At 68.9% G+C, this 84,850-nt stretch carries 80 protein-coding genes and 1 rRNA gene (1 of these 81 only partly in view); 35 read left to right on the top strand and 46 right to left on the bottom strand.

All coding sequences use genetic code 11. The annotated features are described in order from the left end of the window. Window positions 1-106: ribosomal RNA gene (locus tag CHC08_RS16335) — 16S ribosomal RNA — on the bottom strand; the annotation flags it as partial. 571 nt (window positions 107-677) lie between these two features. Here CHC08_RS16335 and CHC08_RS16330 point away from each other — a divergent pair. Together CHC08_RS16330 and CHC08_RS16325 are read left to right on the top strand one after the other, a co-directional pair. Further along, window positions 678-1,754 (top strand): AI-2E family transporter, encoded by a 1,077-nt coding sequence (locus tag CHC08_RS16330; RefSeq protein ID WP_089208116.1) that lies wholly within the window; start codon window positions 678-680, stop codon window positions 1,752-1,754. Between the two features lie 4 nt (window positions 1,755-1,758). Then, complete coding sequence (locus CHC08_RS16325; protein ID WP_089208115.1) at window positions 1,759-2,511, top strand: DUF6597 domain-containing transcriptional factor; 753 nt, start codon at window positions 1,759-1,761, stop codon at window positions 2,509-2,511. Window positions 2,512-2,673: 162 nt separating this feature from the next. Here the strand turns inward: CHC08_RS16325 and CHC08_RS16320 are convergent, their stop codons facing one another. The 9 genes from CHC08_RS16320 to CHC08_RS16280 form a co-directional block, all read right to left on the bottom strand. Next, window positions 2,674-3,447 (bottom strand): arylamine N-acetyltransferase family protein, encoded by a 774-nt coding sequence (locus CHC08_RS16320; protein WP_089208114.1) that lies wholly within the window; start codon window positions 3,445-3,447, stop codon window positions 2,674-2,676. A 339-nt stretch (window positions 3,448-3,786) separates the two neighbouring features. Continuing rightward, on the bottom strand, window positions 3,787-4,626 hold the full coding sequence (locus CHC08_RS16315; protein ID WP_245878355.1) for a PhzF family phenazine biosynthesis protein: 840 nt from the start codon (window positions 4,624-4,626) through the stop codon (window positions 3,787-3,789). Window positions 4,627-4,892: 266 nt separating this feature from the next. After that, window positions 4,893-6,281, bottom strand: a complete 1,389-nt coding sequence (locus CHC08_RS16310) for a hypothetical protein (protein WP_089208147.1) — start codon at window positions 6,279-6,281, stop codon at window positions 4,893-4,895. A gap of 390 nt (window positions 6,282-6,671) precedes the next feature. Next, on the bottom strand, window positions 6,672-6,872 hold the full coding sequence (locus CHC08_RS16305; RefSeq protein WP_089208113.1) for a cold-shock protein: 201 nt from the start codon (window positions 6,870-6,872) through the stop codon (window positions 6,672-6,674). Between the two features lie 132 nt (window positions 6,873-7,004). Beyond that, entirely contained in the window at window positions 7,005-9,038 is a 2,034-nt protein-coding gene (locus CHC08_RS16300) for a carbohydrate binding domain-containing protein (protein ID WP_089208112.1), read from the bottom strand. Beyond that, a complete protein-coding gene (locus CHC08_RS51510; protein WP_245878354.1) occupies window positions 9,035-10,705 on the bottom strand; it encodes a carbohydrate binding domain-containing protein in 1,671 nt (556 codons plus the stop codon). Before CHC08_RS51510 ends, CHC08_RS16300 begins: the two co-directional genes overlap by 4 nt. A 165-nt stretch (window positions 10,706-10,870) precedes the next feature. Further along, window positions 10,871-12,439, bottom strand: a complete 1,569-nt coding sequence (locus CHC08_RS16290; RefSeq protein ID WP_089208111.1) for a cellulose binding domain-containing protein — start codon at window positions 12,437-12,439, stop codon at window positions 10,871-10,873. A gap of 124 nt (window positions 12,440-12,563) precedes the next feature. Beyond that, window positions 12,564-14,399: a cellulose binding domain-containing protein gene (locus CHC08_RS16285; RefSeq protein ID WP_089208110.1), complete on the bottom strand. Its 1,836-nt coding sequence runs from the start codon at window positions 14,397-14,399 to the stop codon at window positions 12,564-12,566. A gap of 882 nt (window positions 14,400-15,281) precedes the next feature. Beyond that, on the bottom strand, window positions 15,282-15,965 hold the full coding sequence (locus tag CHC08_RS16280) for a nitroreductase family protein (protein ID WP_089208145.1): 684 nt from the start codon (window positions 15,963-15,965) through the stop codon (window positions 15,282-15,284). 128 nt (window positions 15,966-16,093) lie between these two features. On the opposite strand from CHC08_RS16280, the gene CHC08_RS16275 reads away from it, so the two are divergent. Continuing rightward, complete coding sequence (locus tag CHC08_RS16275; protein ID WP_089208109.1) at window positions 16,094-16,576, top strand: Lrp/AsnC family transcriptional regulator; 483 nt, start codon at window positions 16,094-16,096, stop codon at window positions 16,574-16,576. 291 nt (window positions 16,577-16,867) lie between these two features. Here CHC08_RS16275 and CHC08_RS16270 read toward each other — a convergent pair whose 3' ends face one another. From CHC08_RS16270 to CHC08_RS52395, 4 genes are all read right to left on the bottom strand, one after another. Then, window positions 16,868-17,302 carry a type II toxin-antitoxin system VapC family toxin gene (locus CHC08_RS16270; protein WP_089208108.1) on the bottom strand — a complete coding sequence of 145 codons (435 nt, stop codon included), beginning with the start codon at window positions 17,300-17,302 and terminating at the stop codon, window positions 16,868-16,870. After that, complete coding sequence (locus CHC08_RS52915; protein WP_218825327.1) at window positions 17,299-17,541, bottom strand: type II toxin-antitoxin system VapB family antitoxin; 243 nt, start codon at window positions 17,539-17,541, stop codon at window positions 17,299-17,301. The genes CHC08_RS16270 and CHC08_RS52915 overlap by 4 nt, the downstream gene beginning before the upstream one ends. 273 nt (window positions 17,542-17,814) lie before the next feature. Further along, on the bottom strand, window positions 17,815-19,038 hold the full coding sequence (locus CHC08_RS16260) for a YeiH family protein (protein ID WP_089208107.1): 1,224 nt from the start codon (window positions 19,036-19,038) through the stop codon (window positions 17,815-17,817). Continuing rightward, complete coding sequence (locus tag CHC08_RS52395) at window positions 19,038-19,172, bottom strand: hypothetical protein (protein WP_275937175.1); 135 nt, start codon at window positions 19,170-19,172, stop codon at window positions 19,038-19,040. The genes CHC08_RS16260 and CHC08_RS52395 overlap by 1 nt, the downstream gene beginning before the upstream one ends. Window positions 19,173-19,440: 268 nt before the next feature. Here CHC08_RS52395 and leuE point away from each other — a divergent pair, with 268 nt between their 5' ends. After that, entirely contained in the window at window positions 19,441-20,091 is a 651-nt protein-coding gene (leuE, locus tag CHC08_RS16255; RefSeq protein WP_089208106.1) for a leucine efflux protein LeuE, read from the top strand. 121 nt (window positions 20,092-20,212) lie between these two features. Here leuE and CHC08_RS16250 read toward each other — a convergent pair whose 3' ends face one another. After that, complete coding sequence (locus CHC08_RS16250) at window positions 20,213-20,557, bottom strand: luciferase domain-containing protein (RefSeq protein WP_143653235.1); 345 nt, start codon at window positions 20,555-20,557, stop codon at window positions 20,213-20,215. Between the two features lie 466 nt (window positions 20,558-21,023). Between CHC08_RS16250 and CHC08_RS16245 the strand changes: the two genes are divergently transcribed. Together CHC08_RS16245 and CHC08_RS16240 are read left to right on the top strand one after the other, a co-directional pair. Further along, window positions 21,024-21,680, top strand: a complete 657-nt coding sequence (locus CHC08_RS16245; protein ID WP_089208104.1) for a VC0807 family protein — start codon at window positions 21,024-21,026, stop codon at window positions 21,678-21,680. A gap of 123 nt (window positions 21,681-21,803) precedes the next feature. Continuing rightward, the gene (locus tag CHC08_RS16240; protein WP_476718283.1) at window positions 21,804-22,658 is read left to right on the top strand and encodes an STM4013/SEN3800 family hydrolase; all 855 of its coding nucleotides are present in this window, start codon (window positions 21,804-21,806) and stop codon (window positions 22,656-22,658) included. A gap of 89 nt (window positions 22,659-22,747) precedes the next feature. Here the strand turns inward: CHC08_RS16240 and CHC08_RS16235 are convergent, their stop codons facing one another. Next, window positions 22,748-23,368, bottom strand: a complete 621-nt coding sequence (locus tag CHC08_RS16235) for a hypothetical protein (RefSeq protein WP_089208103.1) — start codon at window positions 23,366-23,368, stop codon at window positions 22,748-22,750. On the opposite strand from CHC08_RS16235, the gene CHC08_RS16230 reads away from it, so the two are divergent. Then, window positions 23,361-23,834, top strand: a complete 474-nt coding sequence (locus CHC08_RS16230) for a TspO/MBR family protein (protein WP_089208102.1) — start codon at window positions 23,361-23,363, stop codon at window positions 23,832-23,834. The two genes, CHC08_RS16235 and CHC08_RS16230, sit on opposite strands and share 8 nt — an antisense overlap. Window positions 23,835-24,246: 412 nt before the next feature. Then, window positions 24,247-24,876 carry a DedA family protein gene (locus CHC08_RS16225; RefSeq protein ID WP_089208101.1) on the top strand — a complete coding sequence of 210 codons (630 nt, stop codon included), beginning with the start codon at window positions 24,247-24,249 and terminating at the stop codon, window positions 24,874-24,876. Between the two features lie 9 nt (window positions 24,877-24,885). Here the strand turns inward: CHC08_RS16225 and CHC08_RS16220 are convergent, their stop codons facing one another. Further along, a complete protein-coding gene (locus CHC08_RS16220; RefSeq protein WP_089208100.1) occupies window positions 24,886-25,284 on the bottom strand; it encodes a lipocalin-like domain-containing protein in 399 nt (132 codons plus the stop codon). A 210-nt stretch (window positions 25,285-25,494) separates the two neighbouring features. Between CHC08_RS16220 and CHC08_RS16215 the strand changes: the two genes are divergently transcribed. The 4 genes from CHC08_RS16215 to CHC08_RS16200 all read left to right on the top strand — a co-directional run bounded on the left by CHC08_RS16215 (window position 25,495) and on the right by CHC08_RS16200 (window position 29,393). Continuing rightward, on the top strand, window positions 25,495-26,325 hold the full coding sequence (locus CHC08_RS16215) for a DMT family transporter (protein ID WP_089208099.1): 831 nt from the start codon (window positions 25,495-25,497) through the stop codon (window positions 26,323-26,325). A gap of 11 nt (window positions 26,326-26,336) precedes the next feature. Further along, window positions 26,337-27,548: a glycosyltransferase gene (locus tag CHC08_RS16210; RefSeq protein ID WP_089208098.1), complete on the top strand. Its 1,212-nt coding sequence runs from the start codon at window positions 26,337-26,339 to the stop codon at window positions 27,546-27,548. Further along, window positions 27,545-28,327, top strand: coding sequence for a DUF998 domain-containing protein (locus CHC08_RS16205; protein ID WP_089208097.1), 783 nt, complete (start codon window positions 27,545-27,547; stop codon window positions 28,325-28,327). Before CHC08_RS16210 ends, CHC08_RS16205 begins: the two co-directional genes overlap by 4 nt. 133 nt (window positions 28,328-28,460) lie before the next feature. Beyond that, window positions 28,461-29,393 (top strand): acyl-ACP desaturase, encoded by a 933-nt coding sequence (locus tag CHC08_RS16200; protein ID WP_089208096.1) that lies wholly within the window; start codon window positions 28,461-28,463, stop codon window positions 29,391-29,393. 82 nt (window positions 29,394-29,475) lie between these two features. On the opposite strand, the gene CHC08_RS16195 is transcribed toward CHC08_RS16200, so the two are convergent. Both CHC08_RS16195 and CHC08_RS16190 read right to left on the bottom strand, forming a co-directional pair. Then, window positions 29,476-30,693 carry an MFS transporter gene (locus CHC08_RS16195; protein WP_143653234.1) on the bottom strand — a complete coding sequence of 406 codons (1,218 nt, stop codon included), beginning with the start codon at window positions 30,691-30,693 and terminating at the stop codon, window positions 29,476-29,478. Window positions 30,694-30,995: 302 nt separating this feature from the next. After that, entirely contained in the window at window positions 30,996-32,363 is a 1,368-nt protein-coding gene (locus tag CHC08_RS16190) for an MFS transporter (protein WP_179282068.1), read from the bottom strand. Between the two features lie 50 nt (window positions 32,364-32,413). Here CHC08_RS16190 and CHC08_RS16185 point away from each other — a divergent pair, with 50 nt between their 5' ends. Then, window positions 32,414-33,574 (top strand): LacI family DNA-binding transcriptional regulator, encoded by a 1,161-nt coding sequence (locus CHC08_RS16185; RefSeq protein ID WP_089208094.1) that lies wholly within the window; start codon window positions 32,414-32,416, stop codon window positions 33,572-33,574. 129 nt (window positions 33,575-33,703) lie between these two features. Here CHC08_RS16185 and CHC08_RS16180 read toward each other — a convergent pair whose 3' ends face one another. After that, the gene (locus CHC08_RS16180) at window positions 33,704-34,390 is read right to left on the bottom strand and encodes a class I SAM-dependent methyltransferase (protein ID WP_089208093.1); all 687 of its coding nucleotides are present in this window, start codon (window positions 34,388-34,390) and stop codon (window positions 33,704-33,706) included. Between the two features lie 131 nt (window positions 34,391-34,521). Then, a complete protein-coding gene (locus CHC08_RS16175) occupies window positions 34,522-35,496 on the bottom strand; it encodes an NADP-dependent oxidoreductase (protein ID WP_089208142.1) in 975 nt (324 codons plus the stop codon). 112 nt (window positions 35,497-35,608) lie between these two features. Here CHC08_RS16175 and CHC08_RS16170 point away from each other — a divergent pair, with 112 nt between their 5' ends. From CHC08_RS16170 to CHC08_RS16145, 6 genes are all read left to right on the top strand, one after another. Continuing rightward, window positions 35,609-36,592 carry a GlxA family transcriptional regulator gene (locus CHC08_RS16170; RefSeq protein ID WP_089208092.1) on the top strand — a complete coding sequence of 328 codons (984 nt, stop codon included), beginning with the start codon at window positions 35,609-35,611 and terminating at the stop codon, window positions 36,590-36,592. Between the two features lie 224 nt (window positions 36,593-36,816). After that, window positions 36,817-37,473 carry an HAD family hydrolase gene (locus CHC08_RS16165; RefSeq protein WP_089208091.1) on the top strand — a complete coding sequence of 219 codons (657 nt, stop codon included), beginning with the start codon at window positions 36,817-36,819 and terminating at the stop codon, window positions 37,471-37,473. A 64-nt stretch (window positions 37,474-37,537) separates the two neighbouring features. After that, window positions 37,538-38,713: a helix-turn-helix domain-containing protein gene (locus CHC08_RS16160; RefSeq protein ID WP_089208090.1), complete on the top strand. Its 1,176-nt coding sequence runs from the start codon at window positions 37,538-37,540 to the stop codon at window positions 38,711-38,713. A gap of 95 nt (window positions 38,714-38,808) precedes the next feature. Then, entirely contained in the window at window positions 38,809-39,102 is a 294-nt protein-coding gene (locus CHC08_RS16155; protein ID WP_143653233.1) for a hypothetical protein, read from the top strand. Window positions 39,103-39,359: 257 nt separating this feature from the next. After that, window positions 39,360-40,214, top strand: a complete 855-nt coding sequence (locus CHC08_RS16150; RefSeq protein ID WP_089208088.1) for an alpha/beta fold hydrolase — start codon at window positions 39,360-39,362, stop codon at window positions 40,212-40,214. A 159-nt stretch (window positions 40,215-40,373) separates the two neighbouring features. Continuing rightward, window positions 40,374-40,868: a hypothetical protein gene (locus CHC08_RS16145; protein WP_179282067.1), complete on the top strand. Its 495-nt coding sequence runs from the start codon at window positions 40,374-40,376 to the stop codon at window positions 40,866-40,868. A gap of 191 nt (window positions 40,869-41,059) precedes the next feature. Here the strand turns inward: CHC08_RS16145 and CHC08_RS16140 are convergent, their stop codons facing one another. After that, complete coding sequence (locus CHC08_RS16140) at window positions 41,060-41,794, bottom strand: GbsR/MarR family transcriptional regulator (RefSeq protein ID WP_089208141.1); 735 nt, start codon at window positions 41,792-41,794, stop codon at window positions 41,060-41,062. A 222-nt stretch (window positions 41,795-42,016) separates the two neighbouring features. Here CHC08_RS16140 and CHC08_RS16135 point away from each other — a divergent pair, with 222 nt between their 5' ends. The 9 genes from CHC08_RS16135 to CHC08_RS16090 all read left to right on the top strand — a co-directional run bounded on the left by CHC08_RS16135 (window position 42,017) and on the right by CHC08_RS16090 (window position 53,081). Continuing rightward, window positions 42,017-42,682, top strand: coding sequence for a DUF4097 family beta strand repeat-containing protein (locus CHC08_RS16135; protein ID WP_089208087.1), 666 nt, complete (start codon window positions 42,017-42,019; stop codon window positions 42,680-42,682). A gap of 105 nt (window positions 42,683-42,787) precedes the next feature. After that, the gene (locus CHC08_RS16130) at window positions 42,788-43,423 is read left to right on the top strand and encodes a hypothetical protein (protein ID WP_245878353.1); all 636 of its coding nucleotides are present in this window, start codon (window positions 42,788-42,790) and stop codon (window positions 43,421-43,423) included. Between the two features lie 10 nt (window positions 43,424-43,433). After that, entirely contained in the window at window positions 43,434-44,117 is a 684-nt protein-coding gene (locus CHC08_RS16125) for a pentapeptide repeat-containing protein (RefSeq protein WP_089208086.1), read from the top strand. A gap of 203 nt (window positions 44,118-44,320) precedes the next feature. Further along, a complete protein-coding gene (locus tag CHC08_RS16120; RefSeq protein WP_089208085.1) occupies window positions 44,321-44,752 on the top strand; it encodes a cupin domain-containing protein in 432 nt (143 codons plus the stop codon). A gap of 110 nt (window positions 44,753-44,862) precedes the next feature. Next, window positions 44,863-45,054 (top strand): hypothetical protein, encoded by a 192-nt coding sequence (locus CHC08_RS16115; RefSeq protein WP_089208084.1) that lies wholly within the window; start codon window positions 44,863-44,865, stop codon window positions 45,052-45,054. Between the two features lie 1,484 nt (window positions 45,055-46,538). Next, window positions 46,539-47,039, top strand: a complete 501-nt coding sequence (locus tag CHC08_RS16105; protein ID WP_245878352.1) for a MarR family winged helix-turn-helix transcriptional regulator — start codon at window positions 46,539-46,541, stop codon at window positions 47,037-47,039. Continuing rightward, on the top strand, window positions 47,011-49,809 hold the full coding sequence (locus CHC08_RS16100; protein WP_089208082.1) for a PEP/pyruvate-binding domain-containing protein: 2,799 nt from the start codon (window positions 47,011-47,013) through the stop codon (window positions 49,807-49,809). The genes CHC08_RS16105 and CHC08_RS16100 overlap by 29 nt, the downstream gene beginning before the upstream one ends. Window positions 49,810-50,129: 320 nt before the next feature. After that, complete coding sequence (locus tag CHC08_RS16095; RefSeq protein WP_089208081.1) at window positions 50,130-51,116, top strand: carbohydrate kinase family protein; 987 nt, start codon at window positions 50,130-50,132, stop codon at window positions 51,114-51,116. An 84-nt stretch (window positions 51,117-51,200) separates the two neighbouring features. Continuing rightward, entirely contained in the window at window positions 51,201-53,081 is a 1,881-nt protein-coding gene (locus CHC08_RS16090; protein WP_089208080.1) for a propionyl-CoA synthetase, read from the top strand. Window positions 53,082-53,246: 165 nt separating this feature from the next. Here CHC08_RS16090 and CHC08_RS16085 read toward each other — a convergent pair whose 3' ends face one another. Beyond that, window positions 53,247-53,891, bottom strand: coding sequence for a CGNR zinc finger domain-containing protein (locus CHC08_RS16085; RefSeq protein ID WP_218825325.1), 645 nt, complete (start codon window positions 53,889-53,891; stop codon window positions 53,247-53,249). Window positions 53,892-54,020: 129 nt separating this feature from the next. On the opposite strand from CHC08_RS16085, the gene CHC08_RS16080 reads away from it, so the two are divergent. Beyond that, entirely contained in the window at window positions 54,021-54,908 is an 888-nt protein-coding gene (locus CHC08_RS16080; protein ID WP_089208078.1) for an NAD(P)-dependent oxidoreductase, read from the top strand. Window positions 54,909-54,975: 67 nt separating this feature from the next. Here CHC08_RS16080 and CHC08_RS16075 read toward each other — a convergent pair whose 3' ends face one another. From CHC08_RS16075 to CHC08_RS16030, 10 genes are all read right to left on the bottom strand, one after another. Next, on the bottom strand, window positions 54,976-56,172 hold the full coding sequence (locus CHC08_RS16075; protein ID WP_089208077.1) for a cation:proton antiporter: 1,197 nt from the start codon (window positions 56,170-56,172) through the stop codon (window positions 54,976-54,978). A 90-nt stretch (window positions 56,173-56,262) separates the two neighbouring features. After that, window positions 56,263-56,574, bottom strand: coding sequence for a hypothetical protein (locus CHC08_RS16070; protein ID WP_089208076.1), 312 nt, complete (start codon window positions 56,572-56,574; stop codon window positions 56,263-56,265). A gap of 44 nt (window positions 56,575-56,618) precedes the next feature. Further along, the gene (locus CHC08_RS16065) at window positions 56,619-57,716 is read right to left on the bottom strand and encodes an N-acetylglucosamine kinase (protein ID WP_089208075.1); all 1,098 of its coding nucleotides are present in this window, start codon (window positions 57,714-57,716) and stop codon (window positions 56,619-56,621) included. 5 nt (window positions 57,717-57,721) lie between these two features. After that, window positions 57,722-58,609 (bottom strand): alpha/beta hydrolase, encoded by an 888-nt coding sequence (locus CHC08_RS16060; RefSeq protein ID WP_089208074.1) that lies wholly within the window; start codon window positions 58,607-58,609, stop codon window positions 57,722-57,724. A gap of 132 nt (window positions 58,610-58,741) precedes the next feature. Then, complete coding sequence (locus CHC08_RS16055) at window positions 58,742-60,136, bottom strand: NAD(P)/FAD-dependent oxidoreductase (protein WP_089208073.1); 1,395 nt, start codon at window positions 60,134-60,136, stop codon at window positions 58,742-58,744. A 172-nt stretch (window positions 60,137-60,308) separates the two neighbouring features. Further along, window positions 60,309-61,193: an ABC transporter permease gene (locus tag CHC08_RS16050; protein ID WP_089208072.1), complete on the bottom strand. Its 885-nt coding sequence runs from the start codon at window positions 61,191-61,193 to the stop codon at window positions 60,309-60,311. Beyond that, window positions 61,190-62,041 (bottom strand): ABC transporter permease, encoded by an 852-nt coding sequence (locus tag CHC08_RS16045; RefSeq protein WP_089208071.1) that lies wholly within the window; start codon window positions 62,039-62,041, stop codon window positions 61,190-61,192. The genes CHC08_RS16050 and CHC08_RS16045 overlap by 4 nt, the downstream gene beginning before the upstream one ends. Window positions 62,042-62,099: 58 nt before the next feature. Next, a complete protein-coding gene (locus CHC08_RS16040) occupies window positions 62,100-63,305 on the bottom strand; it encodes a polyamine ABC transporter substrate-binding protein (RefSeq protein WP_245878351.1) in 1,206 nt (401 codons plus the stop codon). Between the two features lie 47 nt (window positions 63,306-63,352). Further along, the gene (locus CHC08_RS16035) at window positions 63,353-64,498 is read right to left on the bottom strand and encodes an ABC transporter ATP-binding protein (RefSeq protein ID WP_089208069.1); all 1,146 of its coding nucleotides are present in this window, start codon (window positions 64,496-64,498) and stop codon (window positions 63,353-63,355) included. A 25-nt stretch (window positions 64,499-64,523) separates the two neighbouring features. Next, window positions 64,524-65,981, bottom strand: a complete 1,458-nt coding sequence (locus CHC08_RS16030) for an aminobutyraldehyde dehydrogenase (protein WP_179282066.1) — start codon at window positions 65,979-65,981, stop codon at window positions 64,524-64,526. A gap of 193 nt (window positions 65,982-66,174) precedes the next feature. On the opposite strand from CHC08_RS16030, the gene CHC08_RS16025 reads away from it, so the two are divergent. Next, window positions 66,175-66,669 carry an Lrp/AsnC family transcriptional regulator gene (locus CHC08_RS16025; protein ID WP_089208068.1) on the top strand — a complete coding sequence of 165 codons (495 nt, stop codon included), beginning with the start codon at window positions 66,175-66,177 and terminating at the stop codon, window positions 66,667-66,669. A gap of 48 nt (window positions 66,670-66,717) precedes the next feature. On the opposite strand, the gene CHC08_RS16020 is transcribed toward CHC08_RS16025, so the two are convergent. Together CHC08_RS16020 and CHC08_RS16015 are read right to left on the bottom strand one after the other, a co-directional pair. Then, complete coding sequence (locus CHC08_RS16020) at window positions 66,718-67,842, bottom strand: globin domain-containing protein (RefSeq protein WP_089208067.1); 1,125 nt, start codon at window positions 67,840-67,842, stop codon at window positions 66,718-66,720. Between the two features lie 4 nt (window positions 67,843-67,846). After that, window positions 67,847-68,539 (bottom strand): pyridoxamine 5'-phosphate oxidase family protein, encoded by a 693-nt coding sequence (locus CHC08_RS16015; protein ID WP_089208066.1) that lies wholly within the window; start codon window positions 68,537-68,539, stop codon window positions 67,847-67,849. Window positions 68,540-68,877: 338 nt separating this feature from the next. Between CHC08_RS16015 and CHC08_RS16010 the strand changes: the two genes are divergently transcribed. Continuing rightward, window positions 68,878-69,726, top strand: coding sequence for an ABC transporter ATP-binding protein (locus tag CHC08_RS16010; RefSeq protein WP_245878350.1), 849 nt, complete (start codon window positions 68,878-68,880; stop codon window positions 69,724-69,726). Then, window positions 69,723-70,394 (top strand): hypothetical protein, encoded by a 672-nt coding sequence (locus tag CHC08_RS16005; protein WP_089208065.1) that lies wholly within the window; start codon window positions 69,723-69,725, stop codon window positions 70,392-70,394. Before CHC08_RS16010 ends, CHC08_RS16005 begins: the two co-directional genes overlap by 4 nt. Window positions 70,395-70,492: 98 nt before the next feature. Here the strand turns inward: CHC08_RS16005 and CHC08_RS16000 are convergent, their stop codons facing one another. Next, entirely contained in the window at window positions 70,493-71,755 is a 1,263-nt protein-coding gene (locus CHC08_RS16000) for an ATP-binding protein (RefSeq protein ID WP_089208064.1), read from the bottom strand. Window positions 71,756-71,947: 192 nt separating this feature from the next. Then, window positions 71,948-73,072 carry a dual-specificity RNA methyltransferase RlmN gene (gene rlmN / locus CHC08_RS15995; RefSeq protein ID WP_089208137.1) on the bottom strand — a complete coding sequence of 375 codons (1,125 nt, stop codon included), beginning with the start codon at window positions 73,070-73,072 and terminating at the stop codon, window positions 71,948-71,950. A 72-nt stretch (window positions 73,073-73,144) separates the two neighbouring features. Here rlmN and CHC08_RS15990 point away from each other — a divergent pair, with 72 nt between their 5' ends. Then, window positions 73,145-74,227, top strand: a complete 1,083-nt coding sequence (locus tag CHC08_RS15990) for a suppressor of fused domain protein (RefSeq protein ID WP_089208063.1) — start codon at window positions 73,145-73,147, stop codon at window positions 74,225-74,227. A gap of 18 nt (window positions 74,228-74,245) precedes the next feature. Here the strand turns inward: CHC08_RS15990 and CHC08_RS15985 are convergent, their stop codons facing one another. The 6 genes from CHC08_RS15985 to CHC08_RS15960 all read right to left on the bottom strand — a co-directional run bounded on the left by CHC08_RS15985 (window position 74,246) and on the right by CHC08_RS15960 (window position 79,544). After that, window positions 74,246-75,082 (bottom strand): phosphatidate cytidylyltransferase, encoded by an 837-nt coding sequence (locus CHC08_RS15985; RefSeq protein ID WP_245878348.1) that lies wholly within the window; start codon window positions 75,080-75,082, stop codon window positions 74,246-74,248. Between the two features lie 68 nt (window positions 75,083-75,150). Further along, entirely contained in the window at window positions 75,151-75,708 is a 558-nt protein-coding gene (frr, locus tag CHC08_RS15980) for a ribosome recycling factor (RefSeq protein WP_089208061.1), read from the bottom strand. Between the two features lie 187 nt (window positions 75,709-75,895). Further along, window positions 75,896-76,594: a UMP kinase gene (gene pyrH, locus CHC08_RS15975; protein WP_239514130.1), complete on the bottom strand. Its 699-nt coding sequence runs from the start codon at window positions 76,592-76,594 to the stop codon at window positions 75,896-75,898. A gap of 119 nt (window positions 76,595-76,713) precedes the next feature. After that, complete coding sequence (tsf, locus tag CHC08_RS15970) at window positions 76,714-77,547, bottom strand: translation elongation factor Ts (protein WP_089208059.1); 834 nt, start codon at window positions 77,545-77,547, stop codon at window positions 76,714-76,716. Window positions 77,548-77,714: 167 nt separating this feature from the next. Next, the gene (gene rpsB / locus CHC08_RS15965) at window positions 77,715-78,707 is read right to left on the bottom strand and encodes a 30S ribosomal protein S2 (protein WP_089208058.1); all 993 of its coding nucleotides are present in this window, start codon (window positions 78,705-78,707) and stop codon (window positions 77,715-77,717) included. A 237-nt stretch (window positions 78,708-78,944) separates the two neighbouring features. Then, the gene (locus CHC08_RS15960) at window positions 78,945-79,544 is read right to left on the bottom strand and encodes an ArsR/SmtB family transcription factor (protein ID WP_245878347.1); all 600 of its coding nucleotides are present in this window, start codon (window positions 79,542-79,544) and stop codon (window positions 78,945-78,947) included. A 103-nt stretch (window positions 79,545-79,647) separates the two neighbouring features. On the opposite strand from CHC08_RS15960, the gene CHC08_RS15955 reads away from it, so the two are divergent. Further along, window positions 79,648-80,895 carry an MFS transporter gene (locus CHC08_RS15955; protein ID WP_245878346.1) on the top strand — a complete coding sequence of 416 codons (1,248 nt, stop codon included), beginning with the start codon at window positions 79,648-79,650 and terminating at the stop codon, window positions 80,893-80,895. A 54-nt stretch (window positions 80,896-80,949) separates the two neighbouring features. Here the strand turns inward: CHC08_RS15955 and CHC08_RS15950 are convergent, their stop codons facing one another. Next, the gene (locus CHC08_RS15950) at window positions 80,950-82,422 is read right to left on the bottom strand and encodes a CoA transferase (RefSeq protein ID WP_245878345.1); all 1,473 of its coding nucleotides are present in this window, start codon (window positions 82,420-82,422) and stop codon (window positions 80,950-80,952) included. A 65-nt stretch (window positions 82,423-82,487) separates the two neighbouring features. On the opposite strand from CHC08_RS15950, the gene CHC08_RS50700 reads away from it, so the two are divergent. Then, window positions 82,488-83,024, top strand: a complete 537-nt coding sequence (locus tag CHC08_RS50700) for a murein hydrolase activator EnvC family protein (protein WP_245878344.1) — start codon at window positions 82,488-82,490, stop codon at window positions 83,022-83,024. 43 nt (window positions 83,025-83,067) lie between these two features. Here the strand turns inward: CHC08_RS50700 and dprA are convergent, their stop codons facing one another. Both dprA and CHC08_RS15935 read right to left on the bottom strand, forming a co-directional pair. Next, window positions 83,068-84,249: a DNA-processing protein DprA gene (gene dprA, locus CHC08_RS15940; RefSeq protein ID WP_089208056.1), complete on the bottom strand. Its 1,182-nt coding sequence runs from the start codon at window positions 84,247-84,249 to the stop codon at window positions 83,068-83,070. Next, on the bottom strand, window positions 84,246-84,850 hold the end of the coding sequence (locus CHC08_RS15935; RefSeq protein WP_089208055.1) for a YifB family Mg chelatase-like AAA ATPase. It continues 1,042 nt past the right edge of the window; 605 of the gene's 1,647 nt are visible here — the last part of the coding sequence; its start codon lies off the right edge, out of view — the gene reads right to left on this strand; it ends in the stop codon at window positions 84,246-84,248. Before CHC08_RS15935 ends, dprA begins: the two co-directional genes overlap by 4 nt.

Here is an 84,850-nt window from a genome sequence, read left to right as displayed (position 1 = left end):
TCACCCGTTCGCCGCTCGAGTACCCCGAAGGGCCTTTCCGCTCGACTTGCATGTGTTAAGCACGCCGCCAGCGTTCGTCCTGAGCCAGGATCAAACTCTCCAAACAATGTCTGAGAAAGTTCACCCCAGCTGAAAGCACCCACCCCATATCCACACGCCGCAAATGGCGTCAGGAAGTCAGGGCGGATGTATCAACCAAAGGAATCCGTCCCCCACCCGTAGGGGTGGGATGAACGGGGTTGTGCATCATGCACTGGCTTTTAACACACTGTTGAGTTCTCAAGAAACGGACGCGTACACCCTTTTCCAGACCCGCGGGCCTGCCATCAGGGGCGTTCGTTTTGTTGTGTTTCGATCTTATCAGGCTCACCGGGTTTAAGGGAAACCAGCGCCGTTCGCACCGTTTCCGCTTATCCCGCCGAATCCGTTAGGATCTCGACCGCCCTGCTTCCAGGGCAACCCCTCCAACTTACTCCGACACCTTGTCCTTGTCAAACTGGACTTCGGCGGGACGCACGCGTCCCAACGGAGGAAGGTGATCAGAGGGGCTCCCGAGGTCCTGGCGATCTCCGCCAACCCCCTCGGGCCTGTGAACTCTATGTACGACGTCCGCCCTCGTCAAATCAAAGACCGAACGGCAGGAGACGTGTTTTCCCCTCCGGGGGTAGGGACCCGGTATGACGGACCAAAGACCGATGCCCCGGATACTCGTTGTGCTGCTCTGCACCGCGGGTGCGGTGGTCACATTGGCGGGTATCAGAGAAGTCGGGTCGATCGTCGGCCCCACATTGCTGGCCCTGGTGCTCGTTCTCGCGGTCTCCCCGGTGAGGACCTGGCTGCAGAGACGCGGCGCGCCCGGGTGGACGCTGGTCGCGGTCCCGCTGACCATCGTGCTGGTCGTACTTCTGGGCATGGTGGCGATCCTGACCGTCTCGATCGCGCAGATAGCCGCTCTCGCCCCTACCTACGACACCCAGTTCAACCAGCTCATCGTCGAAGCGCAGCAGCTGGCCGGCCGACTCGGAATCGGCACCCAGCAGATGAACGAGGCGCTCAAGTCGTTCGATCCCGGCAAGATCTTCGAACTCGCGCAGGGGTTCGTCTCCGGACTTCTCAATGTGTTCTCCGGTCTGATCCTCGTCATCGTCCTGCTCCTGGCCATGTGCCTGGACGCGCAGTCAATTTCGCGGATCCTCTCCATGGGCGCGGCTCGCAGGCCGAAGCTCATCGGCGCGCTCGACAACTTCGCCCAGAAGACCCGGCGGTATCTCTTGGTCTCAACGGTGTTCGGGCTGGTCTGTTCCGCGCTGGACGTGACCGCGCTCTGGCTGCTGGGTGTGCCGCTCCCTCTGCTCTGGGGAGTGCTGGCGCTGATCACCAACTACATCCCGAACATCGGCTTTGTCATCGGGCTGGTCCCACCGGCCCTGCTCGGCCTGCTTGAGGGCGGGCCGAGAACGATGATCTTCTTGATCATCGCCTACATGCTGATCAACTTCGTGGTGCAGTCGCTCATCCAGCCCAAGTTCCTCGGGGACGCCGTCGGACTGTCCACGACGGTGACGTTCCTGTCCCTCATCCTGTGGACCTTCATCCTCGGCCCGCTTGGCGCGCTCCTGGCCATCCCGCTCAGCCTGCTGGCCCGCACCCTACTGGTCGACAGCGATCCCGACGGCGACTGGGCCGCTGCTCTCATCTCCGGAGCGGTCCCTCCTGATGGGGGGACGGGGCCGAGTTCTCCGCGCGTAACCTGAGGCCATGTATCGCGAGTGGGCACCGGCCCCGGAGATGGCCGGGCGGGTGGCCTGCCTCTGGACGCAGGAGACGACCTCGGCCGGGACACAGCCGGTCGTGCCCGACGGCTGCGTCGATCTGATCTGGGGTCCGGAGGGACCGCACGTCGCGGGGCCGGATACCGGGCCGATGCCCGTCCTGATGTCCCCCGGTGACCGCTACACGGGAATCCGGTTCCGGCCGGGCGGAGTGGGTGAGGTCTTCGGCATCCCGGTCGACGCCCTGCGTGATCTGCGAGTGCCGTTGACCGAACTGGGCGTGCTGACCGAGTTGACGGATGAGGCTCTCCTGGAGGCGTCGGCCGTACGGTCGGATCGGGCCGGGGCGACGCGACAGGCGCCGGCCGTGACGCCGGAGCTGATCGCCGGGACCATGCAGCGGGCGCTGGCCGTACGGCTGCGCGAGACACCCGAACCCGACCCCGCCGCACCGATGATCGCCGCGGCGTTGCGGGCGGGACGGAGCGTCGGAGAGGTGGCCTGGGATCTGGGGTTCGGTGAGCGGCAGCTCCACCGCCGGTCGCTGCGCTCCTTTGGGTACGGGCCCAAAGTGCTGCAGCGGGTGGTCAGATTCCAGCGTGCACTACGGCTGTCCAGACTCGGCGTCGCACCGGCCGAGGTGGCGGTGGCCAGTGGATACGCCGATCAGGCACACCTGGCCAACGAGGTCCGGCGGCTGGCGGGCATGCCCCTGAGCAAGCTGGTCGGCCGGTCGTAGACGCCCGGGAACATCCCAAGAGACCGCAGCCGTAGGCGCCCGAACACTCTTCCCGGGAAAGAATCCCAGATGCCAGGCCCAGGCCCGGGAACACCCGAGCTCCTGCACGTGCAGCGCGGGTTCCTCATCGGCTGGGCTGCTCCGTACGGGTGCCCTTCGACGTCAGCCGTCCGATCCGCCGGGGGCCGCGGGCAGCCGAGTCAGCTCGACGCCGAAGTGGTCGCGGTAGGCGGCGAGCGTCGCGGCGTCGCCGTCCAGATGCCGCTCGCGACGGTCGTCTCCCACGGTCTCAACGAGCAGCCTGTCGTTCAGCGTGACGCGTCCCCGCTCGGTGAGCAGCGAGCATACGAGCGACTGGGTGAAGTGTGACGCAGGCGAGGTCTGGTGCCACCAGCAGGTCGGCTCGAAGTCGGCCAGGACGCGTGGCCGTTGTTCGAGGCGGTATTCGAGCACGCCGTCCTTCAGCACGTCGAGATCACCTTCGGCTGTCTCGACGACCCGGAAGGTGCCGCCGGGGTCGGGTTGGTCGGTGCGGACGTCGAGGCGGAGCGGGTGGTGGCTGAACCTGCCGAAACCGACGTCGACGAGCCAGGGACCGGAGCCGGGACCGTTCACCCGCAGTGCGACATGGGCGAGGGGCGGGCCGAGCGAACCGCCGTCACCGGCGACCTGGGCGGACAGCAGGGCCACCTGGTAGCCCAGCGACCGGAGCAGTACGGCGAACGCACCGTTGAGCTCGTAACAGAAACCGCCGCGGCGCCTGTCCACCACCTTCTCGACCAATGCCTGGTCGTCGAGCACGACGGGCTCGCCGAGATGGATGCTCAGATTCTCGAAAGGGACCGACAGCAGGTGGAGCAGTTGCAGCTCGCGCAGCGACTCGGCATCCGGCTGCGCGGGGCGAGTGGCGCCGATCCGTTTCAGATATCCGTCCATGATCCGATTCACTCACAGCACGAACCCTCCCGCCATCGGAAAAGCTCAGAAAGATCCGGAGACGCTCGGGGAAGCGGTCGCGTCCACCAACCGTCCGCACCGACAGGAAAACCCGCAAGGGGTCCGGGAACGCTCGGGGAAACGGTCGCGTCCACGAACCCTCCGCACCAACGGGAAAACCCGCAAGGGGTCCGGGAACGCTCGCGGAAGCGGTCACGTCCACGAACCCTCCGCACCAACGGGAAAACCCACAAAGGGTCCGGAGACGCTCAAGGAAGCGGTCGCGGCCGACTGCGCGGGGCCGGTCTCGCCGTATCGACCGGCGGAACGCGGCCGGCGTCAGACGGCCTCCATCGCCACCGCTCCACCGCTCACCCGGGTACGGCCGTCCGGGGAGGCGATCGACACCTTCAGCGTGCTCGGCCGTCCCATGTCCACCCCCTGGATGATCGTGAACTCGGAGGAGCCGGTCCCCAGAACGCGGAGGTAGCCCCCAAAAGCGGCGGCCGCGGCCCCGGTCGCGGGGTCCTCCACGACGCCCCCGACCGGGAACGGGTTGCGGGAGTGGAACCGCTCGTCGCTCTCGCGCCAGAACAGGTTCACCGTCGTCAAGCCGTTGCGCGTCATCACCGACTTCAGCGCGTCGAAGTCGTAGCGGAGGTCGGCCAGGCGTTCCCGGGACGCCGCGGCGAGCATGAGGTGTTCGACCCCGCCGAAGGCGACGTGCGGCGGGAAGGCTGGGTCGAGGTCGTCGTGCGACCAGCCGAGGGCGGAGAGCACCTCGGCCACCGCCTCCTCGCTCGCGGGGCTGGAGTGGGTGGGCACGCTGGTGAGCGTGGCGTGCAGCGCGTCGTCGACGATCTCGGTGTCCACGACGATCTCGCCCGCGTTGGTGTCGAAGACCAGCCGGCCCGTCCCGAGGCGCTCGGCCAGGGCCACCGAGGTGGCGATCGTGGCGTGCCCGCAGAAGTCGACCTCCGCAGAGGGGGCGAAGTATCGGACCCGGAAGGTGCGGCTCTCGCCGTCGCGGCCGGTCACGAAGGCCGTCTCGGAGTATCCGACCTCGGCGGCGACGGCGAGCATCTCGGCATCGGAGAGCTCGCCGGCGTTAAGAACGATCCCCGCGGGGTTCCCGCCCTCCGGCTCATGGGTGAAGGCGGTGTATCGCAGGATTTCCACAGTGTTCGTCACAGTCACCGGAACTTAGCATCCGCCTTTCCGGACACCCGCCGGCCTCGCGCGAAAGCGCCTCTCCGCGAGCCCGGGGTCATCAGGCGAGCGTGGGGACGGGGCCTGTGGTGAGACCCCTCGGATTCGGCGTAGGCGTTGGAATCACGCGAAAGCGCCTCTCCGCGAGGCCGGGGGCATCCGGCAGGAGTGGGAACGGCGTCCTGTGGTGGGGCTCCTCGGATCGCGAAAACGCCTCTCCGCGAGGCCCGGGGTATTCAGGCAGGAGCGGGGACGGAGGCCTGCGGTGGGGTCCCTTCGGGTTCGGGGTAGGCCTTGGAGACGCGGCGGCCCCAGGGCATGGCCATGGTCAGGATCGGTATGAACACGATGGAGGCCTTGGCCCAGATCACATGGAGGCTCCCCCACTCGGCGCCCCGGTACTGGGTCATGTAGATGTAGCCGTACCCGGCCCAGAAGGAGGCCCCGATGACGGCGAGCCAGGCGAAGCGGGTGGGCCGGGCGATGAGGAACGGCATGAACCACAGGAGGTACTGGGCGCCCATGCGCGGGGTGACGACCATGAAGGCGAGCAGCACGGCCGTGGTGAGGTCGATCGGGTCGGCGCGGCGCCAGAGGAAGGCCACCACCACCAGGGTGATGTAGATCAGCCGCGTGCCGAACGTGGCGATTCCCTGGTCGAGTGTCCACTCGCCGCCGACCAGCCAGGCGCTGTAGGTCCACTCCCCGACGATCGGGCGGATGTCCTGGATCACCCGGATGACCTCGGGAAGCTGGTCCAGCGGGGTGCCGGCGAAGATCGGCAGGGTGACCAGGAAGAAGACCGGCGCGATGCCGGTGGCCACGAACGCGATGACCCGGGCGCGGAAGGTCGGGAGCATCAGGAGCATGCCGGGGATCAGCCAGATGGGCCAGCTCTTGGCACACAGCGCCAGTCCCATCAGCAGACCCGCGAACAGCGCGCGGCGCAGGACGGGCTTCTCGTCGGGACGCGAGGCGAGGGCCTGGCGTGTCACGCCACCGGCGGATCCGACGGCGTGGCGCAGTGCGCCGACGAGACCGTTGGCGGAGACGCTCTGTCTCACCATCGCGACCAGGTCGTTGGTCATGCCCGGCCGGTCGGGGTTCCCCGGGCCGCGGGCGACGACAAACGCGGCCACACCGAAGACCAGCGCGACCGGCTCGACCTGGCCGTGGACGGAGGCGACGAGGATGGCCACCGGGTTGCAGGCGTACTGGAAGGCGCGCAGTGACGCCTTGGAGCCTCCGGCGAGCTTGCCGACCAGCGGGATCAGCACGATGTCGGCCACCACGGTGACCAGTCGCCCGGCGATCTCCCACGGGATGCCGAGCCAGAGCAGCAGGCCATAGACGTACGGGATGGTCGGCAGGAAGTGCCAGCCGCCGTTGCTCCCGAGGACGGGGTCCTGGTGGTTGAGGATCGCCTCGCCCGCGGGCTTGAAGCTGTTGACGAAGTCGACCGGCTGCCATTCGCTCTTCGCCGAGGTGATCATGATGAGCACCCGGAAGGCGATTCCGACGGCGAGTACGACAAGAAGCGGTGGGCGCCAGCCTTTCCATTGGGCAACCAGAGCGAGCACGACACCTGTGACGAGGACGCACCCCGTGAGAATTGCGTAGTCCATGACGGTCACCAGCCTGCCGGAAATCGTGACCGACCAGCTACTCGGTCTTCAAAAAGAGACCAGTCTCCTAGTTTTTGTCGCTCAGAGCACCGTCATGATGACGTTGAGCGACAGGACTTTTCGAGGAGGTGCCGCGGACGCGTACGCCGATCCGTTCCGGCGACGTCCGAGAACGGTGCCCCCCGTGGCCGACACGTCCGACACGGCCGACGCAGCCGACGCGTTCCAGACCGATACGTCCGAGACGGATCCGCCTGCGGGCGGTACGTCCCAGGCCGGCAGCTTCGAGAGCGGTACGTTCCAGGCCGGCAGGCCCGAGACCGGTACGTTCCAGACCGGTGCATTCGTGGGCGCGTGGCTCGGGACACGCGCCTGCCCGGTGGGAGCCGGCTACAGAGGCTTGATCCCCGTCGCCTGCTTGCCCGTCGGCCCGTCCGCGACCGTGAAGGAGACCTTCTGCCCTTCAAGGAGCGTCGTGAGGGTCTGCGTCATGATCTGGGAGAAGTGCACGAAAACGTCTTCACCGCCGTCGTCTGGAGTGATCCAGCCAAACCCCTTGGATTCGTTGAACGACTTCACCGTGCCGGTCATGTCTAGCCTTCCAGTGATCATGACATATCTGGAACATCATCCAACAAAAACCCTATTGGGGACAGCGGGCCGGCTCCACCGTCCCCGGGACCTCGCCGCCGGGAGTCCGTCTCTCCCGGCGGCGAGGGGCTTTCAGCCCAGGCCGTTGAGGTAGGCCCGGTGGCTGCGGGAGAATTCGAAGGCGTTGTACTTGTCCCAGTTGATCGACCAGGTCATCAGGCCGCGCAGGTTCGGGTAGACGCCCCGGGGCCGGTAGGACCCGCAGTTCGTTCCCTTGGCCAGGCAGTCGAAGGCCTTTTGGACCTCGCTCACCGTGGTGAAGCCGTTGCCCGCGAAGGGGGCGGCGGGCAGGCCGATGGCGACCTGGTCCTGGCGCAGGGCGGGGAAGACGTTGTTCGGGTTTCCCGCGATCGGGAAGCCCGCGAGGAGCATGTCGGTCATGGCCACGTGGAAGTCGTGGGTGCCCATGGTGTGGTACTGGTTGTCGAGCCCGGTGATCGGCCCGGAGTTGTAGTCCTGGACGTGCAGCAGGGTCAGGTCATTGCGCATCGCGTGGATGACGGGCAGGTAGGACGCGGCCCGCCGGTCGGCGGAGCCGTTCGGTCCCGGACCGTAGAACTGGTATCCGAGCTGGACGAAGAACGTCTCGGGGGCCATGGTCAGCACGAACTTCGAACCGTACCTGGCCTTGAGCGACTTCAGCGCGGAGATCAGGTTGACGATCACCGGGGTGGTGGGGTTGGCGAGGTTGGTGTCACCGTTGTCGAGATAGAGCGAGTGGCCCTCGAAGTCGATGTCCAGCCCGTCCAGCCCGTACCTGTCGATGATGGCTCCGACCGACTGGACGAACTTGTCCCGGGCGGCCGTCGTGCTCAGCTGGACCTGGCCGTTCTGGCCGCCGATCGAGATCAGCACCTTCTTGCCGAGGGCCTGCTTCGCCCGGATTCCGGCGATGAACTCGGCCTCGGACTCGACGTTGGGGCACTCGGCGACCGGGCACTGGGTGAACCGGATGTCGCCCGAGGTCACCGAGGTCGGCTCGCCGAAGGACAGGTTGATGACGTTCCATTCGTTCGGCACGTCGGCCATCCGGATGTAGCCGGAGCCGTTGGCGAACGAGGCGTGCAGGTAGCCGACCAGCACCCGCTTGGGCAGGTCGCCGGGAGGCGGCGCGGTGCTGACGACGGCGGAGACCTGGCCGGACCTGGCCGACTCCCCGGCGGAGTTGGAGGCGCTCACCTGGTAGGTGTGCGTGCCCGCGCCGGGGGTGTCGGTGTAGGAGGTTCCGGTGGGTGCGGCGACCTTCGTCCCGTTGCGGTAGACGTTGTAGGCGGTCGCTCCCGTGGAGGCGTTCCATCTCAGCGAGACGCTCGTGCCGCTGACGGTGGCGGCCAGCCCCGACGGCACGGACGGGAGCTGCGGCTGGCCGGTGCCGACCGTCACGGAGACCGCGCCGGACCTGGCCGACTCGCCCGAGGCGTTGGTCGCGCTCACCTGGTAGGAGTGCGTGCCCGTGCCGGGGGTCTCGGAGAAGGTGGTCCCGGTTGCGACGGCGACCTTCGTGCCGTTGCGGTAGACGTTGTAGCCGGTCGCGCCCGAGGAGGCGCTCCAGCTCAGCGAGGCGGTGGTGGCGTTGCCGGTGCCGGTGAGCCCGGTGGGCGCGGCCGGGGGCTGTCCCTGTCCGGCCGCGCCGTCCAGCACGAGGTCGTCGGCCTGGTAGGTGCCCTGGCCGTACCAGCCGTTGACGTAGACCGTCACCGACGTGGTCGAGGCGCCGGTGGTGAACGTGGTGGACAGCTGGGCGTAGGCCGACGGCGAGGACGTCCACGTGCTGGGGTCGGTGCCGCCGGTGCCGGTCGCGCCGAGGAAGACGTAGCCGCCCCGGACCCACGCCGACAGCGTGTAGGCCGAGGACGGCTTCACACTGACCGTCTGCTGGCAGCGCGCGGTGTCATTTCCCGCAGGCGTCGCCTGCAGCGCCTTCGTCCCGCCGTGCACCGGCGAGGACACGACCGCCGCACCCGAGGAGGCCGTACAGGTCCAGCCGGTCAGCCCGCTCTCGAAGCCTGGGTTGACCGCGATGTTGGCGGCGTGGGCGGGCGATGCGGCGAGCATCGTCCCGGCCAGGGCCAGTACGGCTACCGCCGCGAGTTTCCGCAGATTCATCCGGTGAACCCCTTGAAGATGTTGGTGAACTCCCAGGACGACTGGGAGATGCCGCTGCACGTCGGTGAGACCTGGCCGCCCGTGCAGCCGCCGTTGTCGCGTGCGCTGGACCAGAAGCCGACGAAGGCGACGTGGTTGGCGTTCGCCCAGGTGAGCAGCTTGCGGGCGTCGGCCTGGGTGGTGGTCATCCCGGTGTCGTTCTTGCCGATCATCGGGGTGAGGCCGAGCAGTTTTCTGAGCTGGGCGTCGGACCTGGAGGGCCAGACGGTCTTCATCTGACCGAGCGTCGCCTGGGCGGCGGCGATCATCGCGTCGCCCCAGTTGCCCGAGTAGCCGAAGTTCATCAGCATCGGGTTGACGATCACGTTGAGACCCTTGGCCGCCGCGTCCTGGAGGATCGACAGCGAGAACGGGTCCACGCCGTAGTCCTGGCCCTGGATCCGCAGCGTGTAGCTGATCGTCGTGCCGCGTTCGGCCTGGAGCTGCCTGAGCGCGGTGTTGACCTTGTTCGCGTCGATCGCGGCCTCGACGTCGACGTCGAGGTGGTTGGTGCCGACGGTGTCGAGCACCTTCTTGTAGGCCGCGAGCAGCGAGGCCGAGGTGCCGCAGACGTGCTCCAGGTACGGTCCCATCGCGCCGCCGGTGGCCACGATGACCTGGCCGCCCTGGGCCTGCAGTGCCTTGACGTCGTTGATGACGCGGGAGTCGTTGATCGGGATGGTGCCGCCCCAGGCGGGGTTGCAGCCGCTGCTGTCACCGAGGGCGAAGGCCAGGGTGTAGTTCTTCACGCCGGTCGCGGCCGCGGCGCCGGTCAGCGACGGGGTTGTCATCGTGATGTCGATGTAGGGGGCGTAGCGGATCGTGCCGCTGGGCGGCGGGCCGGTGTCGGTGTTTGTCCTGCCGCTCACCGAGGGGGTGTAGGCCGAGCAGTTTCCCGCCCCGTCGCAGGCCCGGACGCGGAATCCGTAGGAGGTGGCCGCGCTCAGGCCGCTCGCGGTGTAGGTCGTCGAGGTGCCCGCGCTCACCGGTGTCCCGTTGTCGCGCGAGACCTCGTAGCGGCCGATCGAACCGGAGTTGTCGGTGGACGCCCCCCAGGTCAGGCTCAGCGAGCTGCCGGTCGGGCTGCCCACGGCCAGGTTGGCGGGGACGGTGGGCGCGGTGGTGTCGGGCGGGGTGCCGCCACCGGCCGCGCCGTCCAGCACGAGGTCGTCGGCCTGGTAGGTGCCCTGGCCGTACCAGCCGTTGACATAGATCGTCACCGACGTGGTCGAGGCGCCGGTGGTGAACGTCCTGGACAGCTGGGTCCACGAGGCGCCGGGAGTGCCCCAGGTGCTCGGGTCGGTCGTCCCGGTGCCGGTCGCGCCGAGGAAGACGTAGCCGCCCCGGACCCACGCCGACAGGGTGTAGGCCGAGGACGGCTTCACGCTGACCGTCTGCTGGCAGCGCGCGGTGTCATTTCCCGCGGGCGTCGCCTGCAACGCCTTCGTCCCGCCGTGCACCGGCGAGGACACGATCGCCGCACCCGAGGTCGCCGTGCAGGTCCAGCCGGCCAGGTCGTTCTCAAATCCTGGATTTGTCGTGATGTTGGCCGCTTGAGCCGGTGATGCGACCAGCATCGTGCCGCTCAGAGCCAGTACGGCTACCGCCACGAGTTTTCTGAGACCCATCGGAATTCCAGGGCGGAGACCCTTGGCCACGGCCGAGAGCGGGACGCCCCTGCCTCCCTTCGATTGCGGTCATGCTGGGGTTTTCGATGATCTTCAGGGCCGGGTGACCTTCACGGTCACGGGGATACGGCCCGCACCCCGAGCGAGGGGTGCGGGCCGTGGTCGTCAGAAGCCCGCGGTGATGCGGGTGAACTCCCAGTCGATCTGGGAGATGCCGCTGCAGTTGGAGGTCACGCCGCCGCCCGGGCAGGGACGGTCGCGGTTGACCGCCCAGTAGGCCAGGCGGGTGAGGCCGTTCGACTTGGCCCAGTTGGTGATCTGGGTCCAGGTCGCCGGGCTGGTCAGCTCCTGCTGGTCGGACAGGCCGTTCATACCGGAGATGCCCATCCGGGAGTAGGCCTGGGCGTCGGTCCAGCCGTTGGCGGCCTTCAGCGCGTTCTTCAGGCCTTCGGAGGCGTTGACCGTGCTCTGGTACATGTTCGCGCCGCCGCCGAAGTCGAACGGCATGATCGTGTAGTTGTCGATCGGCACGGCGAGCGCCTTGGCCTGGTTGATCAGGCGGATGCCGGCGGCCGTGGGGCCGGTGGTCGAGGTGCCGAAGGTGACGACGACCTTGACGTTGGGGTTGTTCTGCTTGACGATCTTCAGGCCGTTGAGGATCCGGTCCTGAACGGTGTAGTTCTCGAACTCGTCGGTGTTCTCGATGTCGAAGTCGACGACCGCGGGGCCGACGGCGTTGATGACCTGCTGCACGGCGCCGGCGAAGGCCGCCGGGGTCGAGCAGTTCGGGCCGAGCTTGTTACCCGACCAGCCGCCGAAGGAGACCTGGACGCTGCCGCCCGCGGCCTTGATCTGCGAGATCGCCTGCGCGTCGGCGCCGCCGGTCAGCGGGCGGTTACCGTCCCAGGCGGGTACGCAGCCACCGCTGGACAGGATGAACGCCATGGTGAAGGACTTCACGCCGGTGGCGCTCATGACCGTGGCGGGATTGGGCGGGTTGCCCCAGCCCATGTAGAGGTACGGCGCGCCGGCCATCTTGCCGCCGGGCGGGGGGTTGGTGCAGCCGGTGGTGGTGGCGCTCGCCGAGGCGCTGGCGGCCGACTCGCCCTGGGCGTTGTACGCCTTGACGGTGTAGGTGTGCGAGGTGCAGGTGCCGAGCGAGCCGACGGTGGTGCTGGTGCCGGTGACCTGGGCCCGCTGCGTGGTGCCTTCGTAGACGCGGTAGCCGGTGACGGTACCGCTGGAGGCGCCCCACGACAGGGAGATCGAGGAGTTGGTGGTGCCGGTGACCGACGGGGCTCCGGGCGTGCCCGGGGTGCCGGGGTTGGGCGGGGTGCCGCCGGCGCAGGACGCGCCGTTGAGGGTGCAGTTGGACGGGGTGATCCCGCCCGGGCTGCCGTTGAAGCCGAAGCTCGCGGTCGCGCCGGGGGCGAGGGTGCCGTTCCAGCCGACGTTGGTGAAGGTGAAGCGCTGCCCGCTGCGGCTCATCGCAGCGTCCCAGAAGGAGCCGATGTTCGCGCCGGAGGGCAGGTCGAAGGCGACCGACCAGCCGTTGAGGGTGGTGGTGCCGCCGTTGGTGACCGTGTACTTGCCCTCGAAACCGGAGCCCCAGTCGGAGACCTTGGTGAATACGGCGGTGGGGGGCGCCGCGAACGCGGGGGCCGCGACCGTCGACAGGCCGAGTGACACGCCGAGTGCGGCCAGGACCGCGGTCAGTGTTCGTCGAAATCTCATGTTTTTTCCTCGGTTGGGGGGTGCGAGGTGGTGGGGGGTGGTGAGGGTGTGAGATTCGGGATCTGCCCGGCCGGGTCGTGAGGAGGTGCCGGGCAGGTCCGGGGACGTCGGAGGTGGCGGAGGGCTAGGGCAGGGTGGCGAGGTGGGGCTTGACGGTCCTGGAGAAGTTCCAGTTGTTGGAGGCGTCCCAGTTGATCGACCAGGTCATGGCGCCGCGGATCCCCGGGTAGGCGCGCGGCGGCACGAAGCTGCCGCAGTTGGTCCGGGTCGCCAGGCAGGTCAGCGCCTGGTTCACCAGGGACGGGGCGACGATCCCGCCGCCGGCCCCGCCGGGTCCCGCGGGCAGGCCGAGTGCCACCTGGTCGGGGCGCAGGCCGTTCTCCAGCTGGATGCAGGCCAGCGCGGTCATGAAGTTGACCGTGCCCTGCGAGTAGGCGGCCATCTGGTCGCAGCCGAGCATCGAGCCGGAGTTGTAGAACTGGGTGTGGACGACGGTGAGGATGTCCTTGATGTTCAGCGCGAGCTTGAAGTACTCCCCGCCGGTGGACTGCATGTCGATGGTCTGCGGCGCCATCGTGATGATCAGGTTCGCGCCCGCCTTCGCGCGCAGCGCCCGCAGTGCCTGACCCATGTAGGTGGCGTTGAGGCCGTTCTCCAGGTCGATGTCCACGCCGTCGAAGCCGTAGCTCTGCATCAGGGCGTAGACGGTGTCGGCGAACTTGGTGGCCGAGGTGGCGCTGGACACCTGGACGCGGCCCAGCTCACCGCCGACCGAGAGGATGACCTTCTTGCCGCGTGAGTGGAGCGTCTGCACGTCCGCCTTGAACTGGGCGTCGGTGTAGCCGCCGAGGGAGGTGGACAGTCCGGGGTCGACACCGAAGACGACCTCGCCCGGGGTGGTCGTGGCCTCACCGAAGGAGATCGCGACGAGATCGTACTCGTTGGGCACGGCCGACAGCTTGAGCTCGACGGCGGCGTTGTTGAAGTTGTGCCAGTAGCCGGTGAGGAAGTGCTTGGGCAGCGGGCTGACGGTGCAGCCGGTGGTGGTCGCGCTCGCCGAGTCGCTCTTCGTGCCCTCGCCCGCCGTGTTGTACGCGGCGACCGTGTAGGTGTGCGACTCGCACGCGCCCAGACCGGAGACCGTGGCGCTCGTACCGGTGACCGTGGTCTTCAGGGTCGTGCCCTCGTAGACCCGGTAACCGGTCACCGTGCCGCTGGAGGCTCCCCAGCTCAGCGCGATGTTGCCGGAGTTGCCCGTGGCGGACGGGGCGCCGGGCCTGCCGGGCACCCCGGCGGTGCAGCCGGTGGTGGTGGCGCTCGCCGGGTCGCTCTTCGTGCCCTCGCCGGTGGTGTTGTAGGCGGCGACCGTGTAGGTGTGCGACTCGCACGCGCCCAGGCCGGAGATGGTGGCGCCCGTGCCGGTGACGGTGGTCTTCAGGGTCGTGCCCTCGTAGACCCGGTAACCGGTGACGGTGCCGCTGGAAGCTCCCCATGACAGCGTGACGGCGTTCGCGCCGCCGGTCGCGGTGGGCGTGCCAGGCTTGCCCGGAACCTGGATCGTGGTGCCGCCGCCGCAGGCGACGCCGTTGAGCGTGCAGTTGGACGGGGTGATCCCGCCCGGGCTGCCGTTGAAGCCGAAGCTCGCCGACGCCCCCGGAGCCAGGGTGCCGTTCCACCCGACGTTGGTGAAGGTGAAGCGCTGCCCGCTCCGGCTCATCGCAGCGTCCCAGAAGGAGCCGATGTTCGCGCCGGAGGGCAGGTCGAAGGCCACCGACCAGCCGTTGAGGGTGGTGGTGCCGCCGTTGGTGATCGTGTACTTGCCCTCGAAGCCGGAACCCCAGTCGGAGCCCTTGGTGAACGTGGCGGTGGCGGTGGCCGCCTGAGCCGGGAGGGCGATCATCATCGTCAGGACGATGGCCGCCAGAGCGACGAGAGATCGAGCGATGACGCGAAACTTCACGTTAACCTCATGCATTCACTGGGGGGTGACCGTACGGCTTGCACCCCGCGGGGGGCGCTGGAGGCGGACGTGAGCGCAAGCCGTACGGCGTGGTGGCCACGGCTCCGCCCGGGGGAGGGCGGAACCACGCCGTCGATCAACGCGGGCCGTTGTCCACGGCGATGGTGAGAAACGGCCGGGCTGGACGTTCTGGCTGGTCAGGACCGCCGTGATCTCATCCCTGAGCGTGCGCTTGTCCTCGAACCACGATCCCGGTCGGAGACCTCGGTGAAGGTGGTCGTGACGGCTGCCGCGCTGGCACCGCCGGGCACGGACGGCCCGTGCGGGAGGCTTGCAGCCGCAGTCAGGAAGAGTAAGGGAAAGGTGCGCCGCATGATCGCTCCCATGAAGGGGGAACCTGGGGGGTGAGACGTCCGGACGGTCGGACCTTCTGCGGTGACAACTGCCACCATCGAGTTTCCGCAGCCTGCAATCGAGGCCGCCGGGGGCGAACGGGCCATGGGGACTCCCATTCGGTATTTCTTTTAGGAAAGTTTCCTAAGAGTTGCCGTGATCGTAGCTTTGACAGACTCCTCCCACAAGGCCCAAAAAAGTCGATTTCCGACGATCCAGCTAGGCACGTTCCAAATACGGGACTCCGCGATCGAATAACGTCCCCCGTGCCTATCCGGCGAGGCGATTCCGGGTGGTGCTCCGCCCCCGTCTCATCCGGCCGCCCTCTCGTCCGGAGCCGTCCGCCCCGATCCCGGCCCGCCCCCTCGGGCCACCGCCGGCTCAGACCGGGCCGCCGGCTCAGACCGGACCATCGGCTCAGGCTGAACCGTCGGCTCAAACCGGACCATCGGCCCAGGCTGGACCGCCGACTCAGACCTGGCGGTCTGCTCAGGCCGGGCCGTCGGCGAGCGCCTCGGACAGGGGCTTGCGGACCAGGTCGGGCACCTCGGCGTCATGCGCGGCGTAGCCGATCGGGAAGAGGATGTAGGGCCGCTCGTTGCCGGGACGTCCGCAGATATCCGTCAGGAACGCCATCGGGTTCGGGGTGTGGGTGAGCGTGGACAGGCCCATCGAGTGCAGGGCCGCGATGAAGAACCCGCAGGCGATGCCGACGCTCTCGTTGACGTAGTAGTGCTTGACCCTGGTGCCGTCGGGGCGCACGCCGTACTTCTCGGCGAAACAGACCACCAGCCAGGGCACCGTTTCGAGATAGCCCTTGTCGGAACCGGTCTCCAGGTGGGCCAGGGCCTCACGCCACTCGGGGGTCAGCCGCCCGCCCTCGTAGTTCTGCCGCTCCTCGACCTCGGCGGCCTCCCGCACCCGCCGCCTGTCCTTCGGGTCGCCGATCACCACGAACTTCCACGGCTGCTGGTGCGCCCCCGACGGCGCGGTGTTCGCTGTCATGACGGCCAGCTCGACGCACTCGCGCGGCACCGGCTCGTCGCTGAAGAACCGCACGCTCCGGCGCCGGTCCATGTGCTCGTAGAACTCCCGGCCCCGCGCCACCATCTCCGGCTCGGGGTAGCGCGCGGGCCGGTACGGGATGAACGGATGGGAATGCTCCTGCGCCATGATCGCCTCCATGAGTGCCATATATGAAGGCATAGTCTTAATTGCGACTACAAACGGTGCAACAGACGGGTCATTTCACTGTCAGATTGTCAGTGAACGATAGGCGCGGCACTTCGGAGGTGGGCAGATTGACAGTCAGAAGGACCGAAAAGAACGGCCTGGACGACCTCGACCGCAAGGTGCTCCACCTGATCAGGGAGCGCCCGAGGAGCGGTCTGCTGGAGCTAGCCCGCCTCCTCGGCGTCGCCCGGGGCACCGTCCAGGCCCGCCTCGACCGGATGATCGCCGACGGTGTGATCACCGACTTCGGCCCGAACCTCTCCCCCGTCGCCCTCGGCTACCCCGTCCAGGCGTTCACCACCCTTGAGGTGGAGCAGGTCTCCCGCGCCGGCATCTCCGCCGCCCTGTCCGCGATCCCCGAGGTGCTGGAGGCCCACATCGTCACCGGCCCCGGTGACGTCTGGTGCCGCGTCGCCGGCCGCGACCACGAGCACATCCAGGAGGTCATCGACCAGACCCTGGCCATCCCCGGCGTACGGCGGAGCAGCACGGTGATCACCCTGTCCACCGTGGTCCCGCATCGGGTCCAGCCCCTGGCCGACCTCGGCTGAGCCCGCGATCCGCCGCGCGCCGGGAAGCCCGGCCGCCGCCGGTGCCGTGCCTGCCGGCCGCTGTCATCGCCGTGCCAGGAGGCTGCCAGCGGCGACCTCGACGGTGGGGGCATGACCATCAAAACGCGCGAACAGCCCACCGATCCCCCCTCGGGGGAACGCCTCACAACGACCGCCGAAACGCACGGGCGAGCCGCCGGCCTCCCCGCGGGGGAACGTCTGACGATGACCACCCGCGACGGGGCCGAACTCGTCGTCTCCCTCTGGCGACCCACCCGGGACGGCAGGCACTCATCTGTGAAGGGGGTTACGGGTGGCAAGCCCCGGAAAACGACTGAAGTCACGATCCATGGTCCACAGCTCACGAACTCCGTGCGCGATGCATAGTGCCGCGATCCGTGCGTCGTGAACCATCGGACCCGCGACCTTGCCCGCTTCCAGCAGTGCCCGAAGTGTCTCCCAGTGGTTGTCCGCCTCGCCGATGGTCACGAGGGACGGCGACCCCAACCAGGCGTCGATCTGCGCAAGTGCCTCCGTTGTGGTGCTCGGCGGCGCATATACGCGAGGGTGAGTCACGATCGAGAAGAACTCGTGAACACACGGCCACGGAATCGACCACGCCGCCCGGCCTTCGGCCAGTTCCTTCATCTCCGAGACGGCGCGGCCGTGAAACCCGCTGTCTCTGCGATGCGCGTAGACCAGGATGTTCGTATCCACAGCGATCACAGACGATCTCCGTAGGCCAAGGCGCGAATGTCCTCCCATGAGGCGTCTCTCATCTGAGAATGCACCCCATGCCCGTCGACGGACGCGTCAGGCAACGTGTAGTTCGCCTCTTGCGACCGGTGCGCCAGGGCGGATCGCAGGCCCTCTTCGATAAGGGCCCGCAACGTCGTCCCCTCAGACTGGGCCACCCGCCGCGCCTCCCTCAACAGTCCGTCTGGAATATCGACGGTCGTTTTCATGTGGCTAGCCATACCCATGGAGCAATGCTCCCATACACCTTTACTCTCTGCATGCAATCAAACACGAAATGGATCCATGGCCTTCGATCCAACAGGGTCCCAGCCAGGCTGGAAACGCAAGGAGATCGGCTCGAAGCCAGCCCTGCGGACTTATGACCGTCTGGACAACCTCGGCCGGACCCGCGCCGCGCGTGACGAGACAGGTTCGGGGTCCGGTACGGCTCGCCGTATCGGACCCCGGTTGCATTTGACGTCGAAGTCGCCGAACAGGTTCTACGCGACGCTGAAACCGCTGAACAGCAGAAGGGCCAGGCCGAGGGCCACGACCACGTTGACCACGGTCGCGGCGGCGAAGACCCCGACCGGGCGCCAGCCCGCCTCTCTGAGCGAGGCCACCCGGAACTCCAGGCCGATGCTGACGAAGGCCAGGATCAGGAACCAGATCCGCAGGTCGTTGACCACACCGATGGTCGCCTTGCCGTCCGCCGCGCTCACCGTGGACAGCCACCAGGTGGCGATCACGGAGGCCGCGACGAAGCCGAGCACGAACTTCGGGAAGCGCCGCCAGAACTCGCCGAGTCCCGGGCGCTTCGCGTCGGCGCGGCGCTCGACCCGGAAGGCGAAGTAGGCGGTCAGCGCGATGGTCACGACGCCGATCAGGGCGTTCTGGGTGACCTTCACGATGCTCGCCACCGCGAGCGCCTCGTCCCCGACGATCGCACCGGCGGCGGTCACCGCGGCGGTGGTGTCGATGTTGCCGCCGATCCACGCCCCGGCCACCTCGGGGCTGAGCCCGAACACGCCGGCCAGCCAGGGCAGGATGAAGATGGACGGCAGGGCGAAGGCGATCACCAGGCTGGCGCTGTAGGCGAGCTGCTCGCGCCTGGCCTGCACCGCGCCCGCCGCCGCGATGGCCGCGCTCACCCCGCAGATCGACACCGCGGCCGACAGCAGCGCGCGGAGCTTGTCGTCCAGGCCGAGCCTGCCGCCGAGCCACCAGGTGAACAGGAACACCGTGGTGATCAGCACGATCGCCTGGATGATCGCGGGACCGGCGGCCGTGGCGATCACCTTGAGGTTGATCGAGGCGCCCAGGAGAACCAGGCCCGTCTTGATGAAGAACTCGGTGCGGAAGCCGCCGGCGAGACGGTCGCGCAACCCGGTCGCGGTCAGGACCGCGTTGCCGACCAGGCCGAGGATGATCGCGTACACCGGATACTCGACGGCCGCGCCGATGTCCTCCAGCGCGGTGCCCTTGAGCAGGTCGGGCACGTTCCTGTCCAGGTAGCGGGTGCCGGCGGCCAGGAGCAGGACGACGAGGACGCCGAGCAGCGCCCACACCCATCCGGCGCCGGAGGCGACCTCGGGACCGTCGGGCGTACCGATCTCAGGGCGGTCGGACGTGCCGACCGCGGGGCCGCCTGGGGTGCCGGATGGATCGGCCGCGAGACCGTCGGGCGTACCGGCCGGGGCGTCCCGGCGCTCCTCGGTGCTCATCAGGGCACCAGCCCGACGGGGATGACCCCGGTGAGCACCAGCACCAGCAGCACGAGCCCGACGATCGTGGCCGCCCAGTCCTCGTTGATCGCTGTCCGGCCGTCGTTATCCGCCGGGGGACCTGTCTCGCTCATCTCACGACCTCACTCACCGTCTTGCGGTACGCCCCGAGCTATTCCATATTAAGTAGATAGGAATTAAAGGTAAATAGATCCGGTGAGCCGGATCCTCTTCGACGGCCACCGATGCCGGCGGGGCGGTGGACCCCCTCCGAAGCCCTCCCGAAGAGCCTGCCGGGACCTTTCCTGAAAGTCCTTCCGCGGTGCCTTCGGAGATTCCTTTTGGTGCACCCTTTGGGAGTAAGTTGACGAAGCATCCCGTAACGCCCTCTGGAGCATCACCGTGTTCTTCGGTATCACCGATCTGTGGACCTATGTCCTCGGCGCCTTTTTCATCATCCTGCTCCCCGGCCCGAACTCCCTCTATGTGCTCGCCACCGCCGCGCAGCGTGGGGTGCGGCAGGGGTATCGCGGAGCGGCGGGGGTCTTCATCGGCGACACCGTCCTGATGGTGCTCGCGGCGGCCGGGGTCGCCTCGCTTCTGAAGTCGACACCGATCCTGTTCAACGTCGTGAAGTACGCCGGAGCGGCCTACCTGGCGTGGATCGGGTTCCAGATGCTGCGGGGAGCCTGGCGCTCCTGGCGTAGGCCCGCGAGCGCGGAGACCGCCCCCGCGCCGGAGCGGACCGGAGAGGACCCGTTCCGCAAGGCCCTGGTGATCAGCCTGATGAACCCGAAGGCGATCCTGTTCTTCATCTCGTTCTTCATCCAGTTCGTGGATCCCGCCTACGGCACGCCGGCGCTGTCGTTCCTGATCCTGGGCGCGATCTGCCAGCTGTTCAGCGTGCTCTACCTGTCGGCGCTGATCTTCGGCGGGACCTTCCTGGCCAATCAGTTCCGGGCGCGCCGCAAGCTGTCGGCGGGGCTGAGCACGGGGGTGGGCATGCTGTTCCTCGGCTTCGGCGCGAAGCTGGCCACCGCGACGCTCAGCTGACCTCGGCCCGAGGCCGGCTGCCGCGACCGGCCATGGCCCCGAGGCCGGTTACCGCGACGCCTGGTCGGCCCTGGCGCGGGACCGGCTGACCGGCACTCGATCGACCTCGGACCGAGACCGATCACCGCGGCGTCTGGTTGACCTTGATCGCCACGCTGACGAGCGAGAGGAACAGCTCGGCGTCGGCCCTGCTGTCGATGGTCATGATCACCCATCCGGCGTCCGTACCGGGGGTGACCCGGTGGCAGTCGGTGAGCACCCGGGCCCATCGGTCGATCATGGGGGTCGTGAGTAGCAGCTCCGCGGTGTGGTCTCCGCGCATCCTGACGATCTCCCGGCCGCTGGCCCGGAAGCCCAGCCCCCTGCGAGTGCGTTTCAGCGCCAGGGCGGGCCAGCAGATGAGCTGGGCCGCCACGTTCGCAACACCATCGGTCGAGCGGCCGGACGTGTGCGCGCGCACTGCCATGCCTCAATCGTCGCGGACTGGACCCAATCGGGAAAGCTCCTGTTTCTGAACCGTTATCCGAGTGACGGACCTTCCGTTAACCAAGACGATCTGCGGCTTGGTCCGGCGGCGGAGGCGATGTTCGCCGGTTCCGACGGAGACGATCTACGACCCGGCCCGCAGGGGTTCGTGACGATGTCGGCCGATCCCCGCCGAGACGGTCTGCGACCCGATTCGGAGAGCCCATGACGGTGTCCGACGGTCCCCGTCGAGACGGTCTGCGACCCGGCCCGGGGCGGTCGCCAGGGTATTCACCGGTTCCAGCAAAGGCATCGATCCGGGTCGGGTACGGTGAGTGGCCAGCAAATACTCCGGGCTGATCCCCCCTCATAAGCCCATGCGGCAGGCCCTGCACGTCTGACGGCCTCATACCGGGGTAGGCCCGAGTTCTCAGCCTCTGCTGTATTCCACCGTTCCGTGGAGCGTCATGAGCTATCCGCCCGTCGTCCTTCCTCGCCTTGCGGTTCTGGCTCGGCAAGCGGTGCCCAAGCTCCTGGAGGGCGTAGTCGCCCCCCTCGCCGTCTTCTATGCCGCGCTGGCCCTCCTGGGCGAGCACGGTGCGCTGATCACCGCGGTGAGCTGGGTGTACGCGGGGGTGGGCTGGCGACTGATCCGGCGGATCCCGGTGCCCGGGACGATGGTCCTCGCCGCGATCGCGATCACCGTGCGGGCGCTGATCGGATTCTGGAGCGGGAGCATGAAGTTCTTCCTCCTCCAGCCCGAGCTCGGGACGATCTGCATCAGCATGGTCTTCCTCGCCTCGGTGCGGCTGAACCGCCCGCTGGTGCAGAAGCTGACCCTCGACTACATCCACCTGCCCTCGGCGGTGCTGAAGCACGAGCGGGTTCGCCGCTTCTTCGCCCGGATCACCCTGCTGTGGGCCTTCGTGCTGCTGACCAACTCCACGGTGAGCATCTGGCTCCTGGTCCACCAGTCGGTCGGCACCTACCTGCTGGTCCGCACCACGGCCGTGGCCGTGATCACCGGCCTGGCGGTGGCCGTCTCCCTCTACGCCTTCCGCCGCGTCCTGCGCCGCCTCCACCACGACCCCGCCCCCGCCGCCCTCACCGCCGGACCCGCGTAACCCTCGCTCCGGGCAGGGTTGGCGTCATCCGTCGCGAGACGGACGGCGAAACACTCCGCCACGTGCTCTCGGCCGGACCCGAGCAGGTAGAAAAGGGGACCGGGTGGAGAAGAGTGGAGCGGGATGCCTGACATGGACGAGATCGCGGGGAACCACGACCTGCCGCTGGACATGAACGAGATCGTGGGAAGCCACGACCTGCTGCTGGTGACCCTCGACACGCTCCGCTACGACGTGGCCGAGGAGCTGATGGCGGCCGGGCGGCTGCCCACCCTTGAGCGTGCGCTGCCGGGCGGCCGATGGGAGCGGCGGCACAGCCCGGGGAGTTTCACCTACGCGGCGCACGCCGCGATCCTGGCGGGGTTCCTGCCGACTCCCGTCGCGCCCGGCCCTCACCCCCGGCTGTTCGCCGCCGCGTTCCACGGGAGCGAGACGACGGTCGCGCGCACGTGGATGTTCGACGAGCCCAACCTGCCCGAGGGTCTGGCCGGGGCCGGGTATCACACCATCTGCATCGGAGGGGTGGGGTTCTTCAACAAGCGGACCCCGCTCGGCTCCACCCTCCCGGGGATGTTCGCCGAGAGCCACTGGGAGCAGTCCTTCGGGGTCACCTCGCCGACCTCGTTCGAGGCGCAGATCGAGTGCGCCGAGCGGGCGGTCGCGGGGGCGGCCGGACCGGTGTTCCTGTTCGTCAACGTCTCGGCCCTGCACCAGCCCAACTGGTTCCACCTGCCGGAGGGCATCCGCGAGCGCGGTGACGGCCGCGCCGGTCACGCCGCCGCGCTGGAGTACGTGGACCGGCACATCGGCAGGCTGTTCGCCGCCATGAGTGCCCGGCGGCCGGGATTCGCGATCGTCTGCTCCGATCACGGCACCGCCTACGGCGAGGACGGACACACCGGCCACCGCATCGGTCACGAGGTCGTCTGGACCGTGCCGTACGGGGAGTTCACGATGAACCGGGGAGAATGGCGGTGACCCGGGGCCGGGACACGCGCGAAACACCATCGACCGGTCTGGCGCCCGTATCGGGTGAGAACCACCTGACGCTCCAGGGGTGAGGCCGCCTAAGAACGGACCCGCTCGGCCAGGGCGAAGGCGCCGGTGAGACCCGCGACGAGACCCGTGAGCAGTGTGAACAGGCTCACCAGGCCGACCACGCCCGCGCTGCCGGGGCCGCCGGTGTTGAAGCCGTTCGGGGTCAGGACGACGAGCATCAGCCACATCGACCACCCGAACATGGCGCCCGAACCGATCCAGGCCAGCGTCACCGGCACCCAGAGTGGCCTGCCGGAGCGCCGGCCGACGACGATCGACAGGCCCGCCGCGGCGATCGCCACCGCCGCGTTCACCCCATGCCCCAGGTAGAACATGAAGGAACGCCCCGCGATCACGTCCGGCGGGAGTCCGAGGGGAGAGCCGAGGACCCAGCTCAGGTTCAGGATCGCCAGGATCCCGGCGACCAGCACGGTCCCCCGCGCCACGAAGACCTGCAGCTCCCGTGTCGGGCTCGGCGGGCCGTCTTCGACCCGGGTGGCGAACACCAGCGGCCAGCGATGCCTGGCGTAGTGGACGAACGCGATCGTGAGGCCGAGCCCCTGACCGGCCTCCGCCGGATGGGTTTTCCCTGCGAATGAAACCGGCCGGCGTGCGGGCTCGAAGAGAGGGCAGGGAGGTTTCATGGTCATCGCACGGCAACCGAAACGCTGGGCAGGGCTTCCGATCTTCGCTCTGGCACTCGCACTGGTGGCGGTCGTGGGATCGCTGTCCGCGATCAACGCCGGCAGCGAGTACCTGGCGCTGGAGCGTCCGCCCTGGGCGCCGCCGCAGTGGCTGTTCGGCCCGGCCTGGACGGTGCTCTACGTCATGATCGCGATCTCCGGCTGGCTCGCCTGGTCGGCGCGCGGCCGGACTCCCGCGCTCGGCGTCTACGCGGCCCAGCTGGTCCTCAACGCGGCGTGGACACCGCTGTTCTTCGGCGCGGAGCGGTACGGCCTGGCGGTCGCCGAGATCGTGGTGCTCTGGCTCGCGATCGTGGTCAACGTCGTGATGTTCCGGCGGATCAGCCGACCGGCCGCCTGGCTTCTGGTGCCCTATCTCCTCTGGGTCACCTACGCGGCATCACTCACCGTCGCCATCTGGCGGCTCAACTGAGCCCGGCGGGCGAGGATCGCGATCCGGACCGGCCGCCGCGCACCCCCGGCCGGGCCAGGACCGCGGCTCTTCCCGAGGTAACCGACCGAGACTCCCCCGAGGTAAGCGGCTCCCCCGAGGCAACGAGCCGGTCCGGCCGCGTGCCCCCAGCCGGACCGGGACCGCGCTCCCCCGAGGTGACGGGTCCCCTGACGAAAGTGGGGGGTGGGGGCAACCTTTCGTGCGATGTGCCGTGATTCGCCCTCTTCCTAGGGTCGAGGGGACCGATCCCCCGATGAGCTCAGGGCACGACGGTCCCTGAGCGAACTCAGGGACGTGGCGAGCGAACACCGGGGTCCTCCCCGGATGCCCCGAGATCACCGGGTCGGCAGCGTGCTGTGTAGATCCCCCCGACCCTGACTGGAGCACGACCGTGACACAGACCATCCTTGACGCCTTGCACGATGTGATGAGCTCCCCCTGGGTCTATCTCGCCCTCTTCGCGCTGGCGATGCTCGACGGGTTCTTCCCCGTGGTCCCCGCCGAGACGTCCGTCATCACGGCGGGTGTGTTCGCCGCCGCCACCGGCGCGCCCAATCTCGCGCTGGTGATCGTGGCGGCCGCCCTCGGCGCGTTCGCCGGTGACCACGTCTCCTATGCCATCGGGCGCACCACCAACGACCGGCTGCGCAACGGCAGGCGCAGCCGTAAGGCGTTCGGCTGGGCGGAGAGGGCACTGGCCGAGCGCGGCGGGCTCGTCCTGGTGGTGGCCCGCTACATCCCCGGCGGCCGGACCGCCTGCACCATCACCATGGGCGCGGTCGCCTACCCCCGGCGCTCGTTCGCCCTCTTCGACGCCGTCGCCGCCGGATCCTGGGCGATCTACTCGGGGCTGATCGGCTACGTGGGCGGCGCGGCCTTCGAGAACGACCCGATCAAGGGCCTGCTGCTCGGTCTCGGCATCGCCCTGACGATCACCGCGGTCGTCGAGATCGTCCGGCACGTACGGCGACGCCGTACCGTCCGGGAGCCCGAGCCGGTCCTGGCCGCCTCGAACGACTGACGGCCGCGCTCAGGGCCGTACCCAGATCATCGTGTGCCACCTGCCGTTCTCCTCGGCGGCCAGGATGAGCCGGTCGTCGTCGAAGTTCAGCTCGCGGATCTGGGTGCCGACCAGGACCGGGTTGAGGGCCATCTCGATGTCGTGGGCCACGTGACCGTCTCGGAGCTCGTAGCGTCCCGCGCAGGAGAAGAAGGACGCGAACGCCTCGGCCTGTGCCTCCGCCGACGCGTGCCGAGCGATCTTCGCAGGCAGCGGGACGCGCCCGGCCCGTGCGACGGTCGCGCTCATGTGGCCGTCGGACGTGTAGCAGAGCAGGCCCACCGCGTCCGGGCCGAAGGGATATGAGACCCGCCCGTCCGTACGGACGATCCGCCATTCGATCAGCTTCCAGGCTCCGACCAGATCCATGCTCGCGAAACTACGATAAGCGAAGCCAGCAGGTCAACAGCCCCGACGCGAATCTCAGGGAATTCGCCTCGAAGTCAGGGTGAACCCCGATGGCCCGAGCGCCACCTTCGCGGGACGCTGCCACTAGTCCACCGAAAGACCACATCCGGACGCCTCAGCGAGGCGCTTCGGACATCTCGCCATGTCTTCATCTGCTTGAGAGGAGTGCGCATGACTGTGTTGGCGGTCGGTCTGGCATTGCTGGGATCACTGTTCTTCGCACTCGGCGCCGCGCTACAACAGTTCGAAGCGGCGAGTACGGCCCGCGTCAACCTCCGTCACCTGATCAGGCGTCCCCGATGGCTGCTCGGCGGCCTCGCCATCGCGGTCGGCACCGCCCTGCACATCGTCGCGCTGAAGTACGGCCCCCTCACGGTGGTCCAGCCGATGGGCGTGGCCAGCCTCCTGTTCGCCCTGCCCTGCGCCGCCGCCCTGCAACGCCGCAGGCCCCAGTCCGGCGAACTCGCCGCCGCGGCCGTGATCGCCATCGGGCTCATCGGCCTGGTGCTGGTCGTGCCCGAGCACACCGGCGACCCCCACCTCAGCACGGGAGGGGCGGTGACCTTGCTCGCGGGGGCGGCCACCGCCGCTCTCGCGCTGTGGATCACCGCCGGGCAGGCCGCACCGGCCGCGCGGGCGGGGCTGCTCGCCATGGCGGCGGGGGTGCTGTACGGCGCGACCGCCACGCTCACCCGCGTCCTGGTCGACGGGAACTGGGAGCCCTGGTTCCTGCTCGCCGTCCCGATGCCCGCCCTGATCGCGCTGGCCCTGCTGCAGCGTGCCTACGCCGTCGGCCACTTCGGCATCTCCTTCGCCGCCCTTCAGGTGGCCGACCCCCTCACCGCCGTCGCCTTCGGCGCGCTTCTTCTCGGCGAGCCGCTGCCGACCAGCACGTCGAGCATGCTCATCGCGCTAGCGGCGGCGGCGCTCACCGCCGCCGGCACCGTCGCGCTGGCACGCACCACCCCGATGTCCCCCACGCACGACGCGATAGCCCGATGAACGGAGCCCCCATGGTCATGTCAGTCGCCGCCCCCACGCTCGCTCCCGGTCCCCTCGCCTCCCGTCCGCGCCGGGTGATGATCGGGACCGACACCTACCCGCCGGACGTGAACGGCGCCGCCTACTTCACCCACCGGCTGGCCTGCGGTCTGGCGGAACGGGGCAACGACGTCCACGTGGTCTGCGCCTCGGACGAGGGGCCGGCCAGGGTCGACCGCGTGGACGGGGTGACCGTGCACCGGCTGCGCTCGGCGCCGCTGCTGGTCCACCCGACCATGCGGATCTCGGTGCCGACCCGGCTGGACCGGCTGATCGGGGAGATCGCCCCGGACGTGGTCCACGTCCAGGGGCACTTCGTCGTCGGCCGGGCCTCGATCTCCGCCGCCCGGCGCGAGGGCGTCCCGGTGGTGGCGACCAACCACTTCATGCCGGACAACCTCTTCCAGTTCGCGCACATCCCCGAACGGCTCCGCGTGCGGGCGGGTGCGATCGCCTGGCGCGACTTCAACCGTGTCTTCTCCCGCGTGGACCGGGTGACCACGCCGACCCGCATCGCGGCGGGGCTGCTCATGGGCAAGGGCTTCAGCCGCTCGGTGGAGCCCATCTCCTGCGGTATCGACCTGGAGAGGTTCCAGCCGCGCGCCGAGCCCAAGCTGTGGGCACGCAAGGCCTTCGACCTGCCCGACCGGGACACCGTGCTGTTCGTCGGACGCCTGGACGAGGAGAAACGGCTGGACGAGCTCATCCGCGCCCTGCCGTACGTCCTCAACAACACCGACGCCCAGATCGCTCTAGTCGGCACCGGCGGGCAGCGGGTGGCGCTCGCGAAGCTCGCGCACCGGATCGGGGTCGGGGACCGAGTGATCTTCCTGGGGTTCGTCCCCGACGAGATGCTCCCCCAGGCGTACGCCGCCGCAGACGTCTTCGCCATGCCGGGCGTCGCGGAGCTGCAGAGCATCGCCACGCTGGAGGCCATGGCCACCGGGTTGCCGGTCGTCGCCGCCGACGCGATGGCCCTGCCCCATCTGGTACGGCCCGGCGAGAACGGTTACCTGTTCACGCCGGGGAACTCCCAGCAGCTGGCCCGCCACCTGACCGGCCTGCTCGGCTCGCCCGGCCTGCGCGCCGCCATGGGCGCCGCGAGCCGTGCGATCGCGGTGACCCACGACCACCAGTCCTCCCTCTCCCGCTTCGAGGCGATCTACCAGGAGGTGGCCCGATGAAGGAAGCCCCCCTGTCACGCTGGCCGGGGATGGCCGGGGCGGCACTCGCCCTGGCCGCGATGGCCTACGCGCACGTGGCCGCGGCCGACACGGTGAACCCGGCGAGCGGCCTGATCAGTGACTACGCACTGGTCGGCACCAGCGCCTGGGCGCTGGTCGGCGGCACGATCATGCTGGCCATGGGATCCCTGTGGACCGCGTTCGGCCTGACCCGGGTGGACCCGGCGCGCAGTGCCGCGGCGCGCGTGATGCTCCTCGCCGCCGCGCTGGGCCTCCTTCTCACCGCGGGATTCCCCACCGACTCGGCGCCCGACGTCGTGTCGATCGGCGGGGAGATCCACCGCTGGTCGGCGGCCGTGGTCTTCACCGCCCTGCCCTGCGCGGGCTGGATGCTCGGCCGGCGCTCCGGCGACCGGGCGCTGTCAGCCGTCAGCGCGTTGTCCGTGGTGTTCCTGGCGGCGTTCCTCGCGGCTCACCCGGGCTCACTGACCGCGGATCTGATTGACGGCTCCGACTACTACGGCCTGATCGAACGCCTGCTGGTGCTCACCGAGATCGTGCTGATCTTCCTGGCCGCCCGCGGCGTGGGCGGCTGGAAGCGCGCGAGCGTGGTTCCGGCTCCTCGCGGCGCGGACGACCGGAAGCGTGAGAACGCGGGCCCCCTCACCCACCGATCACCCGGAGCCGACCGTCTCGGCGCCCACGCGACGGTCCCCGCCCAGCCGTCCGCGGACGACGTCCGGCGCCCTCGCGAGTCGGTCGGTCTCCACTCCACCTGACCGATCTCAGGGTCCCGGCCGCGGCCTCGCCAAATCCACCAATAGGCATCCAATGAGACATATCTCGCTTACCGCTTCCGATCAACCTACGCTAACGTAGGTTACGGTTCCGTAGTCTGTGAGGGAGAGCCTTATGCGTGAGTTCAGTGAGACCGAGCTGCTGCTGGAGCTTGAGCCCGTTGTCGCGGGTGAGCTGGACCGCCACCACGCGGTGGCCAAGGAGTGGTTCCCGCATGAGTATGTCCCCTGGGCGGAGGGGACGAACTACGACGGCGTCTTCGGTGGCGAGGCCTGGGCCGAGACCGACTCGAAGATCCCCGAAGAGGCCCGGATCTCCCTCATCGTCAACCTGCTGACCGAGGACAACCTCCCCAGCTACCACCATGAGATCGCCACGACCTTCGGCCGCGACGCGGCATGGGGCACCTGGGTCCACCGGTGGACGGCCGAAGAGGGCCGACACGCCGTCGCGATCCGCGATTATCTGACGGTCACCCGCGCGGTCGACCCGGTCGCGCTGGAGCGCGCCCGGATGGTGCACATGGGCGAGGGTTTCACCAACTCCTACGACGGTGTACTCCCCTCGCTGGCCTACGTCTCCTTCCAGGAACTGGCCACCCGGATCTCCCATCGCAACACCGGCAAGGCCTCCCAGGACCCGAACTGCGAGCGCCTGCTCGCCAGGATCGCCGCCGACGAGAACCTGCACATGCTCTTCTACCGCAACCTGCTCAACGCGGCCTTCAAGCTCGCCCCCGCCCAGACCATGCGGGCCGTGACCGACGTGGTCACCACCTTCCAGATGCCCGGCACCGGGATCGAGGGTTTCACCCGCAAGGCGATGACCATCGCCAACGCCGGTATCTACGACCTGCGCCTGCACATCGACGACGTCCTCATGCCCGTCCTGCGCCAGTGGGGCGTGTTCGAGATGACGGATCTCGACGCCGACGGTGAGAAGGCCCGCGATGAGCTCTCGGAGTTCCTCGCCCGCATCGAGACCTCCGCCTCCCGCTTCGTCGAGCGCCGCGAGGCCCGCCGCGCCCGCCAGGCCGCCGGCGCCTGATCCCCTCCCCCGGCCTGATCGTTCTCCAAAGAGGGACCGCTCCCGAGCGGTCCCTCTTGGCGTCCCGGCCAGGACTCGGCTCTCAGGCGGTCGTGACCAGTTCGCGGGCCTGGGCGCGGTCGGCTCCGGGCCGCAGGCTGCGCAGGAAGGCCAGCACGAGCAGGGCGGCCAGGCCGGTCGTGACCGGAGGGACAAAAAAGGCCAGGGCCTCGCCGAAGCGGTCCACGAGCTGACCGGCGACGGCCGCACCGAGGGCGATGCCCAGCCCGACGGATCCGTTGAGCCAGGCGAACGCCTCGGTCCTGACCTCGGCCGGGATCAGGCCCTCCACCAGGGTGTAGCCGGTGATGAGGGCGGGGGCGATGACAAACCCGGCCAAGACCGCCCCGCCGTACAGCAGCGGGATGGATCCGGCGAGCGTCAGGGCGACGGTGGCCGCGGAGAGCAGGCCGAGGGTGGCGGCCAGCCTGGCCGGGGCGCCGATCCGCCAGCTGACCACGCCGTAGAGAATGCCACCGACGAAGCTGGCGCCGGAGAAGCTCGCGTAGATCGGCCCGGCGGCGGCGGCGTGGCCGAGGGCCGCGGTGTAGGAGGTGATGCCGACCTGAAGGCTGCCGAAGACGGTGCCGAGGGCGACGAAGGCCACCGCGAGCACGGCCACGCCGCGCAGCCGCAGCACCCCGTGCTGGGAACGGACCCGCACCGGCATCGGCTCGGGGGCGCCCTTGCGGACCGCGGCGAACACGAGCGTCCCGGCCACGACCATGACCAGTGCCACGAGCAGCGCCCAGACCGGCGAGAAACCGGTCGAGATGGCCACCAGCAGCACCGGCGCGAGGGTGAAGGTCAGCTCGTCGGTGATGGACTCCAGGGCGAAGGCCGTACTCAGCCTGCCCGAGCCGCCGAGCACGTGCGCCCAGCGGGCACGGACCATCGAGCCGACCTGCGGCACCGTGGCGCCGGCCAGCGCCGAGACGACCACCAGCGGGACCGCCGAGACGCGTGCCGAGGCGAGGAGCAGCAGGGCGCCCAGCGCGGCGGCGTGCACGACGACCTGCGGGATCAGCACCTTCGCCTGGCCGTACCTGTCGGCGAGCCGTCCGGTCTGCGGGCCGACCAGCGCCGGTGACACCGCGGCAGCGGCGGCGGCGATGCCTGCCGCGCCGTACGAACCGGTGGACCAGTGCACGAGCAGAAGAACCCCGAGCTGGAGCATCGCGTACGGCAGGCGCGCGATGAACGCGGGGACGAGGAAGCGCCATGCTCCGGGCGAGCCGAGCACGGCGAAATACGACTTCAACGGATCTCCATCCAACATCCAGACGGAGACTCCGCCCGGCTCGGAAGCCCGCCGGGGGTGACGGGCTTCGACCGGGGTGATACCGCTGTCGCGGCCGCCGAGCGGTCAGTGCGTGTGTTCGTACGGGGTGTGCGTCCGTTCAGAACACAACGGCCCCAGAGTTTATGCCACAAAACATGCCCGGCCTCCGGTGGGGTCTGCCGTCACGCGTCAGGACCGGAGTCTTCCCCGACCTCCGACGGGACGTGCTGTCACGGATCAAAACTGGAGGCCTTTCTCGGCCTACGGGTGGAATGTGCCCGTCACGAGTCACGGCTGGATGCCTTCTCGGCAAGGCCGAGATCATCCGGGATCACATCCCACGAGGAGCCGGGGCGAACGACCGACCGAAGGGCCGGCCAGGCCAGGATGGCGAGGGTGGCGGCCAGGGCGGCCACCGCCACCATCGCCCCGGAGAGGCCGGTCGCCTCGGCCCAACGTCCGACGTAGACCGGCCCTGCGAGGAACCCCAGGTAGGCCACGGTGGTCACGATGGACGTCGCCCGCCCCCGCGCGGCGTCGTCGACGTGTGCGGTGACAAGGCTGATCAGCGTGGGAAAGAGCACCGCCGTACCGGCCGCGGCCAGGGCGAGCCCGAGCAGGGCGATCGGCACGGCATCGGCGACGGCCACCACCAGGGTTCCGACACCGGCCGTCGTGGCACCGGCGACGAGCAGGGGTGTGGCCCGGCGGGATCCCACCGAGCCCGCCGTGAAACGGGTGAGGGCGACGATGGCGGCGAAGACCGCCGGGCCGGCCGCGGCGAGCACCGGGCCCGCGGCGAGCATGTCGGCGAGATAGACCGCCCCCCAGCTCTGGTGGGCGTTCTCCAGGCCGAAGGCCAGCGCGCCCAGCCCGCCGATCACCAGTAGGGGCAGCAGGCGCACGCCTGCCCTTCGCGACGCGGGCCCACGTGCCGCATCGCGCTCCGCTCCCGCCAAGACCGCCCGCCCCTCCACGCCCGGCACCGCCGGAGCGGACCGCCCATCCGCGCCCGGCATCGTCGAAACGGCCTGCCCGCCCGTCCCCGGCACCGTCGAAACGACCCACCCGCCCGCGCCCGGCAGCGCGGAGGCCGCCCGTCCGTCGGCCATGACGGCGAGACCCGCTCCCACCAGGAGGGCCGCTACCAGGAGGAACGGCACGATGACCGGTGTCCCGAGACCGGCCAGCAGCCCGGTGGAGAGACTGCCGAGCACCACCCCCGCGGAGAAGAACCCGTGTGCGCGGATGACGACCGGTCTTCCCGCCGCTCGTTCGGCCGAGCCCGCCGCCGCGTTGATGGCGACGTCCGCCGCACCGGAGGACGCGCCGAGCAGCGCCAGTCCCGCCGACAGACTCAGGAAGTCTCGCGCCGTGGCGGCCACCGCCACCCCCACCGCGCCGAGCACCACGAGCAGGGCGGCCGTCACCCGATATCCCCAGCGATCCACCGCCCTTCCGGTGGCGAGCATCGTGGGCAGAGCCCCGGCACCCACGAACAGCAGCGCCGTCCCCAACTGGCCGTCACCGATCTCCGCCTGGGCCCGGATCGCGGGCACCGAAGCACCCCAGACCCCCCAAAAAGCACCGAAGGCGGCGAAGCTTACGCAGGCGGTGCGTGCGCGGACGGCGCCCTTCGGAATCGGCATGTGTGTAACGATACACAAAGATCATAATCCTGAATAGATATCCTCTGCTCATGAGCGAGACGGCGGCCCGGCGGCGAGCGACCATGGTGGAGGTCGCCCATGCGGCCGGGGTGTCGGTGATGACCGTCTCCTACACCTACGGCCGGCCCGAGCGGGTCTCCGCCGACACCAGGGCCAGGGTCCGCGAGGCCGCCGAGCGCCTCGGCTACCCGGGCCCGCACCCCGGAGCGCGCTCACTGCGCCGGGGCCGTACCGGCACCCTGGGCGTCGTCCTCGGCGAGCACCTCACCTATGCCTTCGACGACCCGCAGGCGACCCGCTTCCTGTCCGGCGTCGCAGGGGTCTGCGCCGACCACGGCATGGCACTGACCCTCGTCCCCATCACCGGAGGCCCCTCCGACGTCGACCGGGTCACCGAGGCGGCCGTCGACGGCTTTGTCGTCTGGACCACCGCCGACGACGACCCCGTCATCGACGCCATCGCCGCCACCGGCCTGCCCGCCGTGGTCCACGGCGGGCCGCGCCGTGACGGCCTCTCCTTCGTGGCCGTGGACGACCGGGCCGCCGCCGAGGCCGTGGGCCGCGAGGTGTTCGCGGGCGCGCGGCGACCGGCGGTGCTCAGCTTTCCGCTCGACCGCGACAGAATCTCCACCGTGACCTTCGGCGCCGCGACCGCGGGCACCGTTCCCGGCGCCGCGTCCGGAATCGACCCCGACGCCACAACCGCCGGCGCCGCGTCCGGGATCGACCCCGACGCCGCGACCTTCCGGGTCACCCGCCGGCGTCTGCTCGGCTTCCGCGACGCCTGGGCCAAGGCCGGCGGCGAGTGGTCGCAGGTCCGCGTGGCCGTCTGCTCGATCAACAGCGCCCGCGAGGCCGAGGCGCTCGCCGCCGAACTGCTCACCGGCCCGGACGCCTGCGACGCCATCGCCGCGATGGGCGACGAGCTGGCCCTGGGCACCCTCCGCACCGCCGCCCGCCTGGGGTTCGCCGTTCCCGGCGACGTCACCGTCAGCGGCTGGGACGACACCGACGCCGCCGCCCCCGCCGGGCTCACCACCGTCGCACAGTCCCTACGCGACCAGGGCGCCCGCTGCGCCCGAATCGCCCTCGGCCGTCTCACCTCCACCGACCGGGACGCCGAGGTCGCCTGGAACCTGGTCAGACGCGCCTCCACCCGTCGGTCCCAGCGGCGCCGCGCACAACCTTGACCGGGTCGCCCCGTGACCGGTGACAGCACCTGCCCCCGGAACAACCCGGGCAAGGTTCGGAGACACTCCACCGGCTTGCGCCCGGATCCGCCGGAGTTCGATCGCGTCGGCCGTACGGGGCAGCACAGGTCAGCGCGGCACCGCGCGCACCCATCCGCGGTCGCCACCCAGGAATCCGGACATCGTCAGGCCCGCCTCACCGAGTTCCGCCTCAAGGAAGTCGTCGTCGAGGCGCCGGCTGAGGAAGAAGTGGGTCCAGCGCCGGTCGTCGACCGTGTACTCCATGGTGGCGGCGAGGAGATCGGGCTCCGGCCGGCTGATCTCCGTCATGCGGACGGTACGGCCGTCGTCGGTGTCCCGTTCGAAGGGCCGGATCGTGTCGTACCACTCGGGAGGCTGGCGCTGCAGGATCACGCACCCGTCATCGGCGACGTGCTCGCGGCAGGTCCTCAGAAACGCCCGGCGCAGCTCGTCGTCGGCCGTCTCGATCACGAACGACATGAGCAGGACGACGTCGAACGTTCTGTGGAGGGCCAGGGACTGGATGGAGGAGCAGACCGTCTCGGCCCCCCTGACATGTGCGAGCATCTCGGGTGACTCGTCCACGGCGACCACCTTGTGCCCGAGGGCCAGGAGGCTGTGCGTGATCCGGCCCGCGCCCGCGCCGAGCTCAAGGATGGACGCCCCCTCCGGGATCGCCGCGTGAATGCGCTCCGGCTCACCGCTGGGCGTGAGCATCGCGTAGTAGTCGACCGCGCAACCGTCCGGGGTGATCGGTCCTGGGCCGGTGCCGTGGTAAAGCCGTCGTGATTCCATGACCGCCATCCTGCGCGACCATCCCGCTCGACGGACGGCCGTAAGGCGCTCAAAATGAACTTCTTCAGCCAATGGCCGGCCTCATCGACGGCATCCGGCGGGAGGAGGTTCCCGGCCGATTCGCAGGCGCGTCACCGCAGGTCGAATGATCTCTTCGGCCTGAACGGGTCCTCACCGACAACGGTAAGGACGATCTTTCCGGTCGTACGGCCCGCCTCGCCGATCTCGTGGGCCTTGGCCGCCTGTTCGAGCGGCAGAACCGTGTCGATCTCGACGCGGAGCCGTCCCGTCTCGACGAGCGACGCGATCTCCCTCATCCCCGCCTGGTCGGCCTCGACGATCATGAACCCGGCCCGGAGACCGAGCGCGTGCGCCTCGGACGCCAGGTACGCCTCGGCCGGTGAGGCGAGCGACACGACGATGCCGCCGTCGCGCAGGGTCCGAAGTGAGCGTGGCCCGTAGTCACCCCCGATGGTGTCGATCACTATGTCGACGTCGCGGACGGCCGACGCAAAATCGACCTCGGTGTAATCGACGACCTCGTCGGTGCCGAGGCCGAGGACAAAGGCGTGCTTGGCCGAGCGGGCGGTGCCGATGACGTACGCGCCCCGCGCCTTGGCGATCTGGACGGCGAGGTGGCCGACGCCGCCCGCCGCCGCGTGGATCAGCACGCGCTGACCCGGACGTACGTCGGCGGTCTCCACCAGCGCCTGCCACGCGGTGAGCGCGGCCAGGGGAAGCGCGGCGGCCTCCACGTGGGAGAGCCCGGCCGGTTTGCGAGTGAGATGCCGCGCCGGGGAGGTCACGTACTCCGCGTACGTGCCCGCCTCCTGAGGGTGCCGCGGCATGCCGAACACCTCGTCGCCGGGCTTGAACATGGTGACGCCGATCCCGACGGCCTCGATCACGCCGGACACGTCCCACCCCAGCCTGACCGGCGAGTCGCCCAGCAGCCCCCCGGTGGCCCGGTTCCACCAGTCGGTCGGGTTGACTCCGGCCGCGTGGACCCGGACGAGCACCTCCGAAGTGCCCGGTTCAGGACGGTCCACCTCGACCACCTTCAGCACTTCGGGCCCTCCCAGCGATTTCTGACCGATGGCGCGCATCGTCACGTCCCCTTGCTCTCGTTCGGTTCTCCCGCCGGTGTGCGACCAACGGTGCTGGAATCGGCCGACGCCTGCGAGTGGCCAGATAGCCAACATATGAAAGAATCCGGCCATGCATCGAGTCGTCGTACTGGCCCTTGAGGGTGTCTATCCGTTCGAGCTGAGCATCCCCGTCCGGATCTTCGGCACCGCGGTCGGAGAGAGCGACGAGCCGCTCTACGAGGTGATCACCTGCAGCCTCGACGGCGGTCCGGTCACGACGGGCGCCGACTTCGCCGTCACCGTAGAACACGGGATCGAGGCCTTCGAGACAGCGGACACCCTGGTGATCCCTCCGTTCACGTGCGACCCCGGGGAGGGCAGGAACTGGCTCCCCGAACCGCTGGCCGATGCGTTCACCCGCCTCCGGCGAGGCACCCGCATCGTGTCGATCTGCACCGCGTCGTACGTCCTCGCCGCCGCGGGCCTGCTCGACGGCCGTCAGGCGACCACGCACTGGAACGAGGCCGACCATTTCCAGCGGATGTTCCCCAAGGTCAAGGTCGATCCGGACGTCCTGTTCGTCGACGACGGCGACGTGCTCACCGCGGCGGGGGTCGCCGCCGGCATCGACCTGTGCATGCACATCCTGCGTCGCGACCACGGCAGCGAGGTCGCCAACCGGGTGGCTCGCCTCTGCGTCGTACCGCCGTGGCGCGAAGGCGGCCAGGCGCAGTTCATCCGGCGTCCGGTGCCCGAACCGTCGGCGACCACCACGTCGTCGACCCGCGCATGGGCGCTTGAGCAGCTCCATCGGCCGCTCTCGCTGGCCGAACTGGCCGGTCACGCGCGGATGAGCGTCCGCACGTTCTCCCGGCGCTTCCGCGACGAGGTGGGGATGACCCCCGGCCAGTGGCTGACCCGGCAACGGGTCGAGCACGCGCGTCGCCTGCTGGAGACCACCGACCTGCCGGTGGATCGCGTCGCCGACGAGGCGGGCTTCGGGACCGCCACCTCTCTGCGCCAGCACCTGGTGGCCACGACCGGCGTCTCGCCCACGACCTACCGCCACACGTTCCGCGCCGACGACCACGCACCGGTGAGCACACCGTGCTGATCGGCTTCCGGAACACCCGCCGCCGTCCGCCCGCGGCCGGATACCCGTGGCGACAACCTCGAACCGGCTGAACCCCTTCGCGATCGCGCCGCGCATCCGCTGGGACGCGCCGTCGAGTCAGCCGGCCCGTCGCCCTGCTCCTGACAATACCGATTACACACGGAAATTTTATTTTGTCGATGAAGTGGTCACCGCACGGAGACCGTTGTCCGTACGCTGACGAGATGATCCTTTCTGTTGTATTCGACGTCGGCGAGACGCTGCTCGATGACAGCCGGGAGTTCGGCGCGTGGGCCGACTGGATCGGCGTACCGCGCCACACGTTCTCCGCTGTTCTGGGGGCCGTGACAGCGGCGGGGCGGGACAGCTCCGAGGCCTTCGCGTATTTCCGGCCCGGCTTCGATCTTCACCTTGAGCGCCGGCGTCGTGAGGACGCCGGGGTGGGAGAGAGCATCGAGGAGTGCGATCTCTACGCGGACGTGCGTCCCGCGCTTTCCGCCCTGCGGGAGGCCGGGCTGTGGATCGGCGTCGCCGGCAACCAGACCCCGAGGGCGGCCGAACTGCTCCGGAAATTGAACCTGCCGGTGGACCTGATCGCGACGTCCGGCGAGTGGGGGGTCGCCAAGCCGGATCCGGCCTTTTTCCGGCGGGTCATCGAGATGGCTCCCGGCGGTTCAGCGGAGATCGTTTACGTGGGGGATCACCGCGACAACGACATCCTCCCGGCGAGAGCGGCCGGTCTCCGTACCGCTGCCATCCGTCGTGGCCCCTGGGGGCACCTCTGGGCGAGTGACCCCGCGTTGATCGAGGCCGCCGACCGGCGGATCAACTCCCTTTCCGAGTTACCCGCACTGCTCAGCCAGGACCGACGAATGGCCTGAACCCCTCATACGAGACGTCTGCGCCGAGTACCGTTCCAGGGAAATATAACGGAGCGGAGTTGATGTGTCTCTCCCCGAATTCGTTCCCACCGGCAGGCGTATAGCCGCCGTCCGCACCGGTCGTCGGCTGAGCCAGGTGCAACTCGCCGCCGCCGCGAACCTGTCGGCCAGCCTTATCCGCAAGATCGAGCAAGGGAGCAGGCGCGCGACTCCCGCCATACTCATCGCCGTCGGCGACGCACTCGACGTGGACCCGAGCCGTCTCACCGGGGCCCTCCCTCCGACCGACAGTCGCGTGCACGCCGCGATCCCCGGCATCCGGCAGGTCATCGGCTCCTTCGACCTGCCGGAGGACGGTCCGATCCGTACGCTCCGGGAGCTGGACACCGCAGTCCGGGCAGCGGTCACCTGGCGTCTCGAATCCCAGTACACCAAGCTCGCGAAGGCACTCCCCAGCCTCCTTCCAGAGCTCATCCGGGTCTTCCACGCGCATACGGGTCGCGAGCGGGAGCGCGCCGCCACGCTGCTCGCGCTGGCCTATCGTGCCGCCGACGGGGTCGCGTTCAAATACCAGTACCTCGATCTCTCGTCGCGCATCATCGAGCTGATGCGCTGGTCGGCCGCCATGAGCGGCGACGAGTTGGTGAGCGCCGCCGCGGCCTACGTCCGTACCGAGGTGTTCTTCGCCGACCACAACCTCGGCCCTGCGCTCCGTGCGCTGGAGGTGGCGGCCGCTCAGGTGAACCCGGGAGCGTCAACCGCCGCCGCAGCCGCCTACGGGTCGCTGCACATGCGCGCGGCGGTGGTGGCCGGAAGGTCGGGCAAGGCCACGACGGCCTGGGACCACCTGGGCGAGGCGAAGGAGAGCGCCCGGCACGTGCCGGAGGGCGTGTACCACGGCACGGCCTTCGGGTCGTCGTCCGTCCGCATCCACGAGGTCTCCGTGGCCGTTGAGCTCGGGGACGGCGAGCGCGCGGAGCGGGCGGCGGGAGGCTGGACACCACCGCAGGCGCTACCGGCGGAGCGACGTTCCCACTACTACATCGACCTGGCTCAGGCCCAGCTCTGGACGGGCAGGCGCGACGATGCCTTCGCCTCACTGCAACGGGCGCGGAAAATCGCGCCCCAGCACACTCGCGAGCATCCCCGGGTCCGCGAAATGCTGATCACCTTGCTGCGGCTCCAGAGGACGCCACCCGATGCCTTCCTCAGCTTCGCCGCCTGGGTGCGCGCGATCTGACAGAGAATCACCACTGACACACTCTGTGTCACTCGCGGGGGTGTCCGACGGTCAGTCTTGTAGAACATCACTCCTCAGTCCATCAAGGAAATCCCGTGCCAGTGGATACGCAACAGGTCATCGACTACCTGAGCAAACTCGGCAACGAACTGGAGAGCCGCAGATTCTCCGTACTGCTGAGCACGGCCAAGGGGCGGCCCCACTTCCTTACCGTCATCAATCCCGCGGCCCCCGCTCTGAGCGAGAACGTCATGGCCCTGCCGGACGCCAAAGGCGTGCTCTGGTTCTGGTTCCCCTGGCGAACGGCCATCACCCCGGCATCCGACATCGTCGCCGCGGCGGACCGCGTTGAGCGCGTCCTCGCGGAAGTCGGGCGACCGGCCTCCTGACCGACGCGGCGATATGGCCGGCGACCGGCCTCAGTCGGGTTGCGGCCGGTCAGCTGCCATATCGCCGCGTCTCCTGCCTCGCCGATCGTCATGACCGCGATTGACCGCGACTCGCCGTACTCCTTCCTTGAGGTACGGCGCAGCGGAAAAGCCCGCACGGCGCCGTGTTGGAGGGCCGGAACCGTGCGTTGTGGGGGCGCGAGCCATCGGGGATCGTGGCTCGCGCCCCCACTTTCATCCGCTGGGACACTGGCCGGATGTTCACCGAGAGCGTTGTGGCCGTGTCCGCCGAACCCGTCGTGGAGCTGTTCGTCGCGCAGACACCGGGTCCCGCCGATCGCACCCTGCTGGTGATCCACGGAGGCCCCGACTGGGACCACACCTACCTGCGCGAACCGCTCGCGGAGCTCGCCGGCCGCCACCGGGTGATCCTGGCGGACCTGCGCGGCTGCGGGCGTTCCACCCGTGGCCTCAGCGACGACCGGTACACCCCCGCCGCGGCCACCGCCGACCTCGTCGCCCTGCTGGACGCGTTCGGCACCCCGCGGATCGACGTCCTGGGCTTCTCCTACGGAGGCCTGATCGCCCAGCGTCTGGTCCTGGCCGCGCCCGAGCGCGTCCGACGGCTCGTCATCGCCTCCAGCAGCGTTCTGCCGGTGCCCCCTGACGCCTTCGACGGCTGGCACGAACGCGAGGAGCGGCGCGCTCCGGAGGCCGCCGTATGGTCTGACACGTCGCTGTCCGGCCCCGAACTCACTCGCGCGGCGGCGGTCGCCGGGGCGGGGGCGAACGTCTGGCGCCCGGAGGTGCTGCCCGCCTACCTGGATCGCCTGGCGGGTGTCCACTTCTCCGGGGAGTGGATGCGCTCCTGGAGGGTCGGCGCCCTGCCCACCGCCCGTCATCCGGACGCGGCCCAGCGGCTCGCGGCCCTCGGCGTCCCTCTGCTCCTGCTCCACGGCCGGCAAGACATGATCTTCCCCGTGGCCCTGGTCGACGAGACCACGAGGTTGATTCCCTCGGCCCGTGCCGTGGTGATCGAGGAAGCGGGCCACATGGCCCACGTCGACCAGCCCCGCGCGTGGCTCGACGCCGTCGCGGGCTTCCTGTCCTGAGGCTCATAACGCTCCGAGGCTGCCGGTGATCAAGGTGCTATAGGATTTCGCGCCATGCAACGTATGACCGGAATGTTGATCGGTGCGGTTTTTGGGACGGTTTTTGTGATCGTCAACGCACACAGCCCCCTGAACACAGTGGTTGGAATCGTCCTTCGGGTGGCCGCCTCCGTCAGCCTCGCCTGCGTCATCGCCATGTGGGTCCTTGCCGGCAGGCGAGGAAGGGCCGAGGGAGCCCAACCGGCCGGTATTCCGGGGCCGCCGGCGGCGAGGATGTTCAACCGGGGCTACTGGCTGGTCGTCGTCGCCGAGGTCGTCCTGCTCTTCGGCGGGATCGCGGTGTTTCGCGCCTGGGAACGGCCCGAGGAGACCAACGTCGCCTGGATCGCGTTTGTCGTCGGTGTCCATTTCATCGCCTTGGCACCGGCCTGGAAGCACCGCGGCATCATCCTGCCCGGTGTGATCCTCAGCCTGTTCGGTGTCGCCGGGCTCGTCCTGTCGGCGACATCCGCCGTCGAATGGGTGCCCTTCGTCAGCGGCGTGCTGTCCGGCGTGACCCTCCTGGCGGGCTGCCTGTTTTTCGCCCGGCGCGGTCTGGCGTCCCTCTCCGTGCAGGACCGGGTCGCCGTCGTCAGCGGCGGCGACACCGACTGATCACCGGCTTGGCTCTCCTGCCGTCAGAGGCGACAGCGTCACGGCCGCCGGCGTCGTGCGCCGGTCACCGGCGCCGGAGAGCCGGGCTCAGTTGCCCACGCCGAGACCGGACATGAACGCGGACGGGTATCGGTCGCCGCGGGCCGCGCTCGGGGGCACCGGAACGCTGCAGAGTCGGGCCGCACACTTGATCACTGGTCGGTGGGCTCGGGGGCTTCGGCTTTGCTGTGGAGGACCTCGCGGGCCTGCTCCGCGGCGCGGAGGAGGCTCTCGGTGACGAAGTCGAGGAAGCGGGCGGTGTTTTCGAGGCGGGTGGCGGCCGGGGTGCCGGGGCCGAGGATGGCGACGCCCTGCCGTGCGGTCTCGACGAGTTGGTCGTTGGCTCGGGCGCTGGCGATCGACGACTGGTACCAGAGGTCGTCGTCGACGACGTAGCGCTCACGGCGGCCTTCGTCGCGCTGCCGACGGACGAGGTCCTGGCTTTCGAGGAACGTGATCGCTTTGGAGATGGACGCCGGGCTGACCTTCAGACGCTGGACGAGCTCGGACGTGGTGATGCTGCCCGCGTCGGTGGTGTAGATGCAGCCCAGCACCCGGGCCATCATCTTGGGCAGGCCCGATTGCATGAAGACGGTGGTGAGCGTCTCCTCGTACTCGCGCACGGCCTCGGCGTCGCGTCCGTAGGGCTGCGCCGGCGCCTGCGACCCCTGGGGCGCGGCCGGGCTGCGCCGGTGGGTGCGGCGTTCGGTGGCGCGGTGGGCCAGGTCGGCGCGGTAGGCGGTGGGGCCGCCGTTGCGCATCACCTCACGCGTGATCGTGGAGGTGGGACGGTCCAGACCTCGGGCGATCTCGGCGTAGGCAAGGCCGTCGGCCAGCCCCAGCGCGATCTGCTGGCGGTCCTGCTGGGTGAGTCTGCCTCCCGGCATCGCGATCTCCTTCGTGTTCCCTGAGGCCCTCACCATAGCGTTCACTCTCACTCCATTGCAACACACAGGAGAACTGCCGTTGCATTCTCTTCAATGCCATCGCAACGATTTTTCAGCTTCTACCTGCAAAGATATCGATTGCTCGCAACGAGCATGTTGCCTTGAAATGGAATGCAACGTAGCGTTTCCACTGTCAGAAACAACAAGGCGCAGGAGCACACCATGCAGAAGTTCGCCACCCCCACCCCGATCACCACCATCATCGACATCCCCGCCGGCCGCCTCCAGCTCATCGCCGCCGACCGCACCGACACCACCGTCGAGATCCGGCCCACCAACCCCGCCAAAACCCGCGACGTCCAGGCCGCCGCACAGACCACCGCCACCCACACCGACGGCATCCTGCGCATCCACACCCCCCCGCCCACCCACCAGCTGTTCGGCCCCTCCGGCTCCCTGCAAATCACCGTTCAGCTACCCACCGGCTCCCACCTGAAGGCCACGGCCGCCGCCGCCGAACTGCGCGGCGTCGGCCGCCTGGGCGACCTCACCGTCAACGGCGCCCACCACCAGATCAAAATCGACGAAGCCGCCGGCGTCCATCTCACCGCGATCGACGGCGACGTCGAGATCGGCCGCCTGGGCGGCCCCGCCGAGATCAGCACCACCCGGGGCGACATCCGCATCACCGAGGCCGTACGCGGCACGGTGGTGCTGCGCACCCAGTCCGGTGACATCTCGATCGGTGCCGCGGCCGGGGTGTCGGCCGCGCTGGACGCCGGTACCGGCTACGGCCGCATCAGCAACGCCCTCACAAACAACGGCAGCGCCGATCTCGACATCCGTGCCACCACCTCCCACGGCGACATCACCGCCCGCAGCCTCTAAACCCACCCCCTCCGACCTCGCACCCTCCAACCGGCCGTCGCTCTCCCCTTATGCGACATTTCATCATCCGGTGATAATTGGTGACCGCGGATGAGAGGGATGAATGTGGACCGGGAAGTCATCGCGATGGACGGAGGCGGGCGGCCCACCTGGAGCGTCCTGCTCCTCTGCGGCGCCTCCGGGACCGGGAAGACCCAGGTGAGCTACCCGCTGGCACGGCACTACGGGGTCCCGATCGTGGAGGTGGACGACCTCGTCGAGGCGCTGCAGGCCATGACCACACCGGAGCAGCAGCCGATCCTGCACTACTGGCGCACCCACCCCGAAGCCGCGCGGCTGCCCCCGGCGGACATCGTCGAGCTGCAGGTCGCCGTCGCCGAGGCGCTCGTTCCCGCGGTGGACGCGATCGTGGGAAACCACCTGGAGACCGACACCCCGGTGATCATCGAGGGAGACTACCTCCTGCCCTCCCTCGCCACGCGCGACGGTTTCGCCGGGATCCCCGCCAAGGGACGGGTCGCCGCCGTGGTCCTGCACGAGCCCGACGAAGCCCAGATCGTGGCGAACTACCTGCGCCGCGAACCCGGCCTCGGCGAGCAGCTCCAACGCGCCCGGGTGAGCGCCCTCTACGGTGATCGCCTCACCGAGCAGGCAGCGGAGGCGGGCGTCCCGACGGTGACCGCGCGCCCCTGGGCCGACGTGATCGAGCGCGTCATCACGGCCGTCACAGGCACTCAGTAGGCTCCGCTGCATGTCCTCTCGCACCTCCCCCGCTCGGCCGCAGCGTTTGAAAGAGCCCCTCGCCCCCAAAATGGGGGCGTCGCTCCCCACCGCGGGGCTCCTTGAGCGCGATCTCGAGGACGACGGGGTGTATCGGTCGCTGGAGTTCAGGGGGTCCGACCTGTCGTCCCGCGACGCGGACGCGGTCGAGTTCGAGACCTGCCGCTTCGTCGACACGCGGTTCTCGGGGACGAAGATGCGCCGGGGCGGCTTCTCCAACGTGGAGTTGGAGCGCTGCGACCTGTCCGGCATGGCGGCCAGGTCGGCCTCGATGCACCGCACCCTGGTGTCCGCCAGCCGGTTGACCGGCATGACCTGGTCGGAGTGCGGGTTCAAGGACGTGACGTTCGACTCCTGCCGCGCCGACCTGACCGCGTTCCGGTTCTCGACGTTCAAGAACGTCGTCTTCCGCGACTGCGCCATGCCGGAGATCAACTTCCAGAACGCGGATCTGAGGGGGGTCCGGTTCGAGCGCTGCAACCTGACGGAGGCCCAGTTCTCCGGGGCGCAGATGGAAGGCGCCCGGTTCGCCGACTGCGTGCTGCTGAAAATCGGCGGGGTGACCAGCCTCAGGGGCGTGATCATCAAGAGTCAGGACGCACAGGGGCTGGTCTACAGCCTGGCGAGCGCGATGGGGATCACCATCGAGGAGTAGGCGATTCGCCCTCCACCGCGTCCCCGTCCTGAGCAGGTGTTGTACCTTCAGGGTGGGGCAGGTGTCACGCACCGTGAACACCGCTCCCGCACGAATGCTCGGCACGGACCCGCCGATCGCACGGCCCGGAATGAACCGCCGTTCGCGATCGGCACACCGGTGCCACCTCTCAGTCGCCTCTCGGCTGCTCGAAAGGAAAGCACATGCGCACTGCACATCGGATCGCGCTCGCGGGTGCGACCGCCATCGGCCTTTCCCTGTCTCCGGGGATCGCGATCGCCACTCCGGATATCGGGGTCACCGGCAAGACCATCGCTCAGAAGACCGTGGCCGGAAAGGATTACATCCTGCGGGAGATCACCATCAAGCCCGGCGGGAGCACCGGCTGGCACTACCACGACGGGACGCTCCACGTGCTGGTGAAGCAGGGCGCCCTCACCCACACCGGCCCCAGCTGCACAAAGACCCAGACCTACGGCGTCGGCAGCACGTTCGTCGAGTCCAGCGGGGCCGATCACGTCCACGTCGGCCGCAACCTCGGCTCCACGCCGCTCGTGCTCGACGTCCTCTACGTGAACCCGGCGAAAAGCCCGCTGGCCGAAGACGTCCCCAACCCCGGCTGCGTCTTCCAGTAGCTCGAAGGTGGTCCCCTCACCGTCGACCGGATCACTGACACCGAGGCCCCCGCCCGGCAACGTCTTCCAGCGGTTCGAGGGCAATCTCAGTTCACCGACGAGTCGCCCGGGTGCAGCGCCGACATCTTCAGCTGGACGTGCACGATGGTGTACGCGGCGACCGGCTCACCGGACACACCGACCGCGTCTGGGCCGTCGCCGTCGGCCTGGTCGGCGGTTTTCCCGTCGCCGTCAGCGGCAGCCGCGACGAGACGGTACGGGTGTGGAGTCTCGCCCCGCCCTTCCCCGCTCCCGGCTCCTGACCCGTCCGGGCCCCCGGAACCTCGCCGCCAAACGGCCGGCCACGCAGAACCCGTTCGACGGCGACACCCTCGCCGTCACCGTCGAGAAAGACCCCGTTTTCCGCCGGATTGGACCGTGGCGGATTTCTCAGCCGCACACAATTTTGTCGCGACCACCCGAAGCGTGGTCTCTCGCGGAATGCGCGGAAAATATGCGCGAGGTGGCCAGAAGAAAACACATCACCCTATCGATATCCACCGTCGCATAACGGAGATGATGCGCTCCGGCGACCAGACGAGTGGTCTGGCACCACGGACCTCGAAGCAATTCAAGCTCCTTGGCCATAAAGATAGGAAATTTTCATTTGCCTTCTCGAAGACAAAATTCTTCACAACACAGAAAGAAAATATATAAGTTCCCATGCTGTCAAGATCGCATCACGGCCGGGAATGACCGCGAGCCCCGCCCGTGCTGCACCATTTCGCATAGGAGCGTGGCTCATGCCATCGAAGCGACAATTCATCCGAACCACGGCCGGCTGCGCCTTCGCAGCGGCCGCCGTCCTCGGCCTCGGAGGTTTCTCCTTCCCGCAGCCGAACGTTCCGGGCCCCCCGCCTCCCCCTCAGCCCTCGGTGACAGAACCACCCTCCGTGCCAAGGGCCCGCGCCCTGACGGCCGATGAGATCCGGAAGAGGGGGCTGGACAAATACATCGACATGTCCCGCCAGAAGGAAACACCTCCCACTCTGGCCGACGCCTCACAGGGCAAACTCGCCGGGAACATCCTCGCCCCGGCCAAGAGGCCCTCAAAGGTCAGTGCGGGGAGATTCGCGTCAGGCTGCTGGTATCTGGAGGCGGGATATGGAGCCGCCAATATCACGGGGACCGCTTCCCACACATGGTGCGGTGACGGCAGTTGGGTCACGTACACCTCGGCAAGCTGCACCGGGAGCACGAGCTGGCCTACCTACAGGTATGAAAGCTGCCAGAACAACCAGAGCTACGGGGTCGGCTGGAACATCTGGGACGTCACAGATCGATGGCGTTTCTGCACGTCTTATAATCCGTACACAGGCGCGTGCTCCGCTCGGATAAACCCGTGGCAGCAGAATCGCTATGGCGCGAACGGGCAGGTTTGGCTTCTCGGGTGGGGCGGCTAGCGGGACCGGTTCCGCATCGGTTTCAAACGCGCATCTCATTGCCACGGCGACGGCGCCGGCCTCATCACGGTCGGTGCCGTCGCCGCACCGTTTCCGGATGTCGTCTCCCACCATCCGTTTCCGAGTGTCATCTCCCGCCGTCCAGCGACAGCCGCGTTCTCCTCACCGCCCTCGCGGCAGATGGCAGGACGGCCGCCTTACCGCTCTCGACACCCCGTGACAGCTTCGGTCCGCCTGAGTCCGCTCGAGACCTATGGTCTAATTTCATCACTTGTTGACTTCCCCGTCGGTTCAGATTAACGTTGCAGACACGCACTAGTTGCAGTGATGCAAGGAGTTGTCCGATGGATCCGATGGACCCCGAGACCCCGGCGGTCAGCGCGGAACGCGATCGCCTGGCCGACGACATCGGCGACTTCCGGCGAGCCCTGATCCCCGGCTTCCTGCTCCACCTGCTGCGCGGATTCGAGGGTGACGAGCCCTCCGTGATCCAGATCGCCACGCTCTACGTCCTCGATCACCCCTCCGCCCCGACGCTCCGCGAACTCGCCGAACGCATCGACCGATCGGTCTCCGCCACCAGTCGCCTGGTCGACCAGCTCGTACGGCGAGGCCTGGTCGACCGGCACGAGGACCCCGATGACCGCCGTGCCCGGCGGATCGCCCTCACCAAGCGCGGCACGGGTTTTCTGCGGGAGTTCGAGCGTGCCAGGGCCGACGCCCAGCTGGAAGTCATGGCCCATCTGACCGCCGAAGAACGCGAGCTCGTGACCCGGGCGATGGCGCTGCTCGGCGAAGCCTCAAGGAGACGCCCCCATGTCCATCCCACTCATCCTGAAATTTGATGACATCGGGGCGGACCTGCTGCCCCTCGTCGGCGGCAAGGCCGCCAACCTCGGCGTGCTCACCACCGCCGGCCTCCCCGTTCCCCCCGGTCTGTGCGTCACCACCGAGGCCTATCGCCGGATCACCGAGCGGGCCGGTCTGGAAGACGTGCTCACGATGCTGGCCGCGACGCCCGCCCGGGACATCACGGCCCTGAACGCGCTGGCCGCACGGGCCCGCGGCCTGGTGCTCTCCGCGCCGGTCCCGGACGACATCGCCGACGCCGTACGGCAAAGCGCGCACGGTCCCGTCGCGGTCCGCTCCTCCGCCACCGCCGAGGACCTGCCGCACGCCAGCTTCGCCGGGCAGCAGGACACCTACCTCAACGTGATCGGCGCCGACGCCGTGCTCGACGCGGTCCGGCGCTGCTGGGCCTCGCTCTGGACCGACCGGGCCGTCGCCTACCGCGCCGCGAACGGCGTCGATCACCACACGGTGCGGCTGGCCGTGGTCATCCAGGAGATGGTCCAGTCAGAGGTCGCCGGAGTGATGTTCACCGCCAACCCGGTCACCGGGCGGCGCCGCGAGGCGGTGATCGACGCCGGCCCCGGCCTCGGCGAGGCCGTGGTCTCCGGCGCGGTCAACCCCGACCACTTCGTGGTGGACACCGCCACCGGGCGGATCACCGAACGACGGCTCGGCGACAAGCGGCTGGCCGTACGGTCCCTGGAAGGCGGCGGCGTCGAGCACGTCGAGGCCCCGATGGAGGAGGCCTGTGTGACGGATGCCCAGGTCGGGGCGCTGGCCGACCTGGGCCGCCAGGTCGAGGACCACTACGGATCCCCGCAGGACACCGAGTGGGCCATCGACGCCGACGGCACCCTGTGGCTGACCCAGTCACGCCCGATCACCACCCTCTTCCCGATCCCCCGGCACGCCGGACCCGCCGGACCCACCGGACCCACCGGACCCACCGGACCCACCGGAGGAGACCACCCGATCGGGCTCGGTTCCGCGCCGGAGGGAGGGGCGACGCGCGGGATCACCGATGCCCGTGCCGTCCCCAGCGGCGCGGCGGGATCCGTCGCCTCCGAGGACATCCGAATCTACTTCTGCTTCAGCGTGGCCCAGGGGCTCTACGCGCCGATCACCCCGATGGGCATGTCGGCCTTCCGGCTGCTGTCCTCGTCCGCCGCCGGGCTGCTGGGAGCTTCGGTGCCCGACCGGTTGTCCGGGGCTCCGCTGTTCGCCGAGGCGGGCGGGCGATTGTTCATCGACGCCACCGGGCTGGTCCGCGGCAAGGTGGGCCGGGCGCTCTTCCCCAGGGTGCTCGACGTGATGGAGGCCAGGTCCGCCAAGGTCCTGCGCGGCCTGTTCACCGACCCGCGGTTCAGCGTGACCCAGCGCTCCGTGCGCCCCACCCTGCGCCGGCTCGTCAGGCTCGGGGTCCGCTTCCGGATCCCGCCCCGCGCCCTACACGCCCTGTTGAAGCCCGAGTCGGCGCACAGGCACGTGGACCAAGTGGGGTCGGCTCTGCGCGAACGGCTGGTCTCCCCGGCGAACGCCACGTCCCTGGAGCGGCTCGACCGCGTCGAACGGGTGCTGGGCACCCAGGTCATCCCGGTGCTGCCGGAGATCTTTCCGGGGGCGGCGGCCGGGTTCGCCATGCTCGGCCTGGCCTTCCGCCTTCTCGGCGACCGCGCCCGCCCCGGCGAGCTCCAGACCGTCCTGCGGGGGCTCCCGCACAACGTGACCACCGAGATGGACCTGGCCCTGTGGCACCTGGCCGAACGGATCCGCAAGGACGAGACCGCCACGTCGCTGCTGCTGAGCGCTCCCGCCGCCGAGCTCGTCAAGCACTTCCACGACGGGTCGCTGCCCGGCGTGGTGGATCGGGGCCTGAGGGAGTTCCTGTCCGTCTACGGCGGTCGCGCGGTCGCCGAGATCGATTTCGGGGTGCCGCGCTGGTCGGAGGACCCGACGCACATCATCGGCGTCCTGGCCAACTATCTCCGGCTGGAGGACCCGGCGCTGTCCCCCGACGCCCTGTTCACCAAGGGTGCCGCCGAGGCCGCTCTCATGATCAAGACTCTGAGCTCCCGCGCGGGGGGCCTCCGCGGCCGGACCGTCCGCTTCGCCCTGGGCCGGACACGGGCCCTGGCCGGCCTCCGCGAACTGCCCAAGTACTACCTGGTGACCGCGCTGGCGGCCCTGCGCGCCGAGCTGAGGATCATCGGCGCCGATCTGACCGCCCGCGACCTGCTCTCCTCGCCCGACGACATCTTCTTCCTGACCTTCGGCGAGGTCAGGGCCGCCCTCGACTCCACCTCCGGCCCCACCGCACTGCGCGCGCTCGTCTCCGAACGGCACCGGGACGCCGCCCGGGAGCTCCGCCGCAGGCATGTGCCCCGCGTCATGCTGTCGGACGGCACCGAACCGGAGGCCGTCGCCACGCAGGCGCCGGTGGACGGCGCGCTGACCGGAACCCCGGCCTCCGCGGGCCGCGTCACCGGAGTCGCCCGGGTGGTCCTCGACCCGATCGGCGCCCATCTGGAGCCCGGCGAGATCCTGGTCTGCCCCTCCACCGACCCCGGCTGGACCCCGCTGTTCCTCACCGCGGGCGGCCTGGTGATGGAGATGGGCGGCGCCAACTCCCACGGCGCGGTGGTCGCCCGTGAGTACGGCATTCCGGCGGTCGTCGGCGTGGCCCATGCGATCGACCAGATCGTCACCGGCCAGACGATCACCGTCGACGGCACCTCGGGCGCCGTGATCACAGCCGTACCCTGACGTCCTCTCCGGCTGTGAAACCCGCTGTGAAACCCGGGGATTCCAGCACTCGATCTTCCAGCCGGGCCTGCCGGTTCGCGGTTCACCGGCCGGGCGACCTCGAAGCCTCCCCGGCCCGAAGGACGGGGCGTCCGCCCTGAACATCCGGTGACGGAGTGGGCCCTCGTGCTCAACCGGTCCGGCGCGGCAACGGTTCGGACCCCGTGCCTGCGACAATCGCCGTGACGGGTCGGCGAGGCCGACGAGCGCCTCCTGTCAGACCGTTCAGATCGGCGATGCCGACGAGTGCCTCCTGTCGGACCGTTCAGAAAGGCAGCCACATGCCCCGCAGCCAGGTCGCCGTGCTCGGCGAGTGCGTCGCCGACGCCTTCGTCTCGGGAAGCCCTTCGCAGGCCGGGCCGGGAAGCACCTCGCAGGGCGAGCTCGCCCTGCGCGTCCTGCCCGGCGGCAGCCCCGCGAACACCGCGGTGGCACTCGCCCGCCTGGGCACCTCCGCCCGGTTTCTCGGGCGGATCTCCCACGACTCCTTCGGCGCCCTGTTCCGCGCCCACCTCGGCGCCTCCGGGGTCGATCTGACCGGTTCCGTCACCGCCGAGGAGCCCAGCACGCTGGCGGTGGCCACCCTGGACGAGTCGGGACAGGCCGTCTACACCTTCTACGCGGAGGGCTCCGCCGACTGGCAGTGGACCGCGGCGGAGCTGACCGCCGAGCGGCTCGGCGACGTCTCCTGCCTGCACACGGGCTCCCTGGCCCTGGTCCGCGCCCCCGGCGCCGAGCCCGTCGAGGAGCTCCTGGCCGAGGCCGCCGCCCGCGCCACCGTCTCGATCGACCCCAACGTGCGCGCCGGGTTCGTCGATCTGGCCGTCTACCGGGAGCGGATGACCCGGTGGTGCGCGCTGGCCGACATCGTCAAGCTGAGCGACGACGACCTTGAGCAGATCCATCCGGACGAGCCCTTCGAGCGGATCTGCGACGCCTGGCACGCCGCGGGCGCCCGCCTGATCGTGATCACTCGCGGCTCCCGGGGCGCGACCGTCTCCCTCGACGGCGAGCGGGCGACGGTGCCCGCGCCTCCAACGGACGTGGTGGACACGGTCGGCGCGGGCGACTCCTTCACCGCGGGACTCCTGCACCGGCTGCACACCTCCGGCCGGCTCGGCGGCCGGCTCGGCGATCTCGACCTCGACCAGGCCAGGGACGCCGCCGCCTTCGCCTCCCGGGTCGCCGCGCTCACCTGCTCCGTGGCCGGGGCCAACCCGCCGTGGGCGCGTGACCTGGCGGACGAGGCGCCTCGGCCGACCGTGTGACCCGGCCGAGCGTCCGGAAGACGGCGCACGACCTGGCCGAGGGATGTCTCGACCAAGCGGTTGGGGAAGGGAGATGATGGCGAGATGCCGTACGCTGACGCCTTCGCCCGCAGCATCACCGACCCCGAGGGCTTCTGGGCCGAGGCCGCCGAGGCGGTCACCTGGACCAAAGCGCCCCTTCAGGTGCTGGACGCGGGAAACCCGCCCCTGTACCGCTGGTTCCCCGACGGGGAGCTGAACACCTGCTTCAACGCGCTCGACCGGCACGTCGAGGCGGGTCACGGCGACCGGGTCGCGCTGATCTACGACAGCCCCGTCACCGGCGCCTCGGGGAAGCACACCTACGCCGAACTGCTCGATGAGGTCGCGAGGTTCGCCGGGGTGCTGCGCCTCCTCGGGGTGGGCAGGGGCGATCGGGTGGTGATCTACATGCCGATGATCCCGGAGGCGGTGATCGCCATGCTGGCGTGCGCGCGGCTGGGGGCGGTGCACTCGGTGGTGTTCGGCGGATTCGCGCCCAGGGAGCTGGCGGCCCGGATCGACGACGCGCAGCCCACGGTCATCGTCTCGGCCTCCTGCGGGATCGAGCCCACCCGCGTCGTGCCGTACAAGCCGATGCTGGACGCCGCCCTGAAGCTGGCCGAACACCCGCCCGCGCGCTGCGTGATCCTGCAGCGCGAGCAGGCCCCGGCGGAGCTCGTGCCCGGCCGGGACGTGGACTGGGCGAGCGCGGAGGCCGAACCGGCCGAGTGCGTCCCGGTGAAGGCGACCGACCCGCTCTACATCCTCTACACCAGCGGAACCACCGGCCGGTCGAAGGGCGTGGTGCGCGACAACGGCGGGCACGCGGTGGCGCTGCTGTGGAGCATGACGAACATTTACGACATCCACCCCGGCGAGGTGTTCTGGACGGCCTCCGACGTCGGCTGGGTGGTCGGCCACTCCTACATCGTCTACGGCCCGCTGCTGCTCGGCGCCACGACCCTGCTGTACGAGGGCAAGCCGGTCGGCACCCCCGACGCGGGCGCGTTCTGGCGAGTGATCGCCGAACACGGGGTGAGCGCGCTGTTCACCGCGCCGACCGCGTTCCGGGCGATCAAGAGAGAGGACCCGTCCGCGGCCCTGCTCGGTGGCCACGACATCTCGTCACTGCGGACGCTCTTCCTCGCCGGAGAGCGCCTGGACCCCGACACCTACCACTGGGCGTCGGACAGACTGGGCGTCCCGGTCGTCGACCACTGGTGGCAGACCGAGACCGGGTGGCCCATCGCCGCCAATCTGCGCGGCCTGGAGCCCATGCCGATCAAGGCGGGCTCCCCCACCGTACCCGTCCCCGGTTACGACGTGCGCGTGCTCACCCCCTCGGGCGCCGACTGCGCCCCGGGCGAGGAGGGCGCGATCTGCGTACGGCTGCCGCTGCCGCCCGGCACGCTTCCCACGCTCTGGCAGGACGACGAGCGCTACGTCAAGTCCTACCTGTCGGCCTTCCCCGGCCACTATCTGACCGGTGACGGCGGCTATCTGGACGAGGACGGCTACCTCTTCGTGATGGGCCGCACCGACGACGTGATCAACGTGGCCGGGCACCGGCTGTCCACCGGGTCGATGGAGGCGGTGCTGGCCGCGCATCCGGCGGTGGCCGAATGCGCGGTGATCGGAGTGGCCGACGCCCTGAAAGGCCAGGTCCCTCACGGCTTCGTGGTGCTGAAGAGCGGGGTGGAGACCGACCTCGACTCCCTGCGGGCCGAGCTGATCCAGGCGGTCCGGGATCAGGTGGGCGCCGTGGCGGCGTTCAAGAAGGTGGACGTGGTCCCCGCGCTGCCGAAGACCAGGTCGGGAAAGATCCTGCGCAAGACCATGCGCGGTATCGCCGAGGGAGCCGACGAGCCCGCGCCCCCGACCATCGAGGACGCGACGGTGCTGGACGTCCTGCGCCCGATCATCGGACCGCACCGGAAGCCGTAGGAGACCTCGGACCCGGCCCCCGTCCGCCGCATCGGATGCCGTCGTCCGTACGACCCGTCCGAATGCCGTCATCCGCACGAACCCGCCTGGGGCGAGCACGCCCGTCCTCAGGTGCGGGCCGTCCGGTATGAGGGTGTCCAGGCGAACCGATCGCCTCAGCGAGATCTACCCCTGTAGTACGCGCATGGCGGCCTTCTTGGCCTTGTTGCCGCAGGTGTTCATGGAGCACCACCGCCGGTTGCCGCCTCGGCTGGTGTCGAGATAGAGACCACCGCAGTCGGGGCCTTCGCACGTCTTCACGCGCTGACGATCCTGACCTCCCAGGACCTGGATCGCATTCTCAGCGATGAGCGCGAGCGCGTCGCCTATGGGAGCGGGGCCGTCACTGCGCCAGCGGGCGTTTCCATCGCCGAGTTCGAGGTAGGCCCTGCCCTGCCGGACTGCCTCGTTGATCGTGTCGATGTCGGCCGGGGCCGGCTTCTGATTGTTCGCGATGGCCTTCCCCGCGCGGTGTATGGCTTCCCGGAGCTCGTGCGCCGCCACGAGGTCGGCGGCGCGCGCTGTCTTAGACCCGAGCCGCAGTCCGTTGGCGTCGAGCCAGAGATCAAGCCTCGCCGGTGTGGTGAGTCGCTCGAACGGGTCGGCGCGCCGGGAGCCGACGGTCGCGGTGAAGCGGAACGCGAGGGTCTCGTTGTCGAGCCGGAACACCTCGCGAGCGCCTTGGCCTGGAATCGACACGTTCACAACCGGGCTCGCCTCTCGTTGTCGAACCATCTGAAGCGGTTCGACAGACGGTATCACCCGTGGCATGGTTGAACCATCTAAGACGGTTCACCCGAAAGGTCGACATGTCCGCACCGCCGAGCGGCCGACCCTGATCGCGCGTCCGGATCGGCCACGCACCTGATATCCCGCTCCATCGTTTACGAAGAGGAACCCATGAGTACGATCGCTGTCGTCGGCCTCGGCGCGATGGGCAAGCCCGTCGCCCGCAATCTGGTCACCGCGGGACACGAGGTCACCGTGTGGAATCGCAGCCCGCAGATGGTCGCCGATCTCGTTGCGGCAGGCGCGCGTCCGGCCCGGAACGTGTCGGAGGCCTTTGAGTCAGGTGTGGTGTTCTCGGTGCTGACCGATGATCGGTCCGTCACGGACGTCTTCCTCGATCCCGGCCTTCTGGCGGGCGCGCCGGAGGGCGCGGTGCATGTCAACCTCGCGACCGTCAGCACCGGCCTGGCCCGGCACGCCGCGCGGCTGCACGCCCGGCACGGCGTCGGCTACGTCGCCGCCCCGGTGTTCGGGCGTGTTCCCGTCGCCGAAGCGGGTCTTCTCAACGTCCTCGCCGCCGGTGACCCGGCCCTGATCGACCGGGTGCAGCCGTTCCTGGACGTCATCGGAACCCGCACCTGGCGGCTCGGCGACCGGCCCGAGCAGGCCAACATCGTGAAGATCCTCGGCAACTACCTCGTCGCCTCCGCCATCCAATCCCTTGGTGAGGCGATCAGCCTCGCCGAACATGCCGACGTCGACGCGGCGACGCTCGTCGAGTTGCTGACCTCGGCCCTGTTCCCCGGCCCCGTGTATTCGGGCTATGGCAACCTCATCGCCTCTCGCTCCTACGAACCGGCGGGGTTCACCACCTCGCTCGGGCTGAAGGATGTGAACCTCGCGCTCGACGCCGCGGAACAGGCCCGGCTCGCCCTGCCCGTCGGAGACGTTCTGCGCACCGTCCTGGCGGACGCGATCGCCGCGGGCCGCGCCGAGCAGGACTGGGCGTCCATCGCCGAGCTCCAGCGGGCGCGCACCGGCGGCCGACCGGCCTCCTGATCGTGAACGCGCGAAAATCCTGGGCGCCGGCCCGGTCGGCCCCCGAAGCACTCTGGGACCCGGCCGCTCAGGGCACGAGTTCTCGCTTCTCGGCCTTCCGTCCCCAGTCGGGGAGCAGCCGTGCGATCGGCTCGGAACGGCTCGCGATCAGCGGTCCGAACAGGGCGAGCACGAGCACGTACCCGGCGATGAACGGGGCGAGCCTGCCGTCCAGGCCCGCGGCCAGCGCCATGGTCGCCAGGATCAGGGCGAACTCACCGCGAGAGAGCACGGTGAGCGCGATGTTGACCGCCTCCAACGTGCCGAAGGAGTTCAGCCTCGCGGCCAGCGCGCCGGCCACGACGTTGAGCACCAGCGTGATCACCACCGCGATCACGATCGGCCAGGCGACCGAGAGCATGTCCCCCGGCTCGATGGACAGGCCGAAGGCGAAGAAGAACAGCGCGGCGAAGGCGTCCCTGAGCGGGTGGACGAGCCGGCGAATGCGAGGCGCCGCCTTGGTCGAGCTCAGAATGAGGCCGATCATGAAGGCGCCGATGGCGTCGGAGACGCCGAACTCCTCCGCGACCCCGGCGGTGAGGATCGCCAGACCGGTGAACGTCACCACGAGGAGCTCGTCGTCCCTGGTGCTCACCAGCTTGCTGACCAGCCGGGTGCCCCACCGGGCCAGGGCGGTCAGCACGAGCAGGAAGGCGAACGCCTTGCCGAAGGAGATCGCGGCGGCGGCGAAGTTGTCGGCGCCGCTGAGGACCGGCTGCAGCACGGCGAGGTAGAGCGCGAGGAAGACGTCCTCGACGACGATGATGCCGAGGATGAGTCGGCTCTCCGGATTGCCGAGGCGTCCGAGGTCGACGAGCAGCTTGGTCACGATCGCCGAGGAGGAGATGCCGATCACCCCGGCCAGCACCAGCGCCTCCCTGGTCCCCCATCCGACGGCGAATCCGAAGGCCAGACCGCCGCCGACGTTGAGCAGGATGTAGACGACTCCGGCCAGCACCAGCCGCCTGCCCCCCGAGACCAGGTCGTCGAGGGAGAACTCCAGGCCGAGGTAGAACAGCAGGAAGATCAGGCCGAGCGCGGCGATGACCTTCAGGTCCGCCGGGTTCTCGACCAGCGCGAGGCCGGGGGTGTGCGGGCCGAAGATGACGCCCGCGAGCATGAACAGCGGGATGGTCGGCAGCCCTATCCGGGTGCCGAGCCTGGCGATGATCCCGGCGGCCAGGAACGAGCCGCCGAGGGCTACGAGCGCGTCACCCAGCGCCATGAGGTCCCCCTCGAAGGGAGAATCCGGGCAGGGTGAACACACATTCGTGGAACATGGAAAACCTCCGTCAAGTGACCTGGGAACCGAATCTCAGAGATCGTTTGACGGAGGCGCTCGGGGACTGCTGTCATCGTTCACGGCCCGCGTGACGGGGCCCCGTCCCGAGGACAGGAGTGGGGCCGGCGTTCCGGTGCCGGGCGGCGCGAGCCCGAGGCCCGGCGGGGGCAGGGTGTGGGTCGCGGGATGGAGATGCGCGGGAGAGAGCCCCACCCCGCTGGCCAGCATTATCGCGGCGTCAGGAGCGACCGGGTGGTGGTCCGCGGGCTTCGAGAGCGGCGCGTAGAGGACGGCGAATATGGCCAGCAGCAGGGCCGCGACCGTACCGACGACCCTCCGCGACAAACCAGACCCTAACGCTTGGTGGAATTATCTACCATTTTACCAGTTCACCCGCCCGAGACGATCCGCTCGTGCAGCCGCGCGGCGGTCACCGGATCCCAGCCGAACGCCTCCCGGCCCGCAAGCCACGCCGCCGCCCCTGCCCCGTCCCCCGCCAGGACCGTCGAGGCCCCCAGCCGCTCCCGTACGGCGGAGCACACCGGTCCCTCGCTGGTCAGCACGCTTCCGGACAGCACGACGGGGCCGCTCTCCTCCGCCGTGCGCACCTCGGCCACCGTCCGGCAGAGCAGCCTGGCCGCCGTGTCCACGATCTCCAGCGCGGCCGGATCCCCCTCGGCCGCCGCCTGGCTGACCAGGGGCGCGAGCCTGGCCAGCTCCAGCGGGGGGCGCGACTGCGCCCCGATCACCAGCTTGATCGCCAGCGCCCGCATGCCCGCGAGCGTTCCGGCGGCCCCGGCACCGATCTCCGGAACCCCGCCTCGCAGGACCTCACCGTTCCCGGGAGACCGCCCCTGCGCCTCCTGAGCGCCGTTCCCAGAGCCTTGCGGTCCGCGCGGACCGCGCGTCACGTGCACGGCGTCCGGCGGTGACTCGTCGTCCCGCAGGGCGCCGGCCACCAGGCGGACCAGGCACCCGTCCGCCTCGCCCCGGCTGAGCGCGCGGGCGGCGACGCGGGCCGCCTCCCGCCCCAGCCAGAACCCGGAGCCCTCGTCCCCCAGCAGCCAGCCGAGCCCGTCGGCGATCACCGTCGGTTCGCCGTCCTCGATCCTGGCGGCGATCGCCCCGGTCCCGGCGATGAGCACGGTGCCGCACGGCTCCGCCGTACCGGCGGCGAACGCGATGCCCAGGTCACCGGTCAACCGTGGGGCGGGGCGCAGCCCGGCCGAGGCCCACATCAGGTCGAACACCGTCCGCTCCAGTGCCCCGGCCCCGGCCATCCCGATGACCGCCCCTGCCACCTGGGCGGGGTCGATCCCGCGGAGGGCGGGCTCCAGCGCTCTGCCGATGTTGGCGGCGGCCACCTCGGTCCCGTGGGCGGCCGGGTTGCCGCCCGCCGCCCTGCCGTACCCGACCCGCCGCCCCGAGGCGTCGAGCAGAACCGCGCGTGAGGACGTGCCGCCGACGTCCAGTCCCAGAACGAACATCGCGATCAGAGGTGTTCGCCGAGGAAGGAGGCCGTGGCCTCCACGGCCTGGGTGACGTACGGTTCGGCGTCGTAGAGGTCGATGTGCAGCCTGGCGTCCAGCCAGACGAGCTTCTTCGGCCCGTCCATCCGCTTGTACGCCTCCTCCGCGCCCTCGGGCGAGCAGAAACCGTCCACCACCCCGTGCACGATCAGACCGGGCTTGGGGGACAGGAAGTCGGCGCCGGTCATGTTGTCCAGGGTGATCAGCTCACGGACGGAGGCCCTGGTCACCTCGTTGCGCCAGTGCGCGGAAGCACCCCTGGAGGTGCCGTAGTAGGCGAACGGTTCTCCGGACGGCATGGCCGCCTCCCCCTCCTGTGCCACCGCGGGCAGGTATTCCACCGGACCACCCAGGTCCTGGCGCTCCAGTATCCCGGCGAAGGAGCTCAGCGCGTCCTGGTAACCGCCCGGCGACATTCCGGCGCGCATGCCGTAGGGGTTGTTGTAGGCCCCGGCGATGCCCGCGAAGACCTTCACCCGGGGATCGAACGCGGCGAACTTGAGCGCGTAGCCCCCGCCGAGACAGATCCCGACCGCGCCGATCCGCTCGCCGTCCACCTCGGGCCGCGAGCGGAGCAGCGAGACGGCGGCCCGCAGGTCGTGCAGTTTGCCCTGCGGGTCCTCGTGGCAGCGCGGTTCGCCGCCGGATTCGCCCCAGTTCCGGTGGTCGAACGCCAGCGTCACGTATCCCGCCCCGGCCAGGCGAGACGCGTACAGCCCGATGACCTGGTCCCGGGTGCCGGTGAACGGTCCCGTGAGAACAAGCGCGGGGTGCGGACCCGGCGTCGCCGGAACCCGCAGGTCGCCGACGAGCGTGACGCCGTCGACCGTGAACTTCACCTTCTCGGACATACCCCCAAGTCTGTACGGCCTGCGCACCGGACGCCAAAAGCACCCGGCGATGCGCACGGTGACCGGAGGCCAGAAACGGATGCCTCCGGCCCCGCCTGGAGGGCGGGACCGGAGGGACACCCCCTGGAAAACCTAGGAGTCGAATCCCAGACCCATCCGGTCCAGGGTCCGCAACCAGAGGTTGCGGCGGCCCTGGTGGAGGTCGGCCTGGGCGATCGACCACCGGGTCATCTGGATCCCGGCCGAGCGAACCGGCTCGGGCGGGAAGGGGACCGGCTTCTCCTGGACCATCCGGAGCTCGGTCCGCTCGGTCCGCTCACCGCTCAGCAGGTCGAGCATGACATTGGCCCCGAAGCGGGTCGCGCCGACGCCCATGCCGGTGTAGCCGGCGGCGTAGGCGAGGCGCCCGCCGTGCGCCTGGCCGTAGAAGGCGCTGAACCGGCTGCAGGTGTCGATGACGCCGCCCCACTTGTGGGTGAAGCGCAGCTCGGAGAGCTGGGGGAACGTCACGGAGAAGTGTTCCGCCAGCTTGACGAAGGTCTCGTCGCGCTGCTCGTACTCCGGCTTGATCTTTCCGCCGTTGTAGTAGACCGCGTCGTAGCCACCCCAGAGAATGCGGTTGTCGTCGGTCAGCCGGTAGTAGTGGAACTGGTTGGCCGAGTCGCCGACGCCCTGCCGGTTGTGCCAGCCGACGGCGTCCATCTGCTCCGCGGAGAGCGGCTCGGTCATCAGCGCGTAGTCGTAGACCGGCACGAGGAAGTGCTTCAGCCGCCGCAGCAGCGGCTGGAACACCCCGGTGCCGAGAGCGACCTTGCCCGCCTTGACGGTGCCGTTCGGAGTGAGCAGATCCATGCTCACCTGGGAGTCCTTCATGGCCCGGACCGGCGTGCGCTCGTAGATGCGCACGCCCAGGGAGAGGCAGGCCTGCCTGAGCCCCCAGGCCAGCCGGGCGGGATCGAGCATGGCGCAGCCGTCGCGCTCCCACTGGCCTCCGATGTACGTGGGCGAGTTCACCTCCGCCCGGATCTGCTCCTGGTCGAGGATGTCGAAGCGGACACCCAGCTCGTGGGTGATCTCGGCGTGCTCGCTCATCGCCTCCAGCTGCCAGGGCTCGGTGGCCACGTGCAGCTCGCCGGTGCGCTCGTAGCCGCAGTCGATGTCGTATCTGGCGACGGCCTCGCCGATCTCGTCGAGGTTCGTGACACCCAGGCGCTCGAGCGTGGAGATCTCTTCGGGCCAGCGTTCGAGCCCGTTGGCGATCCCGTGGGTGAGCGTGGCCATCGCGAAGCCGCCGTTGCGGCCGGACGCCGCCCAGCCGATCCTGCGTCCCTCAAGCAGGACCACGTCGAGCGACGGATCGCGCTCCTTCGCCATCAGGGCGGTCCAGAGCCCCGAGAAGCCTCCGCCGACCACCGCGAGATCGGCGGTCGTGTTTCCGAAGAGCCGCGGCAGCGGCTCAGGTTTCGCCGGACTGTCGAGCCAGTACGGCTTGCGCTCCGCATCAGCAAGAGCCTTCAGCGGATCCACAAATCTCACTTCCCTACGTGAGTCAGGTTGTTTTTATGTGTATCGCGTGACCTTGAAGATCACGCGCGGGTTCCCCCCGCCTGAGTCCGATCTCGCCTCCCTGTTCTCTGCCGAGGATCTGGATACACCGAAGCCCCGCGCCGCCCTTCGGAGGCACGGGGCTGAGGGCAGTTTAGGTGCGGCGGCGGGAAGTCACCGTGTTGACCACGGCGATCACGACGCCTACTGCGAATATAAGCGTTCCGATGATGTTGACCTGTGGCGGCACCCCGATACGGGTGGCGCCCCAGATCCACAGTGGGAACGTCTGGACGGAACCGCTGGTGAACTGGGTGATCACGAAGTCGTCGATGGACAGCGCGAACGCCAGCAGCGCGCCCGAGACGACGCCGGGCAGGATCATCGGGAACGTCACCCGCCAGAACGTCACCCACGTGGACGCCCCGAGGTCGCGCGCCGCCTCCTCGATCGACGGATCCAGCCCGACCACCCGGGCCCGCACCGTGATCGCCACGAACGACAGCGAGAACAGCACGTGCGCGATGATCACGGTCACGAAGCCGGTCTGCACGCCGCTGCTGACGAACAGCGACAGCAGCGAGGCGCCCATGACGAGCTCCGGCGAGGCGATCGCGGCGAACAGCACCAGGTTGGTCGCGCCCTGCCCGCGGAACCGGTAACGGCCCAGGGCCAGGCCCATGAACGTGCCGATCACCGTCGTGATCACCACGCTGATCACAGCGATCTTGAGCGAGTTGAACACCGCGACGGTCAGATCGGGGTAGTCGCCCAGGCGGCCCCACCATTTGAGGGTGAAGCCCTGCCAGGTCACATTGGACTTGCTCTGGGTGTCGTTGAAGCCGAACACGATCATGACCACGATCGGCAGGAACAGCCAGGCGAGGATCAGCCAGACGTAGCCCTTGAGCAGCCCGTCACCGAACCGGCCGCTCCTCTTCCTGGTCACCGGCGGCCCGGACCGTGCGCCGGACGTCGTGCCGGACGCGCGCGGGGGCGGTACGGTGCCGACCGCGCCGGTTTCACTCGTGCTCGTCATCGGGCCGCCGCCTCCAGCACGTTCTCGGTGCCGAGCGCCTTGGCGTAGGCGAAGATGCCGATCAGCATCACCGCCATCAGCGTGAACGACAGCGCGGCGGCGGTCGGGTAGTCGTTGTTGACCAGATACTTGGTCTGGATGATGTTGCCGATCATCGTGTTCTGCGGGCCTCCGAGGATGCCGGCGTTGACGTAGTCCGCGGTCATCGGGACGAACGTCATCAGCACCCCGGCGAACACGCCCGGCAGCGAGAGCGGCAGCACGACCTTGGTGAAGGCCGAGCGCTTGGCCGCGTAGAGGTCCTGGGCGGCCTCGACCACCCGGGGATCCACCCGCTCCAGTGCCACGTAGATCGGCAGGATCATGAACGGCAGGTAGTTGTAGACCAGCCCGCCGATCACCGCCGTCGTCGTCTGCAGCACGTGGAAGTCGTCGGGCACCAGGCCCATCGACTTCATCGGGGACAGCAGAATGCCGTCGTCGGCCAGCAGGAACTTCCACGACACCGTGCGCAGCACGAACGAGACGAAGAACGGCAGCAGCACCAGCAGCAGGTAGGTGGACTTCCGGGCGCCGCCCTTGAAGGCGATCCAGTAGGCCACCGGGTAGGCCATCGCGATGGAGATGACCGTGGCGACCAGGCCGTATCCGGCGGACCTCAGGAACTGCGTCTGGTACTGCACCAGCGCGTCGCCGTACACCGAGAAGTTGAACGTCTGGACGAAACCGTTCACCACGTCGCCCTCCTGGGTGGAGACCGAGGCCATGAAGACCATCGGCACCACCAGGAAGATCACCAGCCAGAGGCCGCCGGGCAGGATGAGCAGGTAGGGAGCGAAGCGTTTCATCGGTCGCTCACCTCACGAGGCTCGCGGCGCTCAGGGCGCCGGATCGGCTCCATGACCTCTAGCCCTGCGTGACCGGCTGGAAGATGCTCTCGAAGATCTTCTCCTCCGCGGAGGTCAGCGCCTTGTACGACCGCAGCTTGGCCTGGTCCGCCTCGGAGGGGTAGATCAGCGGGCTGTTGGCGATCTGCTCCAGCGACGCCTTGTCGTCACCCGTGGCCTTCTCCGCGTCGGCGAGGACCAGGTCCTTGGTGGCGGGCACCGGGGTGATGTAGTTGATGTACTCCACCAGCATGGTGGCGATCTTGGGCTGGTAGACGTAGTCCATCAGCGTCAGCGCGTCCACCGGGTTCTGCGCGGTCTTGGGGATGCACATGTTGTCGGTCCAGATCGTGCCGCCCTCCTGGGGCACCACGAACTTCAGGTCCTTGCCCTCGGCGACCTGCTGGAAGATGTCGCCCGACCAGGCCATGGTGATCCACACGTCGCCCCGGGCGAGCGCGTCGACGTAGTCGTTCTCGTAGTACTTGCGGACGAGCCCCGCGTCGCGCTGCTGCTTGAGCTTCTCGCCGGCCTTCCGCCAGTCGGCCTCGCCCGAGGTGTCGGGGTCGATGCCCAGGGCGAACATGCCGAAGTTCGCGACCTCCTGGGTGTCGAGCATCATGCCGACCTTGCCCTTGTACTTGGGGTTCCAGAGGTCCTCCATGCTGGTGACCTCGTCCACGTACTTGGGGTTGTAGGCGATGCCGGTGAGACCGACCGTCCACGGGATCGTGTGGGTGTTGTTCGGGTCCCAGGTCGGGTTCTTGACCTTCGGCGCCGCGTTGGCGGCGAAGTTCGGCAGCTTGGAGTGGTCCAGCGGGACCAGGTAGCCCAGCTCGATGGCCTTGCTCAGCTGGAGGCCGTTGGTCAGGACCATCAGGTCGTAGCCGATGTCGTTGTTGGCCGCGAGCAGAGGCTGGACCTTGCCGAAGAACGTGCTGTTGTCCTGGATGGCCTCCTGGTAGTCCACCTGGATGCCGGTGTCCTTGGTGAACAGGTCCAGCGACGGATACTTCTTGCCGTCCTTGTCGATGTACAGCGGCCAGTTGGCGAAGCGCAGGGTGCCGTTCTTCTTCTGGGCGGCCCAGTATTCGGCGACGGCGTCCTTCTGCGGCGCCGCGACCTTCTTGCCCTGGACACCGCAGGCGGCCAGCGCGAGACCGGCGGCCGACAGTCCCGCCATACGGAAGGCGTCACGACGGGTGACGGAACGGCTCTGCGTCATGCCACGCAGAAAGGCGGGGTTCGTGCGGGAATCGTGCATGGCAGGACTCAACTTCCGATTGCGTACGAGTGTTGCGGCTGCCACGACAGCCAGACGGCATCGCCACGCTCCGCCGTGCTCGTACTGTCGACCGCGTTCTGCTGGAATACGGTGACCTCGGCACCGTCGGCCAGACTTACCGCGTAGCTGTTGTAAAGGCCGAGATAGACCACTTCGAAGACGGTGCCGCGCACGACGCTGACGTCACCCGTCGGCTCCTCGGTGGAGATCCTGATCTTCTCCGGCCGTACCGTGACGGCGATCGGGTCTCCGGCCCGGTGTGTTTCACCGGCCACGAGCACCCGGTCCTCCCCTCCGAGCTTGAGCACGGCGAAGCCGGAGGTGATCCGGTCCACGGTGCCGCTGAGCAGGTTGGAGGTGCCGATGAATCCGGCGACGAACGGGGTGGCCGGACGCTCGTAAATCTCGCGGGGTGAGGCGAGTTGGTCGACCTGGCCGTCGTTCATGACGGCGATGCGGTCGCTCATGGTGAGCGCCTCGCTCTGGTCGTGCGTCACGTAGACGAACGTGATGCCCACCTCGCGCTGGATTCGCTTGAGCTCGATCTGCATGGCCTGGCGGAGCTTGAGGTCCAGGGCGCCCAGCGGCTCGTCCAGCAGGAGCGCCCGGGGGTTGTTGACCAGGGCTCGGGCCAGGGCGACCCGCTGCTGCTGACCGCCGGACATCTCCCGGGGACGGCGCTTCTCACGGCCGGTGAGGTCGACGATCTCCAGGATCTCGCCGACCCGCCGCTTGATCTCGTCGGCCGCCACCTTCTTGCGCCTGAGACCGAAGGCGACGTTCTCCCAGACGTTCATGTGCGGGAACAGCGCGTAGGACTGGAACACCATGTTCACATCGCGCTTGTTGGGAGGCACGTCGGTCACGTCCTGGCCGTGCAACCACACCTTGCCCTGCGTCGGATCCTCGAACCCGGCGATCATGCGCATGGTCGTGGTCTTACCGCAGCCCGAAGGTCCGAGGAGCGAGAAGAACTCTCCCTCGGTGATCGACATGGTGACGCCCTTGACCGCCCGGACGGCCTCTCCCTGGGAGAGGTATTCCTTGACGACCCCGTCGAGTTCGATGGCGGGCACATTGGACGAGCCGGAGGCGGCGGCGGCCGCCTCAATGCCCGCCTGGGTTTCGGTCATGCCAGGCTTATCCCTCTGTTCGCGGCTATTCGCCGATGTAGTGCATGACGTGCTTGATGCGAAGGTAATCGTGCAGTCCGAAAACGGACAAATCCTTGCCGTAACCAGAGTGCTTGAAGCCTCCGTGAGGCATTTCTGAGACGAAAGGGATGTGAGTGTTAACCCACACGACGCCGAAGTCAAGACGCTTTGACACGCGCATCGCCCGGCCGTGGTTCGACGTCCACACCGAACTCGACAGGCCGTACCTGACGCCGTTGGCCTTGGCCACGGCGTCGGCCTCGTCGGAGAAGGTCTGGACGGTGATGACAGGCCCGAAGACCTCGTCCTGCACCATCTCGTCGTCCTGGTGGAGGCCGTCCACGATGGTCGGCGCGAAGAAGTAGCCCTTGTCACCCACCCTGTGGCCGCCGGTCAGGATCTTGGCGTGATCCGGGACCCGGTCGAAGAAGCCCGAGACGCGGGCCAGCTGGCTTGCGTTGTTGAGCGGGCCGTACAGGGCGTCCTCGTTGGACAGGTCACCCGTCACGGTGTTCACGGCCGCCTCGGTGAGCGCGGCCACGAACTCGTCGTGGACGTTCTCGTGGACCAGCACGCGGCAGGCCGCCGTGCAGTCCTGGCCGGCGTTGTAGAGACCCGCCGTGGCGATGGCGTCGGCGGCGGCCTTGAGGTCGGTGACGTCGTCGAAGACGACGACCGGGGCCTTGCCGCCGAGCTCCAGGTGGACCCGCTTGAGGTCGTCGGCCGCGGACTTGGCCACGGCCATGCCGGCGCCGACCGAACCGGTGATCGCGACCATCTGCGCGGTCGGGTGTCCCACGACCAGGGCACCGGTCTCGCGGTCGCCGGCGACGACGTTGAAGACGCCCTTCGGCAGGATCTCGCCCAGGATCTCGGCCAGCTTGATCGTGGCGGCCGGGGTGGTGTCGGAGGGCTTGAGCACGACGGTGTTCCCCGCGGCGATCGCGGGGGCGATCTTCCAGACCGCCATCATCATCGGATAGTTCCAGGGCGTGACCTGGCCCACGACGCCGATCGGCTCGTACCGGATCATGGAGGTGTGGTCCGCGAGGAACTCACCCGACGTCGGTCCCTCCAGCGTGCGCGCGGCGCCCGCGAAGAAGCGGAAGTGATCGGCGGCGATCGGCGTCTCGTCCTCCGCCATGCGGGCGCGCGGCTTGCCGGTGTTGAGGCACTCGGCCTCGTTCAGCTCGTCGGCCCGCGCCTCGATCGCGTCGGCGACCTTGAGGAGCAGATTGGCGCGTTCGCCCGGCGTGGTCTGGCTCCAGGATTCGAACGCGGCGGCTGCCGCGGCATAGGCTGCGTCGACGTCCTCCGGACCGGAGATCGGGGCCTGAAGATAGGCCTCTCCGGTGCAGGGGTCGATGACATCGGAGAACCTGCCGCTTTTGGCGTCCACGAACTCACCGTTGATGTAATTCCGCAGGTGAGTGGGTGCGTGGTTCTCAACCGGGGTGGTCAAGGTCGACCTCCTTGCGCTTGGGGCTGAGTTGTCGCGACTCTTACAGAGAGGAAGCCTCGCGACAAGGGATTTCGTTGTTAAGATACCAAATTGCTACGAAATCGCTTGACAGAAGGCCCAGAACTGACACCATGTCGCATCGGAGCCGCAACATGACGGCAACAGCCTCGCAACATGACGCCAGGGAGCGCGGATGACGACGCCGCCCAAGGTACGCCGCGAAAACGACGCCAGGCCTGGCCCCGTCGTCCTCGATGAGATCTCCAAGCAGATCATCGAACAGCTGCAGGCGGACGGGCGCAAGCCCTACGCCGCCATCGGCAAGGCAGTGGGCCTGTCCGAGGCCGCCGTACGCCAGCGGGTTCAGCGCCTGATCGACGGCGGAGTCATGCAGATCGTCGCGGTGACCGACCCGCTCACCCTGGGCTTCTCCCGCCAGGCCATGATCGGCATCAAGTGCGAGGGCGATCTGGAGATGGTGGCCGACGAGTTGTCGGCCATCAAGGAGATCGACTATGTCGTCCTGACCGCCGGATCCCTCGACGTCATGGTCGAGGTCGTCTGCGAGAGCGACCAGCACCTCCTGGAGATCCTCGGCAAGATCCGCGCCATTCCCGCGGTCCGCGCCACCGAGACCTTCGTCTACCTCAGACTCCACAAGCAGACCTACTCCTGGGGCACTCGCTGACGCGCCGCAGGCCCGCCGGACGGCGGATGGCGACGGGCCCCCGAGGCGTCAGACGCCCACCGAGATAGGTGTGTCCGGGGAGAACTCCGTGTGGATCCGCCCTGCGGAAACACCCATGCGCAACAGGCGGTCCGTCGTCTCGCGCACCATGTCCGTGGAGCCGCAGACGAAGACGTCGCCGTCGAGATACACGCGATGGCGCTCCACCGCGTCGATCACGGTCTCCCCCCGGTAATGGTCATGGGAGACCGCGTGGACCACCCGGAGCCGGCCGTGACGGTTCCGCAGATCCATCAGGTCGGCCTCGTCGTAGGCGTCCGCATCGTGCCGGACGCCGTGGAAGAGATCCATCAGCGGCCGGTCCGGCAGTGACACCGATTCCTGCACGATCGCCTTCAGCGGTGCCAGCCCCGTCCCGCCGGCGATGAGCACCACGTGCGGGGAAGTCGCCCGCTCCAGCACCAGCGACCCCCGCGGCGGCCCCACCAGCAGGGAGTCTCCTACCCGCAGGTGGCGCGCCAGTGCCGTGCTGACCCATCCGCCCGGGACGACGCGCACGTGGAAGGTGAGCGTGTTGTCCGCACGGGGCGCGTTCGCGATCGAGTACGACCGCCAGATCTTCGGCCAGTGCGGAGTCTGCAGGGTGGCGTACTGGCCTGCTCGATAGGGATAGGGATAGTCCGCCTGGACGGTGAACACCACGATCTCGGGCGTCCGCATCTCATGCGCCACCACGGTGCCGATCCAGGAGGCGGGAGCGCCGGCCTCGTCCTGCGCGGCAGCTTTGATCATCACGTCGGCGATGGTCTGGTACGCCTCCGCCCACGCCTCGCTGTACTCCGGACGCCAGGAGCCTGCGGCGTTGGCCCGCATCGCCGCGATCAGACAGGCGCCTACCGCCGGATAGTGCTCGGGCCGGACACCGTACTTGCGGTGATCTCGGGCGAGCTGGCCCAGGTAGTCGACCAGGCCGGGACCGGCCTCAAGGTTGAGCACCACCCGGGTGAGCGCGCCGAGCAACCGGTCGCGCTGGTCGCCCATCGCGGGCGGGAAGAGTTCGCGGACACCGGGGTGGTCGGCGAACAGCTTGCCGTAGAAGTGGGCGGCCACCTTGGCGGCCGCCGGCTCGACGAGAGACCAGCTACGGCGAATGAGCTCGATGTCGATCGACATGACGTCAGCCGGTCCTTTCCCTCACCTCTTCCCGCCCCGGTCTGCGCGACTCCGCTCCGGCCGCCCGCAGCTGCGGCACGCCGAAATACTCCTCTCCCGCGGGCTTGCGCCCAGCGGGACCGCGCTCCCTGCGATCCTGCTTGGAGAAGCGCGGGATGTGCTTCGAACAGTGGATGTAAGCCTCCTCGACCTCTACCGTGACCCAGCGGTCGGCACGACGGCCGGGGGCGGTGCGGTCGTCGTCGACCAGGCCGTGACGGCGCTCGGCGTCGTAGGAGGTTGTGATCGTGGCGGAGCCGTTGACGTGCAGGCCTACGAGATCCTCGAAGAAGTCGACGAACAGCAGGCTGATGTGGGCGTTCTCCATGATGTTGCCGAGGCTGGCGAGCACGCCGTTGCCGCGGAACTCCGGGTAGATCAGCGTCCTGTCTCCCAGCACCCGCACGAACCCGGGAGGGCCGGCGCGGAATGTCGTGTCGCAGTTGCCCGCAGCGTCGGCCGTGCCCACGAAGGCCATCTCCTGGCGCGCCAGGAACTCACGCATCTCATCGGTGAGGTGATCCACGACCTGCCGGTCGTAGAAGCGCTTCGCCTTGTCCCCGGTGTCGAACAGCCGTTGGAGCACGTGCTCGCCACGGGATCCCGGCAGATGCTCACCGCTGTCAAGTCCGCCGTACGGCGAATGTAGGTCACTCATGTCACTCTCCGTAAACGTCGTACCTCTGGCCACATAAGTGACGGAGCATAGACCAGATATCACAAGCAGGGTAAATTTTTCTGACAATTCCGAGTGATGCTCACTTTTCACGAGTCCACGTGGTGATCACGCCGTGACAGGCTCCTCCACGATCACGGCCATGACGCCCCGCCACCGACGAGTGCGGCTTCCGACGGAGATACGGCCCCCTCAATACCCGTGGAAAACAGTTCAAACACACGTCTCTCGCGCCGTGCCCGAACGGCCCCTCCCGAAGGGACAGACCCGCCAAAAGCAAACGATCACGGTAGGGTGACGGGCCTATGCGGCTTTCCAGCGTGTCCTTTCGATACTCACGTCGCGGTCCCTGGGTCCTGCGGGACGTCGAGCTCACGCTCGATCCCGGCTCCGTCATCGAGGTCACCGGCCGGAACGGCGCGGGCAAATCCACACTGCTGCGCCTGCTGGCCGGGATCATGCCCACCTCCCGGGGCACGATCGCCGGCCGCCCCGGCGTCGTCGGCTACGCCCCCGACGTGTTCCCCGTGGGTCAGCCCTTCACCGTGATCGGCTATCTGGAACACATGTCCAGGATCCGGGGCGTCTCCCTCGCCTCCACCGAGGAGCTCGCCGTACGGCTGAACGCGACTCACCTGCTGGGCCAGCCGCTCGGCGACCTGTCCAAGGGCAGCGCGCAGAAGGTCGGGCTGATCCAGTCGCTGATGGCCCCGCCGGACCTGCTGATCCTGGATGAACCCTTCGCGGGACTGGACCAGCAGACGCGCGCCGAGCTCCCCCTGATCATCGACGAGATCGCCGCGAGCGGCGGGATAGTCGTGGTCAGCGACCACCAGAACCAGCTCCAAAACTTCCCCGGCGCCGACCACTGGCTCGTCGAGGACGGCGCGGTCACCTCCCGGAGCGGCGAACGGTCACAGGTATCCGCTCCCCCGGACGGCGCGGAAACCCGGCAGGCGCCCCCTTCCCCGGACGGCATGGAGACGCCGCGGCCCTCCGCCTCCCCCTCCCAGGGCGACAGGCAGCCGCCCATCTCCCAGCCGTTCGCCCCTCAGAGCGGCGAAGGGGCACGGCAGGTGGTCATCGAAGTGCTCGTGGACGCCGACGACGCCGACGAGATCGAGCAGAAACTCCGCGCCGACGGCTACCTCACCAGGCGGACCTCATGATCCATCTCGTGCGCTTCAAGCTCGCCGCCTATGCCCGGTCGCACCGGCTGCTCCAGCCGATGATCGGGCTGACCGTGATGCTGATCCTCTTCTACTCCACGCTGATCCCGCCGGGCAGCGAGCTGTCCTCCTACGCGGACTCCGCCGGGCTGCTGATCGTCGTCTTCGCCTGGGCGTCCCGGGGACTGCTCGACACCGAGCCTCCGACGCAGCGGCTGATCTCGATGACCGCGGCCAGAGGACCTGTCCGGGAGATCACGGCGGGCCTGATCAGCGCGCTCGTCGTCAACCTCGGCATGGCCGCGATCGCGATCGTGATGCCGCTGATCCACGGCTTCGCCGCCATGCCCGTCCCCGCCGACCTGATGCGCGGCATCGGGCTGCACGTGCTCAGCCTGAGCGTCGGGACCGCACTGGGCGCGCTCGCCAGCAACGCGATCCTGCCCTCACCCGCCGTCTCGATGCTGGTCCTGTTCGGCGGCTACGTGGCCCTGCTGCTGATCAGCCTCACCCCGGTGGGCCGTTTCTCGGTGCCGGTCGTGCTCTGGATGCGCGCGGCGAACGAGGGAGCGCTCGACGGGGCCCTACCCGGCCTCGCCGCGGCGGCACTGTTCTGGGCCGCCGCCGGCATGGTGTTCTACGTACGGCTCCGCCGCACGAGACCTTGAATTCCGCTGCCACCCGCGACGCCCGCCCGCGCCTTGTCAATGAGGGGCCGGTATACGGGTTTTACGGGCGCAGCGTACGACGAAAGCGTCGGATGCTCCTATCGGGGCGTGGTCACCTCCCAGAGAGAGCTCACCGGCATGGCGCGCAGTCGCTCACCGAACGGGAGCGTCTGAGTCCCCGTATAGAGGACGACTCCCGCCACGAAATCGTCGCCGAGACGGTCTGCGAGATGCCGCAGTCCCCGAAAATCATCTGGCCGCACCGTCGATGACGCCTTCACCTCGATCCCGACCACACGCCCCTGGCGATTCTCCAGGACGGCGTCGACCTCGACCTTGTCCTTCGTCCGATAGTGAAACAGCTCTACGCGTTCTTCGGACCAGGTGAGCTGGCGAGCCAACTCCATGAGGACAAAACCTTCCAGGAGCGGGCCGAAGGCGCCGTCAGGACGCAGCAGGCTCCTGGAGTCGGTTCCCAGAAGGTTCGCCGCTGTCCCTGAATCGACAAAGGCGACCTTGGGCGTCCCGATCGCACGGCTGCTGAGATTTCGTGACCAGGCCGGAATCCGTTTGATCAGGAACACCTCTTCCAGCAGACCCAGGTAGCGATGCACGGTGTTCGCGGAAAGCCCGATCACGTTGCTCAAGCCACCGGCGACCAGCAACTGGCCCGATCGAGCTGCCAGCAGCCGCACCAGAGCCCGCATCTCCGACATTCGTTCGATCTCTGCCAGCTGGCTCACATCTCGTGCGATGAGATCTTCCACGTATGAATCAAAGAATCTCTCTCGCCTGCGGACATTCGATCGCGCGACGGCTTCGGGAAATCCGCCCCGGACGATCCGCTCCGTGTACTCGGCGCGGCTGACCGTCGACTCATGGCGGAGATTCTCACCTTCGACGAAGAGCGCGTCCACGAACCCGTCGGCCGCACCGTCGATCTCACCCTGCGAGAACGGCCACAGTTCGATGGTCTCCATCCGGCCGGGCAGCGCCCGGAGCCCGAGCACCCTGGCCGACCCGGTCAGCAGGTAGCGGCCCGGCCTCGGGTCCATGTCCACCTGTTCTTTGATCGCGAGCAGCAGTTCGGGAACCCGCTGAATCTCGTCGATCACCATGAGCTCGGGGAACGCGACGAAACCGGCGGGATCCGTGATCGCGGCCTGGCGAACGACAGGGGCATCGAGATTACGCCACTCTCCCGCACGTCCCTTCACGAGAAGACGAACCAGCGTGCTCTTGCCACACTGGCGCGCGCCCGTGATCAGAGTGACACGCGTGTCGGCCAGAGCCTCTTCCACAGCTCTTTCAGCGCGTCGCGGGAGGACCTTACCGAGGGGGCTCGGTGAGCTGCTGACCATGGGTTCAGCATGGTATAGCCGAAGTCGGCTGACAGGTTGGTCGCTGGGTTGCTTGCAGATTGGTCGCGACGCGGCGATGCGGCGGGATGCCGGGCGGCAGGGAAACGCCGCTCGCGGGAAGGACCGCGAGCGGCGGTCGGCGCCTCGGGGGCGCAGCCGTACGGCGTGCCAGGCGACGGCGGCGAGTAACGGCTACTCGGCGGCGGCCAGCTGACCGCAGGCGCCGTCGATCTCGCGGCCACGGGTGTCACGGACCGTCACCGCCACGCCGTGGGACTCCAGGCGCCGGACGAAGGCGCGCTCGTCCTCCGGCCGGGAGGCGGTCCACTTCGAGCCCGGAGTCGGGTTGAGCGGGATCAGGTTGACGTGCACGAGCTGGTTCTTGATGAGCCGGCCGAGCAGGTCCGCCCGCCACTCCTGGTCGTTGATGTCCTTGATCAGCGCGTATTCGATGGAGACACGGCGCTTGGTCTTGGCCGTGTACTCCCAGGCCGCGTCGAGAACCTCGGCGACCTTCCAGCGGGTGTTGATCGGCACCAGGGTGTCGCGGAGCTCGTCGTCGGGCGCGTGCAGGGAGACCGCCAGCGTCACCGGCAGGCCCTCGTCGGCGAGCTTGCCGATCGCCGGCACCAGGCCGACGGTGGAGACCGTGATGCCCCGGGCGGAGATGCCCAGGCCGTCGGGGGCGGGCTCGACCATCCGGCGGACGGCGCCGATCACGGCCTTGTAGTTGGCCAGCGGCTCGCCCATACCCATGAAGACCACGTTGTTGACCCGCCCGGGGCCACCGGGGACATCGCCCGAGGCCAGTGCCCGCGCTCCGGCGACGACCTGCTCGACGATCTCGGCGGTGGTCATGTTGCGGGTCAGACCGGCCTGGCCGGTGGCGCAGAACGGGCAGTTCATGCCGCATCCGGCCTGGGAGGACACGCACATGGTGGTGCGGTCGGTGTAACGCATGAGGACCGACTCGACCAGCGCGCCGTCGAACAGCCGCCACAACATCTTGCGGGTGGTGCCGCTGTCGGTGGTCATCTCCCGGACCGAGGTCAGGAGAGTGGGGAACAGCGCGGTCGTGAGTTTCTCCCGAGCAGCGGCCGGCAGATCGGTCATCAGGCTCGGGTCGCTGTTCAGTTTCTCGAAGTAGTGCCGGGAGAGCTGATCGGCGCGGAACGGCTTCTCACCCAGCTCGGCGACCGCCGCCCGGCGCTCGGCCATGGTCAGATCGGCCAGGTGACGCGCGGGCTTGGCCCGCGGACGCGCCACGAAGGTGAGCTGGCCGGGTACGGGGGCCCCGGGCGGGCTGACAGTCGACAAGTCCAACGCCTTCTCTCGACGGTTACACGAATGCTCGAAGCGGTGCTCAACCTTGATCTAGAGTCCGGAGGTATGGCGACAATCCGCCCCGCAGGAGAGCGGGGAGACGGCGTCGAGGTCATACTCACCGACGTCAATCCCTATGGGAGCCGCACCCTGGTGGTCGAACGCGACGAGACTTCCTCGGTAGCTTACCTGTGCGGGTCCGGAGGCATGGTGCACGGAGCGGCCTGGCTGGCCAACCACGGCCCGGCCCCGGCCGAGATCGACCTGGAGCGCATGAACTCCGGGCTGCCTCCGGTGGTGCCCCGGGCGAACACCCGGCACCCCGGCGGCAGGCCCCCGTTGGGCACGCTGCGACCGCTGTGGTTCGAGGAGGGCGACGGCGTCGCCCTGTACGAGAACGACGAGCTCCTCGTGGTCATTCCTGGCTGGGCGGACATGAGCAGGGGAATGCCGGGCTACTCCCGGGACGCGGTGGGCGAGTCGCCGTTCGCCTGGTCGCTGGAGGAGGCTTACGACGGCCTGGCCTCCCGGCTGGCCAAGGCGCAGGCCTACTGGCAGTGGCGCGGGGGCAACGGCGCCTGGGCGACGTTCCAGCAGTTCGTGATGGGCCATCTGGACAGGAAAGTCGGGACCGCCGGCAGGTTCTGGGACGCCGGAGGCGACCGGCTGCCCACGGTGGGCATCACCGAGCGCCCTCCGGAGCGGGGGCGGAACCACACGATCCTGTCCACGGTCGGGATGAGCTGCCAGCGGATGCCCACCGTGGAGCAGTACATCGACAGGCCGGAGGCCTACGCCCGGGTGGAGCTCGCCGTCGCCGCTCCCGGTGACGCACGCGACGCGGCCCGGCTGTTCCTCTGGCTGGGACAGTATCCATGGCACTCGGTCACCTGGCTGGGCCACGGCCACACCGCCAAGTGGTACCACCGGCCGGAGACCTTCCCCCTCGGTTCCGCCTACAGCGGCGTCATGATGCTGGCCGGACTGCCGGGACTACCCGAACTGTCGGGTTTCACCTTTGGCGGCGACGCCGTGCAGTGGCTCTGGCTGATCCCGATCACCGCCGACGAGCTGCGCCTGGTCACGGCGGAGGGATACGGCGCGCTGGTCCCCCGGCTGTCCGCCGCCCGGCTCACACGGGCGGGGTGAACGGTCTCCGCCGCTGGATCACACCAGCAAGGTGAGAAGCACCCAGACCGGAATCAGTGCGACGACCAGCGAGTCGAGGCGATCCATCATGCCGCCGTGACCCGGCAGGAAGCTGCTCATGTCCTTGACGCCGAGGTCCCGCTTGATCGCCGATTCGATCAGGTCGCCGAGCGTGGCGAAGACCACCACGACCGCGCCGATCAGCACGCCCTTCCAGACGTCCTCCTCCAGCCGCCAGGACACCAGCCAGCCGCCCACGGCCATGCAGGCCAGCGCGGAGCCGGCGAAGCCCTCCCAGGTCTTCTTCGGGCTGATCAACGAGGACATCTTGTGCTTGCCGAAGGAGATTCCGGCGAAATACCCGCCGATGTCACTCGCGACCGTGGTGGCGATGAAAACGAGCACCAGATCCGCACCCCGGTTGCCCTGCTCGCCGTGAACGGCGAGCAGCAGCGCCGCGAATCCGGCGAGCAGCGAGGGATAGACCAGGACCAGGATGGTCGCGGTGATGTCGCGGACGTAGTTCTCGACGCCCTGGAACATCCGCCAGAACATCAGCAGAAGCACCGTCATCGCGAAGCTGCCGAGCAGCCACGCGGTCCCGCCCCAGTAGGCGCCGCCGATCATGACGGTCATTCCCACGAGGGCGGGAATCAACGGAACGTTGATTCCCCTGGCCGCGAACGACCGGACCAGCTCTGTCACGCCGATGCCCACCGCCGCGATCACCACGGCGAGGAAAAGCACCTTTACGAAGTAGAGGGAGGCGATGGTGACCGCACCCAGGGCGGCACCCACCGCGATCGCAACGGGAAGATTCCTGCCGGTACGGCTACTACCCGCCGCGGGTTCCAAGGCGTCCTACTTTCATACACAAAATCCTTGTCCCGCGTGGGTCTTTCGCGCGGGACAAGGATCATGGCTCAGACTTCGAGCAGCTCGGCTTCCTTGCGCTTGAGCAGCTCGTCAATCTCGGCGACGTGCTTCTGAGTGAGATCGTCGAGCTCCTTCTCAGCGCGACGCACCTCGTCTTCACCGGCCTCGCTGTCCTTGACCATCTTGTCGAGGGTCTCCTTGGCGTGGCGGCGGATGGTGCGGATGGAGACCTTCGACTGCTCCGCCTTGCCGCGGGCAACCTTGATGTACTCCTTGCGACGCTCCTCCGACAGCTCGGGGAAGGACACGCGGATGACCACACCGTCGTTACCGGGGTTGACACCGAGGTCCGAGTTACGGATCGCCTTCTCGATCGCACCCATCGAGCTCTTGTCGAAGGGCTGGATGATGATCATGCGAGCCTCGGAGGCGTGGAACGAGGCCAGTTGCTGAATGGGAGTGGGCGTCCCGTAGTACTCAGCGCTGATCTTGTTGAACATCGACGGGGTGACGCGGCCTGTGCGGATACCTGCGAAGTCTTCCTTCGCCACCGACACGGCCTTGTCCATCTTGTCCTCGGCTTCGAGGAGGGTTTCGTCGATCACAGCGGCTCCCTGTCTTCTCGGTCACTCACCATTCCTCACTCACTTCATGGCACGCTCCTACGTCGCGCACCACTCCGCTCGCTACGTCAGGCTCGCTCTCCACCTTTGGGTCGCTTACCTTCCTCACTCACTTCGCGGGACGCTCCTACGTCGCGCACCACTCCGCTCGCTACGTCAGGCTCGCTCCCTATTTCCCTGCCGGACTCACCAGCGTGCCGATCTTCTCACCACGCACCGCCCGCAGGATGTTGCCCTCACCCATGAGGTCGAAGACCACGATGGGCAGGCTGTTGTCCATACACAGGCTGATGGCGGTGGCGTCCATGACACCGAGACCACGGGTCAACACCTCACCATATTCGAGGTGATCGAATCGGACGGCGTCGGGGTTCTTCCGAGGGTCCGCGTCATAGACGCCGTCTACCTGGGTGCCCTTGAGCAGCGCCTCGGCACCGATCTCCAGTGCGCGCTGCGCGGCGCAGGTGTCGGTGGAGAAGAACGGCGATCCGAGCCCCGCCCCGAAGATGACCACTCGCCCCTTCTCAAGGTGGCGGATGGCGCGGCGGGGCAGGAAGGGCTCGGCGACCTGCTGCATGGTGATGGCCGTCTGGACGCGGGTGCCGACGCCTCGCTTCTCCAGGAAGTCCTGGAGGGCCAGGCAGTTGATGACCGTGCCGAGCATCCCCATGTAGTCGGCCCTTGCGCGGTCCATGCCGCGTTCGGACAGGGCGGCACCCCGGAACATGTTGCCGCCGCCGACCACGATCGAGACCTGCACGCCCTCACTGACGGCCTCGGCGATCGAGTCGGCGAGATGACCCACAACGCCCGGATCGATGCCCAGCGGTTCACCTCCGGCGAAGGCCTCGCCGGACAGTTTCAGCATGACCCGCTTCCAGCGAAGCGGGTCCGAATACGACGAAACCGCCGACGTAGCGGGTTCCGGGTTCTCCTGCACGGCGGCGGCCTCCTCGTTTAGTGCTCTACTGAGAGCTGGATCAAGATTTAAGCCTGGCCGACCTTGAAGCGGACGAAGGCCTGGACCTTGACACCGTTGTCGTCGGCGAACTTCGCGATGGACTTCTTGTTGTCCTTCACGAAAGCCTGCTCAAGCAGGGTGAAGTCCCTGTACCAGCCGTTGATCCGTCCATCGACGATCTTACCGATGGCGGCCTCGGGCTTGCCCTCCTCGCGGGTCATCTCCTCGAAGAGCGCGCGCTCCTTCTGGATGACGTCAGCGGGGACCTCGGCGGAGCTGAGGTACTTCGGAGCCATCGCGGCGGCGTGCTGCGCGATGTCCTTGGCGACCTCGGCGTTCGCGCTGTCGAGCTGCACGAGAACGCCGACCGCCGGGGGAAGCTGGGGGTCGGTCTTGTGCATGTAGGCGCCGATGAAGCCGCCCTCGAGCACCGCGAAACGGCGGATCTCGATCTTCTCACCGAGCGCGACGTTAGCCTCGTCCAGGTGCGTCTTGACGCTGCTGCCACCGAGGTCGGAGTCGAGCAGCGCGGGAACGTCGGCGGGCTTGGTGGCCAGGATGTGCGCGACGACCTGGGCCGCGAGCTCCTGGAAACGCTCGCCCTTGGCGACGAAGTCGGTCTCGCAGTTGAGCTCGAGCAGCGCGGCGGCGGAGTCGCCGTCCTGCTTCAGAGCGACCAGGCCGTTGGAGGCGGTGCGAGCCTCGCGCTTGCCAACGTCCTTGGCGCCCTTGAGCCGCAGGATCTCGACGGCGCGGTCGAAGTCGCCCTCGGACTCCTCAAGAGCCTTCTTGCAGTCCATCATGCCGGCGGCGGTCAGCTCACGAAGCCGCTTCACGTCGGCCATGTTCACGGAAGCCATTGTCTTTTCCTCGTCGGGATCATCACTGATCTCAGAAGTCGGCATGAGATCAGGTAGCTGGGTGGATCAGGTGGGTGCCCTCAGGTGAGGGCACCCACCCGGAAGGGTCGTGCGGGTCGTACGGCCGGGCCGTACGAGAAGAAGCGACAAACGGCGAAGCGACGAAACTACGCCTGCTCGTCGGTCTTGTCGGCGGGCTTGGCCTCGGCCTCGGCGGCCGGAGCGGCCTCCTCGTCGGCGACCGGAGCGGCCTCGACCTCAGCCTCGGCGGCCTCGGGGGCCTCCGTGACCTCGGCTTCGGCAACCTCGGCCTCGGCGACCTCGGAGGTCTCCGCGTCAGCCTCGGCGGCCGGAGCGGCCTCGGCGACGCTCTCGGTGCTGCCGGTCAGCAGCTCCTGCTCCCACTCGGCCAGCGGCTCGGCGCCACCGGCGACGGCCGGCTTGTCGTCGCCGCGGTTGGCACCGGCGCGGGCCATGAGACCGGCTGCGACGGCGTCGGCGACGACGCGGGTCAGCAGGCCGACGGCGCGGATCGCGTCGTCGTTACCCGGGATCGGGTAGTCGACCTCGTCCGGGTCACAGTTGGTGTCGAGGATCGCGACGACCGGGATGTGAAGCTTGCGGGCCTCACTGATCCCGATGTGCTCCTTCTTGGTGTCGACGATCCACACCGCGCTGGGGATCCGGGACATGTCGCGGATACCGCCGAGGGTGCGCTCCAGCTTCTCCTTCTCGCGGCGGCGCATGAGGAGCTCCTTCTTCGTGAGCCCCGAGGCGGCCACGTTGTCGAAGTCGACTTCCTCGAGCTCCTTCAGACGCTGGAGCCTCTTGTGCACGGTGGAGAAGTTGGTGAGCATGCCACCCAGCCAGCGCTGGTTGACATACGGCATGCCGACACGCGCGGCCTGCTCGGCGATGGCCTCCTGGGCCTGCTTCTTCGTGCCGATGAACATGATCGTGCCGCCGTGCGCGACGGTCTCCTTGACGAAGTCGTAGGCCCGGTCAATGAAGGCCAGCGACTTCTGCAGGTCGATGATGTAGATGCCGTTGCGCTCCGTGAAGATGAAACGCTTCATCTTCGGGTTCCAGCGACGAGTCTGGTGACCGAAGTGAACGCCGCTTTCCAGCAGCTGTCGCATGGTGACGACGGGGGTGGACATGTGATTGTCCTCCAGGTCGGGGCGCCCATCGCTGGGCGCAGTTCTCGGTTTTGACGCGACAGCCTGCGGCTGTCGCCCTGATACCCCGAACCGGATCCAGCCGGGCTCTCACCCGGACCGAGGGACCGCGGTTCTTTACGGGGCATGCGAAGTCGGCCCATGAATACAGGCCATCGAAAAGTCTACCCGTTAACGGGCCTTACCTTGACCTCAGCGGCCCCAGCGCGTCAGACTTCCCTATCCCTCGCGCGGCAGCCCATGCGGCCGGCGTACGACGCGGGGGAAAAGACTCACCTGCGCCTCGGAGATCCGCACCCCGGTGGACGCCTGGGACCTGTCCCTGGCGGAGACCAGGTAGGGGGCGAGCAGCTCGTCGATCTGCTCGCCCAGCCGCTTCAGCTCCTCGGCGTCGACCAGCAGGACCGTGCGGTGGAAGATCGAGGCATCGCGCCATTCCTGGGACTCCCTGTCGTGGTTGTCCAGCGCCCGGGTCATCTCATCCCCCGCCTGGTCGCGCACGATCTTGATCAGCAGTTCCTTGGCGCTGCGCACCTCCGGGAGGTCGTCCGCCTCGGGGGTGACGGTCAGACCCGAACCGCCGTGGCGCCACAGACGCTCCCTGCCGTCACCGCGCGCGGGCGCATCCTCGACGAAGCCGTATTTGGCGAGCATTCGCAGGTGATAGCTGGCCGCGCTCGGTGTGACCCCGACGACCTCGGCGACCTCGGTCGCCGTGCCGGGGCCCTCCTGGAGCCGGGTCAGGATCGCGAGCCGCGCGGGGTGCGCCAGCGCGCGCATCGCCGTGGGATCGGTGAGCGGCCTCCGTGCCTGGGTCATGAGGGAACCGTACCCATTCCAGGTCTGAAGTATTGCCTTCACAACTCTGAAGGGTTACCTTCATAAATATGAAGCGTTCCCTTCAGACCTCCCGGAAGGCGCCGTGATCCCCGTGTTCCAGCAGGTCCCCCTCAAGAAACAGCGCGACTACCGGCTACTGCTCTCCGCCCGCGCCGTCTCCGAGACCGGCGCCGAGGTCTCCCGGCTGGCCATACCGCTGACCGCCGCCATCCTGCTCGGCGCCTCCCCCGTCCAGATGGGCATCCTCACCGCCGTGACCTCACTGCCCTACCTGCTGATCGGGCTCCAGGCGGGTGCCATCGCCGACCGGCTGGGACGGCACCGGCCGGTCATGATCGCCTGTGAGGTGATCTCGGCCGCGGCCATGGCCACGATCCCCGCGGCCTGGATCGCCGGACTGCTGACCGTGCCGTGGCTCATCGCGATGGCGTTTGTCGTCGGCACCTGCTCCGTGATCTTCCGGGCGGTCAACTTCCCGCACCTGGTCACGGTGGTCCACGAGAGCCAGCGGACCGAGGCGCTCGCGGGCTTCCAGTCGGCCTACGCCCTCGCCAGCGTCGGCGGTCCCGGACTCGCCGGGCTGCTCGTCCAGTTGGTCACGGCACCGTTCGCGATCCTGGCCGATGCGGTGTCGTTCCTGGTCTCGGCGTTCCTGATCCGGAGGATCGCGGCGCCGGAGAACCACACCCCCGCTCCCCCGCGCGGAATGTGGATCGAGGTCCGCGAGGGTCTGCACGCGGTGGTCCGGCACCCGACGCTCCGCGCACTCTGCGGCTGCGGAATCACGATCAACTTCTTCGGCAGCGTGTACATGGCGTTGTTCGTGCTCTACGCCCTCGATGTGATCGGCCTGCCCGCGGGACTGGTCGGCGGGATCACCGCCTTCTTCGGCGTCGGCGGCCTGGTCGGGGCGGCCGTCACCCCGCGCCTGGTCAGAAGGTTCGGCGAGAACCGGATGCTGGCCTACTCCGTGCTGCTGTTCCCGATCGACTTCGTGGTCGCGGCGCTCGCCTCCGGCCCGGTATGGGGCAAATTCCTGCTCATGTCCGCCAGCGCGCTGATCAGCGGCATGGCCGTCGTGTTCTTCGCCGTCTGCATGGGCGCCGTCACCCTTCGCGAGACCCCCGCCGAACTGATGGGCCGGGTCAACGCCACGTTGACCTTCACGATCCAGGGCGTTCTCACCTTCGGCGGCCTCACGGGCGGCCTGCTCGGCAGCCTGCTGGGGCTGCGCCCGGTGCTGTGGATCGGCGCGGTCGGAGTCCTGCTCACGATCCCGTGGATCTGGCTCTCCCCGCTCCGCCACTTCTCCCCGCGAGAAGCACGATGACTCCGGCGGCCGGCCTCACCACGGCCTCAGCACCGAGGTCCCACCACCGGGGCTTCACCACCAGGCGGGCGGATGCTCTCCCTGTCCGGGCGGCGGGCTCGACCAGTACGGCGAGGCACCGTCTATCGTGCCGGGCGGCCGGAGGTAGGCGAGCCTGCCGAAGGCGCTGTCCATCTCCTCCATCAGGTCGGAGACGTCCGGATCCGGCGTGCCCGCCCCGTCGACCCGGCCGAAACCGTCCAGCCACTGCGCGGTCCTGGCCAGGGAGAGCCGCACCCGCCACGAACCGCCCTCGACCGGCCGGCGGAGCAGCGCGGCCATCGCTCCGAAGGCCGCCAGGTAACCGGTGGCATGGTCGAGGACCTGGGCGGGCAGAGGACGCGGCCGCGATCCACCGCCACCCTCGTGCGCGATGCCACACGCCATCTGAACCAGGCTGTCGAACCCGCGCCTGCCCGCCCAGGGCCCGCGCGAGCCGTACGCCGAGATGTCCACGCACACGATTCCGGGTCTGAGCGCGGCCAGCTCCCGGGGGCCGAAGCCCAGTGCTTCGAGGGCGCCCGGCCGATACGACTGCACGAACACGTCCGCCCCGGCGACCAGGTCGCGCAGCGCGGCGGCTCCGGCGGGAGTCCTCAGATCGAGCCGGCAGGACCGCTTTCCGAAAGCGGTGCTGATCACCAGCCCCGGGACCTCGGGCAGGTGCTCGGCTCCCACCCTGAGCACCTGGGCTCCATGGGCGGCCAGGAAACGTGTCGCCACCGGTCCCGCGAGCACCCTGGTCAGGTCCAGCACCCGCACCCCGCCCAGCGGCCGCATCCGCATCGGGCCCTCGTCACCGGGCCGGACGGGGCCGGTGTCATCGATCCGGGTCAGATCGATGAGCGGCGACTCGGCGACCACGCGGGCCTGCGGGTGTCCTCGCCACTCCGCGCGGCTGCGCATCGCCGCCGCGCATCCCTCGGCGGCCGTCACGGACTCCTCGATCTCGACGGCGGTACGGCCCGCGCAGGCCTGGGCGACGGCATCCCTGTCCGCCCCCGCGGGCAGCCCCAGCGCCGCGAGAACCGCGTCACGGTGGTGATCGAAGTTGCAGTGCAGCCGGATCCAGCCGTTCGCGGTCCGGTAGTCACCGGAGAGCGCGGCCCACAGTTCCCCGGTGGCACCGTCGATTCTGAAGTAGCGCTCGTCACGGAAGGCGACCGCGGCCTCCCGCATGTCCACCACGACCTCCCGCGCCTCGTCCACCGCGGCCTTCCGTGTCTTCCCCAGGAGAGCCGCGGCCGCGGCGGTGGCGGCTCCAACGGCGACGGCGGCAGCGGTGCCCACCCGGAAGACGGAAGGCAGCACCGGGTCGTCCCCGGTGCACCTGACCGATGGCAGCTCGACCCTCACCTCGGCGGCCAGCTCATGGATGCGGCCCTCGACCATGTTCTCCTCGGTCACGCCACCCTCCTCGGTCAGGTCGGTCAGGTCGGTCAGGTCGGTCAGGTCGGTCAGGTCGGTCTGGTTGGTCCACAGCCCCATGTCGCCTGTCCACAGAATCCCGCTCGGTCCGCTCGCGTCCCCGTGAGGTCTCCATCCTCGGGTGCGTGAATTCTCTCTACGCCTCCGGGGTCCGAGCTCTGTTGTCCGCGCTGCTGTTCGCCGTACCGGGAACGGCGGGGCCGCACGCCATGACCGGCGAAATGAGCCACGGGAGGGCGCCCGAGCCCTCCGCCCGCTGGGAGTGGCCACTCGCCGGGCGACCCCAGGTGATCCGAGGCTTCGCACCGCCGCCGCAGCCGTGGCTGAGCGGGCATCGGGGCGTCGATCTCGTCGCGACGCCCGGCGCTGAGGTCCGGGCGGCAGGACCAGGGATCATCGGCTACGCCGGACCACTCGCCGAGCGGGGCGTGGTCACCGTGCTCCACGCAGGCGGCCTGCGGACGACCTACCTTCCCGTCCAGCCGTCGGTACGGCGTGGGCAGACGGTGAGCGGGGGCGAGGTGATCGGCGTCGTGCAGGACGTTCGCGGGCACTGCCCGGCCGTTTGCCTGCACTGGGGTCTGCTCCGCGAGCACCTGTACCTCGACCCGCTGCTCCTGCTGGGCCACGGCCAGGTCAGGCTGCTCCCCGCCCGGCCATGACCCCCAAACGCCGGGGCCACCGGACACGACGGTGGCCCTGATACTAAGGATGCTCGGGGCGTAGGCGCCAGCCTCGGGAGCCGCGCTCCACGTATCCGGCGGCGGCCAGGCCACCGAGGCAGGAGAGCACCGTCTCCAGGTCGACGCCCGCGTCCACCGCTATCGTCGCCGGGCCTACCCCGATCCGGGCGGGCATGGCCTCGAGGACCCGTCGTGTCTCCGGGTCCAGCTGGTCCCGGGGAAGCACCGGGCCACGCGGCTCGGCAGCCAGATCGGCGCCCATCGCGCCGACAAGCTCGATCATCTCTTCCGGAGCGGTGACGCAGGTGGCCGTTCCCTGACGGATCAACCGGTGGCATCCGGCCGAGTTCTCCGAGGTCACCGGCCCCGGCACGGCGGCCAGGTGACGGTTCAACGCGATCGCGTGCTTCGCGGTGTTGAGCGCCCCGCTGCGCACGGCCGCCTCGATGACCACGGTGCCCCGCGACAGCGCGGCGATGACCCGGTTGCGGACCAGGAACCGCAGCCGGGTCGGGTGGGCGCCCATCGGGCACTCGCTCACCAGCACGCCCTGCGAGCGCACGGCCGCGAACAGCTGATGATGCGCGCTGGGGTAGGCGACGTCGGTGCCGCAGGCGAGCACGGCGACAGTCGCCGTCTCACCTGCCAGGGCACCGCGATGGGCCGCCCCGTCGACGCCGTACGCACCACCGGAAACGACGCACCAATTGCGCTCACCCAGCCCGGCTCCGAACTCCGCCGCGATATGCGTGCCATAGGGCGTGGCGGCCCGCGAACCGACGACCGCGACGGACCGAAGGCAGGAGAACCGCAGGTCGGCCTCACCGTGGAGCCAGAGGGCGTGAGGCCGGGAGTCTCCCAGGTCGTCCAGTTGGGTCGGCCACTCGGGATCGCCGGGGATCACCAATCTGGCGCCTCCCCACTCGCCCTCGGCCAGGTCTCGGGCGGCGTCGGCCGTCTCCAGCCGAGCCGACCAGGAGGCGAGCATCCGAGCGAGTCTGGCGGCGGGCTGCCCATCCTGCGATCCGGCCGGGCTCCTGCGATGGGAGCTCACGAACCACCGGGTGAACTCGGGATCCAAGGCCCTCTCACGGATCTGTCCGACGGCGGCCTCCGGGCCGTAGGAGGCGACGAGCCTGCCCATCACGGTGTCTCCCGGCTCGGCCAGCCGCAGCAGCGTGACCCGTGCGAGCCTGTCGCTCACCACTCTTCCCCCAGCCACAGTCCGAGTGCGGAGTTGGTCTCGTGGAGCTCGGGCTCCTTCTTGCCCCCGAGATCGGCCAGGGTCCAGGCCAACTTGAGCACCCGGTCGAGCCCGCGGGCGCTCAACCGGCCGCTGTCCAGTTGCTGGAGGAGGGGGAACATCGCCTTCGGCGGCGGCCGGTATTCGGTGTGGAGCGCACGGGTGGGCACCTCCGCGTTGCACCGCCACGGCGTGTTCGCCAATCGCTTGGCGGCGCGCTCGCGCGCGACCAGCACCCGCTCGGCCACCACCCGGCTCGGCTCGATGAACCGGCGGTCGGCGAGGAGCTCACGCCTGGTCGACCGATGGAGGCTGACCTTGACGTCCACGCGGTCCAGCAACGGGCCGGAGATCCTGCCCAGGTAGCGGCGCCGGACCGTGGGGGTGCACCTACACGGGTCACTGGCGACGGACGGCTGCCCGCACGGGCACTTGTTCGCGGCCAGGACCAGCATGAACCTGGCGGGGAACGTGACCGAGCCCAGCGCCCTGGAGACCGTCACCCTGCCCGACTCCAGAGGCTGCCTGAGCGAGTCGAGCACGGCCATCGGATACTCGGGAG

Source organism: Streptosporangium subroseum, from assembly GCF_900188345.1.
GTDB lineage: Bacteria > Actinomycetota > Actinomycetes > Streptosporangiales > Streptosporangiaceae > Streptosporangium > Streptosporangium subroseum.
Note: the sequence above shows the minus strand (reverse complement) of the source record. Positions and strands in the feature narration are given on the sequence as shown.

Bases quoted from the DNA above. Each gene is read 5' to 3' on its own strand.
- CHC08_RS16330 (WP_089208116.1), top strand. From the start codon at position 678: ATGACGGACCAAAGACCGATGCCCCGGATACTCGTTGTGCTGCTCTGC.
- CHC08_RS16325 (WP_089208115.1), top strand. From the start codon at position 1,759: ATGTATCGCGAGTGGGCACCGGCCCCGGAGATGGCCGGGCGGGTGGCC.
- CHC08_RS16320 (WP_089208114.1), bottom strand. From the start codon at position 3,447: ATGGACGGATATCTGAAACGGATCGGCGCCACTCGCCCCGCGCAGCCG.
- CHC08_RS16310 (WP_089208147.1), bottom strand. From the start codon at position 6,281: ATGGACTACGCAATTCTCACGGGGTGCGTCCTCGTCACAGGTGTCGTG.
- CHC08_RS16305 (WP_089208113.1), bottom strand. From the start codon at position 6,872: ATGACCGGCACGGTGAAGTCGTTCAACGAATCCAAGGGGTTTGGCTGG.
- CHC08_RS16300 (WP_089208112.1), bottom strand. From the start codon at position 9,038: ATGAATCTGCGGAAACTCGCGGCGGTAGCCGTACTGGCCCTGGCCGGG.
- CHC08_RS51510 (WP_245878354.1), bottom strand. From the start codon at position 10,705: ATGGGTCTCAGAAAACTCGTGGCGGTAGCCGTACTGGCTCTGAGCGGC.
- CHC08_RS16290 (WP_089208111.1), bottom strand. From the start codon at position 12,439: ATGAGATTTCGACGAACACTGACCGCGGTCCTGGCCGCACTCGGCGTG.
- CHC08_RS16280 (WP_089208145.1), bottom strand. From the start codon at position 15,965: ATGGCGCAGGAGCATTCCCATCCGTTCATCCCGTACCGGCCCGCGCGC.
- CHC08_RS52915 (WP_218825327.1), bottom strand. From the start codon at position 17,541: ATGAAAACGACCGTCGATATTCCAGACGGACTGTTGAGGGAGGCGCGG.
- CHC08_RS16260 (WP_089208107.1), bottom strand. From the start codon at position 19,038: ATGAGCACCGAGGAGCGCCGGGACGCCCCGGCCGGTACGCCCGACGGT.
- CHC08_RS52395 (WP_275937175.1), bottom strand. From the start codon at position 19,172: ATGAGCGAGACAGGTCCCCCGGCGGATAACGACGGCCGGACAGCGATC.
- CHC08_RS16250 (WP_143653235.1), bottom strand. From the start codon at position 20,557: ATGGCAGTGCGCGCGCACACGTCCGGCCGCTCGACCGATGGTGTTGCG.
- CHC08_RS16245 (WP_089208104.1), top strand. From the start codon at position 21,024: ATGAGCTATCCGCCCGTCGTCCTTCCTCGCCTTGCGGTTCTGGCTCGG.
- CHC08_RS16240 (WP_476718283.1), top strand. From the start codon at position 21,804: ATGCCTGACATGGACGAGATCGCGGGGAACCACGACCTGCCGCTGGAC.
- CHC08_RS16230 (WP_089208102.1), top strand. From the start codon at position 23,361: ATGGTCATCGCACGGCAACCGAAACGCTGGGCAGGGCTTCCGATCTTC.
- CHC08_RS16235 (WP_089208103.1), bottom strand. From the start codon at position 23,368: ATGACCATGAAACCTCCCTGCCCTCTCTTCGAGCCCGCACGCCGGCCG.
- CHC08_RS16220 (WP_089208100.1), bottom strand. From the start codon at position 25,284: ATGGATCTGGTCGGAGCCTGGAAGCTGATCGAATGGCGGATCGTCCGT.
- CHC08_RS16215 (WP_089208099.1), top strand. From the start codon at position 25,495: ATGACTGTGTTGGCGGTCGGTCTGGCATTGCTGGGATCACTGTTCTTC.
- CHC08_RS16210 (WP_089208098.1), top strand. From the start codon at position 26,337: ATGGTCATGTCAGTCGCCGCCCCCACGCTCGCTCCCGGTCCCCTCGCC.
- CHC08_RS16205 (WP_089208097.1), top strand. From the start codon at position 27,545: ATGAAGGAAGCCCCCCTGTCACGCTGGCCGGGGATGGCCGGGGCGGCA.
- CHC08_RS16200 (WP_089208096.1), top strand. From the start codon at position 28,461: ATGCGTGAGTTCAGTGAGACCGAGCTGCTGCTGGAGCTTGAGCCCGTT.
- CHC08_RS16190 (WP_179282068.1), bottom strand. From the start codon at position 32,363: ATGCCGATTCCGAAGGGCGCCGTCCGCGCACGCACCGCCTGCGTAAGC.
- CHC08_RS16185 (WP_089208094.1), top strand. From the start codon at position 32,414: ATGAGCGAGACGGCGGCCCGGCGGCGAGCGACCATGGTGGAGGTCGCC.
- CHC08_RS16180 (WP_089208093.1), bottom strand. From the start codon at position 34,390: ATGGAATCACGACGGCTTTACCACGGCACCGGCCCAGGACCGATCACC.
- CHC08_RS16175 (WP_089208142.1), bottom strand. From the start codon at position 35,496: ATGCGCGCCATCGGTCAGAAATCGCTGGGAGGGCCCGAAGTGCTGAAG.
- CHC08_RS16170 (WP_089208092.1), top strand. From the start codon at position 35,609: ATGCATCGAGTCGTCGTACTGGCCCTTGAGGGTGTCTATCCGTTCGAG.
- CHC08_RS16165 (WP_089208091.1), top strand. From the start codon at position 36,817: ATGATCCTTTCTGTTGTATTCGACGTCGGCGAGACGCTGCTCGATGAC.
- CHC08_RS16150 (WP_089208088.1), top strand. From the start codon at position 39,360: ATGTTCACCGAGAGCGTTGTGGCCGTGTCCGCCGAACCCGTCGTGGAG.
- CHC08_RS16140 (WP_089208141.1), bottom strand. From the start codon at position 41,794: ATGCCGGGAGGCAGACTCACCCAGCAGGACCGCCAGCAGATCGCGCTG.
- CHC08_RS16135 (WP_089208087.1), top strand. From the start codon at position 42,017: ATGCAGAAGTTCGCCACCCCCACCCCGATCACCACCATCATCGACATC.
- CHC08_RS16125 (WP_089208086.1), top strand. From the start codon at position 43,434: ATGTCCTCTCGCACCTCCCCCGCTCGGCCGCAGCGTTTGAAAGAGCCC.
- CHC08_RS16120 (WP_089208085.1), top strand. From the start codon at position 44,321: ATGCGCACTGCACATCGGATCGCGCTCGCGGGTGCGACCGCCATCGGC.
- CHC08_RS16105 (WP_245878352.1), top strand. From the start codon at position 46,539: ATGGATCCGATGGACCCCGAGACCCCGGCGGTCAGCGCGGAACGCGAT.
- CHC08_RS16100 (WP_089208082.1), top strand. From the start codon at position 47,011: ATGTCCATCCCACTCATCCTGAAATTTGATGACATCGGGGCGGACCTG.
- CHC08_RS16095 (WP_089208081.1), top strand. From the start codon at position 50,130: ATGCCCCGCAGCCAGGTCGCCGTGCTCGGCGAGTGCGTCGCCGACGCC.
- CHC08_RS16090 (WP_089208080.1), top strand. From the start codon at position 51,201: ATGCCGTACGCTGACGCCTTCGCCCGCAGCATCACCGACCCCGAGGGC.
- CHC08_RS16085 (WP_218825325.1), bottom strand. From the start codon at position 53,891: ATGCCACGGGTGATACCGTCTGTCGAACCGCTTCAGATGGTTCGACAA.
- CHC08_RS16080 (WP_089208078.1), top strand. From the start codon at position 54,021: ATGAGTACGATCGCTGTCGTCGGCCTCGGCGCGATGGGCAAGCCCGTC.
- CHC08_RS16075 (WP_089208077.1), bottom strand. From the start codon at position 56,172: ATGGCGCTGGGTGACGCGCTCGTAGCCCTCGGCGGCTCGTTCCTGGCC.
- CHC08_RS16065 (WP_089208075.1), bottom strand. From the start codon at position 57,716: ATGTTCGTTCTGGGACTGGACGTCGGCGGCACGTCCTCACGCGCGGTT.
- CHC08_RS16060 (WP_089208074.1), bottom strand. From the start codon at position 58,609: ATGTCCGAGAAGGTGAAGTTCACGGTCGACGGCGTCACGCTCGTCGGC.
- CHC08_RS16050 (WP_089208072.1), bottom strand. From the start codon at position 61,193: ATGACGAGCACGAGTGAAACCGGCGCGGTCGGCACCGTACCGCCCCCG.
- CHC08_RS16045 (WP_089208071.1), bottom strand. From the start codon at position 62,041: ATGAAACGCTTCGCTCCCTACCTGCTCATCCTGCCCGGCGGCCTCTGG.
- CHC08_RS16040 (WP_245878351.1), bottom strand. From the start codon at position 63,305: ATGACGCAGAGCCGTTCCGTCACCCGTCGTGACGCCTTCCGTATGGCG.
- CHC08_RS16035 (WP_089208069.1), bottom strand. From the start codon at position 64,498: ATGACCGAAACCCAGGCGGGCATTGAGGCGGCCGCCGCCGCCTCCGGC.
- CHC08_RS16025 (WP_089208068.1), top strand. From the start codon at position 66,175: ATGACGACGCCGCCCAAGGTACGCCGCGAAAACGACGCCAGGCCTGGC.
- CHC08_RS16020 (WP_089208067.1), bottom strand. From the start codon at position 67,842: ATGTCGATCGACATCGAGCTCATTCGCCGTAGCTGGTCTCTCGTCGAG.
- CHC08_RS16015 (WP_089208066.1), bottom strand. From the start codon at position 68,539: ATGAGTGACCTACATTCGCCGTACGGCGGACTTGACAGCGGTGAGCAT.
- CHC08_RS16005 (WP_089208065.1), top strand. From the start codon at position 69,723: ATGATCCATCTCGTGCGCTTCAAGCTCGCCGCCTATGCCCGGTCGCAC.
- CHC08_RS16000 (WP_089208064.1), bottom strand. From the start codon at position 71,755: ATGGTCAGCAGCTCACCGAGCCCCCTCGGTAAGGTCCTCCCGCGACGC.
- CHC08_RS15990 (WP_089208063.1), top strand. From the start codon at position 73,145: ATGGCGACAATCCGCCCCGCAGGAGAGCGGGGAGACGGCGTCGAGGTC.
- pyrH (WP_239514130.1), bottom strand. From the start codon at position 76,594: ATGCTGAAACTGTCCGGCGAGGCCTTCGCCGGAGGTGAACCGCTGGGC.
- tsf (WP_089208059.1), bottom strand. From the start codon at position 77,547: ATGGCTTCCGTGAACATGGCCGACGTGAAGCGGCTTCGTGAGCTGACC.
- rpsB (WP_089208058.1), bottom strand. From the start codon at position 78,707: ATGTCCACCCCCGTCGTCACCATGCGACAGCTGCTGGAAAGCGGCGTT.
- CHC08_RS15960 (WP_245878347.1), bottom strand. From the start codon at position 79,544: ATGACCCAGGCACGGAGGCCGCTCACCGATCCCACGGCGATGCGCGCG.
- CHC08_RS15950 (WP_245878345.1), bottom strand. From the start codon at position 82,422: ATGGGGCTGTGGACCAACCAGACCGACCTGACCGACCTGACCGACCTG.